The sequence below is a fragment of the Segatella copri genome (genome assembly GCF_949820605.1).
In the GTDB taxonomy this organism is placed as follows: Bacteria; Bacteroidota; Bacteroidia; order Bacteroidales; family Bacteroidaceae; genus Prevotella.
Genome location: NZ_CATKVU010000006.1, coordinates 3,080,001 through 3,195,343, shown reverse-complemented (window position 1 = coordinate 3,195,343; position 115,343 = coordinate 3,080,001). Strand labels below are relative to the sequence as shown.

Genomic DNA, 115,343 nt, shown 5'->3' with positions numbered 1-115,343 from the left:
GAACACGAAATAAAAAGGATGAAAGTTGCAGACAGGTAACTGTTCTATAAAAAGGTAAAACCTGCTTTTAAATCATAAACATAAAGAAAAAACTTTGCAGAACTCACCCTCGGAACAGGCGTAGGATCGGCTATCGTGGTTAACGGACAGCTGATTTATGGTTGTAACGGTTTTGCCGGTGAGTTGGGACACATGTTGGTGAATCTTGACGGAAGACCATGCGGCTGTGGCAGAGAGACTATCGGGTTCATTGCTGCGACAAAATTAGAATTGATTCAACAACAATAAATCAGTTAAATACATTATTTATAGTTAAAAAAATCATTAATACTAACGACTATGCGCGTAATTATTGAAAAAAAATATGATGAGCTGTCACGATGGGCTGCCAATCACGTAGTAGAGACAATCAACAAGTTTGCTCCAACAGCAGAGCGTCCATTCGTACTCGGTTTACCAACCGGTTCATCCCCAATGGGCATGTATGCAGCGCTTATAGAGGCTGTCAAGGAAGGCAAGGTTTCATTCAAGCACGTCATTACTTTCAACATGGATGAATACGTAGGTTTGCCAGAGTCTCATCCAGAGAGCTACCACTCATTCATGGCAAAGAATCTGTTCGATCACATCGATTGCCCTAAGGAGAACATCAATATTCTCAACGGTAATGCAGAAGACCTCGAGGCTGAGTGTGAACGCTATGAGCAGAAGATCAAGGATGCAGGCGGTATCGACCTCTTCATCGGCGGCATTGGTCCTGACGGTCACATCGCCTTCAATGAACCTTACTCTTCCCTCACCTCACGCACCCGTGTGAAGACTCTCACCACCGACACCCGCATCGCCAACTCACGCTTCTTCGGCAACGATCCAGAGGCTGTTCCTGCATTGGCTCTTACCGTAGGTGTAGGCACCGTGATGGATGCAAGAGAGGTGATGATTCTCTGCAATGGTCACAACAAAGCACAGGCTCTCCACGCTGCCATCGAAGGTCCTGTTACACAGGCTTGGACCATCAGCGCACTCCAGCTCCACAAGCACGGCATCATCATCTGTGATGAAATGGCTACAGACGAGTTGAAGGTGGGCACCTACCGCTATTTCAAGGACATCGAGAAGGACAATATCTAACAGACCACTCGACCGAGAAAATTCCAACATCATCAATATATATATTACATTACATAAATATATTACGTTATGAGATTAAATCTTAGTTCACAAATCGTACTCAACAAGGTACCTGTGGAATTCTACAAGCCTAAAACGACCGTGGAATACTCCGAAATCTCCCACATGGAGAAAATTCATACCGATATCTTCGCGTCTGTAAGCGAAGGCTGTAGTCATATTGCTGATTCCATTGAGAAGGGCATTAAGGCTGCCCAGCACGAAGGCAAGTACTACGTGATGGCATTGGGCACAGGCCTCTCTGTCAATCCTGTATATGATGAATTGGTAAGCCGCTACGAGAAGAAGAATCTGAGCTTCCGCAATGTAGTGGTATTCAATGTATACGAGTATTACCCACTCAGCAATGACAGTTCTATCCGCAGCATCAACCAGCTCAAGGAGCATTTTCTCGACCGCGTGGATATTACAGAACAGAATATCTTCACTCTCGATGGCAGCATCGCACAGGAAGCTGTACAGGACACCTGTCGCCTCTATGAGCAGCGCATCAAGACCTTCGGCGGTCTCGACGTAGCTATCCTCGGCATCGGCCGCATGGGTAATATCGCAGCCAACGAACCGGGTTCAAGCATCCAGTCGCTCACCCGTATCATCCTCATCGGCAATATGTCACGCGAGGAGATGGAAAACAGCTTCAAGACCAAGGAGCAGGTTCCTCCATGTTCACTCACGATGGGTGTAGGTACTCTCCTGACAGCCAAGACCATATTCCTCACAGCATGGGGCGACGAAAAGTCTGAGATTATGCAAAAGGTGATAGAGGGCAACATCACAGACACCCTGCCTGCTACTTTCCTGCAGACGCACCCAGACGCACAGGTAGTATTGGATTTGAGCGCAGCTGCACATCTTACCCGCATTGAGCACCCTTGGTTGGTTTCATCATGCGAATGGACAGACAAGTTGGTACGTTCTGCACTGGTATGGCTCTGCCAGAAACTCGGTAAGCCTATCCTGAAGTTGACCAATAAGGATTATAATGAGAACGGACTGAGCGAGCTTCTGGCTCTCTATGGTTCTGCCTATAATGCCAATATCAAGATTTTCAATGATTTGCAGCATACCATTACCGGATGGCCAGGTGGTAAGCCAAATGCCGATGATACCTATCGTCCGGAGCGTGCAACACCATTCCCTAAGAAGGTTATCGTGTTCTCTCCACACCCAGATGATGATGTTATCTCAATGGGAGGAACCATCCGTCGACTGGTACAGCAGAACCACGATGTGCATGTAGCTTACGAAACATCAGGAAACATTGCTGTGGGTGATGAGGAAGTAACAAGATTCATGCACTTTATCAATGGTTTCAACCAGCTTTTTGCAGACTCAAAAGACAGCATCATCTCTAATAAATATAAGGAAATCAAGACCTTCTTTGCCAAGAAGAAGGAGAGTGACTTCGATACAAGAGATATCCTGACCATCAAGGGACTGATTCGCCGTGGTGAGGCTCGTACCGCTTGTACCTATAATGATATTCCGCTTGACCATGTCCACTTCCTCGACCTGCCATTCTATGAGAGCGGCAAGATAGAGAAGTTGCCTATGACCGAGCAGGATGTAGAGATAGTGAGAGCTCTGTTGCAGAAGGTGCAGCCGCATCAGATTTATGTAGCCGGCGACCTTGCTGACCCTCACGGAACCCACAAGAAGTGTACCGATGCCGTTCTGGCAGCTATCGACGAAGAGAAGAAAGCGGGTGCAGAATGGTTGAAGGATTGCCGCATCTGGATGTATCGTGGTGCCTGGGCAGAATGGGAGATTGAGAATATCGAAATGTGTGTTCCATTGAGCCCTGAGGAGTTGCGGGCAAAGCGTAACTCTATCCTCAAGCATCAGTCGCAGATGGAGAGTGCTCCTTTCTTGGGTAATGATGAGCGCCTGTTCTGGCAGAGAGCCGAGGACCGTAACCGTGCTACAGCATCGCTCTACGACCAGTTGGGTCTGGCATGCTATGAGGCCATGGAGGCTTTCGTGGAGTACAAGCCATTGTAAAACCTGTTTTTAAATCATAAATATTCATGAATATGAACAAAAGAAATTTCATGTTTCTTGCCCTATTGGGTTCCATGGTTCTTTATGGTCATGGCGAAGTAAGGGCGCAAGATGCCAGCAGATGGCATAATGTAGATGTCAATCAGCAGAATCGTGCTCCTCGCCGTGCTGCGTTCTTTGCTTTCGAGAATCAGGATAAGGCTCAGGCTTTCGAGAAGAAAAATTCTGCCAACTACCTTTCTATGGAAGGTACTTGGAAATTTAATTTCGTCAAGGACTACAACAAGCGTCCTGCCAATTTCTTCGCTGCCAACTTTGATGATTCTCAATGGAAGGATTTTCCTGTACCTGGCTTGTTTGAACTGAATGGCTATGGCGACGCTACTTATAAGAATATCGGTTATGCCTGGGCTACCCAGTTTGACCCAAATCCTCCTTATATCAGCGAACTCAACAACTATACGGGTTCCTATCGCCGCACCTTTGACCTGCCTAAAGACTGGAAGGGCAAGGATGTATATTTCCATGTAGGTTCTGCTACCAGCAACTTGACTCTCTGGGTGAATGGCAAGTATGTGGGATATAGCGAAGACAGCAAGGTGGCTGCAGAGTTTAATATCTCCAAATATCTGAAACCAGGCAAAAATCTCATTGCCATGCAGGTGATGCGCTGGTGTGATGGTTCTTATTTTGAGGATCAGGACTTCTGGCGTTTTACAGGAATTGCCCGTGAGGTATATCTCTATGCCCGTCCGAAAGTTCATGCAGCCGATATCCGTCTGGATGCAGGTTTGGAAAATCAATACCGGGATGGTGTCCTGAACTATCAGGTAGCCTTGAAGGGTGGTAAGGCTAATGTTACTCTTACATTATGTGATAAGGATGGCAAGAAGATTGCTGAGGCTTCTGGTGTACAGGGTACTATCAAGGTGCCTGCGGTGAAGGCATGGACTGCAGAAACACCTTATTTATATAAGGCATTCATCACTTTGAAAAACAAGCAGGGTGTATCGGAGGTCATTCCTCAAAAGATAGGTTTCCGCAATGTGGAAATCAAGAATGCACAACTCCTGGTCAATGGAAAGCCTCTCCTAATCAAGGGTGCTAACCGTCATGAAATGGATCCTGATGGTGGCTATGTGGTCAGTGTGGAGCGCATGATTCAGGATATTAAGATTATGAAGCAGTTGAATATCAACGCTGTTCGTACCTGTCATTATCCTGATGATCCTCGCTGGTATGACCTCTGTGATGAATATGGAATCTATGTGACTGCCGAGGCAAACCTTGAATCTCATGGTATGGGATATGGTGAGAAATCTCTCGCCAAGTTCCCTGAATACCTCCAGACTCATATCGAGCGTAACGAGGGTAATGTGAAGACTTTCATCAACCATCCTTCCATCATCGTATGGAGTTTGGGTAATGAGGGTGGCTATGGTATCAACTTCGAGAAGGCCTATGACTGGGTGAAAGCCTATGATCAGACTCGTCCTGTGCAGTATGAGCGTGGTGGATATGACAGTAAGACCGATATTCATTGTCCGATGTACATCGACTACGAGGAGAGTGAGAAATATTGCAAGAGTGATGGCGTAAAACCTTATATCCAATGTGAGTATGCTCATGCGATGGGTAACTCAGAGGGCGGTTTCAAGGAGTACTGGGATCTGATTCGCAAATATCCTAAGTATCAGGGTGGATACATCTGGGACTTTGTAGATCAGGGTCTGCGTGACAAGAGTCCGATTACAGGCAAGGAAATCTTTACCTATGGTGGCGACTATGGGCGTTATCCTGCCAGTGACTACAACTTCAATTGCAATGGTATTATTGCTCCAGACCGCCGTTTGAATCCGCATGCCTACGAAATCCAGTATTGGCATCAGAATGTATGGATCAAGGATCTGGATGCTGTGAATGGTGCTTTCAATATCTATAATGAGAATTTCTTCAAGAATATTGACGACCTGCACCTTACTGCAACTATCTATGCCAATGGCGTGAAGTTATCTACTGTTGAGATTCCTGAGACTAAGGGTATTGCTCCTCAGACAACTAAAATGGTGAAGAGTGATGCTTTGAAGTATGCTATTGCTGAAGCAGAGACTGAACACGGTAAGGAGGAGATTACAGTCAATTTTGCCTTTGCCAGCGATGGTACAGAACCATTGGTAGAGAAAGAACAGGTGATAGCCCGCCAGCAGTTTGTCATCAATGAATATCAGTTTGATAAGGTAGATACTCCTATTGCAACGACTTCTACTAAGATTCCTGGTAAGAAAGGGAAACTCCAGAGTACTAGCAATATAGAGGTAGAGGAAACCAATAGCTATGTGAAGGTTTCTGCCAAGAGAATGTCGGTTACTATAGGCAAGAAGACGGGTTTGATAGACTATCTTGACGTGGACGGTGAACCTATCTTGAAATTCCGCGAGAGCATGAAGCCTGAATTCTGGCGTGCTCCTACTGATAATGATTATGGTGCTTCTTTGCAGAAGGAGTTGAAGGTTTGGAAAAATCCTGTAATGAACTTGAAGTCATTCGACAAGAGTGAGATGAAGGATAGTGTTGTTTTGACGGCTACCTTTGAAATGCCTGAGGTGAAGGCTGAGTTGGTACTTCGTTATCGCATCAATGCGGTAGGTGAGGTTTCTGTTACCGAGAAGATGACCACGGATAAAGCGGCTAAGATAGCTGACTTGTTCCGATATGGTATGGTATTGGATTTGCCTGCATCATTCTCTAAGTTGGAGTATTATGGCCGTGGTCCGGGGGAGAATTATATCGACCGTCATTCTTCTACCTTTATTGGCAAATATGAGTCGGATGTAAAGGATGAGTATTATCCTTATATTCGTCCTCAGGAGAGTGGCAACCATACAGATATCCGTTATTTCTCCATCTTCAATCCTGCATCAGGCAAGGGTATTACTTTCGAGGGTTATGCTCCGATGGAGTGCAGTGCCATTCCTTATTCTATTGAGGATTTGGATTCTGGCGATAAAAAGGAGCATGCTTGGGGACAGCATAGCGGTGATTTGGTTGACAAGGGCTTGACACAGGTACATATCCAGCAACGCCAGTACGGTTTAGGTTGCATCGACAGCTGGATGTCTAAGCCTATGGAGAAATACCGCATGCATTATGGCGACCGCGAATTCCGCTTCGTCATCAAGGCAAAGTAGTTTTAACATGAAGAATTCTTTTTTTGTACGTGAATAGGGTTAGATTGTGCGGTGCTTTCCTGCAGATTTGTAGGCGGCACCGCTTTTCTGTTTCTGTGCGTTTTGTACATGCTTATCCTCTATATTTACCCTTCTACTATCTTCCATTCACCAATGGTTCGCTTCTGGCTGTTGTAGTTGATTCCTACTTTTACCATTCGTTTGCCGTCAGCTGAATAAGGAATGAGATAGCCTTTGTCATCAATCTGTTGCAAAGCTTCCTCAGCCGTCTTATCAAACTTCAATTCCATCACATAGATTGTATCCGGCATGTGAAGAACGGCATCTGCTCTGCCTATTGCACTATCCTCCTCCACCAAGATGTAAGCACCCATCAAATTAAAAATGAGATAAAAGACCGTTTGGAAGTCCTTCTCGTTCTTGTTGGCAAGTCGATTGGAGATACTGGCGAGATAAGCCTGCATTTTCTGCAAAGCACCATCCATATTATTGTTATATAGTTGCTCCAAAAAGTCGAAGATGAAACTATTATTGTTCAACGATATTGGAGAGAGATAGTTAGGAGCCAAGGAACGAACCATTCCTACACGCACTTCCTTGTTTGGATAATCCAGCTGATAGCTCTGCAAGATAGGGTTATACTTCTTGATGGTAAGATACCCGCTCTGATAAAGCAATGGTAAAGCAGAAGTCATCTGCTCAGGAGAGACATCGAAATCATCCACCCCTACGGATTTCTGTTCTATATCCATCACCCCCACATGATGTTTGCGTAAAGTGTTGATAATGTATGCAGGAGTACCTGAACTAAACCAATAAGCTGCTATCTCCTTACTTCTCAACGCTTTAACCAGACTAAACGGATTAAACACATCTTCTGATTTTTTACTGAAATGATAACCATCATAATATGAACTCAACTCGGCAACCGTTTCATCAAAAGTTTTTCCCAAAGACTTGGCTAGCAACTCAATATCAGGCTTCATCGCCGTCAGTAGTTCTGTCTTGCTGATACCACAGATAGCAGAATACTGATCGAACATGCTGATATTATCCAAATTATTGATCTCGCTAAAGATACTCAACTGAGAGAACTTGGTGATACCCGTGATAAAGGTAAATTTCAGCCAAGGGTCGAGATATTTCAATGGGCTATAGAACTTCCTCATAACCAAGCGCAATGGCATCAAACTTTCCTTCTCATGCACGACATCCAAGAGAGAAGCATCATATTCGTCTATCAAAACGACCACCTTTTGACCCGTCTGCTTATAGGCACGCTTTACCAAAGACTGCAAACGCTGGCTCGGCTGCACCGCCAATTCGTCACGTCCATAGACCTGCTCGTATTCTGAAAGCATGTAGCCCAGCATCTCTTCTAACCCTTCGGGTGTCTGATTTTTGGCAGTACTCATGTCGAAGTGAAGAACAGGATGCTTCACCCATTCTTTCTCATATTCGCCAAGTGCCAAACCATCAAACAGTTCCTTCCTGCCCTCATAATATGCCTGGAGCGTAGAGACAAAAAGCGACTTACCGAATCGTCTTGGACGACTCAGAAACACATATTTAGAACCATTACGCAAGAAATCGACAATATACCTTGTCTTATCTACGTACACATAATTACCCTCTCGTATATCAGAGAAAGTTTGCATTCCTACTGGGTATTTTCTTATCTCTTCCATAGCCATATTACTTTAGACGGTGCGAAGTTACGAATAAAATATCAGATACGCAAATAAAAAGACAAAAAAAAGAGAGGCGAGCTTCACAGCCAGCCTCTCCCGAGAGATTTATAGAAAATGCCACTCATGGCATTCCTATATCTTGATTAAAAATATTATTAAAATTAATATTCTGGATTCTGCTGAAGAGCCTTGTTGTAATCAATCTCAGACTGTGGGATAGCCATAATGGTACGATAATCATTATACTTTATCTCTTGGTTAGCCTGATTTGTTACACTCTGATGATTACGCCAGTAAGCGAATGTAATCTGGTTCTCGCAGAACATCTCGATTTCATATTCATGAAGAATGTCTGCAAGTGTAACAGAAGCCTTATCTGTATAATCAGCAATACGGTTCTTGTCGATAGCATTGATATACTGAGCAGCTTTTGCACTGGTCTTTGCCAAATCGTATGAACCAGGGTTATCAAGATGCCACTGAGCCTCAGCTGCAATCAGATACATCTCTGAGAGACGGAGCAACTTCGTGTTGTTAACATAGAGATTGCCGTTACGACCCGGATACTTGTTAGGATAGAAACCAGCAGTCTTCTTATAGCTAGCTGCAGACTGATTCTTAACCAAGCCGGCACGAATATCTTTATAATTTACTTGTTTAACCTTACCAGCATCATCTTTCACCGAATCTATCTGAGTTACAAGATACTTATACAGGTAACCCTCCTCGTTGAAAGCATTCTCTGAGTAACCACTAGCATCACAGTAGTAACCTGGAGCATAACGCTGCTGGTTGTATTTTTCTGTCTGCAGGAACTCCAGAATAGTTTCATCTGCCTTCTCCTTTGTCCAAGCCTCTACGTAATTGTCGCGGTTCAACATTTTGTAACCACCTTTACCAATCACTTCCTTAGCATCAGCCAAAGCCTCTGCATACTGACCATTATAGAGGTAAGCACGGGCACGAAGACCAAGAGCAGCATAATAGTTGAAATAACCATTTTCAGGTTTCTTTTTAAACAAAGGAAGCGCATCCGTAAACTGCTTGATAATGAATGTGTATGTAGATGCCAAATCTGTACGAGTACCCTTGTAACCCTTGTCAAATACCTGGTCAGAAAGAACCAGACCGAGTTCGCTTGCAGGATTCTCAACAGTAGTAGGGATGTGGCAGAACATACGAGCCAAGTCGAAGTGCAACATACCTCTCCAAGCTAAAAGCTGTCCTTTATAGTCATTGATTTCGGCAGCATCGCCTTCAACCTTGCCACTTTCAATAGACTTCAATGCACTATTCACATTACCCAAAGCCTGGTAGAATGCGAAATATGCATTATCATTGAATGAACCTTTAGAATTGTACATGTAAAATCTGAGCTCACCCAACTGATTGTTGTCTGCAGTTACCTTGAAATCGTTGCAACGAGTATCTGCGAAGAGAGCGAATTCTGATGCATAAGTCATTCTGCTTTCTGTCAATACATAAGCAATACCATTTACTGCATTACGCAAGTCTGATGTAGTTGTGATAGCTGACTCAGTAGGCAACTCAACAGATGGCTCCTGGTCCAGGAAGTCGCTGCATGATGAGAACATCATGCTAGCGGCAATACCCAATGCTAAATATATCTTTTTCATATCCTTTTTCCTATGAATTAATTAAAAACTAAAGTTGAGACCGAACAAGAACTGTCGTGTTGTAGGAGTATCGGTCTGACGATAACCATTGATATCAACATCTGGATCAATATCCTTAGCTGCGTTGTAAATCAGGAATGGGTTTGTTGCACGGAAATAAACGCGCAAATTGCTGATATACTTCTTGAAGTAAGGCACAGTCCAACCGAATGTGATGTCACGCACACGGATGTTGTCTGTTGAGATAATCTCACGGGTAGAGAACCTATCAGAACGGAATGGGTTACCATAGATAGGACGTGGGAACTCGGTCTGGTCACCTGGCTTCTGCCAGTAGTTGCCAGCCACACGCTTAGATACATTAAATGCACCCACACGATAACCATCACTATAGGTAAGGAAGTAACCTGGATAATCGAACATGTCGGCACCAAACTGATATGAAATCATGAACGAAAGGTCGAAATCCTTATAGCGGAAGGTATTGGTCATACCGCCAACCCAGTCAGGCACACCCTTGCCTACAATGGTGCTACCAGCCTTGTTATACTCGTTGGTTACACCCTTAGACTCATCCTCAGGATCAATCCAGAACTCCATCAAACCGGTCTCAGAGTTTACACCCTTAGCCTTTGGCAAGAAGAATGTATGCATAGACTCGCCCTCACGGAGGATATACATGTTTCCGTCGCCATACTGAACGTCGTTACCATTAGGCAACTTGTTTACCTTGATACTCTGCTTGGTAAGGTTGAAGTCTGTGGTCCAGGTAAAATCCTTTGTGCGGATATTCTGAGAACTGATAGAGAACTCAAGACCCTGATTTTTCAACTCGCCAATATTGTTCCAGTATGAACTGAAACCTGTTACATAAGAAGTTGGTGAAAGGAAGAGAAGATCCTTAGTCAACTTGTTATAGTAATCGAATGTAAGAGTTACTCGGTTGAAGAGTGTCCAATCCAAACCTACGTTAAAGTTGTGAGACTTCTCCCAGCCTAATGAAGGATTAGAGATGTTGCTCCAATAGATACCCGGTTCAGAACCGTAACCGCCGGTTGTTGCGTATGTACCCATATAGCCATAGTAGTCTGTTGGCAAGTTACCATTGGTACCGTAAGAAAGACGGAGTTTCAAATCGCTGAACAGGTTGTTGCCCTCGAGGAACTTCTCGCTGCTGATGCGCCATGCACCTGATACTGAGAAGAAGTCTGCCCAACGGTTGTCTGAAGAAAGACGTGAAGAACCGTCACGACGATAGCTACCAGACAAGTAATACTTGTTGTCGTAGTTATAGTTTACGCTACCCAACCAAGACATCATGGTTGCACACTTGGTGTAGCTGGCATTGCTGTTAGCCTGACCATTAGACAACTCTGGCAACTTATGTGTAGAGTAGTTGTGAGAGCTGGCAGTCAATGCCATCAAGTTACGCTTCTCTGCCTCATAACCTACCATCGCAGTGAGATTATGCTTGTCAAAGCTGCGGGCATAGTTCAAAGTGTTGGATGAAGTCAAAGTCTTGCTGGTGTAGTTCCAACGCTGACCCATACCATTAACCGACTGACCATTACCACTATTAGGAGCCCAGAACTCACGGGTATTATTGGTCATATAGTCGAAACCGAAGATGGAACGCAATGTCAAATCGAATGGCAACTTGAGCTCACCCTCAACATTGGTCAAGCTACGCATCAACTCAGAATCCAAAGTCTCAGCTTGCTCACCGCCCTCCTGACCGAACATCAGGTTAGGATTTGAAACTGCCTTTGAGAAAGAACCTTTTGTATTATATGAACCATCCTCGTTCTTTACAGGAGCGGTAGGGTCCATAGAGAAGAGTACAGACATTGGAGCTGTTGAACCGAAACCCTGTGCCTGGTCACTCTGATCACGGAAACCAGACTGATCAGAGAATGACAGCATCTCCTTGGCAGAAATTTTAAACCAGTCTGTTACTTTGTGATCCAAGTTCAAACGTCCACTATAACGCTGGAAAGAGCTGCCTTTTACGGTACCTTCAACCTTGTTGTAGCCAAAACTGGTGAAGAACTTAGTACGGTCATTACCACCATTGATAGATACCTGATGGTCGGTAGTCAAACCTGTACGATAAACCTCTTTGTACCAATCAGTTGTCTCGTCTGTATTATAGTTGTAGAACCAGCTAGGAATTTCTCCTGCAGCAGCGGCAGCAGCGGCAGTTTCATCCATACCTTCATAATATACGAAGTAACCCTGGAGTGCATCCTTCCAATACTGCTTCATCTCGGCGCTGTTCATGGTTTCCAAAGCACTCTTCTTGGCAATATTGCTCCAACCGATTTGCATATCATAGTTTACGTGAGTCTTACCTTCCTTACCCTTCTTGGTAGTGATGATGATGACACCATTGGCAGCACGTGAACCATAGAGAGAAGATGCGGCAGCATCTTTCAATACGGTCATGCTTTCGATATCATTAGGGTTGATAGAAGAAAGAATAGACTGTGAACGGAGACCGCTGCTCTGCATGTCAGAGTTAGAGACAGGCACACCATCTATTACATACAATGGCTGGGTAGAACCGCTGAGAGAACCGATACCACGGATTAACACCTTCTGGTCAGCACCTGGGTCACCTGTTGAAGCACCAATGTTGACACCAGCCATTTTGCCTTCCAACGACTTGATGAGTGAAGACTTAGCTGCAGACATGTCCTTATCCTTCATTACTGCTGCAGAACCTGTAAAGGAAGCCTTGGTAGTTGTACCATAAGCAACAACTACGACCTCGTCCAGGGTTTTGTTGTCAGAAGTCAAAGCAATCTTCATGTTAGAACTTGCTTTAACAGTTTGTGGATTCATACCTATATAGGTAATCTCCAACTTGGAGCCGGCTGGAACATTCAAACTGAAGTTTCCATCGACATCCGTAACAGTACCCGTATTAGTACCAGCTACTTTGATTGATGCGCCAATAACAGGCTCACCATCCTCTGAAGCTACTACCTTACCGGTAACAGATGTTTGGGCAAAGGCTACTCCACAACTGAGAATTGCCCCCCCCACAAATAAAGCGATTCTTTTAAACATAATCTCTCTCTTTATTAGATAATAATTTATAAATTTATAATAATCGGCTGCAAAATTAGATTATTTTTCGGATATTTGCAAATATTTTGAAAGAAAAATTTAATAACGCACATAAAAAAGTCAGTTTTTAACACTTCTACCTTGTCATATTGCAACAAAAAGGATATTTTTGCTGCAATAAGGCTATAATTTGTAAGAACAGAAATAAGAAGGTTCTTAAGTTATCTATACCGGCATCTGCCGGGTAAGACGTATTGCTTAAATACGTAGAACAAATAGATTAAATTGTCACAGTTCTACGATTCATCGGTTCTAACAATTAGTTCCATTCGGTTGCCGGCAGTTGCCAACAAGGTTGCTGACATATATCAATAACTCTGTTGGCATATGTCAGGAACCTTGTTGACATATGTCAGGAACCTTGTTGACATATGTCAGGAACCTTGTTGGCATATGTCAGGAACCTTGTTGGCATATGTCAGGAACCCTACAAATCTAATTCCGCAGACCAACAGATACGTTATCTATAAGCATAAGATATATCTGTTTCAGACTTATTATCTGCAAAGAATAAATAGAATATCATACTGACTGCAGGGAGCGGAATACTTGACATACCACAAAAAAGAAAACGTTTACGGCACTTTTTAGTTAAAAAATTTGGGTATATTGCACATTTTTCGTAATTTTGCGCACGATTTCAACGACTAGAACAAAACAAAGTGGTTTTACACCTTATTATATATATAGAAAATGATATATGTAGGGGATGTCGTTAGTATAAACAAAAGTATTAAGATAACAATGACTCACAATTTGTTAAAAGGCAAGCGTGGCATCATCTTCGGTGCACTCAATGAGGAATCAATCGCTTGGAAAGTAGCTGTAAAGGCTGCTGAAGAGGGTGCTACTATCGCACTTAGTAATACAGCTATGGCTTTGCGTATGGGTACGCTGGATAAGCTCGCTGAACAGATCAACGCTCCTATCATCGCAGCTGATGCGACTAGCGTAGAAGACTTGGAAAAGGTATTCACAGAGGCTCAGGAGAAACTCGGTGGCAAAATCGACTTCGTGCTCCACTCTGTAGCCATGAGCCCTAACGTTCGCAAGCATCGTACATACGATGACCTCGACTACAACTTCCTGAACAAGACATTGGACATCTCTGCTATCTCTTTCCACAAGATGTTGCAGGTAGCCAAGAAGTTGGATGCTATCAACGAGTGGGGTTCTGTAGTAGCTCTCACATACGTAGCTTCTCAGCGTACATTCTTCGGTTACAACGATATGGCTGATGCCAAGAGCATGCTCGAAAGTATCGCCCGCAGCTTCGGTTACATCTATGGTCGTGAGAAGCACGTGCGCATCAACACCATCTCTCAGAGCCCTACAGCTACAACAGCAGGTAAGGGTATCAAGGATATCGAGAACATGATGGACTTCGCCGACAAGATGTCTCCACTCGGAAACGCCGTAGCTGAGGATTGCGCAAACTACTGCGTGATGATGTTCTCTGACTTCACCCGCAAGGTAACCATGCAGAACCTCTTCCACGATGGTGGTTTCTCATCAATGGGTATGAGCCTCCGTGCCATGAACCAGTATGCTAAGGATATGACTCCTTATGAGGATGAGAAAGGTAATGTTATCTACGGATAATCAGGCAGAAGAGAAAAAATCTCACTAATATACAAACAGGTATGTTCAGTAAAAATCTGAGCATACCTGTTTTTTATTCATATCCACCCTCTATCTTAAACTTGGCAACAAGCGGAAGATGATCGCTGTATCCACCCAAATATCGGGGACCGAGATAGGTGCGGAAAGGTTTCTTTCCGCCATATTTCTCATCATCTTCTAAGAGAAATGGCAAATCTCCTATCTGACAACTCATCTTAAGTCGGGAAAGCGAAGGACTGAAGAGAATCTGGTCAAGACTTCGCCAATCTCCATGCCAGCGATAAGTAGCCTTGGCACCATGAGAGCCTTTGACGCCAACAGATATATTAATAAGGTGATGCTGATAAAGATAACGAAGGGCCGGAGAATCGGAATAATCGTTGAAATCGCCGGCTACGATAATCCTTGCACTATCATTGAGCGCATAGATAGAATCTACGGCAGAAACCAGCTGGCTGGCTACCTGCAGGCGGTAGGGACGCGAAACCTGTTCGCCGCCACGCCGGCTAGGCGCATGCAATACAAAGACATGGAGCGTATCATCATTCATAATCCGCCCCGAAGCATAGAGAATATCTCTCGTAGGGCGAGTATCAGGCAGCGACTTGATGCGGATGGACCGGAACTGTATAAGCGCAAAAGAAGATGGCTGATAAAGCAAAGCCACATCTATGCCTCGTTCATCAGGCGAATCGGTCATCACATAATCATAATTCACACCGCGAAGAGCTGAACGCCGGGTTAAATCAAACAGCACACTATCGTTCTCCACTTCGCAAAGCGCCACAAAATCGGGAACATGCCAGGACTTCTCCGAGGGTCTTGAAGGATTATCTGGGGAGGCGGTACCAACAAGCGACAAATCTTCATAACCCAAAGCTACTATAGTCTTGGAAAGATTTGCCAGCTTGCGCCAATAGCGATAAGGCGTCCACTTGTAACTGCTCTGTGGCAGGAATTCATAGTCATTCTTCAGCGAATCATGCTTCGTATCGAAGAGGTTTTCGCAGTTCAACTCCACAAAAGTGAGGAAACTTGATAAGATGAGAGTGAAAAACATAACATTTTATTTTGTATTGTCAATGATTTGATGTATCTTTGCAGTCGGTTTACAATGGTCCTATAGTTTAACGGATAGAACGGAGGTTTCCTAAACCTTTGATCCGAGTTCGATTCTCGGTGGGACCACGTACTTTCCTTATCATCCCAGAGATGATAAAACAATAAAGGTCGCTCCTGACAATCAGGAAGCGACCTTTATTATTTTTATATTCTTTCCAGTATCTTTCTCTATCCGACATACATCGGACAGAGAAAGAATGAAGAGTTTCTGATTACTTAACTTCTGCAACCTCCTCAGCTGGCCCTTCCTTAATCTTACGACCAAGAACGATGTAAGCCATTGGAGATGCAATGAAGATAGATGACAATGTACCGAATACAACACCCAGGATCATTGCGAATGAAAAGCTGCGAATGCTGTCACCACCGAGGATGAAGATACAGAGCAACACGAGCAATGTAGATGTAGATGTATTGATGGTACGAGCCAATGTCTCATTGATAGATGCATTGAAGAGCTGCTGACGGTCGCCCTTAGGATGCAACTTCAAGTTCTCACGGATACGGTCGAACACAACCACCTTATCGTTGATAGAGTAACCTACCACGGTCAGGATAGCACCGATGAAGGTCTGATCAATCTCCAATGAGAATGGAACGAGACCCCACAGGAGTGAGTAGAAACCGACTACTGTCAAGGCATCGAATGCCAAAGCTACAGTAGAACCTACAGAGAAGGCCACGTTGCGGAAACGTACCAGGATGTAGAGGAAGATAGCAATCAATGCAAAGAGCACACTATAGATAGCACCCATAGTGATATCCTTAGCCACAGAAGGACCTACCTTTGTACTACTGATGATAGAACCACCCTGACGAACATCTGGGTTCTTGAATGCCTCAACACTCTTCTGAGATACCAGGTTGGCCTTCTTCAAGGCATTGTAAAGGATAGTCTCAGCCTCATCGTCAACAGTTGGACTGTTGCTCTCAATCATATAGTTGGTAGATACACGGATGGTCTTGCCATCTGTACCGATAGCGATAGCGCCAGTAGTTGCCTTGGTGCCGTCTGCATTGACGAATGCATCGCCAAGAACAGTACGGATCTGCTCAGGCTCTACAGGATTCTCGAACTGTACCACATAGTTACGACCACCAGTGAAGTCGATACTCTTACTCAAGCCACGAACAAAGAAGCTACCAATGAACACAACTGCAGCAACGATTGCTACGGTGAAGGTAGTCTTGTACATAGACATGATCTTATACTTCTTGCCCTGCATCAGGTTGTGGGAAACTGGAGTATCAAACTTACAGTGCATCCACTTATCGTAGTTCAACTTATAGTCATAAACCAGACGTGTCAGGAACACAGCTGTGAAGAATGATACAACGATACCGATAATCCAGGTAGTAGCGAAACCACGGATAGGACCTGTACCGGTAGTCAACAGGATAACACCTGTAATCAAAGAAGTCAAGTTAGAGTCGAAGATAGCTGAGAAAGCATTACCATAACCGGCAGCTACAGCCTGCTTCATACCCTTGCCAGAGCGGAGCTCCTCCTTGATACGTTCATATATAAGCACGTTGGCATCCACGGCAGTACCCAGAGACAAGACCATACCGGCAAGACCTGGTAACGTCAGAGCCGCCTGGAAGGACGTCAGAATACCCAGCGTGAAGAATACATTGACGAGCAATGCCAGGTTAGCCATCATACCAGGAATGACATTGTACATCATCACCATGTAAACCATCAGGAGTACGAAAGCAACAACGAATGATACAATACCCATCTGGATAGACTGTGCACCGAGTGTAGGACCTACAACCTCCTCCTGAACGATACGAGCAGGAGCTGGCATACGACCAGACTTCAATGTGTTAGCCAAGTCCTTGGTATCCTCGATAGTGAAGTTACCGGAAATCTGAGAGCTACCACCATCAATCTCGCCGTTTACACGAGGAGCAGAGTAAACTACGCCATCCAGAACGATAGCAATAGCCTTACCTACGTTAGCCTTAGTCATCTGAGCCCACTTACGTGCGCCCTCAGTATTCATCTTCATGCTAACAACAGGTGAACCCATCTGGTCGAACTCGTCCTTAGCATCGGTAATTACATCACCCTCCAAAGGAGCACGACCTGTAGTGGTAGTTACCTTCAAGGCGTGAAGCTCGAAGACATTCTTAACCTTCAGGTTATCAGCTGGCTTAGCACTCCAAAGCAGGCGCAAGTCTGATGGCAAAACGCGCTTAGCCACAGCAGAGTAGATAATCTTGTTGATAGCAGCAGTATCGCGAACGCTAGCATAACCAACAGTGCTCAAACCACCACCGAGCTGCAAACGAGCCAACAATGGGTGAGCCTTGATAGCAGCAGCATTCTGAGCATCCTCGCCTACCTTGCTTACAGCATCGTCCTTCTTCTTGATAGAGAACTTAGCCTCAGCCTTCTTAGGCTCAGCCTTAGCAACTTCTTTCTTTGCAACAGTTGTATCAGCAGCAACAGAGTTTTTCTCCTCCTCACCATTATCACCATTTGCGATACGAGTATCAAGCTGCTGGAGATAAGGAGCGATTTCCTCTGAGTTGTATGTCTCCCAGAACTCAAGGTTTGCACTACCCTGGAGCATCTTACGCATACGCTCTGGCTGGCTGATACCAGGCATTTCTACCATGATACGGCCCTGCTGACCTTCCAACTTCTGGATGTTAGGCTGTACAACACCGAACTTATCGATACGGGTGCGGACAACATTGAAAGAGTTGTCAATAGCATCCTGTACAGAAGCGCGGATAGCCTTCTCTACCTCTGCGTCGCTGCTCTGAGGAGAAACCTTGCCCTGCAACTGCTGGGTAGCGAACACTTCTGCGAGTTTATGACCTGGTGCGCTCTTATGATAAGCGTTAATGAAAAGTGACACGAAGTCACCACCGTTAGCTTCTTCCTGAGCTCTAGCTTCCTTCATGGCATTGGTAAAACCTGCGTCGGTCTTATGATCGGCAAGGTTTTCAAGTACATCAGGTACAGAAATCTCAAGAATTACATTCATACCGCCCTTAAGGTCAAGTCCAAGACCAATCTGAGTCTCCAAGCAGTTCTGGTAAGAATAAACACCTAAGTACTTAACAGAATCCTTATAATCCTGCTGAGCAATAGGATCTTTAATCTTTGCAGCCTCGCTGTCATAGTAACGTGTGGCAAACGAGAATGACAAATAGAAGATACTTGCGAGTGTCAGTAAGACGGCTACACAAATTACAATTCCTTTGTTTTGCATTTCTATTTATTGTTATTAATTATTTGTTTCTTTTCAATTGCTTTTAGGGATTCTTTCAAAAACCTCCATAAAGTTGTGCAAAAATAAGCATTTTTTTTCTTATATAAGAATAATTTGCTCTATTTTTGCTTTTTAGGGCGCATTTTTAGCTTACAAATGATAGGATAGTGGTCTGAAACGGCGATTTTATCATCAACTTTACATTCATAAGGCTCCCAATCGTCTGAGCACATGATATTGTCAATGCGAACAAAAAAGCCTCCATGATGATAGCTGATACCCGGTCCGTTACCACTTGCAATGTAGCAATCCGTCAAATCTTTAGCTATCGTACGATGAGCATAAGAGATAGGACCATCATTAAAGTCACCGCACAAAATAATACTATGTTCTTTATGCTGCTGAATGTATTTTGCTACAGCCTCAGCCTCCGGAGCCCGTTTCTTTGTTGCCTCGGCAAGTTTTACAACGAGCAGTTTGGACGTTTCTTCTGCAGTATCAACCTGCAATTTTCCGATAACCAGATTCTTGAACTGGCGTCTGTCCTCTAAACTTAAGCCGGTAGTTTCCAAATGATTATTGATGAGAAGGACCTCTCTATCTTTCACTTTCAGACGATACGCTACACTCATATTTCCTTTCGATTCATAAGGAATTCGCTCTTTTGAAAGAATAGGGTATTTACTGAGCAACATAAGACAATTTCCACCATTTATGTGCATCGTTGTATCCTGAAAAGCATACATAGGCTTGAGCATGCTATCTATCTGTTCAATATTCCGGGAAGTAGGACATGCTTCCTGCAGACAAACAATATCAGCATCCTGCTCCTGCAGATAAGCAATACAGATATTAGTTCCTTCGGCATCCTCTGTCTGTGCACCAAAATTCCAGGTATTATATGATAGAACTTTGATACAAGCTTTTGGAGTTTCGCCAGAAAAGTTGATTGGCATATACTTGCGGACAGGAACAAAACAGATCAAGAAGCCTAAGAATGGAATAATGGCATACTTAGACCGGAAGAGCAACCAGAAAAGCAAAAAGCCTAAGTTAACTATAAGAAAAACCGGGAAAAGTAAGCCAAGATTAGCCAATGCGGCGAACTTTTCTGGCTGAAAGAAGTCAGAAAAGCCCACCAGCAACATGATGATGATAGTTGCCACATTAGCACCAGCTATCATCTTATATGTAAATTCCTTAAATCCTTTAAACATGCTTTTTACTTATTACTCTGATCAAAGAGCATCTGCTTTTCACTAGGAGTCAAGCTATCATAACCGCTCTTTCTTATTTTATCTAAGATTCGATCTATCTCTTCCTGTGACACAACCTTTTCGTTGGTCTTACATTCAGCATCCTGTTCATAAGTCTGATTATAAGATTCATTCTTGGTATAAGTAAAATGCGTTCTACCTGCCCGACGCTTTCCACCGAACATACCTTTCAACTTATCAAAAGCGTCTGAAGAATTTGAATGATAGTAACCGTTATCAATCTGCTTACGCCAATAACGGATCAGGAAGAATCCAAAGACCATACCTCCCAAATGGGCAATATGAGCCACACCGTCATCAGAGAGAGAGAATGTTGAAACCAATTCTATGACAGCATAGCCTATCACGAAGAATTTAGCTTTAATAGGAACTGGCAATGGGAAAATGAAGAGACGCTCGTTTGGATAAATCATACCAAAGGCAAGCAATATGGCATAAATAGCTCCTGAAGCTCCCACGGTAGTCCATAGGTTCAGATATTGCTCCATTGTTATTCTGGCTCCATTAACACTAACATAATCATAAGCTGCCATATCCTTTGCCACATAGGTAATATACTGTGCAGCTTCCTGGAACAAACCTGCTCCCACTCCACACACTATGTAATAAAAAAGGAATTTCTTTGGTCCCCAAACTCTTTCAACCACACAGCCAAACATCCATAGGGCAAACATATTGAAGAGAATATGCTGGAAACCACCATGCATAAACATGTAGGTAACTAACTGATAAATATGGAAATCGGATGCCAGGAAGAAATGAAGCCCAAACAGATCTGTCAGGCCAGAACCACCACCCATACTCTTGTCCATCAGCATGCATGCCAGGAATGCTACTACATTCACTATCAGCAAATTCTTTGTTACAATTGGAATATTGCGCATAACTTTATTTCTCTAAACTGTTTAATAATCTAACTAATATTTGTATTTTGGCGACAAAATTACGAAAAATATCCGTGAAAACACCAAAAAATAGACTTATTACACTTAATTTTCAATAATTTCATCACTTTTCTGCTTTTTTTATTTGAACTTTCACAAGAAAAAGCTATATTTGTAAACGAATTCAACTAAGAAACAACAATATTATTCATTTAATAACGAAAAATTATGAACAAGACAGAATTGATTGACAAGATTGCAGCAGGTGCTGAGATTACAAAGGCACAGGCTAAGGCCGCTCTTGAAGCTACAACAAACGCATTGAAGGAAGCCCTCATTGCAGGTGACAAGATCCAGTTGGTAGGTTTCGGTACATTCAGCATTAACGAGCGTCCTGCTCGTGAGGGTATCAATCCAGCTACTAAGGAGAAGATCCAGATTGCAGCTAAAAAGGTTGCTAAGTTCAAGGCTGGTGCTGAGCTTGCAGATGCAATCAACAAATAATTGTAAAGATTATTTTAATTACAAATATAGGGCAGTCCTTTATGGCTGCCCTATATTTTTTTATTCTATTCAAGTTTATTCAAACTTAAATCTTCATGTTTGATTCTTTATTTTGGCTGCTTTCCGATATATGCCAAGATACCACCATCTACATAGAGAATGTGACCATTCACTGCATTAGAAGCATCTGAAGCCAAGAAAACTGCAGGACCAGCCAACTCTTCTGGTTCCAACCAGCGACCTGCAGGAGTCTTTGCACAAATGAAGCTGTCGAATGGATGACGGCTACCATCAGCCTGACGCTCACGGAGAGGTGCTGTCTGAGGAGTTGCGATGTAACCAGGGCCCAAGCCATTGCACTGGATGTTGTACTCACCATACTCAGAGCAGATGTTACGTGTCAACATCTTCAAGCCACCCTTGGCAGCTGCGTATGCAGAAACAGTCTCACGCCCCAGCTCGCTCATCATAGAGCAGATGTTGATAATCTTACCATGACCCTTCTTGATCATACCAGGGATAACTGCCTTAGATACGATAAAAGGTGCAGTGAGGTCAATGTCAATAACCTGCTTGAAGTCATCTACAGACATCTCAGTCATAGGAATACGCTTGATAATACCTGCGTTGTTTACCAAAATATCAATAACACCAAGTTCCTTCTCAATGTCAGCTACCATGTTTTTCACCTGTTCCTCGTCTGTTACATCACAGATATAACCCTTTGCCTCAATACCCTTTGCTTTGTAATCTGCAAGAGCCTGATCCATGTGGTGCTGGCTGCGGCAATTGAAAGCAATCTTAGCACCAGCTTTGGCATAAGCCTCAGCCATAGCAAACCCGATACCATAAGCGGCACCTGTAACGAGGGCTACTTTACCCTCTAATGAGAATAGTTTATTAAAGTCCATAATTTTATTTTTTATAAATTGTTTGATTTGTTACGAGGGCAAAGATACAAAATAATTTTGAATATCACCCTAAATCAATACGAAAGATGCACCCTTTTTACTTATTTTCTCATTTTATTGACTGCTTTTCATCAAAATTGACCTATCATAGATGCAAAGAGCTTGTTGTATCCGAACTTTATTATAAACAAAATAACCCTTCAAATCCGCAAAGACTTGAAGGGTTATTTATGACCTGTTGTCCCAGGCGGATTCGAACCACCACTGACAGAACCAAAAACTGTAGTGCTACCATTACACCATAGGACAAGCAAATCGAATGCAAAGGTAGTGGATTTTTTCTCCACTACCAAATATTTTCAATACTTTTAACGATTACTTAACGGTAATCAAGAAGTAGTTCTTCTTACCTTTCTGAACCAAAAGATACTTACCGTCAATCAGGTCATCAGCAGTTACAACCTGATCGAAAGCAGCGAGTTTCTCCTTGTTGAGTGAAACGCCACCACCCTTAACGAGCTTGCGCATCTCGCTCTTGCTTGGGAAGATCTGCATACCTTCCTGGTTGAAGAGGTCAACAGCTGTACCACCGAGCAAGTTCTTGTCGAGGTCGTAGTGAGGTACATTGGCAAATACATCGTTCAATGTAGCCTCATCGAGTTGTGCCAAGTTCTCCTTGGTAGCCTTACCGAAAAGGATGTTGCTGGCTGCGATAGCCATATCCAAATCCTCCTGAGAATGAACCATTATGGTAACCTCCTCAGCCAGACGCTTCTGAAGTACACGGCGGCCTGGGTCCTGCTTGTGCTCCTCTACGAGAGCATCGATAGTATCCTTGTCAAGGTCAGTGAAGATCTTGATGTACTTCTCGGCATCATCATCGCTTACGTTCAACCAGAACTGGTAGAAAGCGTAAGGAGTAGTGCGGTTACGGTCCAACCAGATGTTACCGCTCTCTGTCTTACCGAACTTCTTACCGTCTGCCTTGGTAATCAATGGGCAAGTAAGGCAGAAGCACTCTGCATTGTTACCCAATGTACGGTGAATCAGCTCTGTACCGGTAGTCATGTTACCCCACTGGTCGTTACCACCCAACTGGAGGCGCACACCATACTTCTCATACTGATAGAGGAAGTCGTAGCCCTGGAGCAACTGATAGGTGAACTCTGTGAAAGACAAGCCGTCGCGAGCCTCACCGTTCAAGCGCTTCTGCACGCTATCTTTCGCCATCATGTAGTTTACAGTGATATGCTTACCAACCACACGAGCGAAATCAAGGAAGGTGAAGTCCTTCATCCAGTCGTAGTTGTTCACCAACTCCGCCTTGTTAGGCTCATTACCATCGAAGTCGAGGAACTTAGATACCTGCTTCTTGATAGCTTCCTGATTATGATAGAGAGTCTCTGAATCGAGAAGATTGCGCTCCTGGCTCTTGCCAGAAGGGTCGCCAATCATACCCGTGGCACCGCCGACGAGGAGATAAGGCTTATGGCCACAACGCTGCAAGTGACGCAACATCATGATACCACAAAGGTGACCGATGTGCAGAGAGTCTGCAGTAGGGTCAGTTCCGAGATAGGCAGACACCATGTGGGTGTTGAGATATTCCTCAGTACCTGGCATTATCTGCGCCAGCATACCACGCCATTTCAATTCTTCAACAAAATTTTTTGCCATAGAATATGATTTTTTATTATATTATATAATATGTATAAGGGGCCCAACAATACAGTCGGAAACTTACGGTACGGGATCATAACCCGAACCACCCCAAGGATTGCATCTTAAGATGCGCCAAACAGCCAAAGCCAGTCCCTTAAAGGGACCATGCTTCAGGATGGCTTGTCTCGCATACTCTGAGCAAGTGGGCTGAAAGCGACAGGAAGGTGGCGTATAAGGAGTAATACACTTCTGATAAAACAATATCGGCAGTATAAGAATCCATACCAACACCTTTCTCATGCCATGTGCTATCATAAAGAGAATCTTCATCATAAACAGCTCTCTTTCATGCCTGTTTCAGATTGCATCTCCTTGATATTATCAACCAATCTATCCAAAAGTTTAGTCATTTTGGTTGAAACCAGCTTTGAAGGCTGCAATTGTTCTGTTTGCCAAACAAAAGCCACAAGCAATTGTTTTCCAACATAATTCTGCATACAAGTCTCCAGCTCTTGTTTTTGATAACGAAAAGCTTCACGTATCTGTCGCTTTACCCGATTGCGTTTTACTGCGTGCTTAAAATAACGCTTTGATACACTGATAAGGACTTGAACAGAAGGGGCTTGTTCATCTTTCTTGTCAACAAGAAGAAACACCATTCTCATAGGCCATGCCGTCATTGCTTTAGCACCACCTCCAAAGAGCTGTTCTATAAGTGTCAGTTTACATAGATGCTCTTTCTTTCCGAATGTTTTATTTCTGTCTGTTGACATATCTATTCTATTAAATATTTCCTATTTATTATGACGTTTCAGATAATCTGCCAAGGCACCTGTCATAGATGGAAAAGCTTTATTAGGAGCCTCCAGATCGAGGCGTAAGCCCTCGTCTTCAACCGTTTTTGCTGTAGCTGGACCAAAAGCGCCAACAGCGATATTCCCTTGTTCAAAATTAGGGAAATTCTTCTTCAGAGCCTTTACACCTGTTGGGCTAAAGAAAAGCATCATATCATAATCGAAGTTATTGATTTCCTCTTCTGAGAAATCATTGCTTACAGTACGATACATTACACATTCTGTATGATTGAGTTTTTTCTCATCAAGCAAGTTGGCAATATCATTATTATGAACACTGCTTAATGGTACCAGATATTTCTCGGTTTTATGGCGAGCCATCTGTCCCATCAACCCATCAATTTTACCTGTATCACCAAAGAACACCTTACGCTTGCGATACAGAACATACTTTTGGATGTAGAGAGCGATAGTCTCTATCACACAGAAATATTTCATATCTTCAGGAATTGTGATACGCATCTCCTTAGCTAATTTAAAGTAGTTGTCTACTGCATGACGAGATGTAAATACGACAGCAGTATAGTCAAGCAAATTTATTTTCTGCTGACGGAATTCTTTAGAAGAGATCCCCTCTACCTTAAAGAATGGACGGAACACGCATTCTACTCCATATTGAGCCTGGATATCGAAGTAAGGAGACTTCTCACTTGCAGGTTTTGGCTGAGAAACTAAAATTTTCTTTATCATTTTGTCTTAAAAGTTTATTTTCAAATAATGACTGATTAACACGAGTCCACCCCAAAGAGCGAACAAGGGTATCACTTCAAGGGCACAAAAGTACAAAAATATTTGCAGAAACACGCCATTTCTTCTAAAAAAGATAATGTAAGCCTTCAAAAAAGCCAACAATTTAACTAATCCAAGGATAGTCAACGTGTATATCACTGCAATTTGCAATGGGAAATCGAAATACGACAAAAGCATCACCATTGGGAACAAGGCCACTCCTTGACATGATATAAGGAACAAGTATGCCTTGAGCCATTGTACATTTTTTTTCTTTTCAAAGAATACCCAACCAGAAATCACATAGAGGAACGCCTTCAACAAGAAATAGCCCCCCATACAACCAGCATATATACTGATTACCTGATATTGGTCTACGATAAACGTATCGCTGATAGATGCTTTCGAATAAATGAAATACCCGATTGCCAGCAAAAGACAGGTCTGCAACACGAAGAAGAACTGGTATCTTACTTCAGAACTGGTCTCCGTCACTTCTGTTGTACCGATGCGTGGAGTACGGAAGAAGGTTTTTGCCTGGCGTATAACAAAATGCTTAGATTTAGAGAATGCTATACAAGCCAAGAGAAAACAGACCAACAGCAATGAAGTAATAAAGCTATCACCTGCTACCGTATAGGGAACAGGATCACCTGCCACCCCTAAGCGTCCACCCTTTAATTCCGGATGAAACAGAGAATCTTTTGAAAAGAATGACTCACGATAATATTGTGGCAAACTTACATCCCTAAAACTCTTACCTGCCTCATGTCCTGGCAAGTGTAATGTATCCGGCATCTCGCTCCAATGAATCTCACTGGGCTTGATATGTGCCCTAATCATGGAGTCCTGCTGAGCTGGCGTTGCATTCTTAGGCAGCCAGCTCAACACCTTTTTGGGTGTGAGCTGGCTGCTATGTTGCCTGAGCACTTGCTGTTGCGATTCAGCCTCAAGTGCGGCATCTGTCTGTATCGAATCTGCCTGTTGCACCATTCCTTAAAGTCCGAAAACTTTCTTGATTTCGTCTACCTTATCTAATTTTTCCCATGTAAAGAGTTCTACCTTCACTGTTTTAGCCTCATGATATCGGCTGGTGAAGGTTTTCTCTACTATCTCATTCTTACGTCCCATGTGTCCATATGCCGCAGTTTCCTGGAACATTGGCTGGCGCAACTTCAACTGGCGCTCGATTGCTTTAGGACGAAGATCAAACATTTCTGCAATTTTCTTTGCAATCTCGCCGTCAGTCATATTCACATGGCTTCTGCCGTAAGTATTTACATAGATACTAACCGGTTCTGCCACACCGATAGCATAACTTACCTGAACCAACATTTCATCTGCAACGCCGGCAGCAACCATATTCTTTGCAATATAACGGGCAGCATAAGCAGCCGAACGGTCAACCTTACTACTATCCTTTCCAGAGAAGGCACCACCACCATGAGCGCCCTTACCTCCATAAGTATCTACAATGATTTTACGACCGGTAAGACCTGTATCTCCATGAGGACCACCAATCACAAACTTACCTGTAGGGTTTACGAAGTACTTGATGTCATCATTGAAGAGAGCCAACACCTTGTCGCTCAAGTGAGTCTTTACTCTTGGAATCAGGATATTGATTACATCCTCACGAATCTTTGCCAGCATAGCATCATCATCGTCCTCACCATTTGCCTTCTTGATAAAATTATCATGCTGGGTAGAAACTACGATGGTATCGATGCGCTGTGGGATATTATCGTCTGAGTATTCGATAGTTACCTGACTCTTAGAGTCCGGACGGAGATAAGTCATCACCTTGCCCTCCTTGCGGATATCTGCAAGTACACGCATGATGAGCTGAGCCAAGTCGAGTGATACCGGCATATAATTTTCGGTTTCCGTTGTAGCATAACCGAACATCATACCCTGGTCGCCTGCACCCTGATTCTCATCCTCCTCACGACTTACACCGCGGTTAATATCATCGCTCTGCTCATGGATAGCAGTAAGCACACCACAAGAGTCGCCGTCAAACTGATATTCGCTCTTGGTATAACCGATTTTCTTGATAGTCTTGCGGGCAATGGTCTGCAAATCAACATAAACGTTAGAGCGAACCTCACCCATGATTACTACCTGACCAGTAGTACAAAAGGTTTCGATGGCGCAATGAGCGTGGTCATCGTAAGCCAAAAACTGGTCAAGCAATGCATCTGAAATCTGATCAGCCACTTTATCTGGATGTCCTTCAGAAACTGATTCTGATGAAAACAAATATGCCATATTTTCTTACTTTATTTCTATTTAATTATTGATATTCATTATTTTGCGGCTGCAAAGTTACTCATATTTTTTCAGATTTTGTCATATTCCAATATAAAAAACGTCAATTCCTTGTGCTTTATCTGTTATTCGGGCATCTTTTGTCTGTTTTATCAGAATCAAGCACTTGGTTTTCTTCACTATATTTGATATTTCGAGGATGATGTTCCAAGATAGCTCTGCGCAAATCTGAAGTTTCAAGATGAGTATAAATCTCTGTGGTTCCAATATCTTCATGCCCCAGCAAGGCCTGAATTACCCTCAGATCGGCTCCACCTTTCAACAAGGCTGTAGCAAAACTATGGCGTAAAGTATGAGGAGAAATGGTTTTCTTGATTCCTGCATCATAAGCCGCATTTTTTATCATGATAAGTATCATATTGCGTGTGAGATGAGCACCTCTACGATTCAAGAAGACATAGTCTTCCTCACCTGGCTTGATTGTCATCAGATTCCGGTCTATATACCAAAGATTGATTTCTTTCAGAGCCTTACCAGAAATAGGAACGATGCGTTCCTTGTTACCTTTACCTATGACCCTAATAAACTTTTCTTCTTCAAACACATCGCTTTTCTTTAGATTCACAAGTTCCGAAACGCGAAGGCCACAGGAGAACAGGGTCTCTATAATCGCCTTATTACGCTGTCCCTCCCATTTTTCCAAATCGATAGCCGCTTCAAGCATGTCAACCTCTTCTACCGATAAATACTCCGGCAAATGCTTTCCTATTTGGGGAGAAACCAGTAATTCGGTCGGATCGTCTTTTATATAATCATCAAGCACCAGATAACGGTAGAATGAACGGATTCCGCTCAAAATCCGAGCTTGTGAACGAGCAGAAACACCACGATCATGCAAACTTGCAGAAAAATTCTCCAAGTCTTCCAATTTCATTTCCGTCAGCACCAAATTGTTCTTATCAGCATACTCCAAGAGAAAATTCAAGTCATGGTAATAGGCATCCAACGTATTTTTGGAGAAATTACGCCCCAACTTGAGGTATCTCATATAGTTCTTTATAATTTCATTCCTCATTTTTTGTCAGTTTCCTTAATTTATTGTATCTTTGCATCGTCTTTGCATAAGACAGGAGAGTACAAAAGATCTCTGCCGCAAAGATACAAAAAAAATATGGATTACGATTAAAAATCAAGTAAATATGAAGATACAAATTATTAATGGTCCAAACTTGAACCTTCTTGGTGTAAGAGAACCGGGTATTTATGGTAGCAATTCTTTCGAGAGTTATCTGCCTAAGCTGAAAGCGAAATTCCCTGATATTGAGATAGAGTACTTTCAGAGCAACATTGAAGGCGAGTTAATCAACAAGCTGCAGGAAGTAGGTTTTTCCTATGATGGTGTAGTACTCAATGCTGGCGCCTATACTCATACCAGCATCGCCTTGCAGGATTGTATTCGCAGTTTGAAATGCCCTTGCGTTGAAGTACACATCTCTAATGTGCATAAACGTGAAGAGTTCCGCCATCATTCATATATTTCCTGTGCTTGCCTGGGCGTAATCTGCGGTTTCGGTCTGGCTTCTTACGAACTTGCCATTTCAGGAATCTTAGCACAGAAAGAAACAGAAGAGTAAGATTTCCGTTACTCTAAATCCATCAGATTATGACAGAGACTGAACTCATAGACAAATATATCTGCCAGCATATAGAGCCTGAAGGCGATTATCTGTATCGTCTTTACCGCGCCACCAATATACATACTATCCATGGACGTATGGCTAGCGGCCATATTCAGGGCAGACTTCTCAAGATGCTTGTAGAGATGATTCGCCCGAAGAATATTCTGGAAGTAGGCACATTTAGTGGCTATAGTGCTATCTGCCTGGCCCAGGGATTGCAGGAAGGTGGAAAACTCTACACTTTCGAGATCAATGATGAGATGGAAGATTTTACCCGTCCCTGGATAGAAGGTTCGAATGTTGCCGATAAGATTGACTTCCGCATCGGTGATGCCAACATAGAAGCGCCCCAACTAGGCGTAAAATTCGATATGGCTTTTGTTGATGGCGATAAGCGTACCTATATAGATACGTATGAAATGGTTATGAGCATCCTGAACCCTGGAGGCTACATCCTTGCAGACAATACTCTTTGGGATGGTCACGTCATCGATCCTGCCTACGACCGAGACCACCAGACTCAAGGCATTCGGGCTTTCAATGATTTAATAGCAAAAGATCCTAGGGTAGAGGTTGTTATCTTACCACTACGCGATGGTCTTACACTCATCAGGAAAAAATAAAAAATCAATTAGAACAAGAAATGGCATGAATCCCCCATGAAAGATTCATGCCATTTCTTTTAGTATATGCACCCAAGTATAAGAAATTCCTCAGGTTTTAACTCAACAGCCTTTTACTCAGCGCTCTTACAGGATACCATACAGCAAGCCAACCTACAGCAATTACAGTAACGAAAATAATGGCAACATCTGAGTAATGAACACTTACAGGATAAGCATCAACAATAAAGGAGCCTTCAGAATCTCCCAGACGTACAAATCCATATTGCTGCTGCAAAAAGCAGAGGAGCAAGCCCAATCCAATACCGATAACAGCACCTATCACAGCTATCATTCTACCTTCAAAAAGAAATACTCTGGTAATCTGCTTATCGTTAGCTCCAAGATTACGAAGAGTCACTACATCATTTTTCTTATCAATAATAAGCATAGAAAGCGAGCCGATGATATTGAAACATGCAACAACTAAGATAAAGGTCAGGAAGATATAAGCAATCATCTTCTCTATCGACATAATTTTAAAGGTATCTTCCTGTTGTTCAAATCTGTCAAGCACTTTATATTTATTACCAGCTATTTGCTGCATCTCAGCCTTTACTGCATCCAGATTGCTACCCGGTTTCAAGCGTAATTCCAAATCAGAGAGCATACCTTGCTGTCCAAAGAGATTACGGGCAAATGAGATAGAAGTGATGATATAGTTTTTATCATACTTTGCCTGTTTGACGGCAAAAAGTACGCCAGGAGAGTTGAGCGAGTCAACAACAAAGCCATCACCAGGGTTAGTCATATCCAGCTGTCCTTCCTTTTTAGGAGCATAGATTTTCAGGAAACCATCCCATTGTGCTCCTATGCCTAAATTCTGGGCAAGACGGATACCTACAGTTCCATATTCCAAATTGGCAGCATGCAAGGAGAAGGAGCCATCACCATATAAAATATCTGTAATATGAGAAAGTTCTGCAAAATTATCATCTACACCCTTGATTTTCACCATAGCCTGATGATCATTATAGATTGCAAGAGCTTGATCTTCTACGGTTTCTGTTGCAACATCTACCTGCGGCAAAAGACGAATCTTAGTAAGAATAGGATCATCTGCAGGTGCAGTCTTTCCCTCAACAGGCACAACCTTGAGTTGTGGGTCAAAACTCGTAAAGAGTGAAGCTACCAGGTCATGGAAGCCGTTAAAAACACTCAGAACGATGACCAGAGCCATCGTAGCTACCGCCACTCCTATTACAGAAATAGAACTGATGACGTTGATAACGTGCGTACTCTTCTTTGAGAAAAGATACCTGCGAGCTATAAAGAATGGAAAATTCATAATTCTATCTTACCTTATTTATATAACAGTATAGGGAGTCAAGAATTGCCGTCTTAACTCCCTTGTCTTTTTACGTTCTTACTCTTTTACTTTTTCAAGAGTTCATCAATGTGCTCCAAATAATCGAGACTATCATCAAGGAAGAAACGGAGTTCTGGAATAATACGTAACTGGTTTCTCACTTTTTTACCCAAGTCGAAACGGATCGTCTTCTCATTTGCATTGATATTCTTCAAAATCTCCTCTCCTTTTTCAGAAGGGAACACACTCAAGTAAGCAGTACAGATACTGAGATCTGGACTTACTCTAACCTTAGTAACACTTACCATCACACCATGCATCATGCGGGTTTGTGACTGGAAGATAAGACTCAACTCCTTCTGGAGAAGTCTTGATATACGGTTTTGTCTTGTTTCTTGCATAACAATTAACTATAAATAATTAACTATAAACTATTCAAGATCTACATGTGTAACCTCCACCTGTTCATGAAGGAAAATCTGTGCAGATTCCTTGAATTTATCCTCACTCTCTGTTGTGAGATATCGGCAAGAGCCTGTTTTGGTTATCATCTGTTCCATCTGCGGATGGCGGTTCAGATAATCTTTCAGACTGCTTGCTACATATTGTCCTTGCGGAACCACTCTTACACCATCAGGAAGATTCTTCACAATGCTGCTCATAAGAAGCGGATAATGCGTGCAACCCAAAATAATGGTATCAATATCAGCGTCCTTCAGCATCAGCTGGTCGATGCGTTTCTTTACGAAATAATCAGCTCCCGGACTATCTGCTTCATTGGCTTCCACGATGGCAGCCCAAAGCGGACAAGCTACGCCACTCACCTGAATTTCTGGCCAAAGTTTCGAAATTTCCATATTATAACTTTGGCTTTTAATAGTACCTTCTGTAGCCAGAAGTCCCACGTGATTACTCTTGGTAATAGTACCAATTACTTCGGCAGTAGGGCGGATAATACCCAGAACTCTTCTGCTGGGATCCAACTCAGGAATATCGCGCTGCTGCAAAGAACGTAGTGCCTTAGCCGAAGCTGTATTACATCCCAGGATAACGAGATGACACCCCATAGAGAAAAGTTTAAGCACAGCCTGGCGTGTGAACTTATAAACCACCTCAAACGAACGTGAGCCATAAGGAGCACGAGCGTTATCACCCAAGTACATATAATCATACTGAGGCATCATCTGGCGCAACCCATGCAGGATGGTCAGTCCGCCATAACCAGAATCAAAGACACCGATTGGTCCGGGATTAGAAGGCAACATCATTTCAAAGTCTCCTCCAGCAAAGCTGTAATATCCTCCCCCATCTCTTCGTTGAGATAAGGAGCTGCATTATTGTCTGTATTGATGATAAAGGCAAACCCCTTCTGCTTGCCAATCTTTTTAGCTTCCTCGTTTATTTTTGCTTTGAGCGGAGCATAAGCATCATTCTCTGCTTGCTGCAACAGGCGGGTAGCCTCAGCCTTGAAGGCAATATTTTTCTCCATCAATTCACGCAATTCAGCCTGACGTTTCTCCAGAATTGTCTTGGCATAAGTGCGCTGTCCATCAAGAAATTCCTCATACTTAGCATTAAACTCAGTTTCTACACGTTTCGTTTCTGCATCGTATTTATCACGGAGTTCATCCATATTATGCTTGGCTATAGCGTAACCAGGCATAGTATGAAAAACCTTATCAAAACTAAAGTAGCCAAAATGCAAAGGAGCAGATACAGCAATCTGTTGTTGCTGAACCTTTGCTGCAGGCGTTGTATGCTGGGCTGAAACTGTCAAAGAGATGAGAGCAAAAGCCAGAAATAAGAGATTCTTTTTCATGATGAGTGATACCGTTTATGATGAATACCTTATAAATACCTCGTTATTGAAAATGAGAAATAAGGGCAAGCACTTCTGCCTGCCCTCAATCTATATTCTTTTTATTTGCCTTGATTACTTAATCTTAGCCTGTACCTCCTTAGTAACGTCTACTACGTTAGTACCTGTATATACAGCTGCACCATCCTCGAAGATGAAGGTGTAGTTGCCAGCCTTTCCTACAGCCTCGATAGCTGTACGTACCTTTGCTACGATAGGCTGCATGAGTTCGCTGCTCTTCTTCTGCAACTCCTGCTGACCATCCTGGTAAGCCTGCTGAATTTTCTGCTGGAGAGTCTGCAACTCAGTTTCCTTCTGCTGCTTTGCTGTAGCGTTCATTGTGCTGGAACCCTTCTGATACTCGTCAGCCTTACGCTGCAACTCATCCTGCATAGACTTCAAGTCATTCTCTTTCTGCTTCTGGAGAGCTTCCATCTCGCCATTAGCCTTAGCTACATCTGGCAAAGACTGCATAATCTGCTGAGTATTTACTTTACCAAACTTCTGAGCCATCATAGTCATTGGTGCACAGAGCATCAACATTAAAATAAGCTTTTTCATTGTTCTATTCTTTTTAATTATTAATTTCTAAATGAAGTTTTCATGCCGCCATCCATTGGCACATGCACTTACCGGCTGCAAATATACAATTATTATTTGGAATAACCTAATTTTTGGAGCACTTCATTGCTAATATCTATCTTAGGAGAGCCAAAGATGATGCCGCTGTTGCTAGCTCTATCGAGAACAAGCGAATATCCGCGCAGGTCTGAAATCTCTTTTACTGCTGTATAAATCTCTTCCTGAATAGGTCCCATCAATGCCTCACGCATCTTATAGAGGTCGCCTTCTGCACCAAAATATTTTTTCTTCAAATCGCTAGCCTCCTTCTCTTTCTGCATGATGGCATCCTGCTTAGCCTTCTTCTGCTCCTGGGAAAGGAACACTACCTCGTTCTGATAGTTCTTATACATGGTGCTTGCCTCTGTGTTAAGAGCTTCTACCTCTGCCTGCCATTTGCGGCTTACCTGATTCAGCTGCTCGTTGGCACGCTCATAAGCGGGTACATTCTTCAAGATGTACTCCATATCTATCAATGCATATTTCTGTGCATGTGCAGAGATGGCTGCTACAGCCATCATCAGCATCAATACTATTTTCTTCATAAAACCCATTTTTAGAATTCCTGACCTAAGATGAAGTGGAACTGGCTTCCACCCTTCTTATATGAACTACCATTCCATACAGTATCGAAACCGTAAGCCCAGTCAATACCCATCAGACCAACCATAGGCAAGAAGATACGTACACCGACACCGGCACTACGTTTCATGCTGAATGGGTTGAACTTCTTGGTTTCATACCAGGCGTTACCAGCCTCTACGAAGGTCAAACCGTAAATGGTTGTGTTACCTAAGAGGAATGGATAGCGAAGCTCCAATGAGAAGCGGTCGTATGCATAAGCATAGTAACCGGTTGTAGGACTGTAAGATACAGAACCATTCTCATAACCGCGGAGTCCGATTGTTTCCTCACCATAATATGATGAGTATCCACTCATACCGTCACCACCCACATAGTAGGTCTCGAACGGACTCTTCTTATACTTGTTATAAGAACCGAGCAAACCGAGTTCTACACGGGTCATCAATACGAAGCACTTCTGACCCTCTGTGAGTGCAGTATAAGTCTTTGCCTTGAACTTCCACTTATGGTATTCAATCCATCTGTACTTCTCCTGCTGCTCGGCAGAATAGGTTGGCGACTTAGAATCGTTGGCAAGATTCTTGTAGTCCTTGTTGTCGAACGCACTCCATGGTGGAGTAAGGTTGACACTTGCCTCAACCTCAGAACCACGACGTGGGAAGAGTTGGTTATCGGTTGATGTTCGGTTCAATGCGATGGTCAAGTTCAAGTTGTTCGCATTACCGTTGGTCATCAACATATAGCTCCAGTTCTTCATCATGTAGCGCTGGTAAGCCAACTGTACAGACAAGGTGAAGTAATCATCCGGCCAACGGAGGCGCTTACCCCAACCGAGGCTTACACCCACCATCTGGATATACTTGTCTGGATCGTAATAATTCTCGTAGTTGTTATAGTAACTAGAACCATAGCCATATAAGTAACTCTGATAGTTGTACATGGCTGCACTATTGTAATAGTTGCTTGACACGTCGGTACTCTTACTGTAGTATGCACCTACGCTGAACTGGATAGGGCGTTTGCCGCCAAACCAGTTGGTAGAGTAGCTTACGTTATAGCTCTGGTAGTAGGTACCATTGGTCTGTGCACCGATACTCAGCACCTCACCATCACCGATAGGCATGATACCACGATGCTCCTTGTTTTTGTTGAAGAGGTTTGCCATAGAGAAGTTGTTGAGCTTCAAGCCCACACGTCCGATGACACCCGTCTGACCCCAACCGAGCGAGAACTCAATCTGGTCGTTACTCTTCTGCTCCAGGTTCCAGTTTACATCAACCGTACCATCTTCAGGATTAGGCTTTACATCCGGGCTAACCTTCTCAGGATCAAAGTGTCCCATAGAAGCAAGTTCACGAGCCGAACGCATCAGAGCATCCTTAGAGAAAAGGTCGCCTGGCTTGGTACGAAGTTCACGGCGCACTACGTTTTCGTAAAGACGGGTATTACCATTGATACGTACATGGCTCAGATAAGCTTGAGGTCCCTCTGTTACGCGCATCTCCAAATCGATAGAATCGCCATCAATATTGATTTCAGTCGGTTCGATACGAGAGAACACATAACCATTATTATAGTAGAGGTTAGAAACAGCGTCATCATCTTCATTCAGGCGCTTACCCAATATCTTCTGGTTATATACATCGCCCTTCTTCATACCGAGCAATGCTTCGAGATAAGCTGAAGAGTAAACGGTATTACCTGCCCAGGAGATGTTACGGATATAGTATTTCTTACCTTCATCTACCTTGATGTAGATATTAACGTGCTTCTCATCGAAGTTGCTCACGCTATCTTCCAGAATCTGAGCATCACGGAAACCATACTCATTATATTTGTCGATGAGTTTCTGCTTATCTTCCTTCCATCTCTCAGGGGTAAACTTCTTCGACTTGAAGAAAGAGGCGAACTTACCAGCCTCATGCGTCTTGGCAAAAGCACCCTTCGAGAAGAGTCCACCCTTAATCTTGCGGTCAGAAAGCTGTTCGTTTCCATCGATTGTTATCTGATGTACCTTGATTTTTTCTTTCTTGTCAACAACAACATCCAGGATTACCTGTCCCTTGTTGGCGACATCATCGCGCTGGTTAATCTGGATATCAGCATTCTTGAAACCCTTATCATCGAAATACTTCTTGGCGAGAATCTTGGCACGATCGAGCATATTCGGAGTTACCTGCGTGCCCTTTACCATACCCAACTTCTGCTCCATATCTTCACGCTCGCTCTTCTTCAAACCAACATAGTTGATATTAGAGATACGTGGACGAACCGCAAGATAGATATGGAGATAAAGCTTCTCACCTACGATAGAGTCGGCAGCGATAGCCACCTTCGAGAAGAGACCATGTTTCCAGTAGCGCTTTACGGCATTGGTAATCTCGTCGCCAGGCACAGTAATCTCATCGCCCACACTGAGGCCTGAAATACCTGTGAGGACATAGTCTTCGTAGCCCTCAACACCCGAAACATTGATACCACCAATCTTAAGGGTACGAGGTGTACCAGCATACGAGATGTCAGGGTTTACGATTTTATCTTGTGCCTGAATCTGCATGCATGCCATTACGCCGAACAGCAGGATGAAAATCTTTTTAAATCTATTCATTTATACCTTATTATATATAATATGATTTTTCTATGCTTGTATGAGGTTTGCCTATTTCTCCTCCTCTTCCACCTGTGCCTCGGTTTTTCCAAATCGACGTTGGCGGTTCTGATAACTTGCTATTGCCTTGTGCAGATCTTCTTCATTGAAGTCTGGCCAGAAGGTATCACAGAAATACAACTCTGAATAAGCTATCTGCCAAAGAAGATAGTTGCTGATACGGAGTTCACCTCCTGTACGTATCAGAAGTTCAGGATCTGGCATGAAACTGGTCTCCAGATGCTTCTCGAAGTTCTCCTCTGTCAGTTTATCCTCTATCTGCTCATAGGTTGAACCAGACTCCAATGCTTCTTTTACCATTTTCTTTGTAGCATTCAGGATTTCCCAACGTGAAGAATAGCTCAATGCCACTACCATAGTCATCGAATCGTTCTTCGCAGTATGGTCCATGGTCTCCTGAAGCTTGTCCTGCACCTGTTGTGGCAGGCGTTTCAAATCGCCTATCACACGGAAGCGGACATTATTCTTCATGAAGATTTCATCTTCGAGCGAAGTCAGTACCAGTCCCATCAAGGCAGCAACCTCATCGGCCGGACGGTTCCAATTCTCTGTAGAGAAAGTATAGAGGGTGAGATATTTTACCCCCAACCTGGTACACTCCGATGTAATTCGGCGCACGGTATCTACTCCAGCCTGATGGCCGTAGCTACGCTCCTTGCCCCGTTCTGTTGCCCAGCGACCATTGCCATCCATAATGATAGCGATGTGCTCAGGAATCCTGTTCATATCTAAGTTGTCCATCATTCTTCTTTATTACAAGTTCTACATTTTGCACTGAAACTATAGGTCACCGAAACGGCTATGGTAGAATAGCAGTCGGTATTCTTGAAAATGCCACTGCTCTTTACCCAGTAAGGGTCTTTCACACCATCCAGTTCATCGCTGAGCGAGAAATGGAAAGTCCAGGCCAGTCCCAAGTTCAACCTTTCGTTTACTTTATATTTTGCGCCGATGCCTAAAGGCACGTTGGCTGTAAATACATTTTTTTCGTTACCTTTTACATAGGTTGCTCCCAGGCCACCCAGTATATAAGGAACCAGGCGCTGGGCTCCGCGATAGTCTCTGCCTGTTCCGTAGGGCCAGAAGTTGTACTCAAACACCAGATTCATATCCACCAGCGTATGATTAAAGGAATAGGGATTCTCAGCATAATCAGGATAGAAAGTATCCACATTTGCCGAAGAACCTTTTATTTTTCCAAAGCCCACGCTCAGTTTCAAGTCCTTGTAGGGGTCGAAATTGTATCTTCCCACCAGGAAACCGGCAGGTTGCATGTCGCTAAGCACATTTCCGTTAAAGTCGCCTTCATAGGTCATTACCCCCACACCGGCGCCTATCTCCATGCGATATTGCGGATCGTCCTGTGCACGAACCGCCATACAGCCCAGAGTTAAGTAGGCAAGCAGGATGATTAATCTTCCTTGCTCCAGCCATCTATATTGAAACGTCCTCTCCATACGTATCCGTTTCTGATAATCCAATAGTAATGTTGCTTGTCACGGCAGAAAGCGAAACGACCTTCAGTACCTTCAGTAGCAAACTTAGCAGGCAGAACAACCATCTTATCCTGCTTCCAAGTCAATCCGGCATTCTGGCTCTTATACCATTTGCCGTTACTGCCTAAAGCAACGAAGCCTGTATCGGCAGCACAGGTAATTACCTGATCCAGCCAAGGCATCTTTCCACTTTTATTTTTTTCGATTTCCAGATAGTTCCACTGTCCGGCTTCATTTGCATCATAGTCAACCGTGCGCAACCATGTGATGGCAACCGTATCATTCAAAGCCTTGTCGCGAGTACCCAGCAGCATTACGTTCTCTACATCCTTAGCTGAGAGTACGCCAGCCACATTCATTGAGATATTCTGTGTTGGCAAATAGTCTGCATCTTTATCAAGTTTCTCCTGCTCCCAGCTGGCACCCTTATCTTTTGAAACAGAGATACCTGCAGCAGTGTAAGCATAGAGATACTTGCTGCTTGCACCAATGAGCTGCTTGACATCTGCATTTCCAGGAACCAATGTCCATGTTTCAGCATCGGCAGAAGCATAAACTTTGCCGCCATCTGAGATATAGAGTTCGCCATCCAGCGCTACTGCACTCTGGTAAGCGTCACTACTTAAGCTTTCGTTCATCATAATAGGTGACCAGGCGCTGCCATCATTGATGGCTGACTTCAGCACCTTAGTACCCTCGGCAGTCTTGCCGAATACATAGATGTAATCACCACAAGCTACAGCCTTCAGATCAGAGAACGCAGTCAACTGACTGTTGTTCTGAGCCAGCTCATGCCACTTAAACTCATAAGGCAACTCCTTATGTACGTTTACGGTAACCTTATACTGGGCATAGGCAGAGTAGTCGCTGCTGTAAACTCTAATCAAGCGAGGCGTTGAGAAGTTGATGGAATCAGAACTTGAATAGTATGCTGCGACAGAATCAGTCTTGTTGATATCCATCAGGAGAATAGGGCTGTTATTCTTGCTGCTGATAGTAGCCAATATGGCAGTACTCCTCACCCCACAAGGCAAGGAATCTACATTATAAATCGAGCGTTGTGCCTGATCTATGTAAAATTTATAGTCAGAGCCCGTCACATTAGCCTTGAGCAAGGTATCTTTACCTGCCTTCGTTTTGGTATATCTGTCAAGACTACCCAACGAGAAAGCCGTGATGGCTGTATCATGTGTATATTCTACTGTTGTTTCATCGCTGCTCAAGCAAGAAGAGAGCGAGAGCGTAGCTGTAATCAGCGCTATGAAAGCAAAAAACTTCCTTTTCATTCTATCCTATTTTATTTTTAGCTGCAAATTTACTGAGAATTCTTTAAAAACTCGACCTTTTCTCCTTATTATTATGCAAATTATTCATTTTTAGGCGCATTTTTTAAGTTTTTTAGTGATTTCGAGGCGTAAAAACGAAGAAATCCCGCTTCTTTTGCAAGAAACGGGATTTCATATTTAGTATAAATTCGAAGTATCGAATTAGAGCTGTGGACCAGCAGCAACGAGAGCCTTACCAGCCTCGTTTGTCTCATACTTCTTGAAGTTCTTGATGAAGCGAGCAGCCAAATCCTTCGCCTTCTCCTCCCACTGAGAAGCATCAGCGTATGTATCACGAGGATCGAGGATCTTAGGATCTACGCCTTCCAACTGTGTAGGAACTACGAAGTTGAAGAATGGGATAGTCTTTGTAGGAGCTGCGTCGATTGAGTGGTCGAGGATAGCGTCGATGATACCACGTGTGTCGCGGATAGAGATACGCTTGCCTGAACCGTTCCAACCTGTGTTAACCAAGTATGCCTTAGCACCAGACTTCTGCATCTTCTTTACCAACTCCTCAGCGTACTTAGTTGGGTGCAACTCCAAGAATGCCTGACCGAAGCAAGCAGAGAATGTTGGAGTAGGCTCGGTGATACCGCGCTCTGTACCAGCCAACTTAGCTGTGAAACCAGAGAGGAAGTAATACTTAGTCTGCTCAGCGTTCAAGATAGATACTGGTGGCAATACACCGAATGCATCTGCTGAGAGGAAGATAACCTGCTTAGCAGCTGGACCCTGAGAGAATGGACGCTGGATGTTCTTGATGTGGTAGATAGGATAAGATACACGAGTATTCTCGGTAACAGTCTTATCTGCGAAGTCAATCTTACCATCCTTAGCTACAGTTACGTTCTCGAGGAGAGCGTCACGTGTGATAGCACCGTAGATGTCTGGCTCAGACTCCTTGTCGAGGTTGATAACCTTAGCGTAGCAACCACCTTCGAAGTTGAACACACCCTCGTCGTCCCATCCGTGCTCATCGTCACCGATCAACTTACGCTTAGGGTCTGTTGACAATGTAGTCTTACCTGTACCAGAAAGACCGAAGAAGATAGCAGTGTTCTCACCGTTCATATCTGTGTTGGCAGAGCAGTGCATAGAAGCCATACCCTTCAATGGCAAGAAGTAGTTCATCATAGAGAACATACCCTTCTTCATCTCACCGCCATACCATGTGTTGATGATAACCTGCTCCTTAGAAGTTACGTTGAATACAACGGCTGTCTCTGAGTGGAGACCCAACTCCTTCCAGTTCTCAACCTTTGCCTTAGAAGCATTGTAAACGATGAAGTCTGGCTCCTGATCGAACTCAGCCTCGTTCTGAGGACGGATGAACATATTTGTTACGAAGTGTGCCTGCCATGCTACCTCAACGATGAAACGTACCTTCATACGTGTATCCTTGTGTGTACCGCAGAAACCATCTACTACGAACAACTTCTTATTAGAAAGCTCCTTCTTAGCGATCTCCTTAACGGCGTTCCATGCCTCTGGAGTTGCCTTGTGGTTATCGTTGTGATACTCCTCAGAATCCCACCATACAGTGTCGTGAGATGTAGCATCGTCAACGATGAACTTGTCTTTAGGAGAACGACCAGTGTAAATACCAGTCATTACGTTAACTGCACCGAGCTCAGTCTCCTGACCAACCTCAAAACCCTTGAGACCTTCCTTAGTCTCCTCATTGAACAATACCTCATAAGAAGGATTGTAGAGAACCTCAGTTGTACCTGTGATTCCGTACTTTGCTAAAACTGACTTATCAAACTTTGCCATTTTATTTTAAATGTATTTAAGTTGTGAATAATTTCTCTTTACCTTTTTATCTTGGTTGACAGAAGAAATCATCATTCTCCCAAAACCGCCGCAAAGTTACGAAAAATATGTTTTACAGCAAAGATTCTTAGGTATTATTCTTTCTTTTTAAAAGCTTTTTAGGTTAAAGAACTTAAAAAAAGCCGATTCGACCGACATTTGCCACGTTGACTTTGCAAAAAATCTCTGCTTAAAGAAAAACAAGCAGAGATTTACACCTATTTATATATAAGAGGGTATTTGAAGGAAAAATAAGAGTTGCTTTATATCTTTGTAATCACAAAAGGATGTTTAACAGCAGCTCTAGCAGACTTCTGTGCTACAGTACGTTCGGCTTCTGTCATTCCCATAGGCAAATATTTATTTCCCACAACCGACTTTTTAAAAATAGCCTGATACCAAGTGCATGCAGCAGTATATCTACCATAAGTCAAATTGAGGTGATACCCATCTCTATTCATTCTGTCGCCAATATAAGATGTACGCGCATTCTGAATGGCCGTACCAGCAGGAACAAGAATATCAGGATGGCAATCATGAATAACTTTGCGGGTAGCATCTAAGATGCAATTATACATTATCAGTTGATTATTACCATACTTTACAAAGCCATCATGCTTAGAATCATTAGCATACGCCCATGTCTGATGAAACACAATCTTTGTTTTTGGTGAAGTATGCGTCTTGACATAGGCAATCAACTCTTTCAAATATGGCTGATAAGTATCGTAAACACCAGAGAAATGACTAGCTTGCTGTACACTTACATAATCCCATTCCTCATCTGCCAACGCCTTTGACACCTGCTCTTTATCTATTTGCTGCATTTTACCATCTACCCCTATTTTGCGATAGCGATAAGATTTTAAATCCTCATTGACACACTTCATATGATGTTCCAGAGAGCATCCCGGAATATAGAGATTAGCAATAATGGTTTTCACCCCATCAGCATCAGCTAATTCGTGCAAATTCTGCTCAATAGCATCCTCCGAAAAGCTATTTCCGATAGCTAATATTTTAACGACCTTAGCAGCATTTGCCCCCATGAGGACAAATGCCGTAACTATAAACAATAAGAAGATTCTCTTTTTCATAACTAACATTATTTTAATTCAAACTTCAGAGTCTGTACATTTTTACTGTTTGGACCAACCATTACCTCGAATTCTCCAGGTTCATACTTATATTCCAATTCCTGATTATAGAATTTCAAATCATCAGGGGTAAGAGTAAAGGTAACTGTTTTTGTCTCGCCTTTCTTCAAACAGATTCTTTCAAAACCCTTCAATTCCTTCACTGGTCTAGACACACTTCCGACCAAATCGCGGATATAAAGTTGAACTATCTCATCTGCATCATAATTACCAGTATTTGTGACATCTACCGAAATCAGAATCTTACCATTCTCAGAAAGAATTGTACTAGAAAGAGATGGCTTTCCGTAGCGGAATGTGGTATATGAAAGTCCATAACCGAATGGATATAACGGTTCATTATCTATATCCAAATAGTTGCTGCGGAACTTCATAAACCATTTTCCATCCTCAAGCGGTCTACCTGTATTCAAATGATTGTAGAAGAGAGGAATTTGCCCTACACTCTTTGGCATAGTGGCTGTCAGTTTACCACTTGGAACCTTATCACCAAACAAGACATCACAAATAGCATCAGCCGATTCACATCCACCAAACCAGACATTCAAGATAGCAGGGAAGTTCTCCTTTTCCCAAGTCATCACAGTAGTTCTTCCTGAGAAATTAACAAGCACAATAGGCTTGCCCATTTTTTTAAGAGCAGCCAACAAATTCTTCTGAGCATCAGGTATTTCCAAATTAGTTCTACTACTACATTCACCACTCATTTCTGAAGACTCGCCCACAGCAGCAACAATAACATCAGCCTGTTTAGCTACAGCAATAGCCTCCTTCAACATCTCTTCTGCAGATCGCAGATCACGCATTTCTCTTCCAAACATAGTAGCATCAGCCTCTCTCTTTGCATCATACAACAGATTAGAGCCTTTAGCATAAAGTACTTCTGCTTTATTTCCTACAGCCTCCTTAAAAGCCTGAAGCACAGTTTTATTATCATTCAATCGGGCAGCAACGCTCCATGTTCCCGACATATTACTACGAGTATCTGCCAAAGGACCAACCAAAGCAATTTTACCCTTTTTCTGCAAAGGCAAAAGATTACCCTCGTTCTTCAACAGAACAAAGGTTTCTGCAGCAATCTTACGAGCGATAGCCTTGTGCTCTGGTGTAAAGATCTCCTTTTTTGCCCTTTTTTCGCTACAATATCTATAAGGATCATCAAACAGACCTAGCTTATATTTAGCTTCCAATATACGACGACAAGCCGTATTAACCGTCACCTCAGAAACCTTTCCTTCTTTTATTGATTTTTCTATAGTACCAACAAAGCCATCGGAAACCATATCCATATCGGTACCCGCATTCAACGCCATAGCAGAAACCTGCTGCAAATTGCCCATTCCATGTGCAATCATTTCTTCGATAGCCGTATAATCTGTCACAACCATTCCCTTGAATCCCCACATATTTCTGAGCACATCAGTCAAAAGCCATTTGTTACCAGACGCAGGTATACCTTCTACCACATTAAAAGAAGTCATCACACTTAATGCACCTGCATCAACAGCAGCCTTATAAGGAGGCATATAATAGTTAAACATACGCCATCTACTCATGTCTACCGTATTGTAATCTCTTCCAGCCTCAGCCCCACCATAAAGAGCAAAATGCTTAACACAAGCCATGACTGTATTTGGTGCAGACAAATCATTACCTTGGTAACCTTCTACCATAGCCTTGGCTATGCAAGAACCCAAATAAGGGTCTTCTCCATTGCCTTCAGACATTCTCCCCCAACGAGGATCTCTACAAATATCAAGCATAGGGCTGAAAGTCCAGTTAATGCCATCAGCCGAAGCCTCTTGAGCTGCAATTTGAGCAGACAGCTTGATTGCCTCCATATCCCATGAACAAGACAACGAGAAAGGTATCGGGAACACGGTTTCGTAGCCGTGAATTACGTCCATTCCAAAGAGAAGTGGTATTTTCAAGCGACTTTGTTCTACTGCAATTTTTTGAACTTCCTTAATGTTCTTCACACCTTTCAAGTTGAAGAGTCCACCAACTTCTCCTCGTTTGATTTTTCCTGCAACATCACTACTTTTAGTCTGTCCTGTTACTATTTCACCTGTTACGGGAAGATTAAGCTGTCCCAACTTCTCCTGTAATGTCATCTTACTCATCAAATTATCGATGAACTTATTCATTTTTGCATATTCTCCGGTTTGCTGTGCCATAGCCGGACTTACTCCCATGGCAAGCGTTACGAAAGAAAGTATCCAGTTTTTTGCTTTCATAATTTTGTTTTTTATTTATAGGTAAAACCTAGTTTCGTTAATCCTTCTTGTACCTCAGGGCAACTCATGAAGAGTTTCCACAAAAGTCCTGAGCGATAATTTTCTATCATCGGAGCTATCGTCAGTTGATCTATTGCCAAATAACGGGGCACTGTCCATTTTTTTGTTTCAGAGAAGGCATCATAGAATCCATACTTGCCCCAAATCCAAGCCCCCTTGGCATAGAAATATTTAAGGGCATTCATTGACTGTTCTGGTGTATATGGGAAAGAAGATAGAGCCGCTGTTGGCGTTATCACACCTAAATCATTATTTGGTGCATGAGCCGAATAGCCATCAACCGAATAGCTAGCAGTCAAACCCCAGCATTTTTTTCCATAACCTTTATAGCCTTTAGGATTACGAACGCAGTATTCGTAATCGCTCAGAGCATGGTTCTGTACTACATTCCAATAGTTGGCATACTGATCCGACAAATTTCTAGGATCGAGCCCGATATATGAATATTGAGCCCAGAAAAGCGGACCGCCCATTTGTTCTGCTCCATTATGTTTCAACTCCAATGCATAACCAAAAGGCTTAGCTGTACTCTTGATTCCGCCACTACGAGCCCATCCTTTATGATAGCAGTCTGCTGAAATAGAATGAGTAGGTGAAGCCGATCCAAGAATGTAAGTAATCAGACACTCGTTATAGCCCTCCAAAGGAAAGTTCATTTCCCATCCATAGTTAGGCGACCAATGCCAATAAAGTACATCCTGCCCCCCACGACGATACCAGTCGAATTCCATTTCCTTCCATAACTTGTCAATGCTAGCAGCAACTTGCTTCTCTTCGACATTTCCATCTTTGAAATACTGTCGGGCACAGAGCAAACTAGTCATAAGAAACGAACTTTCTACTAAATCTCCACCATCATCTTTTCGACCGAAGGGAACAATTCTGCCTGTCTTACCATTGATCCAATGTGGCCAAACACCATGAAAACGATCAGCATTCTCTAAGAAGTTCACTATCTTCCTAAATCTCTTTACCCCTTCCTGACGGTCAATAAAACCACGATCGATACCAACCAGTAAACCTGCAATTCCAAATCCACTTCCACCGGTTGTAACCACATCTTTATCATTCTGCGGATAAATGCCATCCAGATGAATACGTTCTGGCGCCAGTCCTGAATTACTTTCCGCACCATCCCACATATAATTAAGGTGTACTTTCTGTATATAGTCCAACATTTCATTATCATTAGCAAAGGATGTTGGTCTATCTTGCTTTACTGAAGGCGGAAGTGTTGCTGCTGGAGTATTCTCCCCAGATGCTCCACATGAAGTCCATGACAATGTCAACATGAAGAGCGATATTAGTGTTTTATTGATTTTCATTACCTTATTATATATTATATGTTTTATTATACTTTAATTACTTTGTTACGTAACAAGTACCCAGTTTTCATCGATTGTCCTCAATTTACATCTTGAAGAAAAATAACAATATCAGAAAAGAGTGATTCTTTCATTCTTGTAGATGCTATTATTTATAGTTTAAATCAACCAGTACTGGAAAATGGTCTGAAAGATAGACCTTCTCCGGTTTATCATCTATCACACGATAACGGGTAGCTTTTACGTTCTTATTCACAAACACATGATCAAGCAATGGACATTCACCGACAGGAAGACGACCGAAATCATGCCAAGAATAATTAGGACCATATTTAACAGGCGCTATATCACGAACACTTTTCATGCCATTTTGGCGAAGCACCATGAATGGCGGTTCACCATCTGAGCAATTATAATCAGCTGTGATAATCACAGGCAACCCCTTAGCGCACTCATCTATCTTTTTAAGAATCAACCGAATACCTTCCTTTCTTGCAATCTGCCCATCATTATCAAGGTGAGTATTGAAGAAAGCTATCTTCTTGTGGTTGATTTTATCTTCTAAGATAGCCCAGCTACAAACACGATTATAAGAAGCATCCCAACCTTTTACACCAAACACATCTGGAGTCTCGCTCAAAGAGAAATCACCATGCTTAATAAGTTTAAAACGACTTTTCAGATAAAATAGAGGACTATGCTCACCCTGATGTTTACCATCATCTCGTCCTACGCCAAGTGCTTCGTATTGAGGAAGTTTTGATTTTAAATCATCCATTTGATTAGGGCAAACTTCCTGCATACCCAAAAGATCCGGCTGATAGTAATTGAGCATATCAACAACAGCCCCTTTTCGATTGTTCCAGATATTATCTCCATCTGATGCAGCATCCAATCGGATATTAAAGGTCATCACGCTCACTTTCTGGGCATGAGTAGACAGAATACAAAAGATGCATAATGTCAGAAAAGAGAATATTCTATAGACTTTATTCATAATAAACGCATTGATTGTGAGTATTCATCCTATAGGACCAGCCCCATTACAGAGCCGGTCCATAGATTTATATAAGAGAGATTGATTATTCCCCGATTGGTTCTTTCTTCAAGTCAGGATTATCATTTACGGTCATGAATGGCAACGGATAGTAAGTCTTAGCCTCTGTCCATCCCTTTGGTCCTAGCACGGTCTTAGCCTTGCCTGTACGTACCAAATCGTTATAACGCTCACCCCACTCACAACAGAGTTCCATTCTACGCTCATCAAGAATCTGATCAACCGTTACGTTGGTCAACTCGCCTAGATGTGCTCTAGATCTTACCAGATTGAATGGAGCATCACCATTCTTGTTCAAGCGGACCTTAGCCTCGGCATTCATCAGGAGAACATCAGCATAGCGCAAGATTCGAATGTTATTATTGCTACCATACTTGGTTCTGCCTTCAGTCAACTCGTTGGTTGGAGTATAAGCCTTACCATTCCAACAATCAGTCTGGGTAGGGTTTTTCAATGGGCGGATAACATCACCACTAGGAGTTGTTGTACCAGCCTCCAGGAAAGAAGTAGTATATCTTACTGTTTCACCACGATTCTTAGCCCATGCTCTAAACTCAGGGTAAAGACCAATAAAACCCCAGCCAGAAATATTACCATCATTAGCCGGTCCCTGGAACACAAACCACTGGTCAGCATCGACCATTGTACCAGAACCAACACCGAAGTCTGTACACTGACATTCCATCAAAGACTCATCACAGAGTTTTCCAGGAATTTTGAACAACTCATAAAAGTCATTATACAACTCAAAACCACCATTTGCAATGATATCATCAGTCAATCTTTCAACCTCATCATAGTTACCCATATTGAGGTTGATCTTGGCAGCCAACGCCGCAGCTGTGTAAGCAGTAACAGCACCCTTGTGCTCCATTTGGTTAGGACGCTTACGAGGAGCATTCTCCATTGCATACTTCAAATCCTCCAACATATAGCGATTTACAGAATTTAATGTTGAACGTGTCAAATCCTTCTGTGTATTGCTACGCAAGATAGTTACAGGACCAAAAGCCTGTGTCAGACGATAATAAGCATAAGCACGAAGAATCTTCACCTCACCTTGATAAGCACGATTGGTCTTCTTGTCTGCTTCAGTAGTCAGATTCTCGGCATATCCTTCCAATGATTCGATAGCAGAATTAGCCACCTTAATCATACCATAATACTGATTCCATAATTCCTTTAAGCCCCAGAAGCCATTGTCGTACTTAAAATTGCCGAAGTCTACCAATGGAGCTTGGTCATCAATACGACCTGACCAGACATCGTCATCTCTAACAATAGACAAAGGCCAAATCACCCAGTGCATACCACCTGTTCTCAACTTTGCATACACACCTGATACAGGCTGATACATATCATCGGTCTTTGTAAAATCTACCTTCTCCTCAGGAACTTTGTTCTCTGGGTCAATATCAAGATAGTCACTGCATGAAGTTACACCAACCATCAGTGCTCCAACAGCAAAAGCTGATATATATTTATTGATTCTCATTGTTGTATCTTTTTAATTAGTTAGAACTGAATTTGAACACCAAATGTATAAGTGCTTGTCAATGGATATACCTCTGTATCCCACCCCTGTGCATCGCTCAACTCTGGAGTGAAAGCGTTGGCACTGAAAAGAGTCAATGGGCGGTCGGCTGTTACACTCAAACGGATTGATGGCAAGGTATAGCTACCCATCTTGATATTCTTGAAACTGTAACCGAGAGTTGCATTCTGAATACGGAAGTAGTCTGCGCTCTCTACGAAGAAAGAATTAACTTTTTGGTCTGATACGTTCCATCCTTTTATCAGTGCCTTAGCAGATGGATATGTGTTGGTTGAACCAGGACCGGTCCAACGGTTCTTTACCTGATCCTCATCAAAGTTGAAGTCACTCTGAGCATATCTCAAAGCACGCTTACGGTTGTACATCTGAGCACCAGCCTGTCCGTATGTACTCAACTCGAAGTCGAGATTCTTGTAACTGAAACCCAGATTGATACCGTATGTGAAGTTAGGGATATAAGAACCCAATGTCTGCTTATCTGCTGCATCTATCACACCATCATGGTTTACATCCTCATACTTGAAGTCACCTGGTTCCAAACCGTTTGCTACAGCAATAGGATCATTCTGACACTCCTTTGGAGTCTGATAGATACCAACAACCTTGAAACCATAGAAAGAATTCATCTCCTTGCCAACCATATTGATAGTCTTACCACCGTTGATTATGTTAGCGCCACCCAAGCTCTTTACCTTATTACGAAGGAAAGACATATTTACACCTGCATGATACTTGAAGTCCTTACCTATACGGTCGTTCCATGTCATAGAGAAATCAAGACCTTCATTCAAAATCTTACCATAGTTGCCAGCCAATGACTTATTCTCAAATGAAACCAGCGGAGAAATCACAGCATGCTTGGTCATTCTGTGGAAGTAGTCGGCATCAATATTCAAGCGGCCCTGCAAAGTAGAGAGATTGAAACCTGCGTTGATTTCATCTACAACCTCCCACTGCAACCAGCTGAAATATGTATTATTCTGATAGCCAGGGAAAACAGTATTTCCGAATACACCAGAAGCACTATTACCGGTGGAGATGGATGCGAAGCCATCACTTGCTGCTACGTGGTCGTTACCCAACTTACCCCAGCTGGCACGAACCTTCAGATAGTCGATAATTGACTGGTTCTTCATCCAGGATTCCTCTGAAATTACCCAAGAAGCACCTACTGATGGGAAGTAACCCCACTTGTCCTGATACTTAGAAGAACCATCAGCACGCATCGTGAACATCAAGTAATACTTGCTGTCGAAATCATAGTTCAAACGGGCAAAGTAAGACAAACCTCTAAACTTTGTTCCGTCATCACCCAATGTAATACCTGTTGTGCTACCCTGTCCTAAATACAGATAAGAATCGTTGCCCTCTGGTACATTAGGAGCAGAGCCCCACAAGTTCTTATAAGTTTCCTGACGCATAGATGTACCAAGCATGGCACCGAAATTGTGCTTACCGAAACTATCCTTATAGGTCAAGGTATTATCCCATATATAGTTGTTATACTGGGTATTGGTCTTGGTCAAAGAAGTAGCATTGCTCTGCTGATTGCTTTCTACATAGTAGGTAGGAACAAAAGTTCTGCCATCAATATTCTGATAGTTGTAGTTGATACTTGTCTTGAAAGTCAACTTCTCTGGCACGATATTCAACTGAGCATAAAAATTGGTCATATACTGACGCAAATCATTCTTTGAATCATAGTAGTTGGCTGTAGCTACAGGATTCTTGAAGTTGTCAGACAATCCGATGCTCTTAGGCGAAGCATACTTTTCAGGCTTGGCATTCTCATTGTTATTATCATATACAGGTATCAAACCAGGAGTATTGAATGCTTGCTGCCATGCTGTATTGTTTGGCAAAATCTGGCTTGACTGGCTGAATACTCCATTGAAACCTACCTTCAACCACTTGGTTGCATCGTAATCTATGGCAGCACGGAAGTTAAGACGCTTGTAGTTGTTCTTCACATCCATGATACCATCCTGTGCCAAGTAGCTCATACCCAAAGAGTAAGTTGACTTATCGCTACCGCCACTGATACCAATACTGTGGTTGGTCATTACTGCTGTACGAAGAAGTTCGTCATACCAATCGGTATTTGCACCATAAGTCCACTTATGGAAATCGCTGTCAGCATAGCTACCCCCAAAACGGTCGATAGAATTCTTGATCATTGGGGAGTAAGCATTAAAGTTTGCTTCCATCAACATGGTAGCATACTGGCTAGAGTTCGCCATCTTCAATACATTTGTAGCTTTCTGAATACCTACATATCCATCGTATGTAATCTTGGCACTCTGATTCTTAACACCCTTTTTGGTCGTGATGAGTACAACACCATTGGCAGCTCTTACACCATAGATTGCTGCAGCAGAAGCATCCTTCAGAATTGTCATATCCTGAATATCATCATTGTTGATGAAGTTGATGTCATCATAGAACATACCATCAACAACATAGAGCGGAGAACTGTTTCCGAAAGAACCGACTCCACGGACACGCACTGTAGGACCAGCACCAGGCGTACCACTATTTACGACGTTCACACCTGCAACCTTACCCTGCAAGGCAGACATAGGAGAAGAAGAAGGTGTAGACTTGATATCATCAGCCTTGATAATGGTGATAGGCGAAGTCAAATCCTTGGCCTTAGCAGAACCGTAACCGATGACTACCACATCATTGAGGTTCTGGAAATCATCGTTCAAAACTACTTTCAGGTTATCAGTAACCTTTAAGGTCTGAGGCTGCATACCAATGTAAGATACATTAATAGTAGCCTTAGGGTTAACATCTTGGATCGTAAAGTTACCATCCATATCGGTAACGGTAGCCTGGTTAGAGCCAACAATCTTAATGGTCGCACCTATAATAGGGTAACCAGATGTGTCTAGGACACTACCTTTCACGACCTTATTCTGCGCAAAAGAGAATTGCGCAAAGCAAGAGAGTGTTAGAAGCAATAATAATTTTTTCATAATTAAATCATTTTGTTCGTTACTTTTATTTAAGTTTAAAATTGCGGTGCAAAGTAAACACTTTTTTGTTTCATTAGCAAATTTTGGACTACTCTTTAACTACTCTACACTATTTACCCACTACGCTATTACTACTGCAGAAACAGTTAACTTCTTGTTTTATAGAATGTTAAAGATACGCATATTTTTATCCTTTTTTCTTTGCCCATTCACATATTTTTTGTATTTTTGCATGCGGATTCAATAACAACTAAACTTTGAAATATGTCACGACTAACATTTATCTACATAAATATACTATGTTTTTTATGCTTTGCTGGGCAGAACAGCAAAGCACAAACCTTCATGCCTATCATCACCAATTATAACTCGTTCTCCTATCAATTCGGTATTCAAAATTGGAGTTGTACCCAAGACGATAGAGGCACAATGTATTTCGGCAACAACGATGGCATGCTTATCTATGACGGCTATGAATGGACACATGCTGCTCTTCCCAACAAAGGAATCATCCGCTCTGTTCTTGCTGATGGAGACAGAATCTACGTAGGAACTTATACTGACTTTGGATATTTCACACGCGACAACCGAGGTCGTATGACTTATCACTCTTTGTGGCCATCCCAGTATAAATCGCATAACGATGAGATATGGAATATCATTAAAGTGAAGGATCATATCTATTTCCAGTCTTTCTGTTCTTATTTCGATTACGACGGCAAACAGGTTACGCCTTATTTCAATAATAAGGAATTACCCCTTTGGTTCTACCCTGCCAGAAACAATGTCTATACTCAAATTGTAAACGGCGGAATAAGCTTGGTCAAGAATGGAAAATTTCTGCCAGTTCTCTCTGCCACTAAAGTAAATGGCGACAACATTATGGGCATGTACGCCCTTTCCGGAAACAAGACCTTGCTGATTACGCACAAACAAGGATTCTTTATCATGGAAGGATCAGAGGCGACCCCTGTCCACACCAGTCTTGACGCAGAATTGTCGCGTTCTTTAGTCAACAGAACCGCTCTTCTTAACCCAACCACACTAATCGTAGGAACCATCAAAAATGGTGTTTATGCTATCAATCTCAACAATTTCCAAGTAATATGGCACTACAACAAAGCCAACGGATTGCACAACAATACCGTTCTCAACCTCTATGTAGATAACAGCAAGAATCTCTGGGTAACGCTTGACAATGGCATTTCTCTGATACATACCGGTTTACCATTGTCGGTAATGAATATGGAAGGCTTCGGTATGACGTATGGCATGAGTATCATCAACAACCAGATGTATATTGCAACAAACCAGTCGGTATGGCAATATGATATGGCGAAGCACCAGACCATCAACGTATCAGGATGCGAAGGCCAGAACTGGTACTTGGCGGCGATGAACACCCAAGTGTTTGTTGGCAACAATAATGGTATCAAGAACATTGTTGGGGACAAATCTTTCAATCTAAGCAATACCATCAATGGAAGTACTTGCCTCAAAGAATACCATCTCTTTGGGCAACATGCCTTGATAGAGTCTTCCTACACCATCTTTCATTTCTTTAGAAAAGAAGGTAACAGATGGGTTAACAGACAGGATATCAACGGCTTTAGTGCTCCTATCCGAGAATTCGAAATAGACAATACGGGCGTTCTCTGGGCAGCCCATATGAGTAAAGGTCTGTATCGGCTCACATTGTCAAAAGACCTTTCCCGCTTTACCAAAGTACAATATTATCCTTCGCTCAACAATGGGCCAGAACAGATGTTTCACGTCATGAACATCAATGGAAGAGTAGTCTTCTCTTATAACAACGGGCTATATACTTACGATGATATCCAAAAGGAAATTGTAGCTTACAAGGGATGCGGATGGCTCAGCAATACCGGCATCATCACCTCTTCGTTCATTGACAAGAACCAATATTGGGTGCTTAATAAAGACGGTTTCTGGTTGATCCAATCCAACGAACAAAACGGACACCCAAAGGTATTTATATCGAACACCATCTTTGGAAAAGAAATCAACAACTACGGCCATGCGATGTATACGCAGGGAGCCAATACCTATTTCTTCCTGAACGATGGCATTGGCCGATATAATGGCAAAGACATTCGTTCAAAGAGAAATCTGTATAAGATTTTCATCAAGGAGGTGACTACCAAGGGGAAGAACAACCATCAGGAATACCTGCCGATACATAGCAATAAAGAGGAGGTTGACTCAAGGGGAAATATGTTCTTCAAGCTATCTTATCCTAACTTTGATAACGAGAAACTGGTATTTTGTTATACGCTGGCAAAAAATGGCAAAAAGCTGACAGAGAAAAGTAGTTCACCAACCATCTCTTATAATAACTTAGATTACGGAAACTATACTTTTACTGCAACCGTCAAGAGCCTGAGCGGAAAGGTACTGAGCGATTCTATCGTCTATCAATTCTCATACCCAGCCCCATTTTACCTTTCTATTTGGGCATGGTTTGGATATGCCTTCCTGCTCTATGTCTGCGTATATGGCTATACTCGCTGGCATATAAACAAGATTGTACGCCGCAACCAAAAGGTGGCAGAAGCAAAACTGATGGTACAGAAGATGAAGGTTCTGGAACAGGAACGCATTATTGCCGAACAACAGAAGATTCTTCTAGAAAACGAATTGGAAATAAAAGGCAAAGAAACAGCAAGCATCGCATTCGATATGCTCGCGTTGAAAAACTCTATGGGCGATGTAAAGGAGCAACTCTTAAGCGGAATGCACCGGGGAACCTTAAGCTCACGGGATGTAAACAAGATTCTGATGCAGATGAAGAGTCAGGATACAGATTTATTCTGGAGTACCTTTCAGAACAACTTCGACCTCATCCACAAGCGTTTCTTCAGAAATCTGCACGAGAAATATCCGGAGCTTACCGCCAACGATATGAAGATTTGCGCCCTGCTGCGACTAAATCTTAACACTAAGGATATTGCCAACTTTACACATCTCAGCATACGAGGTGTAGAAAGCGTAAGATACCGTCTGCGCAAAAAATTGGGTATTCCTAGCGAGAAATCGCTAACAGACTTCCTGATAGAATTTGAGTAGGCAATCGCATATTTGGTGCTATTCAAGATAAAAAATACGCAAACATTTTGCTGATTCCATATTTTCTATTATCTTTGCATGAGATTTGCTGCATCTCAGCTATCTGAAAACAAAACGAGAAATATAAAACTACAGCTATATGAAGATAAATAATCTGAGCGAGCACAATTGCATCATCAACCGCTATCTGGCAGAGATGCGTGACTGCGATTATCAAAAGAACCGATTGCTCTTCCGCAACAACATCATGAGAATCGGTGAGTATGAAGCCTTTGAAATATCAAAGACTCTTAATTACGAAAAGACTGAGGTGACTACACCGCTCGGTGTGGCCCAGGTTAATCTTCCTACCGAAAAGATTGTCATCGGTACTATATTCCGTGCCGGACTTCCTTTCCACGAAGGTTTCCTCAATATTTTCGACCACTCTGGCAATGCCTTTGTGAGTGCTTATCGCGAGTATACCAACAAGGAGCATACTGAAGTGGGCGTACATATCGAATACCTCGCTACACCTGATCTTACTGATAAGGTGCTCATCATTGCCGACCCTATGCTTGCCACAGGTATCAGCATGGAGATGGGTATGAAGGCTTTCCTCACCAAGGGCAATCCTAAACATATCCACATTGCCTGTGTTCTCGCTGCACCTGAGGGCATTGAGCACGTCAAGAAGACCTTCCCTGAGGACAAGACTACTATCTGGTGTGCCTCTATTGATGAGGGGTTGAACGAGCATAAGTATATCGTGCCAGGCTTCGGCGACGCCGGCGACTTGTGCTATGGCAGCAAGCTCTAAGTCGCAGGCTTTATAAATTCGTACGCTTTATAAAAAGTATAGCAACTCTACTCTGAAATACTCTTCACTCTTCACCTTTCGGGCCGAAACCCCTGTGTTTATCGGCATTCCGAGGGGTGAAGAGTTATTTGTATCTCTTCACCCACTCTTCACCACTCTTCACCGACAGACATTAAAAAAACTGAACTTTCGCATGCGGTTCAAGTACGGGCTGAAGGCCCAAAAGCTCCTAGCCCAGGGCGTGTGGGGCAAAACTTACGAAAGTTCAATTAAAAAGAGGTACAAGACCGCTGCAACAGAAGGTGAAGAGTGGGTGAAGAGTGCCCGAACACTCTTCACCCCTCGGAATGCCGATAAACACAGGGGTTTCGGAGCATTTGGTGAAGAGTGAAGAGTTTTTCGTCTATCGCATAAAAAAGAAAATCAGACGCCTAAAAGAAAATCAGATAAACCCATTTCCGAGGGCTGTAAAAGACAAACAGCCGACTAGCGGATAAGGCGCTAGTCGGCTGTCCGGCTTCTGCCAGTTGGCTGTCCTACTCAAACAGCCAACTTATCTCCGAAAGATAAAACCTTTAATAATGGAACGAGCTGCCCCCCAGGAACTCTCGCAGAAGCGAAGTAGGCGGCAGATTATTATAAGGTATACCCTTGAAGTATTTCAGGAATTTAAGCAACCGGTAAGCCTCAGCATATTCCTCGCAATTCTCCGGAACCTGCTGCAGCAGCGGCTCTGCCTGCATCTTGATTACAGCCAGTTCATAAAGCATCGCCGTATTGAGCATCGCATCGGCATTCTCCTGGAACGGGAATATCCACTTGTTCTCACCTGCCCTTACCGAAGGCCAGCGATGAATGGTTTCCTGGGCAGAGACACCTCGATACTTGTAATCGCGGATGATACGGCGAAGCAAACGGTTGTCTGTTGTCGGGATATAATTGTGATTGTCCAGAAGAATCGTGGTCAGCGCCGAAGCATATACTCTGAATATCTGCTCCTGCGGGATGTGAGCCGTCAGCTCTGGGTTCAATGCATGAATGCCCTCTACCACCAGCACATTGTTATCGTTCATCTTCAGCTTGTTGCCGCTCTTTTTACTCTTTCCGCTCTGGAAATCATACTTCGGCAATTCTACCTCCTCACCACGGAAGAGGGCATTAAACTGCTCGTTGATCAAATCGAGATCCAGAGCATAGATGCTCTCATAATCATATTCGCCTGAAGCATCCTTCGGCGTTTTCTCCCTATCTACGAAATAATCATCGAGCGAAATCTGGAGCGGTTTCAATCCGTTTACGGCAAGCTGTATGCTCAGGCGCTTGCACGAAGTGGTCTTGCCCGAAGAAGAAGGACCTGCCAGCAGCACCAGTTTCACGCCCTTGCGGTTGGCTATCTCCTCAGCAATCTTGGCAATCTTCTTCTCCTGCAGCGCCTCGCTGATATTGATGATGTCGGTAGAATGATTGGAATCTATCGCCTGGTTAAAATCGCCTACAGTCCTGATGCCCAGGATACTCTGCCAGCGATGATGCTCCTTGAATATCTCAAACATCTTGTCCTGTCGGGTCATTTCGCCCAGCACATCCGGGTTCTTGAGCGAAGGAATGCGCAGGAGCATTCCATCATAATATTTCTCCAGCCCGAAGAGATAGAGCTGCGAGGTATTGGTGAGCAGCGTGCCGTAGTAATAATCTACATAATCACCTATTTTATAATAGGTAGTATAGATAGAGCCCGATGTCTTGAGCAGCTTCACCTTTTCCACATCCCCTTTCTCCTGGAACAGCGCAACTGCCTCTTCGGTAGGCACGGTGAACCGGCGTATCGGCATCCTGGCATCGATAATCTCCTGCATGCGACGGCGGATGATGTTCACATCTTCATCAACAACAGGTCTGCCCAGACGGATATCTACGTAGAAACCATTCGATACGGGGATATCAATCACCACATCTGTAGCAGGATAAATGTCCTGTACCGCCTTGCAGAGAACAAAGAAGAGGGTACGGGTATATGCACGCGAACCGGATGAAGAAGTCATATCAAGGAATTCTACATCTTTAGAATTATAAACACGATAATGCATGCCTTCAACCTTGTTATTTACCCTTGCAGACACCGGTCCGTGGGTCATTTTGAGGTCAAATGCTGAAAAAATATCAAAAAGTGTGCTTCCGATTTCTACTTTCTGAGATTTTTTATTATTTTTGCAACGGATTTGAATTGCTTGTTTCATTTGTATTAAAACTATGTTACAAAATTAAACTAATCTACCAGCTCTCGAAGCCCCCGAAGGTGCTTTTTGAGCATCGGCTTACTCTTTATTAGAAGAGAGACGCCTACAGAGTGTAAAGTTACGAAGAAATTCGGAAACTTGATGTATTTGACAACATTAATTAAGTTATTATATGTCGATTTGGATATTTTTTAAGCTTATTGGAGCACTCGCCCTACTGATGTTCGGTATGAAGTCCATGAGCGACAGTTTGCAGAAGATGGCAGGACCACAGCTCCGCCATGTGTTAGGAACGATGACCACCAACCGTTTGACGGGCATCCTCACGGGTACGCTCATCACCGCAGCGGTGCAGTCTTCTACAGCCACAACGGTGATGACCGTATCATTCGTTAATGCCGGTCTCCTTACCCTAGCCCAGGCTATCTCCGTTATCATGGGCGCCAACATCGGAACCACACTCACCGCATGGATCATGAGTGCCGGTTTCTCGTTTAACATCACAGATTTTGTATGGCCGGCGTTCTTCATCGCCATCATCCTGATTTACAGCAAGAAGCGCAAGATTATCGGCGACTTCATCTTCGGTATATCCTTTATGTTTCTCGGTTTGGGAACTTTACGCCAAACCGGTATCGACATGGATCTGGCTCATAATCAGCCGGTTCTAGAATTCTTTGCAAGTTTCGATCCTCACAGTTTCCAGACTACCATCACCTTTCTGATTATCGGTAGTATACTCACTATGTGCGTGCAGAGTTCGGCAGCCGTCATGGCGATTACGATGATACTCTGTTCTACCGGCGTATTGCCTATCTATCAGGGTATTGCGCTTGTGATGGGTGAGAATATCGGAACAACCGTAACCTCCAATGTGGCAGCGCTCACCGCCAATACCCAGGCCCGGAGAGCGGCGATGGCGCACATGGTGTTCAACATCTTCGGTGTGCTTTGGATACTCTGCGTGTTCCGCCCGTTCATCCATCTGGTTTGCGGCTGGGTAGGTTATGACGACATGATGGAGAAGACCGATCCTCATTTCGTAGCCAATGCCGCCAAGCTATCCTTTGTGCTTGCCGCCTTCCATACCACCTTTAACCTATCCAACACCTTTATCCTGGTTTGGTTCATTCCACAGATAGAGAAGCTGGTATGCAAGATTATCCGTCCTAAGAAGAATGCCGATGAAGACGATTTCCGCCTGCGCTTTATCCAGAGCGGTATCATGAAGACACCGGAAATCTCTGTCTTGGAGGCACAGAAAGAGATTCATTGCTTTGCCGAGCGCATCCAACGCATGTTCGGCATGGTGAAGACGCTTCTTGGCGAAACCAATGAAGATAAGTTTGTAAAACTCTATAGCCGCATCGAGAAATACGAAGGCATCTCTGACAACATGGAGATAGAGATTGCCAAGTATCTCGACCAGGTGAGCGATTCTCATCTTTCTGACGAGACCAAGGCAAAAATTCGTGCCATGCTCCGTGAGATTTCTGAAATCGAGAGTATCGGTGACAGCTGCTTCAACATCGCCCGCACGCTGAACCGCCGTTTCAAGGGCAAGGAAGACTTCATCACTTCACAGTATGAGCACATGCATCAGATGATGGAACTTACCGACAATGCTCTTACCCAGATGAACATCACCCTCGTAGGTCATAAGGGAGACAACGATGCCAACCTCTCTTTCAACATCGAGAACGAAATCAACAACTATCGCAATCAGTTGAAGAGCCAGAACATCAACGATGTAAACAACCATCTCTATACCTACGCCATCGGTACCATGTATATGGATATCATCCAGGAATGCGAGAAACTCGGCGACTACGTGGTGAACGTAGTGGAGGCTCGAATGGGTGTAAGACAGCATGAGGCATAGGGAATTTACGATGAATGAATAATGAAAAACATTTCAGTAATTTTGTCCTCGGTGAGCATAGCGAATCTTGTTGTTTTCTTTGTTATTATTTGCACTATAAAGTTACAACAATTTTCGCTAACCACCAATTTTACAGACAATTATAATTCATCGAACTCACGTTATTAAAAGGTAATGCAAACCGAGTGGAAAATAAAATGAAAGGGCGGAAAAGTTGGTTTGGCAAAAGGTGAAAAGAGTGAAAAGATAAATATGACCGATAAGACCTATTTGTCTTATAGATCCTATCGGTCCTATAAAACCTTCAAACCAGTTGACCTTAAATAAAAGAAACTCACCTTTCAATCAACCGGGTGACGCGGCCCAATGTGAGCATTTCCCATAGTGAGGCCACGGTCCAGCCCGGTGCAAAGATGTCATTGTAAAATCCTTTACCGTTACGGCCATAATCCCAGTGGGTATGTTGAACCACCTCGGGGTAATAACCGACCTTGGCCACACCACAAAGGTTGCCCTCACAGGGCAGGAGCTGCCTCATGGAGGTGCTGATTACATTTGAAAAAGCCATGAATCGCGGCTCTTTGAACTCATGCGAGAGCCATTTCAGCACGTCAACAAAGTCGAAAACAAACACGTCTATATGGTTGTTCTCAACCGAAACATTACCCCACCCGCGGGTCTTCAGACCGATGTCACCCAACATCTGTCCTTGGGCAAAGGGCACATCCCATGTGTAATACCACGAGAGTGCGAAATAAGCAGCCTGACGGCACAGCTCCGCATAATGACGGCGTTGTGAGCCATGACTGGAAAGAGCCATGCAGTAAGCGGCCGTGGCAGAGTAAAGCGAAGCCTCTTTGTCCTCACAATCAGCATCAAGAGTAGATGAAAAATAGTCAGACGGGGTTATTATTTTCTTCTCAATGTAGTCCATTGTGCGGCGTGCCGCCATGAGCCAGCGGTGATTACCGAAATAACGGCTGCCCATAACCAGCGGCAGAGTGGCCGAGGGAGTGCTTCCTCCGCCAGCATCAACCACACGGCCGTCATCATTAAACTTACGCGGGAAACTGCCGTCAGCCTTCTGACGACGCACAATCAGGTCGAGAATGTTCTTCATGCGCTGTTCCCACTCAGGGTGGCGGCGTCCGTTACGCCGTTCATAGTCAAGATAATAAAGCACCGCACACACGCCTTCTGACTGACGGCGGATGCTGTGCCAGGTCTGGGCCTTGCCCTTTTTGCAGTCAATAACCTCATTGAAGTAACCGGCAGACGAAAAGCCGTAACGCAGATAAGAGTCGAAAACGGCGCGTGCATCCTTTACCAGGTCGGTACGGTTGTGGCTTTCACCGTACTCAAGGGCATTGAAAGCGTTGAGCAGAGTGCGGCCGACGAAACCCACCTCGGCCAGTTCTGGACTGGCACAGTCGTCAACCCACATTCCGGCACTGGCGTAGTAGCATGGCTGTGCCTTGACAAAACTCTCCTTGAAGTAGTTGCTCATAACCTCTTTCATACGTTCGTCAGAGTAAGCAACCTGCACTGGCTGCGGACTGTAAGTGTCGTAAGAGTACGTCCAGAGTCCGCTCACGCAGTCGGCAAAGCTGTCGGCAGCAAGTCCGTTCACCTCCCATTGCAGTGTCGTGGTCTCACCGCGGTCAAGCATGGCGAAGGCTTCAACGGGTGGAGCAAGCGTGAGTTTGCGTATGTAAGAGTAAGGTTTCTCGCTGTAAGGATAGCCGAAACTGAGCGTAGCGGTTCCTCCTACGTTCTCAAACCCGGTGTAGCCTATGTCGGTGGGGCCTGCCAGAATAACCTCGCCTTCCTCACGGGTTGTTGGAGCTTCATGTTTGAAACTGTCAATTCTTACAACTGACACGGCGCGGTGCGCCTTCTGGCTGAACGCGGCCACGAGCGGAGTGCTCAGACGGTCCTCACGCACGGTCCAACTGTCAGAGGTGTGGAACGAGGGGGTCTGCTTAGGCGAGCGCAGATTGCGCCTGTACCAGAATCCCGGCATGTAGAACAGGCAGTCGTCATGGCTGAAACCCGTTGAGAGCCGCTCTTTAAAGTTGAAGTAAACCCTGCTGTGTGCCGTCAGACTGACGGTTATGCGCCGCCGTGAACCGTCGGTGCTGACCGTCTGAACAATGTCAAGCGGCAGCTCTCCGTCAGGGGCCTGAAGTGTGTAAGCGTCTGTTTCACCCTCCTGTCGGATGAAATTCAGAGTGTGGCTCACGGCCTTGTTGCCGGGCTTCTTTATTGCGATTGAGGCCGAAAGTCCCTCCACGGCATCGGCGGCATTGGCCGTAAGCGTGCCGCAGAGTGTGGCTGTGATGCAGAAAAGCAATGTTTTTATTTTCATTGTATCAGTCTATTTATTGACAACTTTCAGGGCTTCGGCGGGCAGGTCGGTTGTGAGGAAGTCGGCACGTCCGTCAAACTCCCTCATAACGTCAGTGCTCCTCACTGTCCAAACGTTGACTTTCATACCCAGCCGGTGGCACTCGTCAATCCACTCGGGGTGCTTGCGCAGCACGTCATAGTGATAGTCAAGTCCGGCGCAGCCCAGTTCTTTAAGCTGTGAGGGTGTCATTTCACCGTTCAGATAATAGACGGGAGTGCCCTTGGGTGCAATTTTCAGCAGCGTGCGCAGTGCATTTGCCGAGAAAGTTATGTACTCCACACGGTTCTGCAGCTTCATCCGTTCCACCAGTTTCACAATTTTTTCGGCTGCAAGGTCCTCGCGTTCAGGTGTTGAATGGTGTTTCAGCTCGAGTATCAGTTTCAGCGTTGTGTGCTTTTTGGCAGCCTTCAAAAATGCCTCAAGAGTAGGAACATGCTCTCCGTTCTTAAGTTTCTGCGCCGTGAGGGTCTTTGCATCGGTCTGCTCAATCATGTAAGGACCAATCTTAGGGTCGTGGTTTACAATCAGGTGATTGTCCTTCGTAATCCACACGTCAAACTCCGAGCCGTAACAGCCGATGGAGTCAGCCTTCAGCAGAGCCGTTATGCTGTTTTGGGCAGAGCCTTCCGTCTTCCAGTAACCACGGTGTGCAATGACCCGTGTCTGTGCCTGTGCGCCGCAAAACACCATGAGCGCCACGGCAAGAATCATTAATCTGTTTTTCATTTTTATAAAGTTGTTTTTTTAAGTTTTACTCCTTTTACAGATGCCAAATATACTTCTATTTTGCAAAACCCATTGTTTTGGCCTGCAAAACTTATTGTTTTGGCGTGCAAAAGTGGCAGTTTCAGAATGCAAAACAGACAGTATTGCAACACGTTGAATATCAGACGGTTGCACAAGGGCTGTTATTGGGTCCCGAAAACGCCGTATTTTTTACGACCAAAACCTCAGCCGCTGGTCCTTTATAAAGGAACAAGCGGCAAAGGTTCTAAATGCTAATTGCTAATTGTCAAATACTAATTAAACAGTGTGTCAGCAATTTAGTACCCCGGATTCTGCACGAGGTTGGGGTCAATCTGTATCTGATCGAGAGGAATTGCAAGCCAGTAGTTGCGCGGAGCCTTGAACTGTGAGCGGTCAATCTCACTTCCGTCCTCCATGTCCGTTACCTTGTAGAAGGTTTCGGCTGTCTTTCCTGACAGCGTCCACGACTTCTCCTTGGGGTTGATTTCCTTCTCGGCAATCTTCCAGCGGCGAATGTCGTGGAAGCGGCGGCCCTCCATTGCAAGCTCGTTTGAGCGTTCATCGTGAATCACGCTGCGCAGTTTCGCCTCGTCGGCCGGTATTCCGCCGGCATAGCTCCATGACTTCTCAAAGGTCGGAAGTCCGCAGCGCGCACGTATTTTGTCGAGGTACGCCAGACTCTTTGCGCTGAGTTTCTTATTGTATTCAAAGTCGGCCTCAACGTAGTCGAGGTAAAGTTCTGCCATGCGCAGGTAAGGGAAGACCCATTTGTTGTAGGTTATCTTGTCGCTGGTCACGTCATACGAATCGTATTTTGATACCCATTTCTGACAGTAGTAACCGTTGTTTGACTGATATTCGTTCTTAACTATGCCGTCATCCTGCTGGGGTTCACCGCGCCGACATTTCAGCATCATGATTCCGTTCTGCACCTCGTAGGGGCCACGGTCGTAACCCACAGATGCGTAGAAGCGCGGTTCGCGGTTCACATGTATGATTGATGTCTTCTCACCGGGGAACCACGGTGCGTCAACAATCGTCTCCGGGTTCAGGTTCTTGGTGTCGGGGTCATCGGCCAGGGGCAGTCCCTTCGCGGTGAAATAACGCTGCACACAGCTCCAGGTGGGCACCATGTAACCACGGAAGCCCTTTGAACTGTATTTTTTAAAGCCGACACGCGGTGCGATATTCTTGATGCAATAGGTGATTGTGCCCTGGTCGGCAAGACCGAACAAAATCTCGTCCCAGTTGTTAAAGCCTCCGGCATTGTCACCTACAAAGGCCGAGTGGTAGTTGCGGGCACCCTGCACGGGGTCGGTTGTGGTACCGCCGTACAGTTTATAGCCGTTGGCCTCGCAGTAGGTTATGGCTGCCTCGGCGGCATCCATGGCCTTTTTCCACTTCTCGCGGTCATAAGTGAGATTCATCAGCGGCGTTCCGTCAGGGTTCTTGAAGTCAGAATAAAAATCCGTGTCGCCATTAACAAGTGGCGAGGCGGCGTAAAGCAATAGTCGTGCCTTGTACCCTAGAGCGGTTGCGGCAGTTGCGCGGTCGCGGTTTCCGCTGCTCTGTTGTGCCGGCAACAGCTTTGCGGCCTCGTCATACTTTTCGGCAATGAAGTCCACACACTCATCGTAAGGACTGCGCATGAGTTCGGTTGACATCGAAGGGCTTTCCTCCGACTTGATGAGGAATATCGGACCGTAGTACTCAAGCATTATCTGGTGATAATAAGCAATGAGAAACAGCGCCTCACCCTTCCAATGATTCTTGTTTTCCTCGGTTATTCCCGGCACGCGGTCAAGATTGTTCAGTACGTTGTAACAGTTGCGAATGGCACCCCAGATGTCCTTCTTAACTGCGCCGGTCGGATAATTTGTGGCGTTGTTGCTCCAAAGTCCGTAGTACGTACTGCTGGGCGACTCCTGCCCGTTCATAAGACTTTTATAGTGAAACCAGCGGGTTGTACCCCTGTAACCCACAATGAACTCATCGGCTCCGGTGGCATCCGGGAACTGTTGGGGATGAAAATAATTAGGTATTTCCTTGTAGCAGCCAATCACCATCTTCTCGGCTTGCGTTTGCGTTTTGTAAACATCGTTTATCGTGGGAGTGCCTTCGGGCACCACGTCAAGATAGTCGCACGAGGAAAAAGCTACCGCGGCAACCGTCAGAACGAAGTATTTTATGTTGTTAAGTATCATTTCTTAAATGTTTAAAATTGCTTAATAATTGAACTGAACTCCAATTTTCACTGTGCGCTGGATAGGATATTTCAGTCCGTTTCCGCTTCCCATTTCAGGGTCCCAGGTGCTGAATGGCGAAATGGTCAGCAGGTTTGTGCCCGCTACGTATGCCCGTAGCCACGGCGTGAAGGTGTAACCCAGCTCGGCATTCTTCAGTCTGAGGTAGCTGGCGTTACGCAAATAGAACGTGCTGGGCACCACGTTGTTCTGCACATACGTGGTTGACAGGCGCGGATAAGCGGCATTTGCCACATTGTTTTCCTCCGACCAGTGGTTGTCAACAATGTATTTTGCAATGTTCATACCATCGCCTGACTTGTCGACAAAAGGCTGTATGTTGCTCATAAGCAGACTTACGTTGCCCGAACCTTGGAAGAACAATGACAAATCCCACTTCTTGTACTTCACGGTTCCGCCTAATCCGTAGATTATTTCGGGTATTTCGGGGTGGCCGATTGTAGTGTAATCGCTGGCATCAACAGTTCTGTCACCGTTCAGGTCCTTGTATTTTATGTCACCAACAACAGGAGTAGAGCCCAGGTTTTGCACCGGAGCATTGTCTATTTCCTCCTGCGAAGTGAAGATACCCTCGGCAATAAGACCACGGATACTGTTTATAGGATGACCTACGCGGGAGTAGTAAGAATCGATGTTTGCAGGCTCATCAACATTCGTAATCTCATTGTGGGCATAAGTAAAACTGCCGTTCAGCCGCACTGTAAAGTCTTTATTAAACGCTTTCTGATAACTTGCACTAACGTCAACGCCATGGTTCTTAACCGCTCCGATATTGGCGTAAGGCAGTGCGGAGCCATAACCTGCGGCAGAAAGAAGTGCTTGACGCTGCATGAAAATGCCTGTTCGCTTCTCGCTGAACACATCTACAGTAAGGTCAAGACCACCGAACAATGTCATGTCAACACCGAAGTTGAACTTCTTTGACTTTTCCCATGTGGCGAAAGAATTACCATACTTTGTCACAACCGGCACCGCGTTGTTCACGTAACCGTCACCAATCCACCATCCACCTTTTCCGCTCATGTCAACAGTGGTTACGTATGGGAATCTCTCAGAGAGTGCATCATTGCCTACAAGACCGTAAGAGCCGCGCAACTTTAAGTTGTTAACCACCTCTTTGAGTGGTTTAAAGAAGGTCTCGTTTGATATTGTCCAGCCTAAAGCCACTGCGGGGAAGAAGCCGAAACGCTGCCCGCTGATGAAGTTCTCGGAGCCGTTGTAACCAAAAGTGGCCTCAAGCAGGTAACGGTGGTCGTAGTTATAGGTAAGACGGCCTGCCAGTCCTTGCTCACGGTAAGGCAGAAGGTCATACTCGGTTCCGCCGTTTGCCACCTTCTTGGTTTCCTTCATGTGGTACACAAAAGTGGCTCCGATGTCGTGTTTACCAAAGGTACGGGCGTAGTCAAGAGTACCCTGAAGCGACCATACGCTCTCCGTCGGGTCGCGTCCTGAGTTTGATTGCAGGTAGGGCTGCCCCGGTGTACCTATCGACTCGGTGGTGTAGTTGAATGAACCGTCGGGATTCTGCGTGTAGCCATCGCCCACTTTGTAGTAGAAAGGCACAATCCAGTGGTCAAGCCAGTTGAAGCTGTAATTGTAGAAAGATGCCAAAGCACTGGCTTTAAGTCCAGGAGTAATGAACTTCAAGTCTTGATCCACGCTGAAAGCGGTGGTTGAATAAACGTAGTTGCGCTCAGTGTAGCCGCTGCTAAGCTCGGCATACGGATTGTTGAAAAGTCCGCCTACACCCTGCCGTGTGCCATTTCCGTAACGCACAAATGTGTCTCCCTCCTCGGCGGGAAGCGTAGCCGGGAAGGCTACAGGATTAACCGTCATTGAATAATTGAACAGGTTTGACGTTGAAGCCTTTGGTCCGTGATAGAAAAAAAGCTGCGTATTCATGTTCAGAGACACCTTAGTTGTTGGTGTGAGACGGGCCGAAACGTTGCTCTGGAACAAGTATTTCTTGCTGCGCATACCCACGTCGAGCGCCTGCGCCTCTTTGGGTTGGCGCATTATTCCGTTCTCATAGAAAATGCCTGCGTTTAGGAAATAGTCAATGAAACGGGTTCCGCCCTTCATGTTTATGTTGAGATTCTGGTTCGAGGCAAAGTCTTTGAAGAGCATGTCGTACCAGTTCACGTCAGGAAAGAGGTAAGGATTGGCGTGGTTTATCGTGTTCTGAATGCGCTCGTCAGAGTACGGCTGCTCATAAGTAGAGCCTGCCACGCGGGCATCATTCTTGCTTGCTTCGTTGAACATCCGCATGTATGTGGGTCCGTCGGCCATGTCCTGAACGGCCGTAGGCATTGAGAAGGTGTTGTCAAAGCGTATGTTCAGCTTCATCTTCTCTGATGCCTGACCCGCACGGGTGTTTACGATGATCACGCCGTTTGCACCGCGCGAGCCGTAAAGAGAGGTTGCCGTGGCGTCTTTCAGCACCGAGAACGACTCTATAGACTCAGGCGGAATGTTGTTGAGCATGGTGCTGTTAATCTCCACTCCGTCAAGGATTATGAGCGGCTGAGTGTTGGAACCGAAGGTAGAAATGCCACGAATATAGAACTCGGCATTGTCGTAACCGGGCTCGCCGGTGGTCTGACGTGCGATTATTCCCGGAACATTGCCCGCAAAAGAAGTTGTCAGTGAGCTTGAAGTCATCTTCAAATCTTCTGGCTTAACGGCCTGCACGGCACCCACGAGCGACTCTTTCTTCTGCTTGCCGAAGCCAACTACAACCACCTCATCAAGCGATTTTTCCTCGGGAATAAGGCCTGTGGTTATGAAAACGCGGTTGTTCACGCGCACCTCCTTGGTCTTGTAACCCACATAAGAGACTACAAGCGTGGCGTTCGGCTGTACGTTCAGCGTAAAGGTTCCGTCAACATCGGTGGCGGTTCCGTTGGTTTTGCCCTTTTCGAGCACTGTTGCACCGATTATGGGGTCGCCATTTTCATCGCCGATAAAGCCTCTAATCTGCTTCACCGCAGGCTGTACGGCCTGTTGTACGCCCTGTGTTCCGCCAGTCTCGGGGCCGTTTTCGGCAGACGAGTGCAGCGGCACCGCTGCCGCTCCGATAAAGAATAGCATGGTGTGAATGTAATTTTTAAACATTGTGAATGTAATTTTTAAACATGTTAAAACAAAGAATTATGATTATATCCTTAATTCCGCAACACTATTATAACAGAATCGGGATTCGGAATAAGGCTCAGGAATAAGGCTCAGAAACATAAAATCAAAATCTAGAATATCGGCTGGCCTACACAACCATTAGGCGCCTGAACATGAAGCAGGGCGGCGATGGTTGGAACAATATCGGTCATGAAAGTCTGCTTGGTGGTTGCACCGTGCTGGATTCCCCAACCCATGAAAATCAAAGGAATGTGGGTGTCGTATGGATTCCACTCACCATGATCGGTTCCCTTCATGCCGTGGGCATAGTAGTTCGGCTTCAATACGATGGCCACATCACCGCTACGCTCACGGTTGTAACCATTTACTATACGCGTCTTCACATCCTCAGGAATACTCTCGGTCATCGTCTTCTCCATATCGCAGGCATACTGCACGCAGCTGTCTTCCTTCAAAACATCCACCACGCTCTGCTTGATTTTGACGAAGTCTAACTTGTTTTCCTGTATGATGTTTCGATTGAAAAACACCTGATAGTTCATCACGGTCTTCACCAGATCACCCACGTTAGGATACTCCTTAGCCAGAGTCTGGTTCAGTTTCTTAGCCACAGCATCACCATTCCAGCTGCCCGCAGGAATGCGGCGGTCTTGCAGGAAACGGGCGTTGTTCATCGCTCCATGATCGGCACTCAGGAAAACCAGATAATTCCCCTTGCCCACCTTCTCATCAAGATAAGAAAGGAAATCGGCTATCGCCTTGTCAAGTCGCAGATACGTATCCTCGATTTCTACCGCATGCGTTCCCACCTGATGACCGATATAATCCGCGCTGGAACAGCTTACTGCCAGCAAGTCGGTTTCATCATCAGCCCCCAACTGCTCTCCATCTATCGCAGCCTTCGCCAAATCTATCGTCAGCGAATTACCGAAAGGAGTCTTTCTGATGATTTCATAACCGTATTTCTTATAAAGGGCAGGGAGATTGAGCGGCAACGTAGCTTTCACGTCCTTGCAGATTCCATCCTCGTACTCGTTCTCATCTTCTGTACTCTCGATGTAGGTATTCTCAGGATAGAGAGTGCTCCATTTTTCCGAAAGATAACGCTCAGGCAGATGCTGGTTGTTGAAAGCATCCACCCACTTTGGCAACTGGTTCATATAGTAAGAACTGGTGATGAACTTACCGCTCTCATCATCAAACCAGTAGGCGCCGTTGGGATTATGACCTGCAGGAAGGATGGAAGCACGGTCTTTCAAGGCCACTCCCACCACCTTGGCTCTACCATTGGATGCAATCTTCATCTCGTCGCCAAGGGTAGTAACCCAGAGATTTCGTGGCGACATCAAGCCCGCCTTACTGTTGGCACCCACAGTTTTCACGGTTTCATCATCCGTACAGTACACCTTCTTACCATTCTTTACGAAGTTATTTCCGGCGATTCCGTGGATGGAAGGCACACTACCGGTATAGAGACAAGTATGACCGATGGCTGTAACCGATGGAACATACGGAATACGGGTATTCTCGCAAGAAAAACCCTCGTTGAGCAATCGCTTGAATCCTCCTTCTCCATAGCGCTTCTGATAGCGATAGAGATAATCCCATCGCATCTGGTCAACCACAATGCCCACTACCAGTTTGGGGCGCTGGACGTTAGAAGCATTTACCTGCTGGGCAGAAACCATTCCGCATCCCAGGAATGCCATCGCAATAACACTTAATACCGTATTCATTTCTTTCCTATAAAAAATCACCGTTATACTTTTTCCGCTGCAAAGGTATTCAAAGTATATTACCATCATGTTACAAATGGATGAAAGAAGAGTTAAAGCATTCTTATTGCTCTCAAGTAATTCTTAGTCACTAAATTTTCGCATTTGGGGAAGTTAAGTGAAGTTAGAGGGAAGTGAAGGGACAAATGTCCTACGTTTTACGAAAGAAGACTATTGTCTCTTAACTTCTCGAACGACCGTAGGGAGTGATAACTTCTTTAACTTCAATCAATTCCCTCACTTGCGAAACTTGAGTTCCTATGAGTCCACTTTAAAAAGGGACTCACGAGTATCGCTCTGCACTTGTCGTCGCTCTATGAGGATATTATCTTATAAATATTGTTGCACAATATTTGCTAGTTCATCAGCATAAGAAGATGTATCTGATACATATTCCTTATTTACAAGAATATAAAGTGATAAATCATTTCTTCTAAAATGCTCGAACTTGTCATCAGAAACCGTTGAAAGCACGAAACGACGGGATACCATTCCATTCTGATCTTTTTCGTCTTCTGCTCCAATAAAAAAGAAAGAAGCTTTTTCGTCTCGCTTCAATACATCTAACATGATATGAAACATTGTATAGAGTATCGTTCTAACCTCGAAAGTATTGGAACGAAGACTAAACTTATTTTTACTGTTGATGTTTGCCTTATCGAAGAACTTCACACAATAAGCGTGTTTCTTATAACATTCAACTCTTACGATATAGGTATGATGGGATTTATCTGACTTAAACCTATATTACAAGGTCTGAATCAGATACTCATCACTCTCACTTTTATCTATCATTTGAAAGATAAAAGGATAACCATCAGACATCAACCGTTCCATTAGATTAACTTTTTGTAAACAGGTATTGCAACCTTATCCATTTCTTCTTTCGAAACCTTAACAACTCCAGGAGTTGCATCAAAATAATCTACAGGATAACGATACTTGCCATTTGGCATCAAAACCTTAGTTACACGGCGAAAGAGAGAGATACCCTCTTCTGTAACTATCTTTGTTATCGTCTTATCTATGATTTTTCCCATAATTTTTTATTTTTTATTTCAATATCGCCTGCAAATATAAGGTTTTTATATGAAAAAAACAAATTTTTAAAGGAGTTTTTGCTTCAAGTCCAAATCCGACACAGATTTCCAAAGGTATGTGATGGAAGCATTCCTTAACAGTAAGCGGTCACTTTAGGTACGTTAAGCCATAAAATGAATGCTCTTTTATAATCTTTTAAGAAAAAACATGTATGGTTCCCTTTATAAATTATTAACGAGTCATGTTGACTATGTATAGGGCATGAAGTTCATTAGTGGGCTTCATGCCCTATCTATATTTTATACCTATATTAATTTCTACCTATATTAAATAGGACAAACAGATATGTTTTTAAGCGGCAAGATACTTGATTCATAACAGCAAAGTTGGCATAAAGAAGTGATTTCACAAAGAAAAAGAAAGAATTTTGGCACAACATAGAGGATAACTCGATTTTTTGTTGTAATTTTGCAGCCGAAATTGCAATTTTATAAATAATTAATGAAGATTCTAGTAACGGGTGCGTCGGGCTTTATCGGCAGCTACATCGTGGAAGAGGCCTTAAGACAGGGCATGGAAACCTGGGCGGCAGTACGCCCTACCAGTTCCAGAAAGTATCTGCAAGACGAGCGCATCCATTTTATCAATCTCAATCTTTCTTCAGAGGAAGAGTTGGAGAAAGAACTCGCCCCGCACGAGTTCGACTATATAGTGCATGCAGCCGGCGCAACGAAGTGCCTGCATGCAGAGGACTTTTATAAGGTAAACACAGAGGGAACCAAGCATCTGGTGAACGTCCTTCTGCGCCTCCAGATGCCTATCAGGCGATTTGTCTTTGTCAGTTCGCTCAGCATTTTTGGAGCCATCCGCGAAGAGCAGCCTTATCAGGAAATCTCAGAACATGATACTCCTAAGCCAAATACTGCATACGGAAAGAGTAAGTTGGAGGCAGAACGCTATCTGGACAGCATCGGCAACAACTTTCCTTATATCATCCTCCGCCCTACAGGAGTTTACGGTCCTAGAGAAAAAGATTATTTCCTCATGGCGCAGAGCATCAAGCAGCATGTTGACTTTGCTGTAGGATTCAAGCGCCAGGACATCACCTTTGTATATGTACAGGACGTGGTACAGGCTGTATTCCTGGCTCTGGATCATGGAATGAACGGTAGGAAATACTTCCTCAGCGATGGAGAAGTATATCAGTCAGCTGCCTTCAGCGACCTGATAAAAAAGGAGTTAGGCAATCCTTGGATGCTACGCATCAAGGCGCCTGTCTGGGTGTTGCGCATCGTAACCTTCTTCGGAGAGTATCTCGGAAGGATGACGGGCAAGATGTCGGCTCTGAACAATGATAAGTATAACATTCTGAAACAGCGCAACTGGCGATGTGATATTGAGCCAGCCATGGATGAACTGGGCTATCATCCTCATTATCCACTGGAAAGAGGTGTGAAGCTCGCCATCAAGTGGTACAAGGATAACGGATGGCTGTAAATTATAAACTAATAAGAAGCGTGATAAAAGATTATTTCAAGATAGACAAGAACCCGAAGAAGGGACTGATGACACTGGAATGGGTCATGCTGGGATATATGGCAATCACCATTATCACCATGCTCTTTACCTATACCAAACTCGTAAACCCGGAAGCTATGCTCTGGGGACGACTGAGAGTGCTCGTCATGACCATCGCTCTTTGGGCTGTATACCGCATGATACCTTGCCGCATCACCAAGATGGTGCGCATCATTGCCCAGATGGCTTTGCTTGCCTGGTGGTATCCCGACACCTACGAAATCAACCGCATGTTCCCCAACCTCGACCATATCTTTGCAGGTTGGGAGCAGGATCTTTTCGGATGTCAGCCCGCCCTGCTCTTTGCCAAAACCATGCCTTGGGCTGCAGTAAGCGAACTGATGTCGATGGGCTACTTTATGTATTATCCGATGATTGCATTGGTTACATTCTATTATTTCTTCTGCAGATATTATGAGGCTGAAAGAGCTGCATTTGTCATGCTCGCCAGTTTCTTTATCTACTATCTCTTCTACATCTATGTACCGGTAGTGGGCCCGACCTTCTACTTTGATGCAGTAGGAATATCAGAAATAACCAAAGGCATCTTCCCGGCTTTGGGCGATTACTTCAACACCCATACTAACTGCCTGCCGACACCGGGTTACACCGATGGAATCTTCTACCAGCTTGTAGAAGACGCCAAGAACGCCGGCGAGCGTCCTACAGCCGCTTTCCCAAGTTCGCATGTGGGCGTGAGCACCATCGGCATGCTCCTGGTCTGGCATACCGGCAACAGAAAAATGCTATACGTGATGCTGCCATTCTACATCTTCCTGTGTTTGGCTACCGTATATATTCAGGCGCATTATCTCATAGATGCCATCGCCGGTTTCATCTCTGCCGTCGTCATCTATTTTGCATTGATGGCAGTATCGAAGGGAATGATAGAGCACTATACTCCTTCTTCGCGACTGAGATTCAGATAGTTACATATTTTAATTACAATAACATTATAAACGAATAGAATTCATCTAGAACAATGAAGAAACTATTTATTGAGACTTATGGCTGCCAGATGAACGTGGCAGACAGTGAAGTAGTTGCCTCTGTGATGCAGATGGCTGGCTACGAAATTTGTGAGAAAGAAGAAGAGGCTGATGCCATCTTCATGAACACCTGCAGTATCCGCGAGAATGCTGAGAACAAGATTTATCATCGCCTCGACACCCTGCATGCAGAGCAGAAAAAGGGAAGAAAGGTGATTCTCGGCGTTTTGGGCTGTATGGCAGAGCGCGTGAAGGATGATCTCATCCAGAACCACTATGCCAACCTGGTTTGCGGACCAGACAGCTATCTCAACCTGCCGGATATGATTGCGCAGTGCGAGATGGGTACCAATGCCATCAACATCGAACTCTCTAAGACCGAGACTTACCATGACATCGTACCTCAGCGCATCGGTGGCAACAGAGTGAGCGGTTTCGTAAGCATCATGCGCGGTTGCAACAACTTCTGCCACTACTGCATCGTGCCTTATACCCGTGGACGTGAGCGCAGCCGCGATGCCGAGAGCATCCTGCGTGAGGTTCGCGATTTGCAGCAGCGTGGTTTCAAGGAGGTTACCCTGCTGGGACAGAATGTAAACAGTTATGGTCTCTCGCCATCGGGCAAGCGCGAGGAAGGCAGTCTTTCCTTCGCCGAGCTCCTCCACATGGTAGCCAAGGCTGTACCGGATATGCGAGTACGCTTCACCACCTCTAACCCAGAGGATATGACCGAGGACATTCTCCACGCCATTGCCGAAGAACCAAACCTCTGCAAGCACATCCACTTCCCTGCACAGAGCGGAAGCAACAAGATTCTGAAGCTGATGAACCGCAAATACACCCGTGAGGAGTATCTGCAGCGCATCGCCGACATCAAGCGTATCATTCCAGGCTGCGGCATCACCACCGACATCTTCGTGGGTTATCACGACGAGACCGAGGAAGACCATCAGGAAACCCTCTCGCTGGTGAAGGAAGTAGGATTCGACAGCGCCTTCATGTTCAAGTATTCAGAGCGCCCGGGCACCTATGCCGCCAAGCATCTGCCAGACAACGTTTCTGAGGAAACCAAGATAGCCCGCCTCAACGAACTTATCAAGTTGCAGACCGAGGTGAGTGCCGAGCAGAACAAGAAGGATGAGGGCAAGGTATTCACCATCCTCATCGAGAACTTCAGCAAGCGTAGCCGCGAGCAGATGATGGGCCGAACAGAACAGAACAAGGCGGTTGTCATTGATAAGGGTAACCACCATATCGGAGAGTTCGTGAAGGTTCGCATCACCGGTTCTACCTCTGCTACTCTCTTCGGAGAAGAAGTAAAGGAGTAACCCCAAACTCTTCAGAACAGCTTTTTCTGAATAAAAAGACTCTTCTGAAAGAAAAAACAGAATATAAACAAGAAAAACCGCCAAAAGTTTGGCGGTTTTCTTAAAAAGCACTATATTTGCACCTATGAAGGAATTCTTGCAAATTTTACGCCGATTCGTCCCTCCATACAAGAAGTATCTGGGACTGTCAATCCTGTTCAATATCCTGTCTGCGGTATTGAACATCTTTTCGTTTGCAGCCTTGATACCAATCCTGCAAATCCTGTTCAAAGTAGATGGTGGTATCCGTGTCAACGAGTATATGCACTGGAATGGAGATTGGGGTAGCATCAAGGAGGTTGCAACCAATAACCTGTATTATTATATTCAGGAGTTTATTGTTGTCCATAGTGCATCAACAGCCCTTTTGGTCATCGGCATATTCCTAGCCTTCATGACATTCCTCAAGACGGGAACCTATTTTCTCTCGTCAGCCACCATCATACCTATCCGTACAGGTATCGTAAGAGACATCCGCAACCAGATTTACCAGAAGATAAACAGTCTCTCGCTCGGTTTCTTCAGCGAGGAGCGCAAGGGAGATATCATTGCCCGCATGAGCGGTGATGTGCAGGAAGTGGAGAACAGCATCATGTCGTCGCTCGATATGCTCTTCAAGAACCCTATCCTGATTCTCTTCTATTTCGTTACGCTGATCTGCATCAGTTGGCAGCTCACCCTCTTCACCATCCTCTTTGTACCACCTTTCGGCTGGTTCATGGGAGTAGTGGGCAAGAAACTGAAGGCACACAGTATCGAGGCACAGGCACTTTGGAGCGACACGATGAGTATGGTAGAAGAAACCCTAGGCGGCTTGCGCATCATCAAGGCGTTCTGTGCAGAAGAAAAGATGAACAAGCGTTTCAATCAGGTTAACAGCAGCTACCGCGACAACATCATGCGTGTAAATATCCGCCAGCAGATGGCTCACCCGATGAGTGAGTTTCTGGGAACTATCCTCATCGTAGTGGTATTGTGGTTTGGCGGTATCCTGGTTCTGGATTACGGCAGAATCGACGGTCCTACCATCATCTTCTATCTCGTGATGCTCTATAGCATCATCAACCCGCTGAAGGAATTCTCCAAGGCGAGTTACAATATCCCAAAGGGATTGGCAAGTATGGAGCGTATCGACAAGATTCTGCAGGCTGAGGTGGAAATCAAGGACAAGGAGAACCCTAAACATATCAGCAGCTTCGAACATCAGATAGAGTTCCGCCACGTTTCCTTCGCCTATACCGACCGAAAGAGCGCAGAACTGGTATATGTATTAAAGGATATCAATCTCGTGATACCAAAAGGCAAGACTGTTGCACTTGTTGGTCAGAGCGGTAGCGGTAAGAGTACGATGGTAGATTTGATTCCTCGTTACTATGATGTACAGGAAGGCGAGGTGCTGATTGATGGCATTAATGTGAAAGACCTTGCCGTACATGACCTTCGCATGCTGATAGGAAATGTAAACCAGGAGGCTATCCTCTTCAATGCAAGTTTCAAGGACAACATCCGATTCGGCAAGACCGATGCTACGGATGAGGAAATAGCCAATGCAGCTAAGATAGCCAATGCTTACGAGTTCATAACCAAGTCGGAGCATGGTTTCGATACAAATATTGGAGACCGAGGCGGCAGACTCTCTGGCGGCCAGCGCCAGCGTGTCAGCATCGCCCGTGCCATCCTCAAGAATCCTCCTATCCTCATCCTCGATGAGGCAACATCAGCCCTCGATACCGAGAGCGAGCGCCTGGTTCAGGATGCCTTGGAGAGATTGATGAAGACCCGTACCACCGTAGCTGTGGCCCACCGACTGAGTACCATCAAACATGCAGACGAAATCTGCGTATTGCATGAGGGAAGGATTGTGGAGCGCGGTACTCATGAGGAGCTGATAAAAAAAGAAGGATATTACAAGAAGTTGCATGATATGCAGCAGGTGTAATATACTGTTAAGTGTTGAATATTAAATGTTAAGTAGCATTCTTGCTTATATATAATAAGGTGTAAATCATAGGACTTATGACAAAGATTGTTTATGCGCTGTTTTATGCAATATCGCTGCTGCCTTTCAGGCTGCTCTATTGCATCGCCGACTTCGAGTACTTCATGATGTATTACGTCATCAAGTACCGCAGAGGCATTGTGCGTAAGAATCTCACCACCTCCTTCTCTGAGAAATCAGAAGAAGAGATTATTGACATCGAGAAGAAATTCTACCGCTGGTTCAGCGATTACTTCTTCGAGGCAGTTAAACTTCTGAGCATCAGCGATAAGGAACTTCGCCGCCGATTCAAGGTATATAACAGCGAAGAAGTGGAACAATGTTTCCAGGAAGGTCAGGATGTGGCAGCCATCCTCGGTCATTACTGCAACTGGGAGTGGCTCTCATGTGTAGGCATCGAACTGCCCAAAAGCCGCATCATGGGCCTCATCTATCATCCACTGTACAATAAAGCTTTTGATGAACTCTTCAAGCGCATCCGCTCTCACGAAGAAAACGGAGTGCCTGTCCCAAAGAAGGACATCCTCCGATATCTCGTAGACTACAAACGCAAGAATATCCGCAGCATCTTCGGCTACATCAGCGACCAGGGCCCCAAGTGGGAAAACATCCACCTGTGGCTTCCTTTCCTCAACCATCCCGAAACCCCAGTGTTTACTGGCGGCGAGAGAATTATGAGGAAGATGAACGATGCCGTGTTCTATGTAGAGATGTCTCGCCCTAAGCGAGGCTACTATACAGCAACCTACAAACTCATCACCCGCAATCCGAACTCCCTGCCGGAGCACGAGATTACCCGTCGCTTCTTCCAGATGCTGGAAGAAACCATCCGCAAGAATCCACCTTATTATTTATGGACACATAACAGGTGGAAGCGAACCAAGGAGGAGTTTGACAAGCGATATGAAGTGGTAAAGGGGAAAGTAATTCCTATAGAATCATGAGAATGCGAAAAGGCATGATTATTATCTGATATAGATATTATCCTTTTGGCACCTCAATATAAGCCGACAAAAAAAATGCAGCGCACTGCAATTCTCACGAATTGTCGAAAGAAAAATGCAATGCGTTTCGTTTTTCTCGCAAATATTTCATATCTTTGCAGCGTAATTCATTTTTTCTACTTATGATAGAACGTACAGAGTATATGTCTCTTCTGGAAAGATGGAGAGACAAGAGAATAATAAAAGTGGTGACTGGTATCCGTCGTTGCGGCAAGTCATCTCTCTTGAGGATGTTTCGTGAGAAGCTTCTTGTTGAAGGCGTGTCTGATAATCAGGTGCAAGAGCTCAACTTTGAAGACTTAGACAATGAGCCATTCCTCAACTATAAGGCTTTGTATTCTCACGTCAAGAAGAATCTCTGTTCAGGAAAGATGAACTATCTCTTTTTGGATGAGATTCAGATGGTAGATGGATTCCAAAAGGCGATAGACAGTTTATTCTTATTAGATAATGTAGACATCTATGTGACTGGCTCCAACGCCTATCTCTTGTCAGGAGAAATTGCAACCTTGCTTACAGGCAGATATGTAGAAATCAAGTTATTCCCATTCTCTTTCAATGAATATCTCCAATCGATGCCCTCTGACACGAACCTTGAGGCGGCTTACCGTGAATATATCGAGAAGAGTTCATTCCCTTATGTCTTGCAAATCAAAAACGACCGCGAGATGGTACGTGAATACCTTAGGGGGTTGTACAATACGATAGTACTGAAAGACGTGGTGAGTCGCAAGAAGATAACGGACGTCATGATGTTAGAGAGCATTGTTCGGTTTCTTGCCGATAATATTGGCAACATTTCCGTCATCAAGCGTATCAGCGACACGATGAATTCTTTGGGAAGAAAAATCACTTCGCATACTGTTGAAAACTATATCTCTGCCTTAACGAACAGTTATATCTTCTATTCTGTTCCGAGATATGATGCCAAGGGAAAGCAACTGTTGAAGACAGGACAAAAGTACTATCTTGCGGATGTTGGTTTACGCAATGTCATCAATGGTACCAAGGGAGGCGACTTGGGGCATGTATTGGAGAATGTCGTCTATCTGGAATTGGCGCGCCAAGGCGGAGAAATCTATGTTGGCAAGGTAGGTGATGCGGAAATTGATTTCGTTGTTATTCAAGGTGTACGGAAATCTTATTACCAGGTTTCACTTAGCGTAAGGAATGAGGATACGATGAAACGAGAATTGGCTCCCCTGCAATCTATACCAGATAATTATCCCAAATATCTGTTGACGCTTGACAATGATCCACAGATATTCCATGACGGCATCAAGCAGCAATATGTATTAGACTGGTTGAGACAGAAAGAATAAAAGACAAGATGGATACGAGTAATGCAAATGGAGGAAATTGAAACATTCATTTTAAATGATCAGAATAAGAATGAGAAAGATTAAGATAAATCCTAAATACGAATATCTGAAAGACTTCCTAGAGAGCATCCCTGATGTTTTCGAGAAGGAAGGACGTGTGATTTATACGGGGCGCAACCTCATCAAGGTACTTACTGCACCAGATGGAACACAGGTTAACGTAAAGCGCTTTCATGAACCACATGGACAAAACAAACTCATTTATTCCTGGAATATCAGGAAGCCAAAAGGTCAACGGGCATTCGAATATCCTATGATTCTGAAAAGAAAAGGTATCAATACTCCTGAACCTTTAGCTCTCATTGAAGAGCGTAACTTTCTGAATATCTTAGGATATAGCTATCTTATCACAATCCAGTGTGACTACGGTCATACACTCTATGAGGTGGCAGACGCTAAACCGGAAGAATATAAATATCTGGCAAAAGCCTTAGCCCATTTCGCTGCAGACATTCATCTGCATGAAATCCTCCATAAGGACTTTACACCAGGCAATATTCTCTGGAAACAAGATGAAGAAGGCTTCCATTTCATGCTGGTAGATATCAACAGAATGAATTTCGGACCAGTAAGCGAGAAGAAAGGACTTTATAATCTCAGAAGATTCTGGGGGCCAAAAGAATTCACCCGTATCTTAGTAAGCGAATATGCCTTGCTGCGCAACATAGATACCGACAAGGCTGTAGCCTATGTGATGAAAGAACGGGCTAGGTTCTGGACCAAATATGGAAAGAAGCACGAAATTCCATTCCAGCTAGAATTATAGTTCAAATACATCTCACTTCAAAACTATTGAATATGGAACAAAAAAGACTCTGTTATATTAGCCGCAACTATTATAATCTGACAAGCGCCGGCAATAAAGCAAAAACAGACAACGAGGATACGCTTGCAGAAATGGGAGCCATCAATCTTGGCTTACCACGCACAATCAGGAATAGCAAGATATTGGCTTTCTTCCTAGACTTAATAGGCGTCATCCGTGCCTGTATCTTACTCCAGAAAGACGATGTGCTGTTCTTGCAATATCCTGTCAAGAAGTATTTTTCGTTTCTCTGCCATGTAGCTCATCTGAAAGGAGCCAAAACGGTTTCCCTGATTCACGACCTCGGTTCTTTCCGCAGAAAGAAGCTTACCATCCAGAAAGAGATAAACCGTCTTTCGAATAGTGACTACATCATTGCATCAAACGAGAAGATGAAAGGATGGCTCAAAGAGCATGGGTTACAGAAGCCAGTTGGTGCCCTGGGCTTATTCGACTATCGTTCTGAATCAAAATGCTCGGAAGAAGTAACAGAAAGAGAACAGGTAAAGGTTGTCTATGCCGGAGCCTTGAGTATGAAGAAGAATTCATTTCTGATAGAACTTTCCAAGACATTGAGCCATTGGCAATTACTGGTTTGTGGAAACAAAGAAGGTCTACAAGGCTTGCAAAACAATCCTCTGATTACCTATCAGGGCTTTGTACCATCAGAGGAGTTTATCAAGCATATAGATGCCGACTTCGGACTGGTATGGGACGGCGATTCTCTTGACGGATGCTCGGGAGAATACGGGCAATACCTGAAATGGAATTCTCCTCATAAGGTATCCTTCTACCTCCGTGCCGGTTTGCCGCTCATCATCTGGAAAGAAGCTGCCGTAGCTCCTATCATCGAAGAAGCTGGAGCAGGTATAACCATCCGTTCGCTGGAAGAGCTGGATGACAAACTTGCCAATCTTACCCCGGAACAGAAAAAGGAGATGAAAAAGCAAGCGGTAAATTTGGCTCAGAAGCTGAACAAAGGTGGGTTCCTGACAAGAACATTGAAAGAAATCAAATTTTAATAAGAATAAAGCTAAAGAAGGAAGTAATAATAAAAGTGTATGGATAAGATTTTTACGATAATCATACCTACTTATAACATGAGTGAGTATCTTGATACTTGTCTAAAATCATTGATTATCGAAAGCAATCTATTAGAGGTTCTTATTATCAATGATGGAAGCAAGGACAATTCTTTGGATATAGCTAAAAAGTATGAGAAAAAATATCCACATATATTTAGAACTATAGATAAGCCAAATGGCAATTATGGTTCTTGCATCAATCGTGGACTAAAAGAAGCGACAGGAAAATATGTTAAAGTGCTAGATGCTGACGACAAATTCAATACTGAGTCTTTAATGAACTTGGTAGATATTGCCTCAAAGACAGATGTTGATGCATTTATAACAGACTTTTCCAAGTCTCATGTAAATGGCAAAGAAGATTATGTGACTTTTAACTTGCCAGGCAACCAAACATTGCAATTTACAGACTATTGCTGTCATAAAGACATCATCAATCTTTGGATGCACGCCATTACATACAAACGCGAGAATCTGTTAGCTATCAATTATAAGCAAACTGAAGGTATTTCGTATACTGACCAAGAATGGATTTTTATGCCATTAACTACAATCAGAACGTTTAAGTATGTACCGGGAGTTCTCTACATATACACATTAGGTCGTGAAGGGCAGACCATGTCTAACACATTCTCGGCAAAGCATTTCAAGGATAATATCATATGTACGAGCCACATCTTAGACAGTTATGCAACACTCACCAATGTGAACTCTGCAATAAAAGATATGCTGGTCGAGAAATTGTTTAAAAGAATAAGATACATATATAAATTCTATTTATTGAAGTGTCAACAGCCAGATTACACGATACTAACAGAATTAGATAAAAAACTAGAGATTACATGTCCAGAAGTATATGAACGTTCTAATCATATTATCATGAGTAGCCCACTCTTGTTATACAAATATATCAAGCATTGGCGCTCCAATCCAAACAGTAAGTTATTACAGTTTATGATAAAAATATACAAAGGCAAAAAATCTCTCAAATAATAAAACAATGAAGATTTCACTAATCATATCCACGTATAATCGCCCCGAGGCTTTACGTTTGAGCCTTATGAGCGCAAAAGTTCAGACACGTATACCTGACGAAGTAATAATCGCAGACGATGGTTCTAAAGAAAATACAAGAGAACTTATAAAAAACTTCGCCAAAGATTTCCCATGTCCAATTCTCCATGCATGGCAAGAAGATAAAGGCTTTCGCCTGGCAGAGTCTAGAAACAATGCTCTTCGCATGGCCCATGGAGACTATATTGTGTTTATTGACGGAGATATCATTATGGAGCGCCATTTTATCGCAGATCATGAGCGCTTAGCTGAAAAAGGATATTTTGTTATAGGAAGTAGAGCTTCTTTAAAAAATAAGCTCACCCTTAAGCTTATCAAAGAAAAGAAGATAAATATCTCGTTTTATACTAAAGGCGTAAGACGGAAAGAAAATGCCCTATGGCTACCTTTTCTCACATTTTGGACAAAAAACCTTTACCACAAGCGTCGCTTCTATGGCAGAGGAGCTAATATGGCTATGTGGTTTGAAGATTTGCGTAAAGTAAATGGCTTCGACCAGGAGTTAATAGGCTATGGGTATGAAGATTTCGATCTTTTCAACCGTCTTTTCAATATTGGTCTAAAGCGAAAGTATGCAAAGTTCCAAGCTATAGAGTATCATCTCTTCCATGAAAGAGATAGCATTTGCAGCGAAAATGAACGCTACTTTCTTAAGGATATGAAAAGAACAAGATGCAAGAAAGGATTAAAAGAAATAGAATAACGATTTAAAATAGAAAGAAATGATTAATACGCCTTCATTTTTGTTATCAATTATAATTCCATCCTATAACATGGAGGAATATATTGGAAACAATTTAAAAAGACTTGTTGCCACACAGCACTTAGATAAAATAGAAATTATTGTTGTCAATGACGGCAGCAAAGACAACACATCTGCTATTGCACACGAATACCAACAGCAATTTCCACAGAACATTATTGTTGTTGATAAAGAGAATGCACATTATGGTTCATGCATAAACAAGGGATTAGCACTTGCTCGCGGAAAATATTTCCGGATTCTCGATGCTGATGATTTTTTTGAACCTGATGCATTAGACGCATTTGTTGAAAAACTGGAAACTTGTGATGCTGATCTTGTTGTTACACTCAGAACAGAAATAACAATAGACAAAAACGGAAAGGAAAAAATTAAAAAGTTCCCTATTGCCAATATTGAATACGGAAAGGTTTATGAGGCCTCAAGTTTTGTAATCACAGATTATTCTAAAAAAGTAGAATTCAACATGCATAGCATGACTTACAAGAGTAGTATTTTGCATAAAGTAGGTTTAGTACTTCCTACAGGAATCTGCTATACGGACCTGCTATATTGCCTTATACCTTTAAGTTCGATCAAAGACCTTATTGTATATGATATATATCTATATAACTATCTTGTAGGAAGAGAAGGAAATAGTACTAACGCTATAGCCTTAAAGAAGAACTTTTCTCATATTACAAAGGTACTTACATTGATGTTTGAATATCTCGATGCGCAAAAACAAGAATGTCTGACTCCAGCTATCAGACTCAATCAACTTAGATATATTGACGAAGCCGCAATTCTTTTTATGCAAAGCTTAAGATTCAATAAGCATATCAAAAAGGAAGATTATTCTAACATCACCGTAGTAATGAATTATTGCAGAAAATATGAAATAATAAATAAGTATATGAAGAAATATTATTTCCGTATATGGCAATTATTTAATACACGATTCTCGTTAAATTGCATGTTAGGCTGGTATGCCTTTACGCACCCATTTAGAAAAATATAACTTAGTCTGCACTAGTATGAAGAAATATGATTATCTTATAGTTGGCTCCGGTCTCTTCGGAGCCACATTCGCCCACCTGGCTCATAAACAGGGAAAAACTTGTCTGGTGATAGATAAGCGACCACATCTCGGTGGCAATATCTATTGCGAAAACATAGAGGGCATCAACATACATAAGTATGGTGCCCACATCTTCCATACATCCAACAAAGAGGTGTGGAACTTCGTTAACTCTATCGTTGAGTTCAACCGCTACACCAACTCGCCTGTGGCAAACTACAAAGGCAAACTCTATAATCTGCCTTTCAATATGAATACCTTCTATCAGATGTGGGACGTAACCACACCAGCAGAAGCACAGGCTAAAATTGATGAGCAGAAGGCAGAAGCCGTGGCTAAGATGAAGGCAGATGGCGTAAGCGAGCCTCGCAATCTGGAGGAACAGGCTCAGGTGCTCATCGGTAAAGATATCTATGAGCGTCTCATCAAGGGATATACCGAGAAGCAATGGGGACGAAAGTGTACAGACCTGCCAGCCTTCATCATCAAGCGACTGCCGGTACGCCTCATCTTCGACAATAATTACTTCAACGACAAGTATCAGGGAATCCCTATCGGTGGATATAACAAACTCATCGATGGTTTACTTGAGGGGGCAGATACAAAGGTATCAGTTGACTTCTTTAAAGACGAGATAGAACTCCCAAACGGCAACAAGGAATTGCTGAAAGATCATTGGAAAGAACTTGCCTCTAAGCTGGTTTTCACTGGCAAGATAGACGAGTTCTACAACTATCAGTTTGGTAAGCTCAACTATCGCACCGTCCGTTTTGAGCTGGAAACCATCGACTGCCCTAACTATCAAGGTAATGCCGTGGTAAACTATACTGAGCGCGAAGTACCATATACCCGAGTGATTGAGCACAAGCATTTCGAAATGTTCGGAGCAGAAGTCTATGAGACCCCGAAGACGGTTATCTCCAAGGAATATTCCACCGAATGGAAAGATGGCATGGAGCCATACTATCCGGTAAACGACAAGGAGAATTCTGAACTGTATACCCAATATAAGAACCTGGCAGACCAGGAAGAAGATGTTATCTTTGGCGGCCGCCTTGCCGAATACAAGTATTATGACATGGCACCAATCATAGAGAAAGCATTGGCTATGTTCAAATAAAGCTATTCTGTAAAGCCCCTTCTACATTCGGAATATATTGGCTCAGGAGAGGTTGCCCGTAGATGGATAACCTCTCCAGAGCTACTTTAGTATTATAGAGAAAACCATATTGACTACAACGCCCAAAGAAACGAAAAGATTTTTCTCTTATTTTTCTTCTGATACATTTTGAGGAGTTGAATAATCCTTTGTCATCATCTCGTAAACGAGCTTAAACCATATCAGCACGCAAGGCAATGCCTTCAAGGCGTAAGGCTGCACGTAGTTCTTGCGAATGAAAGCAGGGAAAAGATCGGATGGCGACATGCTCGTCAGGATGAAGGCAAACACCATCAGCGCAACGTCCCAGCGGCTGCGCTTCCAAGGAGCCGTGACATACCAAAGTGCCACGCCCAAGAGGGCGATAATGTAGGTACTCGACTCGCTGCCCGTGCTGAACAGAACCACAAACATCAATACCGATGCCAGGAAGGCATAGCGGAAAGCGAGATTGCCATACTGCCTGATGCGAAGATACGGATAACAGAACAGCAATACACCTGGCACTATCAACCAAAGATCAGAATAGGTAGATACATGAGATATCTTACGTACTAAACCCAGCAGCGATTGATTCTGCATATTGGAAAACATATTCTCCATGTTCTTGCCCGCAAGGCTGACGTGCCACTCCTTATACTGGTCGATGATATACTCAGGACTGGTTATCGCCATAGGCAAGACAAAGAACAGGACAGCCCATCCTATCAATGCTGCCACAAACTTAACCTTGTGCTTGGAGAAGAAGAAGAACGCCAAACCCACGATACCATAAAGCTTCACAAAGGTTCCTATCATGATAAAGCAGGCTGCCGTAATATCTTTCTCTTTCTCTATGCAATAGAACGATGCGATGATGATGGCGGCAATGATGATGTTAAACTGACTCATAAACAATGCCGTGAGCAGCTCATGGGCACAGAACCAATAGCAGAATATCTGCTTGCCCTGACGCAACGGCAGCTTGCGTATGGCAACAAACAGAGCCAGCACCATCAACACTTGCCAGAAAAATAATCCCAGCGGATGGGGCAACACGGCAAAAGGTGCGATGATGATGCTGAAGAACGGACCATAGTGGTTCGAATCGAAAAACTCCGAAGGATACTGGGCATACAATGAAGTCTGATTCCAAGCATGCCAGAAAACATACTTGAATATCAAGAAGTTATTGCACTTGTGAATCTTGATCAATGCAGACACCACACCTAGAATCAACCAGAGCCCCAGCAAGGTGCGAGGGTCGCTGAAGAAAGGGCGACCGAAAAAGTGCCTGATACCTGCTAGCCACTGGCTATTCTCCATTTTTGTACTATCCATTCTATCTGTCTTGTTATGAATTACTTTATTTAGGGGGCAAAATTACGCAAATTCCACGTAATTAGCAAATAAATCCATATTTATTTTGAGAAATCAGTTTTTTAATATACCTTTGTCCCAATAATTAAAGAAAAAACAAAATGATGAACATAGGATTCGATGCAAAGAGAGCGGCGCAAAACCGCACAGGACTGGGCAACTACAGCCGATTCGTGATTAGAATACTGTCGGAGCAATTCGCCAGCAATTCTTACCATCTGTATACCCCTAAGCCTCATCGCATGCCCTATCTCGGAGAGATACCCACGCTGAAGAAGCTCTCCCTGCATTTTCCACCCAAAGGCATCTGGAGCAAGATGCGGTCCATCTGGCGTGTATGGGGAATGACCCACGACATCCAGCAGGATGGCATCAACATCTTCCATGGCCTCAGCAACGAACTGCCGCTCAACATCGGCACACCCCAACAACGTGAGACAAAGCTGGGAGAAGACAGATGCAAATACCTAGTTACTATCCACGACCTCATCTTTATCCACACCCCACAGTATTATCACTGGATAGACCGAAAGATATACAACTATAAGTTTCGACGTGCCTGCCAGTGCGCCGACCGCGTGATAGCCGTAAGCGAATATACCAAGCAGGAAATCATGCACTACTATCACACCCCAGAGGAAAAGATAGACGTGGTGTACCAAGGCTGCGACCCTGTCTTTGCCCAAGACATTGAGTCCAGCAAACAGGAAGAGGTAAAGCAAAAATACCAACTGCCCGACCAATATGTGCTCTACGTAGGAAGCATCGAGGAGCGCAAGAACCTGATGCTGGTGGCAAAGGCTATGGCAGAAATCAACCAAATGGCAAAAGCCAATGAGGAAAAGTGCAATATAGCCAAAATCCATGTGGTGGCTGTAGGCAGAAAAACCCCTTATGTAGACGAGATACAAGCCTACCTCAAGGAGCAAAGCATTGAGCATCTTTTCCACTTCCATCATCAGGTACCTTACGAAGACCTGCCATCCTTCTATAAGCTGGCACGCAGTTTTACCTATCCTTCTCGCATCGAAGGTTTCGGCATCCCCTTGCTCGAAGCCATCACAAGTGGCATACCTACCATCGGATGCACAGGGTCTTGCCTGGAAGAGGCAGGAGGACCTGGCGGAATCTATGTGAATCCCGATGATGCCCAAAGTATGGCAGAAGCCATCGTGCGCACTTGTACCGATGAGCAACTGCGCCAAGACATGATAAAAGCCGGCAAGACTTATGCCCTCAACTTTACAGACGAGAAACTAGCCTGCGACTTAATGAACACATACGAAAAGTTATAAGGGGTCACCTGCAAAAGCGTGTGGATGCAGGTGATCCCAATTATGTTTAGTACCTTTATCCCTCATACACAATAATACATTAACATTTATTATTCATCTTTCATGCAAGATTATATTAACAAGAATGTTATAACATATAAAAAGAAAATAAATATCATTTATACAAGATAAAACAGTTATGAATACAAAACAATTGAAAATTGTAACAGGAATAGCTATTATGGTTCTAATCGCATCTATCATTCCCATATTATGGATTAGCCAATACTTACATCCCTTTGGTGATGATTATGTATTTGGTGCAGAAGTCTATAAAATCTGGAAAGAAACCCACTCTTTCCCTGCCTGCATCCAAGCTGCTTGGAATGTAGCTATGACCATGTATCATACATGGCAAGGCACCTATTCAGCCTGCTTCCTTATGGCACTACAGCCTGGTGTATTCGGACAATATTGGCTTGGTCCAATCATCTTACTATTCAGTTTGGCGGGGTCAACCTATACATTATTATATATGGTGATGAGGAAGTTACTCCATTCTTCCAAATTGGAGTATCTGTTCGTTTCAACCCTCTTCGTACTGATGACAATCCAGTTTACATGGTCATACTACGATGCATTCTTTTGGTACAATGGAGCAATGTACTACACCTTGTTCTATAGTTTATCACTTACTCTTGCATCCTTACTCATTTGTTATCAGCAGGTTGATTCAAAATCCAAGAAAGCAATTATTGGGGGGGCATCCATTATTCTGTCTATCATCATTGCTGGCGGAAACTTTGTTTCCGGACTTGGTATGGGAGCAATTCTATTTGTAGCCATCATCATCATGAAGCTGGAACAAAAAAAATGGCCAAACTTTTATATGACCATTCTCGCTATCTATGGCATCGCCTTCCTCTTCAGCGTACTGGCACCAGGCAACGCTTTCCGACAAGTAACAATAGAGAGTAAACCAAATATCATCACTGCATTTTTCATGGCAATAGGAAAGAGCTTTGAGTTCTTATCAGACACACTCAGTATTACTCAGTTTTTGATGATAGCACTTCTTGCACCCACAATTGCAAAGATGGCAAGCAACTCACGATTCAAGTTCTCGCATCCATGGCTATGTATTATAATTACAGTTACTCTCTATAGTTCTTTCTTCTTTGCCCATTGCTATGCTATGGGGACAAGAGGACCTGGAAGAGTGCAGAACATCTATTCATATATTCACTTATGGCTTATATGCATCAACCTCTACTACCTTTCTGGAGCTATCCTAAGAAAGACAGAAGCAAAGGCTCCCTTGAGTTCTGCCATTGTCAACGTTGTAAGGACATCACAAAAGAAATACGCCAAATCCTTGCGTTATATGCCATACTGTGCTACAGTTATCTTGATCTTATCTGTAAGTATCAAACCAAGAACGACCAATAGAATTGTCTCTCTTATGTTAAAAGGAACTGCGATGAAATTTGATAAGGAAATGAATAAACGCGAACTGGCACTCAAAACAAATACACAAACAATCCTGACATTGAAGCCTCTCACGGTAAAAATGCCTTCGGATGCGTTTAACGACATAACGATTTATCCAGGATATTGGATTAACCAGGGAATGGCTCGTTACTATGGTAAAGAAAAGATAGTTGCCTCGTCTGCCATAAATATGCAGGAATCGCCAACAATGCTTCTTAGACGTTGCAAAAGGGACGTAGGCCCTGGTAACTTGAAATTTGTATATTTCAAATAAAGTCATCCAATTATACATGATATACAATAACGGCAAAAGCCTTATCTTCATCTCTTGAAAGAGAAGAAAATAAGGCTTTTGCCGTTATTGTCTTTTCCTTATAATTCCAGTTTAAACTTAATAGGATGCTTCTTGCCATAACGAGTCCAGAACTTGGCGTATTCCGAAACCAGGATTCGGAATTACTGACTTATGGACTTATGAAACACCCTCTTGAATAATTATACCCTTTCTTCGATAAAGTATCGAGGACGGCGCTTTACCTCGGTATAAATCTTGCCGATATAGACACCTGTGATGCCTACACCCATGGTGATGATGCCATCGATACTGAAACTCAGCATCTTGGTAAACGGATACTTGCTCTCACCTGCCTCGCGTGCCTTGCGGTCGTAATAGACGAATCCCTCCCGGAACCCCAACTGGCGGACGATGGCCCTAAGGAAGAGATTGCGCTCGGAGTACTGCATCAGCGCCTTCAGGGTGCGGTTGGTCATCATGCGGAAGTCGGCATGATTATACACCGTATCCTTATCCACGCTCTGCATCAGCTTATAGAAAGCCTGGGCGGTGAATCGCTTGAAGAAGGTATCGGTCTTACGCTCCTTGCGCACACCATAGATGATATCCTTGCCTTTCTGCACCTGCTGAACCATATTGATGATGACATTCTCATCATCCTGCAGGTCGGCATCGATACTTACCATCGCATCGCAATGATCCACAGCCGCCTCCATTCCTGCCCAGAGCGCATTCTGATGTCCCCGGTTATGAGATAACTTGATGCCGTGTACATACCTGTGCTCCTTGGCAGCATCGGAAATCATCTGCCAGGTACGGTCACGACTACCATCGTCAACAAGGAGCAACTCCGTGTCGGCGTCTGTTTTTACCTTGATGGTCTTGATCAGATTGCCAAGCACCTCCAGGGCATAGCGGATGCCCTCGCCAAAGTAACTGCCAAAACTCATCTGATAGAGCAAGCCCGGCTCATAGGCATAGATGCGACTGGCGAAAGTAGATATGAAAGCGACCCATATTACCTGCCAGCCTCAACCAATGCCAGCCCAAGTGCTGGCATCTAATCTTTGATAAAGTTTCATAAATAAATGCCACTAACATATCGACTTTCAAGAATATTTCGTAACTTTGTACTCAGTCATTGCAAAAAGTAAAGAACTATGGTAAGAGAAAGAAAAAAGCGAATCTATCGCAAGCGAATACCTTATGGTATGCAGAATTTTGAGGATATGATTGAAAGGGATTGCTACTATGTAGACAAGACCCCATTCATCGAAGAAATAGAAGACTCTAATATGTACTTCTTCTTTATAAGGCCTCGCCGCTTCGGCAAGAGCCTTACCATCTCCATGCTTGAAAATTACTATGACATCAACAAGAAAGACAAGTTTGATGAAATTTTTGGCAAGCTCTATATTGGTGAGAATCCAACTCCCGAACATAATAGTTATCTCATCATCCATCTCAACTTTGCCATTATTGTAGGCGACCTAAACGACTACAAGCATGGCATGGACAATTATTGCAGGACGCAGTTTAATTACTTCGTGGATGTATATTCGCATCTCTTACCAGAAGGTACCAAAGAAGGCCTCAACCAACAGGAAGATGCCGTCAACCAATTAAACTATCTTTGCACCCAAAGCAAAAAATCTGGCCAGAAGATTTATCTCTTCATTGACGAGTACGACCACTTCACCAACCAGATTCTCGCACACAAGGAGCATGAGCAGAGATACCGCACACAGACCCATGGCGAAGGATATCTCAGAAAATTCTTTGATACCATCAAAGGAGCAGCAGGCGATACCTTGGCACGTGTCTTCGTAACAGGCGTTAGCCCTGTAACGATGGATGACCTGACAAGCGGATTCAATATCGGCACCAATTACTCCCTGGCTCCGGAATTCAATGAGATGACTGGATTCACAGAGGATGAAGTAAGAGATATGCTGGGCTACTATTCCAGTGTGTTGCCATTCAACCACAGCGTGGATGAACTCATCAAGGTGATGAAGCCGTGGTATGACAACTATTGCTTTGCCGAAGAGGAGTACGGAAAAACTACGATGTACAATTCTGTGATGGTACTTAACTTCTTAGACAAGTACATCCGCAACAACTACGACATTCCTAAGAATATGGTAGAGAGCAATGTACGCATCGACTATGACAAGGTGCGTATGCTTATCCGCCATGACAAGGAGTTTGCTCATGATGCCAGCATCATCCAGCAGTTGGTAACCCAAGGATTCGTCACAGGTAAGCTTGTGGAGAATTTCCCTGCCGAACGCATCAATGACCCAGACAACTTCCTGAGTCTACTCTTCTATTTCGGCATGGTAACGATAGATGGCACATACGATGGTAGCACCAAGTTCATTATCCCTAATGAGGTGGTGCGCGACCAGATGTATACCTATCTCTTGGATACCTACAAGGAGAATGATTTGACCTATGATAGTTACAACAAGGGAAAGCTAGAGGCTCAACTAGCATATCATGGCAACTACAAGGCATACTTTGAGTTCATCGCCGACAGTCTGAAGCGTTACTCTTCTCAGCGTGACAAGCAGAAGGGAGAAGCATTCGTGCATGGTTTCACCTTGGCGATGACCAGCCAGAACCAGTTCTATCGCCCTATCTCAGAGCTAGACAACGATGGTGGCTATGCCGACATCTTCCTTTCTCCGCTCTGCGACATCTACAAGGACATGGTGGACAGTTACATCATCGAACTGAAATACTGCAAGACCAATACCGCCGATGAGCAGCTGCAAGTTCTCTTCAAGGAAGCCTCTGCCCAAATCTGCCGCTATGCCAATAGCGACATCGTCAAGGAGTCGGTCAAGACCACTAAGCTCCACAAACTCGCAGTTATCTACCGAGGAGCAGAAATGGTAATGTGCGAGGAAATAACGGAAGAATAATACTGCAATATCTTACCTCAATAAAACAAGAAAAACTATATAAACAGTTAATCCCCCATCACGCAGCCAAAGCGTAGTGGGGGATTACTGTTTCTGATGGAGATAAAAACATAAAGTTTCCTAAATTATACCCTAGGGTATAATACCTTTTGGTATAATTTCGTAACTTTGCAGAGAATCAAGACTTTAAGTATATGAACAAGATACCATTCGAATATGGTTCTATCGCTGAAAATGAATATTTCATTGATAGAATTGAAGATAGAAGAGACCTCAAGACTTTTCTTGGAGGAGGCATCAACGTGATGCTGATTTCTCCAAGAAGATGGGGCAAGTCTTCCCTTGTCAAAGCCGCAATGGAAGAGCTGAAGCAAGAGCAGAAGGATGTGAGAGTATGCTATCTGGATGCCTTCAAGATTTTCTCTGAGGAAGAGTTCTACAACAAATTTGCAAGTGCAATTCTCCAGGGCGTTTCTTCCACGATGGAAAAGAGATGGGCTGACATCGTAAAGTTCATCCAATCCATATCTCCAAGCCTTACCATCAACAGCGATCCCGTGAATGCCGTAGAAGTAAATCTTAACTTCAAGCCCCTGAAGGAAAGTGCCGAGGAAATTCTCAATCTTCCAGAAAAGATTGCCAAGGCAAAAGGCATCCATGTCATCGTGTGCATTGATGAGTTCCAACAATTGGCAAACCTGCCCGACTGGAAGCGCCTGGAAGGAACCATGCGTTCGGTGTGGCAGGGACAGCACAATACGACCTACTGTCTCTATGGCAGTAAACGCCACATGATGATGGATATATTCGGCAACTCGAAGAATCCGTTCTACCGTTTTGGACAGATGATGACCTTGAAAAAGATTGCCAAGGAATACTGGAAGCCTTTCATCCACGACAGTTTCTACAATCACGGCAAGTCTATCAGCGATGATATGATAGAGCGAATCTGCAATACCATGCAATGCCATTCCTGGTATATGCAGCAATTCTGCTTTCTCATCTGGACTCGTACAGCAACAGAAGTAACAGAGGAAATCTATCAGTCACAGCTCACCAAGCTTCTGGATACCAATGCCGATATGTTCATTACCGATATTGATGGCATGCCTGCCTCTCAAATAGCATTCCTGCGTGCCGTCTGCATGGGAGAGACTCATTTCAATGCCCAACAGGTTGTAGCAGAATATGGACTCGGTGCTCCACGCACCATCACCAAGAACAAAAAGACTCTTGTAGAAAGAGACTTCATTGAGAAATCGGGCGATGGCTTCAAGATGGTTGACCCTGTTTTCGAACTATGGTTCAAACGGGAATACTGCAACATTTTGCCTCAATAAGATATAGGAGAAACAATGTAAACCGATTAATTCCCCATCACGCAGCCAAAGCGTGATGGGGGATTTCTATTTTTTAGCAAAGATTAATAAGCAAATTAGCCAGTATCTCACAAAATATCAATACCTTTGTACCCATGAAACAGATTATGAAGAAATTATTTCCACATACTTTGTGGAACAGAGATACAACTTCTCTGTTGGGATGTGCAGCCAGTAAATTTATCGTATTCGATATCATCTGGTGCTTGCAGACTACTTTCACCTCTTTTTCCCTGCCAGAGGTGTATGTCAATTCCCTATTGGCAGCTCTGCTGTTCATCCTCCCATTTATGCTTACCGGTAAGAAATGGCAAGAATATCTCGTGCTCTTTATTCTAGACGGACTGCTCATCAGCAACCTGATGTATTGCCGTACCTACAACTCGATGATACCTCTGGAAAGTTATCTGCTGGCTAGCAATCTGAGCGATTTTACGGCGAGTGTGATTGACTCGATGAGATGGATAGATGCCCTACTCCCGCTATCTACACTTATCTGCATCTATTCTCTCCATAAGAGAAAGAACCGAGGAGCAGAAGCGTTTGGAAGAGAGCGAGGAGCTTACGCCCTGCGAATCAAGCAATATGCCTTAACCACACTTGCAGCATTCCTGCTTTCTGTTATTTTAATCTTTACTAAAGGAGGAACAGAAAAGGCATTCAATAACTTGGATAATGCCAACATGTACACCTGCAAAGTGCCAATGTACACCATCTTTGGCAATTTGATACACGAAGCGAACCAACAAAAAACGATATTTACCCCTAAGATAAAAGCAGAAATTGATAACTGGATGAAACATCAACCAGCCTATCAGCCACTCGCTGACAGTATCGCCAGAAAGAAAACCCTAGTAGTCATCTTCTGCGAATCGCTAGAAAGTTGGGTAATCAACCGTAAGGTAGAAGGTAAGGAAATCACTCCAAACCTGAACCGTTACATCGCCGACAGTCATACTCTCTATGCTCCACACGTTCTCACTCAGGTGAAAGGCGGACGCAGCATAGACGGACAGCTTCTGGTAAGCACAGGTCTGTTGCCGCTGATGAGCGGATGCTACGCCATGCAATTTCCTTTTACCCACTATCCTTCATTGGTTAAGGCGATGAAGGAAGAGCATCCCGACCTGAGTTCTTATCTGATGACGGTGGACAAGCCTATCACCTGGAACCAGTCTGTGGTGGCAGAAAACTTCGGCATCAGCCAGATGTTCTTCAACGACCAGTGGGTGAACGATGAGAAAGTGGGCAGCCGCAAGAAACTGGGCGATGTATCCTTCATGAAGCAGATTGTGGCAAAGCTCAAGAAAGGCGGAATCATGAAGAAGGGAAAAAGTAATTATTTGCAGATTGTAACTTACTCCGGTCACAACCCATTCATCCTGCCCGACAACCTGAAGCGCATTCATTTTAAAGGTGATTATCCGGAAAAGATGCGCGACTTCATGATCATGGCCAACTATACCGACCACGGTTTGGGCATCCTCCTCGACTATCTGAAGAGTCGCCCGGACTACAAGGATATGATGATTGTGATAATTGGCGACCACGAAGGTCTTGCTGCCGACCGCAAACCTATCTGCGAATCGCCAGCCGCCAAAGGCATCGTAAGCGACAAGCAGTTTACTCCTTTCATAGTTGTAAACGCTCCTGTAGGTGGAATATATAATAAGGTGATGGGACAGGTTGACCAATATCCTACCATCCTCAACCTGATGCATCTGGATCACTACAAATGGAAAGGTATGGGACAGAGCATCTTTGATCCTCGCAAATATCCTGCTGCTGTAGGTTCAGATAATATGAACGTAGAAACGACAGGTAATGTACCGGAAAAGGAAATCAAGCGACTCACCCAAGCCCATCGCATCTCGGATTTTCTGATTCGCTACGACAAAATTACAAAATAAGACTTCGACAAGACATGAACATCAAGTACAACAAAGCCCTATGGCTCATCATCATCCTGGCTATCGTGATGATGATTCCTTTTCTCGGACTCACAGATTTCAATACCAAGGGAGAGCCGCGCGAAGCGGTGGTTGCCTACACCATGCTGGAACATGGCAACTGGATTCTGCCTATCAACAACGGAGGTGATATCCCTTACAAACCGCCATTCTTCCACTGGTGCATCGCCTTCTTCAGCCTCTTCATCGGCCATGTGAATGAGTACACCTCACGCCTGCCATCTGCCGTATCGCTGGTATTGATGACCATCGGCGGTTTCGTGTTCTATGCCAAGCGCAAGAATGCCCAGACCAGCCTCATCGCAGCCATCCTTACGCTTACCGCCTTCGAGGTACACCGTGCGGGTATGAACTGCCGTGTAGATATGGTGAACACCGCCTTCATGGTGGGAGCCATGTATCTGCTCTACCGCTGGTGGGAGAAAGGAAAGCACCAGTTGCCTTGGCTCGCTATCCTCTGCATGAGTGGCGCTACGCTTACCAAAGGTCCTGTGGGCATCATCCTGCCTTGCTTTGTGATGGGCGTATTCATGCTTACCCAACGTGAGAACTTCTGGGGCATCGTATGGCGCATGGCTCTAACCGCCCTGCTCTCGCTCGTTATTCCTTTCTGCTGGTATTATGCAGCCTATCTGCAAGGCGGCGACGAGTTTCTGCGCCTGGTGAAGGAAGAGAACATCGACCGATTCATGGGCAAGATGGCATACGAATCGCACGAGAACCCAGCGTGGTACAACCTTCTCACGCTCATCACGGGCTGGTTGCCTTACACCTTATTATTATTGTTCTCGCTCTTCATTCTGCCATGGAAGAAGTTCTCGAAGACCCGTTTCCTTGAGAATGCGAAGAAGGCTACTCCGCTGCAGGTGTTCACCTGGCTCGCTTTCCTCCTGGTACTCTTCTTCTACTGCATCCCAAAGAGCAAGCGCAGCGTTTATCTGCTGCCATGCTATCCGTTCATGGCCTATCTCATCGCCGAATACATCGTTTGGATGATGAAGGAGAAGATGGGAGCCTTGAAGGTTTATGCCGGAGTGATTGCTTCGATAACCCTGATTCTCAATATCGCCCTGCTGGTGGTAAAAAAAGGATGGGTGCCAGAAAGCATCTTCCACGGCAAGCATGCCATAGACAACATCGCCATGCTTCATGCGCTCGAAAACAACGATTTGCTCATCCCATGCAGCATCTTTATGGTTATCACTTTGGGGGGAGTTTACCTCATCTTCAGAGCACTCAAGAAGAAGAATTCAGGCAATATTGTTTCATATACTCTTGCCACCATCGTGGGGCTCTTCCTGATGCTCGACTCCAGTCTGCAGCCACCTGTGCTCAACACGAAGGCAGACAAGCATCTGGCGCCGGTTATCGAAAAGAAGTTTGATACCAGCAAGCTCTACTCTTATATGTCGGTAGATATGCTGCATTTCTTCAGCCTCAACTTCTACCTGGGCGATAAGATCCAGCAGTTTGACAAGGTATTGCCACAGGATGGCGTGCTGATGATTCCGGAAGAAGACATGCCTGATTTCCTTGAGAAATTCGGCAAGGACTACACCTTCCAGAAAGTTTGGGAAGTAAGAAAAACGGTAGAATGGCACAACAAGGTAGGTTTCTACCGATTCGTGAAGACTAGTGCCAATATTGCACTCAACAAATGATTAGTGATTAATGATTAGATACAAAAATAGCATCGGGATTATAAGTACCGATGCTATTTTTGTATCTAATCATTATACTCTTTCTTCGATGAAGTATCGAGGGCGGCGCTTCACCTCGGTATAAATCTTGCCGATATAAACACCCGTGATGCCTACGCCCGTGGTGATGATGCCTCCGATAAACCACATGGAAACAAGCATGGAGGTCCAGCCCTGGATGGTCTTGCCCTGGAAATATTCTACCAAGGCAAAGATAATCATGATGATTGCGACTAAAGTCATCGCCAGACCCAGGAAGGTGATAAACCTAAGAGGGGCTACGGAGAATGAAGTGATGCCATCTATACTGAAACTCAGCATCTTGGTAAACGGATACTTACTCTCACCCGCCTCACGAGCCTTGCGGTCGTAATAGACGAATCCCTCTCGGAAGCCCAACTGGCGTACGATGGCTCTAAGGAAGAGATTGCGCTCTGAATACTGCATCAGCGCCTTTAGGGTGCGGTTGGTCATCATGCGGAAATCGGCATGATTGTAAACCGTCTCCTTATCCACACTCTGCATCAGTTTATAGAAAGCCTGGGCGGTAAAGCGCTTGAAGAAGGTATCGGTTTTGCGCTCCTTGCGTACACCATAGATGATATCCTTGCCTTCCTGCACCTGGCGCACCATATCCACGATAACATTCTCATCGTCCTGCAGGTCGGCATCGATACTTACCATCGCATCACAATGGTCTACCGCAGCTTCCATACCTGCCCAGAGCGCATTCTGATGGCCCCGGTTATGCGACAGTTTGATGCCATGCACATATCCATGTTCCTTGGCAGCATCCAAAATCATCTGCCAAGTATGGTCACGACTGCCATCGTCGACAAGCAGCAGTTCTGTGTCGGCATCAGTCTCTTTCTTAATCTTTCTGATCAATGCCCCCAGCACATCTAAGGTCTTAGGCAGCACTTCTTCCTCGTTATAACAAGGGATAACTATCAATATCTTCATTTATACGCCAGTATTTATTCAGATGCAAAAGTAACTCATTTTTTCTATTTAAACAAGAAAAACGGTTAATATTTTTTATTCTTGATATATTTTTCCCGTTTTTCTCCATTCTTTCTTACCATTTCCACTTTACCTGTATCTCCAGATCGGATTGCGAAGAGCGGGGGATTTCCTGCAAACCCGAAGAGATGTGAGAACGGTCGAAATAATCGGTTGTACCCAATTTGGCGATAAGCAGCAGATGGGAACCTATCTCTGAACGTGCCACCAAGGTGTAACGGATGCCCTCGCCGTAGTAGCTGCCGAAACTCATCTGATAGAGCAGACCAGGTTCATAAGCGTAGATACGGGAGGCAAAATCGGAAGTATGGAAATAGCCCAGGCAGCCTCTCAACGTTCCTTTCAACTGCTTCTTCCATTTCCATTCCCATCCTATATGCTCGCTCACCATATAGCCTTTACTTAGCTCATCGCCCTCATTCTTCATCGTACTTTCTGCCTGGCTCATCGTATAGTCTAAACTGGTTTTGGCGCTCCATCGTTTTTGGGATATTGTGGCATAGAGACGCAGACGGCCGGTCGTGGTTCCCGCCTTATCCTTATAACGGAACCTTCCTCCTACCGTCAGCACTCTTGAGGGCTGGAAGAGAATATTCACCAGATTATCCCAACTCTGTGTACTCTCCCTGGTCTGATACTTAGGCCAGGCAAAATAGGCGAAATCGCTGTAGGCTGTGATGCTCCAATGATGGGCAGGAATCCAGGTAAAGCCCAGATATACGCCGTTTTCATCCTGCACATCGCTCCCCTCGGAAAAACTGTTGCTGAAGAGAGAATAATATCGGGCAGAATAGAACCTGTGAAGAGCCATGAGCGTGAAATGGTCGGAACAGAGATAGGAGGCTGCATTGAGCGTGGCTATGGAACCGCAATCTCCAGTAGCCGTTTCGCCGGAGAGGGTGAGGCGATGGGAGATGTATCCATAGCTGATACTGGCATTCCAGAAGGCATTCCCCTCTGGAGCAAAACGCTTGTAAAGCTGGCTTTTATTGGGCGTGAGCGGCAGGGAGAAAGAGGTATAAAAGGCTGTACCTCCGATGTGCCAGCCCTGATGCCGGTAACTGATGTTGCCTCCCACAAGTGTATTGGATGCGACCTTCTGTTTAGCAATCTCATTCACCGTACGATGCAAACCGGTCTGCAGGATGGTCTTGATGCCCCCGCCGCCAGCAGAAAGCGTAGCATCTATCTGGCGATAAGAAAGAAAGCCGGTCAGTTCCAGTCCCTTTAATAAGGTATAAGTGGCTGCTGCGCCTTGCAGATAATTGGCTGAAGAACGGGAAGAATGACCGCGGATGATGCAGGAAGATGATCTGCCCAAGGAGGTTAAGGCTGAGAGTTTGCCGAAGCCGAAATCATTATTGAGTATCAGTCCCAATCCTACGTTCAATCTGTATCTGCCCAGGGTGATATTCTTCCATCTGCCCAGGTTCTTTACCTGAAGATAGAAGGAATAGAAGTCGTAACCCATCGTGTTCCTGCCTCCGAAGAATGGTTCGCCGGCATCCTGAGAAGCTACGAATCCCAGTTTGACGGAATTGCCGTAGCGAAACAGATAGCGCAGTCCGTGCTTATAAGGATAACCCAGATAGCCGTCGGTTCCGCTCGCATCGCCCTTGCGCTCATAAAAAGGAACCTTCAGCATGCCCATCACTTCGTGCTTGCCATACTGGGCGATGTTTTTAAGACTGGGGAAAGCCGGCTTGCTCCCGTCATCGGCCACATAGAAGAAACAACTCATCAGCTGGCGCTGGTACCAGCCGATGCTGCTTATCAGGGTAAGCTCGCTCATACTCTTCAGCTGGCCATAGCGGTAAATATAGAACAGGATGTCTTCTACCTGCGATGCAGTAAGAAACGGCATGCGCTCCAGTTCTTCTCTCGTTGCCGTATTCAGATTGACGGGATGCTGCGCCATCTCCTCCAAATCTTCTTCATAGTCCTGCCAGGCTACATGCTCGAAATCTTCGGATGAAGAAAGGTCGGACAACAGTTGCTGCCAAGGGGGCGAAGCGGAAAGAGAATCTTCAGGCGCGGCGCCCTGTTCTGAAAGAGAGAAAGATTGGGCTTGAGCCCATGAGGCACAGAAGATTTGGGAGCTGCCTACGAGAAACAGTTTCAACAAGAGGGATGTTATGGAATGAGCATGCTTCATCTGCAGTAGGCACTTCATTTATTAAATTAAGACAAAGTTACTGCTAAAATCTGAAAAAGAGAAAGAAAAAGCCAAGAATCTTTCTCAAATTGAGAAATAATCTGTAATTTTGCGGCGTAATTAGTAACACAAAGGGGCTTACACCTCTTTATATATAGAAGAAGCTCCACGAAGAAAAGGAGCTGGACAAAGAACTTTGAGGAGATTTACATGAAACAGAAAATATGCTTTTTACTGGCGATGCTCTTCTGCATCACCCTGCAAACCATGGCGCAGACCGATGGCGACAACCCTGAAGACAGGGAGGTGGACATGGATGCCCCTACCTTTGAACCGATGGTGAAGGTAGGAAAAGTGCTCCTGGATCATGACAGCGTGCAATATGTTCAGGTGAACAACGTGTACGTTTATCCGCAGCCAGTATTCAAGAACGCCAAGGAACGAATGGCTTACAACCGTTTGGTATACAACATCAAGAAGGTGCTGCCGATAGCCAAAGAGGTAAGAAGGATTATCATCGAAACGGGTGATTATCTGGAAACGCTGCCTAATAAGAAGGCAAGAGATGCACACATGAAACTGGTGGAGAAAGGTATCAAACAGGAATATACCCCGAGAATGAAGAAACTCACCTATGCACAGGGTAAACTCTGCATCAAACTGGTGTATCGCGAATGCAATTCCTCATCCTATCACCTGATTCAAGCCTTTCTGGGTCCTATCCGTGCCGGATTCTATCAGGCATTTGCAAGCCTCTTCGGTGCCAGCCTCAACAAGAAGTACGACCCGAACGGCGTTGACAGATTAACAGAAAGAGTGGTAAGACAGGTAGAATCGGGGCAGATTTAACCAGCTCATCTTATTCAGAAAGCCCATACACTTAGGTATAAAAGCATTTCCAGTCAATAGGAATTGCTTTTATACCTAAGTTTTTTTGTTGATACAAGCAGAAGAAATCTCCGTTCATCGACGTTGAATGTCCGTTCAGCGTCGATGAACGAAGATTTAAACAGACAGAAAAAAGAAATGTTCCTAAGAAAAGCAACAACTTTTCCTAGGAACATTTCCTTTTATATTCGAATGGGATGCCCACCTATTCCTCAGTATAAAGCACCTGAATCATAGTCTGGCCAACCGCCTTAAGCACATTCTTATCCAGATGAGCCATATCATCGCTCACAGTGTGCCAGGTAGGACCGAAACTGCTCTGCTGGCAGTCTGGATAATAAGCAATCACATCTACAGTAGGAATCTTAGCCTTCTCGTTAACCGGAATATGATCATCAGTAATCATTCCGCCATCGCTCTTAGGGAAGTAAGAGCCAAAACCAGCCTGACGGGCTGCAGCCCAAACCTTCTTCACGATGCCACCGGCATACTGCATAGACATACCTTCACGATAGAACTTGGCTCCCTGTCCGCCCACCATATCGAGGAGGATTCCGAAACGTGGATTATATCCCTCAGGCTTGTTCTCGCTCCAGTACTGGGCACCCAATGCCCAAGTATCGCCATCGTCCTGAACATCAGCCCACTGAGGTGTTCCCCAGTCTTCGGTATCGAAACATACGAAATCTACGCCGATGTTGGGATTCAGCTTCTTGTCAGCCTGCAGCTGGCGGGCTATCTCCAACATGACGGCTACTCCGCTGGCTCCATCGTTGGCTGCCATTACAGGCTTGCGCCAGTTGGTGCTGTCGGGGTCGTTGTCGGCCCAAGGACGGCTGTCCCAATGAGCACAGAGCAAGATGCGGGTTTCAGCCTTCGGGTTGTAATGGGCGATGATATTGGTATTCTTCAGGATGGTACCATCATAGCCCTTGAGGTCAGCCTTCTGGGTTTCTACCTCACAACCAAACTGCTTGAACTTGCTCACAATCCATTCGCCACACTTGTCGTGCGCCTCGCTGTTCATGACGCGAGGACCGAAATCGCATTGTGCGGCACAATAAGCCAACGCCGAATCGGCATTAAAGGCAGGACCTACAGGATTCAGCTTCTCTGCTTCCTCTACCTCCTGAACCTCAGGCGAACTCGAACTGTTCGCATTCTTATAGCTAATAGCTCCAGCTACCACTCCGGCAGCAACTACCAAGCCTAAAATTATCTTCATTTTCTTCGTCATCGTATTTACTTTGAACTTTCAGATTTGAACTTTGAACTTTATGATTACTTAATAACTATCGAATTGGCTTTCCCTTTGGCCGCCGAACGTTGTTTCTTCGTTCTTCACTCTTCATTCTTCACTTTCCAAAGTTCTGTACCTGCGTCATCACTCTGAGCCAGTTGCCTCCCCAAATCTTGACAATATCCTGCTCGCTATATTTGCGGCGCAACAGCTGGAGGGTGAAATTGATGAGTTCAGAAGAGTCGGCGAGCCCCCGGATGCCGCCGTCTCCATCAAAGTCGGTACCCAGACCTACGTGGTCGATACCCATCACATCGATGGCATGCTCAAGATGGGCGATAGCGTCCATGATGTCGGCTTCACCCTCTTTACGCAGGAATCCGTGATAGAGCGTGGTATGAGCCACACCACCCTTTGCTGCGAGGGCACGCATCTGGTCATCGGTCAGATTGCGAGGCACATCGCAGAGCGCACGGCTGCTGCTATGGCTGCAGACAATAGGCGTCTGGCTGATATCAAGTGCATCGTAGAAACTCTTCTCGCCACCATGACTCAAATCTACCATGATGCCCAGACGGTTCATCTCATGAATCACCTTCTCGCCAAAACTGCTCACACCATTATGGGTATTGCAGCCGCGGGCACTATCGCAGATATCATTATCACCATTATGGCAGAGCGTGATATAAACGATGCCGCGCTGGGCGAAATGCTTCACGTTACTGATATCGTGCTCCAGGGCGAGACCGTTCTCGATGCCGAGCATGATGCTCTTTCTGCCCTTCCGCTTATCGCTATAAAGATCGGTAGGAGTGCGGGCTATGCTGAGATACTGGCTGTTCTTGCTCACAATCTCTTCTATCTTGTCGAAGATGAGGTCGGCATACTGCGCAGGTCCCTTTACATCGAAAGCCACCTTGCTGCTGAAGCTCTCGCCTATCTGAGGCTGTGGCAGGTAAGCTACCATCGTGGTAGCATCCTGATGACCATCGGTCATCTTATGGAGATCAACCAGGATGCGGGAATCGCGGTGATCAAACTTGATGCCCTGAGGGAAGAACATCGGAGTATCACAATGGGTATCGAGCGTAAGGATGCGCTTATGCAACTGCTTGGCTGCATAAAAGTTGTTAGCCTGATTAACCAGCCATTGGAAAATCTTCAATCCTTCTTCTTCCAGCCATTCCGGATGCCATTGCACACCGAGAATCTGCTTATATTCGCTACTCTCTACTGCCTCTATAATATGGTCGGAAGATTTGGCGATGGTGCGCAGATGCTTGCCTGGCTCGCTTACCGCCTGATGGTGGAACGAGTTGACAAAGATCTTCTCCTTATTATATATATTATATAAGGTGGAATCTTTCTTGACTTCTACGATGTGGGTAGGTTCGGTACGGTCGGCATCTTGGCTGTGCTTTACCAGCTGCTTGATATCCTGGCACACCTTTCCACCCAGCGCAATAGCGAGGGTCTGGATGCCCCGACAGATGCCAAGCATCGGAATCTGGCGGTTGAAAGCCAATCGGGTAATCATCAGTTCGGCAGCATCACGTTCCTGATTGATGTTGTGAAGACGGGGAGAAGGCTCTTCGCCCATCCACAGCGGATTATGGTCGCCGCCACCCGTCAGAATCAATCCATCAAGATGCTCCAAGGTATTGACGATGACCTGAGCATCGGCAACAGGAGGAATAATGACCGGCGTACCGCCAGCCGCTATTACCTGCTTATAATAACGGTCGCGAAGCGTAGCATCGATACCTTCATAATTGGCAGTAAGGCCAATTACAGGCTGATGCTTCGCTTCGGGAAATCTAGAGTATGCATCCTGGAGATGCGACTCTAAGTCAAATGTTTCCATTTGTTTATCTTTCAAAAAATAATGATTCAAGATCTTCTAAAAATCGTACTCAAGTATGGAGACTCTTATATTAATCTTCATCGAGAAGTACAGGAATCTCACGCTTGATGCTCTGCTCAAGAGAGATAAGCGTTTCGGTAGAAACCACACCAGGGATAGCCTGAAGCTTATTGTTGAGCAGATCCATGAGCTGCTCGTTGTCGCGGGCATAAAGCTTAATCAGCATGGTGTATGAACCGGTTGTAAAGTGGCACTCTACGATTTCAGGAATGTTCTGCAAGCGCTCTACCACCTTTTTATACATATTACCGCGCTCCAAGTTCAAACCTACATAAGTGCAGGTAGAATAACCCAGGCTTTTAGGGTTTACATCAAAACCGCTACCGGTGATGAAACCATCCTCCATCAAGTGCTGAACACGCTGATGGATGGCAGCACGAGACACGCCACATTCTGCGGCTACGTCTTTAAAAGGAATACGGGCATTCTTGGAAAGGATGCCGAGAATCTTTCTGTCTAGATTGTCTATTTTCTCCATTTCGTTTTGCTTTATATTATTCTATTTATAAGGTACTTTTCTATACCAGATAGCAAAATTAATAAAATCTATTGAAACAGCAAACAAAATGCACGAATATTTTGCAATATCCGTGCATTTTGTTGTTTTTTATACTGTTTTTAACCAAAAACCTTGGCATTTTGCTACTTTTAGTAGAAAAATCATACGCTTATCTGATAACCTCGGAGAAGTAATGATCACGCAAAGGTTTCACCACTTTATCACCCGTCAAAACTATCTGCTGCTTAAGACGGATGTCTTGAGAAGAGGCTCCAATCTTCAGTTCATACGTTCCTGGAGCTATGTTCCATTGACGATTGCCTCGATGAGAATAATAACCAAACTGATCAGTATAGAACCTGATGCATACTCTCTTGGTTTCGCCAGGATTGAGAGAGATACGGGCAAAGCCCTGCAACTGGATAGGATGAATCTGCTGGTTGCTCTGAGTTGGCGACAGATATACCTGCGCTATCTCATCGGCACGAACGTTACCCGTATTAGTAACCTCAAAGTAGATATTGCTCGACTCTGAAGCAGTAGAGAGTTCCTTAACTGCCTGCAAGTTCTTATAGGCAAAGGTAGTATAGCTCAATCCATAACCGAAAGGCCACTCTACACGGGCATCCTGCCGGGTGGAATAATTATAGCAGATAGGCTCATAAACCTCAGTATTAGGATAGCTGACACTCAGCTTGGCAGATGGTGAAATCTTGCCATAAAGAATGTCAGCCACAGCTGTACCACCCTCTTCACCAGGATACCAGGCCTGGATGACTGCTGCACAACGCTTGGCTATCTTGGAGATAACCTGCGCACGACCGCCGAAGACTACCAGGACTACAGGTTTGCCCGTAGCCAAGAGTTCCTCAACATATTCCTCTTGCTTACCAGGAAGCTTGAGACCATCTCGCTCACGGTTCTCACCACAGAGCATCACATTCTCGCCTACAGCAGCAACGATAACATCGCTTTCCTTTGCCATCGCCAAAGCTTCTGCCTTGTCTGCCTTCTCGCCTGAATCAACCTTGCGATGCAGGAGCTGATATTCCCAAGCACGCTTATCGCCAGACTCTTCAAACTTGGTCTCTATCTCCTCTGTCCAGTCACAACCACGAGAATACTTAATATTAATACCCTCAGGTTTACTTGCCTGCATTGCCTCTAGCAATTTAACGATATGTGGCAAGTGGCTATCATCCCACTTTTTCTTCCAACTCTGCCAGAAATAGAACATAGAAGGGAAAGAGTAGTCGCCACACATCGCCCAAATGGAATTGGCATTAGGACCCGTGAGCAAGATATTCTTAATCTGCTTGGTGCTGTTAACATCAGCCTCCTTCACAAGAGGCAAAACACCTTTATTCTCTAACAAGACGATAGACTGGCTAGCTATATCGTAAGCCGTCTGCCGTTCTTCCTTAGTATCAAGCTTTACATCCTCCGTACTATACAGATATGGATTTTTATCCATCAGTCCTGCACGAATTTTATAACGCAGAACATCCTTTACAGCACGCTCAAAGACTTCTTTCTTAACAAGTCCCTTATCCAAGGCTTCCTGTAAATACTGATAGTTTTCGCCTCTAGGGAAATCAACATCATTGCCACCATTGATAGCAGCCACAGCTTTCTGAAGAGGAGTATCTAGTCCCGGCAACTGGTCAATGGCAGTATAATCGCTCACCACCATTCCATCGAATCCGAGATAATCTCGCAAAATATCGTTGAGAATCTCACTATTTGCCACGCACTTGGTACCATGAACAGCATGATAACCCGGCATCAAAGCCTTGCTACCTGCCAGACGAATCATCGTCTCATGAGGCAAAAGGATATCTTCCATCATCTCCTTCTCATCAGCATCCCCGCCACCACCATATCCCAGATAGTGTTTAGAGCAAGCTCCCACTCCCTTCTTGAGGTTGCCCTGCTGAAGACCCTTGACAAAAGCAGTACCCATAACGGCAGAAAGATAGCCATCCTCACCATATGATTCTTCCAGACGATTAAAACTTGGAGTACGGCAAACGTCTACCATAGGGGAAAGCGACAATACGCCACCCATCTTGCGAAGAGCAGTACCTGTCTGCAAAGTCTTGAGCTCTGCCAACTCTGGATTGAACGAACAAGCCTGCCCTATCTGCTGTGGATAGACTGTTGCATCTTGCGTATTGATACCCGAAAGAACTTCCTCGTGAAAAAGAGCCGGGATTCCGTTAGGGGTATGATGCATCAACCAATCTTGTACAACAGCCACACGCTTTCGCAAGAAATTGGCATCAACCAATTCCTGACTGGCGTACTGGGAAAAATGTCCAATACCATAAGGAATGAGCTGCTTGCATTTGACGGTATCCAAATTGCCTTCCGCATCAAAAAGCTCATCCATATAACCACTTCTCAACTGAGCGATACGCTCTGGCTGTGACATTCTGCTGTAGAGTTCATCTACCTGTTGGTTCACTTGCTGCTCCCTATTGTTTATGTTACAGCAACTAGCCATCAGCACAGTTGCACATACGGTTGTTGTAATTTGTTTCATCATTATCTTTTAGATTAAAAATATAATTATTGAAGTTGTTTATTTTCATGTGCAAAGATAATGCAAACGAGCGCAGAATATCAAGCTTGCTTGAATATTTTGCCGAGTGCAGCTTATCTTCTGCAAAGATAATGCAAACGAGCGCAGAATATCAAGCTTACTTGAATATTTTGCCGAGTGCAGTTTATCTTTTGCAAAGATAATGCAAATAAGAGAACTAACAGATTCGCTTTCCCGTTTTTTATGCAAAAGCAACAAACACAAACGTAAAAGAAACAAAAGAGCCAAAGATAACACTCTATCCTTGGCTCTTACCTTATTATATTTTAGTAGTAATTACTTGTTGAAATGAATTCAGTAATTACTTTCTCTTCTTTGAATGCGCAGCTTTCTTGGCTGCAGGTTTAACAACCTTCTTGTCGGCACTCTTTACTGCAGCTGCATCATCTTTCTGTTCGTCTGCTGGCTCTGGCTTAACCTCAGGCTTAACTATGCTAACCAGCTCAAGATCGAACACCAAAGTAGAGTATGGAGGAATCTGACCAGCCTGACGCTCGCCGTAAGCCAACTCGTAAGGAATGTAAACCTGCCACTTACTGCCCACAGGCATCAGAGTAAGCGCCTCGGTCCAACCCTTGATCAATCCGTTGGCACGGAACTTATCTGTCTTGCTGCCACCATGCTTGGATGTAGCATCAAAAACGGTACCATCAATCAGACGACCCTCGTAGATAACCTCTACCTCATCGCTTGCCTTAGGCACTTCGCCATGACCTTCGGTAATCACCTTATACTGCAAACCGCTAGGCAACACCTTTACACCAGGTTTCTTGGCATTAGCAGCAAGGAACTTCTCGCCGGCACCAGCCAAAGCTTCCTTCTGGAAATCGGCAGCAGCCTTAGAGGTAAAGAATGTAGTATCATTAGCCAAAGCTGCGATAAAACCATTCTGGAACATAGCATGGCTGATAGAATCGCCTGTGCTCTTCAACTCTTCCTTTGTGCCAGGATATACACGTTTCTCTACCAGTTTGGCAACCTCCATACCTGCAGAATAAGCTACGGTCTTAGGATTGATACCCATGGCAAGCGCATCCTTGTAACCACGAAGGAAATTCTCCATATAGGCAGTATCTACCTGAAAACTCTGCTGGATATAAGGAATCAGACCACGAGTGGCATTCATACCAGCTACATAACTCAAAGAATCGGCTGATGATTTCAACTCAACAAGAGTAGCCGCCTTCTTAACCTTCTTCTTGCTTGCAGCACTAGCTGTAAACAAAGAAGCACCCGCCACGAGGACGAGTGCTGTCATTAATATTTTCTTCATTTATAAGTCCTCTATAAAAATGAGTTCCCACAAAAATTACTTGCCACCTACTGAAATCAACTCAATCTTGAAGATCAATACAGAGAATGGCTTGATCTGACCCTGCTCGCGCTCACCATAAGCCAACTGCTGAGGAATGTAAACCTCCCAAACAGAACCTGCTGGCATGTGAACCAAAGCATCAGTCCAACCCTTGATAACCTGGTTAGCACGGAGATCTACGGCCTGACCACGCTTGAAAGAAGAATCGAATACCTTGCCGTCGATTGTCTTACCCTCGTAGTTAACCTTAACCATAGAGGTATCCTTTGGCATAGGGCCGTTACCCTCCTTGATTACCTTGTACTGAACACCTGAAGGCAGAGTAACAACTCCTGGCTTCTTCTTGTTGGCAGCGAGGAACTTCTCACCAGCAACCTTGTTAGGACCATATTCCTTCTCCATGTTCTTAGCCTTGATAGCCATCATCTTAGCCTGAGCAATCTGAGCAGCCTGCTCAACTGTCATCAAGCCCTTCTTGCCTGTAGTACCTGTGATGAAACCAGCCATGAAGTTCTTCAGAGAGATAGACTTTGTAGAATCCTCACCGAATACCTCGTGGTTGATGCCCTTAACCATCTGGTTAGAGATCTGCTGACCAATCTGGATACCTGCGTAGTAAGCAGCCTTCTTCTTGTCGTCACCAGCGTTGGCACCATCGTTAAGACCCTTGATGAAATCATCCATGTAAGCAGTATCAACGCCCATGCGCTCTACCATAAACTCCTTCAGACCCTGAGTCTGAGACATACCCATAGCATAGCTCATAGTATCTACATCAGTCTTGAGATCTGCCTTAGGAGTAGAATTGCCACAACCTACGAATGTAGCAGCAGCACAAGCCACGAGGGCTCCGAAAAATAACTTTTTCATTTCCTTATTTATATTTTAAATCTTTATTTTTATCTATTATATTCCAGGATTGCCTTTACTTCATTTAAATATATCTACTAACAGATTACTTAACGGCAACGAGCTCAACATCGAAAATCAAGGCTGAGAATGGAGGAATAGATGCACCAGCACCACGCTCGCCATAACCCAACTGATAAGGGATGAAGAAACGGAACTTGGCACCCTCGGTCATGAGCTGAAGACCCTCTGTCCAACCAGCGATAACCTGGTTCAATGGGAAGGTAGCAGTCTGACCACGGTCGTAAGAACTGTCAAACTTAGTACCGTCGATAAGCGTTCCCTCATAGTGGCACTCTACCTGATCGGTAGCCTTAGGAGCCTTGCCATTACCTTCACGCAAAACCTGATACTGCAAACCGCTCTTAGTAGTGATGATACCATCCTTCTTGCCGTTCTCGGCGAGGAACTTCTCACCAGCTGCCTTAGCAACCTTGCCCTTCTCGGCAGCAGCAGCCTGAGCCTTAGCCTCCTGCTCTGCAAAGAAGTTCTGTACCAACTCCTGAGCTTCCTGCTCGCCGAGCTGAAGCTTACCGGCGATGGCATCCTTTACAGCCTGTGCAAAATCATCAATATTCAAACTCTCTGCACCCATAGAAGCCAACTGGCGACCGATGCCGATGCCCAAAGCATAACTTACTTTATCCATAAAATTTATTTATAATAATGTATTAATAATCTTAAAATGTACTTTTTGTCCTTAAAACGAGTGCAAAGATAACATTTTTCTCGCTTAAAACGATGTTATTTGCAGAAAAATTGCTAAATTTGTGCATTCTTAATAAAAAGATTAAGAAAATATGAATAATTAAAACGTGATAAGATGAAGAAACTCGTATTTTTAACCGGTGCAGGCATGTCTGTGGAGAGTGGTTTCAAAACTTTCCGTGGCAATGATGGATTATGGGAAAACTATCCTGTAGAACAGATAGCTACCCATGAGGGATGGGAAGCTGACCCTACCCTAGTAACAAACTTCTATAATATGTTGCGCCATAAACTCTATGCTGCGCAACCTAACGAGGGGCATAAACTTATCAAGGAGCTGGAAAAAGACTTCGATGTGACGGTAATCACCCAGAATGTAGATAATCTGCATGAAAAGGCAGGTTCCAAAAATGTAATCCATCTGCATGGCGAACTGTCAAAGGTTTGCTCTTCACGCGACCCTTACGACTATCGCTACATCAAGGAATTACCTGAGGATGACTGCGAGGTAAAGCCGGGAACCGAAGCTGGAGACGGAAGCCTGTTGCGCCCATTTATCGTTTTCTTCGGCGAAAGCGTTCCTATGATTGAGCCGGCAGCCGAAGCTGTACAGCAAGCCGATATCTTCGTCATTATCGGAACCTCACTCAACGTTTATCCTGCTGCAGGTCTGATTTCATATACCAAGCCTCACATTCCTATCTATCTGATAGACCCGGGTGCCGTAAACACCAATGGATATTACAAGATAGAGCACATCATGAAAGGGGCTTCAGATGGTATGAAGGAACTGAAGGAAATATTGGAAAAATAAAAACATTCAGAATACCTAAACAATAAAATCAAACGGGGAAGCATCCATTGATACTTCCCCGTTTGCTTTTATTACTTTTATTTTCTTTCTATCAATAACATTCTGCATTACACAGCCTCAGATGTTCTGACTCCCATGCGAGCCTCGGCGACATTAACCACATAATCACCCAGTTTTTCGCATTCCTGAATGATATCCATATACAATGTACCTACACCATAGGTATAAAGATGGTTATCCACATCATCCAGGTTCTGGTTTCTCAACTGAGTACGATAATTATTAATCTCAGTCTCGATATTGTACGTATGGTTGAGATTGATAGAATGGCGTTCATGAGCAAACATATAGTTCATCTGAGTCAGCGCCTCATCTACCAACTTAAACATCTGATGAATGTTTTCACTCTGCTTGGCAGTAAACTCCTCCTTGTTTTCACCCTTACGCTTAATGGTGCGGGCAAGATTAAAGCAACTGTCACCAATACTCTCGATTTCAGAAATCTCACGCAACATCGCACGGATCTTCGCCTTGGTATCATCACTCAGATGAGCATCGCTCACCTGATCAAGATACTTGGCAATCTCTATCTCCATATTATCAGAAATACCTTCATACTTCTCAATACGCTCATAGAGTTTGTCGAAAGTCTTGGAATCCTGAGTTTCCAGCAACTCTCTCACCATACCAAACATACGATGGATGCGCTCGCCGAAACTGCCGATTTCCTGCTGTGCCTCGAAGACAGAAAGTTCTGGGGTCTTCATGATGCCAGCCTGGATAAAGCGCAAACGGAAATCTTCATCCTCCTTATCTGCCTTAGGCTTGATAAGTTTGCAGACAACTTTTTCCAACTGTGGGATAAACCAAATCAGAATGCCTGTGTTACAAACATTGAAACAGGTATGGAACATCGCCAGGACAATTGGCAACAACTTTGCCTTCTGTGCCGCAGACATACCACCATCAGGATCATACCCCACGATAGAGCAAACGAAATCTACAAATGGATAGAACAGGCAGAGAACCCAGATTACACCAAAGACATTGAATACCAGATGGGCCAAGGCTGCACGACGAGCCTGGGCATTGGCACCCAAAGCGGCAAGATTGGCTGTAGCGGTAGTTCCGATATTCTCACCCATCACCAAGGCAATACCCAGATAAATAGGGAGTACGCCTGTAGAACAGAGTAAGATGGTGATGGCCATCACAGCTGCCGAACTCTGTACGATACAGGTTATAAGTGTACCGATCAGGAGGAAGACTACAATCGTAAAATGACTCTTTGTATCAAAAGAACCAAAGAAATCGATAACCGCCGGATTATGTTCCAGATCAAGAGCCTTACCCGCACTACTCAACAGAACGAGCGAGAAGAAGAGGAAGGCGATACCAAAAAGGAAATCTCCGAAATAACGGCGCTTCTTACTATAAATCAGCATAATGCCGAGGAAGAACGCAGGGAATACGACAATCGTTAAATCTACATTATAACCCAGCGACATAATCCATGCCGTAAACGTAGTACCAATGTTGGCACCCATAATAACGGAAATTGCTTGGGCTAAGGTCAGCAAACCTGCATTTACAAAAGAAACCGTCATAACGGTAGTTGCAGAGGAACTCTGAACGGCACAGGTAATAAAGGTACCTGTAAGCATTCCCGTAAATCGGTTGGTTGTCATAGCGCCCAAAATGTGGCGCAACTGAGATCCTGCCATCTTCTGCAAGGCCTCACTCATCACCTTCATACCATAAATGAGCAAAGCTAAAGAACCGAGAATCTGAAAAAAAATCACAAGATATTGACTTGTATCCATATTCATTTGTATTTGTGGAAATGTTTGTTACGTTTCGATTGCAAATATAATAAGAAATTCCGTTATTACGAAATATTTGTTACCGATATTTCAAGTTGTAACAGTATTGTAACATCCAAGACCCCCTAAACACAATTTTGGAAAAACTACATTTACGAACAGACAAACTGAATTAATAAGCTATATTCTGCTCTGAAATACGAAAAATGAAGAAATATTATGGTCAGTTTTGCCTCATATTTAATAAAAAACGAAAAAAGATGCCAAGAAACTTTGTTTTCTCCTTTTTTTTTTGTTTCTTTGCCTTATAAAACTAATAATAGTCATAATTTATGGGAAAAGGTAAAAAAGGTGGCAAAAGAATGAACAAAGCGCAGCTCACTGAGATGCTGCAGGAATTCTTTGCCGAAAGACCGGGCGAAACGCTCAGCTTTAAAGAGATATTCCGTTCCCTCCATCTTACGACGCATCCGCTCAAGATGCTGGCGATTGACATTATGGAGGAAATGGCATGGGATGACTACCTGGCTAAGGTAAGTGATAATTCTTATCGCCTGAATCAAAGCATACAGGTGATGGAAGGTAAATTCGTTAGAAAGGCAAATGGCAAAAACTCTGTTATCCCTGATGATAGCGAGAAGCCTATTTTCGTTTCTGAACGTAATTCGATGGGAGCACTTAATGGCGACAGGGTGGAATTCACCTTCCTGGCTCGTCGTAAGAATCACATCAAGGAGGCACAGGTCAACAAAATCCTTGAACGCGCTAAAGATACCTTCGTAGGACGTCTGAAAGTAGATAAGGATCTGGCTTACCTCGTGACACCTGGCGATGTCTTTGCTCACAACATCATCATTCCTAGAAGAAAGGTGAAGGGAGGAAAGACCGATGACAAGGCAGTAGTCCGGATTATCGAGTGGCCGGATGGAGAAAACAAGAGTCCTATTGGCGAGGTTGTTGACATTCTTGGCCAGATGGGTGATAATGATGTTGAGATGAATTCTATTCTTGCTCAATATGGATTACCTTATAAATATCCAAAGAATGTAGAAGATGCAGCCAACAAGATAAGCGGCGAAATCACAGAACAGGATTACAAAGAA

The 115,343-nt window shown here is 44.1% G+C and carries 84 protein-coding genes, 2 tRNA genes and 1 pseudogene (2 of these 87 cut by a window edge); 34 read left to right on the top strand and 53 right to left on the bottom strand.

Going from position 1 to position 115,343, the window contains the following annotated elements:
- The 5 genes and pseudogenes from RCO84_RS14290 to RCO84_RS14270 all read left to right on the top strand — a co-directional run.
- On the top strand, positions 1-13 hold the end of the coding sequence (locus tag RCO84_RS14290) for a cyclically-permuted mutarotase family protein (protein ID WP_317576043.1). Its footprint begins 1,067 nt before the window's first position; 13 of the gene's 1,080 nt are visible here — the last part of the coding sequence; its start codon lies off the left edge, out of view; the stop codon is at positions 11-13.
- A gap of 74 nt (positions 14-87) precedes the next feature.
- Positions 88-237: pseudogene (locus RCO84_RS14285) on the top strand (ROK family protein); the annotation flags it as partial.
- Between the two features lie 102 nt (positions 238-339).
- Positions 340-1,131 (top strand): glucosamine-6-phosphate deaminase, encoded by a 792-nt coding sequence (nagB, locus tag RCO84_RS14280; protein ID WP_144155680.1) that lies wholly within the window; start codon positions 340-342, stop codon positions 1,129-1,131.
- 69 nt (positions 1,132-1,200) lie between these two features.
- Positions 1,201-3,192, top strand: a complete 1,992-nt coding sequence (locus RCO84_RS14275; RefSeq protein ID WP_317585443.1) for a glucosamine-6-phosphate deaminase — start codon at positions 1,201-1,203, stop codon at positions 3,190-3,192.
- A 50-nt stretch (positions 3,193-3,242) separates the two neighbouring features.
- Positions 3,243-6,380, top strand: coding sequence for a glycoside hydrolase family 2 TIM barrel-domain containing protein (locus RCO84_RS14270; protein WP_317585521.1), 3,138 nt, complete (start codon positions 3,243-3,245; stop codon positions 6,378-6,380).
- Positions 6,381-6,505: 125 nt separating this feature from the next.
- On the opposite strand, the gene RCO84_RS14265 is transcribed toward RCO84_RS14270, so the two are convergent.
- The 3 genes from RCO84_RS14265 to RCO84_RS14255 form a co-directional block, all read right to left on the bottom strand.
- Positions 6,506-8,068: an ATP-binding protein gene (locus RCO84_RS14265; RefSeq protein ID WP_317585442.1), complete on the bottom strand. Its 1,563-nt coding sequence runs from the start codon at positions 8,066-8,068 to the stop codon at positions 6,506-6,508.
- A 164-nt stretch (positions 8,069-8,232) separates the two neighbouring features.
- Entirely contained in the window at positions 8,233-9,708 is a 1,476-nt protein-coding gene (locus RCO84_RS14260; RefSeq protein WP_287861242.1) for a RagB/SusD family nutrient uptake outer membrane protein, read from the bottom strand.
- Positions 9,709-9,729: 21 nt separating this feature from the next.
- Entirely contained in the window at positions 9,730-12,780 is a 3,051-nt protein-coding gene (locus tag RCO84_RS14255) for a SusC/RagA family TonB-linked outer membrane protein (RefSeq protein WP_317585441.1), read from the bottom strand.
- Between the two features lie 804 nt (positions 12,781-13,584).
- Here RCO84_RS14255 and RCO84_RS14250 point away from each other — a divergent pair.
- Complete coding sequence (locus tag RCO84_RS14250; RefSeq protein ID WP_144155663.1) at positions 13,585-14,442, top strand: enoyl-ACP reductase FabI; 858 nt, start codon at positions 13,585-13,587, stop codon at positions 14,440-14,442.
- Positions 14,443-14,515: 73 nt separating this feature from the next.
- Here the strand turns inward: RCO84_RS14250 and RCO84_RS14245 are convergent, their stop codons facing one another.
- On the bottom strand, positions 14,516-15,523 hold the full coding sequence (locus RCO84_RS14245) for an endonuclease/exonuclease/phosphatase family protein (RefSeq protein WP_317573010.1): 1,008 nt from the start codon (positions 15,521-15,523) through the stop codon (positions 14,516-14,518).
- A 56-nt stretch (positions 15,524-15,579) separates the two neighbouring features.
- On the opposite strand from RCO84_RS14245, the gene RCO84_RS14240 reads away from it, so the two are divergent.
- Positions 15,580-15,651: transfer RNA gene (locus RCO84_RS14240), tRNA-Arg, on the top strand.
- A 146-nt stretch (positions 15,652-15,797) separates the two neighbouring features.
- Here RCO84_RS14240 and secDF read toward each other — a convergent pair.
- The 3 genes from secDF to RCO84_RS14225 all read right to left on the bottom strand — a co-directional run bounded on the left by secDF (position 15,798) and on the right by RCO84_RS14225 (position 20,976).
- Positions 15,798-18,815 carry a protein translocase subunit SecDF gene (gene secDF / locus RCO84_RS14235; RefSeq protein WP_317585440.1) on the bottom strand — a complete coding sequence of 1,006 codons (3,018 nt, stop codon included), beginning with the start codon at positions 18,813-18,815 and terminating at the stop codon, positions 15,798-15,800.
- 119 nt (positions 18,816-18,934) lie between these two features.
- Positions 18,935-20,032, bottom strand: coding sequence for an endonuclease/exonuclease/phosphatase family protein (locus tag RCO84_RS14230; RefSeq protein WP_317585439.1), 1,098 nt, complete (start codon positions 20,030-20,032; stop codon positions 18,935-18,937).
- Between the two features lie 5 nt (positions 20,033-20,037).
- Positions 20,038-20,976 carry a rhomboid family intramembrane serine protease gene (locus tag RCO84_RS14225; RefSeq protein ID WP_287867403.1) on the bottom strand — a complete coding sequence of 313 codons (939 nt, stop codon included), beginning with the start codon at positions 20,974-20,976 and terminating at the stop codon, positions 20,038-20,040.
- Positions 20,977-21,204: 228 nt separating this feature from the next.
- Between RCO84_RS14225 and RCO84_RS14220 the strand changes: the two genes are divergently transcribed.
- Complete coding sequence (locus RCO84_RS14220; RefSeq protein WP_006848085.1) at positions 21,205-21,480, top strand: HU family DNA-binding protein; 276 nt, start codon at positions 21,205-21,207, stop codon at positions 21,478-21,480.
- A gap of 107 nt (positions 21,481-21,587) precedes the next feature.
- Here RCO84_RS14220 and RCO84_RS14215 read toward each other — a convergent pair whose 3' ends face one another.
- The 9 genes from RCO84_RS14215 to xerA form a co-directional block, all read right to left on the bottom strand.
- The gene (locus tag RCO84_RS14215; protein ID WP_117587230.1) at positions 21,588-22,391 is read right to left on the bottom strand and encodes a gluconate 5-dehydrogenase; all 804 of its coding nucleotides are present in this window, start codon (positions 22,389-22,391) and stop codon (positions 21,588-21,590) included.
- 238 nt (positions 22,392-22,629) lie between these two features.
- Positions 22,630-22,700 (bottom strand) — tRNA-Gln (locus RCO84_RS14210).
- A gap of 66 nt (positions 22,701-22,766) precedes the next feature.
- Positions 22,767-24,068, bottom strand: a complete 1,302-nt coding sequence (gene tyrS / locus RCO84_RS14205; RefSeq protein WP_317585438.1) for a tyrosine--tRNA ligase — start codon at positions 24,066-24,068, stop codon at positions 22,767-22,769.
- A gap of 63 nt (positions 24,069-24,131) precedes the next feature.
- Entirely contained in the window at positions 24,132-24,383 is a 252-nt protein-coding gene (gene yidD / locus RCO84_RS14200; RefSeq protein WP_040553354.1) for a membrane protein insertion efficiency factor YidD, read from the bottom strand.
- Positions 24,383-24,826, bottom strand: coding sequence for a ribonuclease P protein component (rnpA, locus tag RCO84_RS14195; RefSeq protein ID WP_317585437.1), 444 nt, complete (start codon positions 24,824-24,826; stop codon positions 24,383-24,385). Before rnpA ends, yidD begins: the two co-directional genes overlap by 1 nt.
- Positions 24,827-24,847: 21 nt before the next feature.
- Positions 24,848-25,597 (bottom strand): uroporphyrinogen-III synthase, encoded by a 750-nt coding sequence (locus tag RCO84_RS14190; RefSeq protein WP_317585436.1) that lies wholly within the window; start codon positions 25,595-25,597, stop codon positions 24,848-24,850.
- Positions 25,598-25,603: 6 nt separating this feature from the next.
- On the bottom strand, positions 25,604-26,629 hold the full coding sequence (locus tag RCO84_RS14185) for a DUF4271 domain-containing protein (RefSeq protein ID WP_118191863.1): 1,026 nt from the start codon (positions 26,627-26,629) through the stop codon (positions 25,604-25,606).
- 3 nt (positions 26,630-26,632) lie between these two features.
- Positions 26,633-27,907: a methionine adenosyltransferase gene (gene metK / locus RCO84_RS14180; protein WP_144155640.1), complete on the bottom strand. Its 1,275-nt coding sequence runs from the start codon at positions 27,905-27,907 to the stop codon at positions 26,633-26,635.
- 118 nt (positions 27,908-28,025) lie between these two features.
- Positions 28,026-28,982, bottom strand: a complete 957-nt coding sequence (gene xerA, locus RCO84_RS14175) for a site-specific tyrosine recombinase/integron integrase (RefSeq protein WP_022121521.1) — start codon at positions 28,980-28,982, stop codon at positions 28,026-28,028.
- Between the two features lie 124 nt (positions 28,983-29,106).
- Here xerA and aroQ point away from each other — a divergent pair, with 124 nt between their 5' ends.
- Both aroQ and RCO84_RS14165 read left to right on the top strand, forming a co-directional pair.
- Positions 29,107-29,541, top strand: coding sequence for a type II 3-dehydroquinate dehydratase (aroQ, locus tag RCO84_RS14170; RefSeq protein ID WP_006848094.1), 435 nt, complete (start codon positions 29,107-29,109; stop codon positions 29,539-29,541).
- A gap of 29 nt (positions 29,542-29,570) precedes the next feature.
- Complete coding sequence (locus tag RCO84_RS14165; protein WP_288575119.1) at positions 29,571-30,209, top strand: O-methyltransferase; 639 nt, start codon at positions 29,571-29,573, stop codon at positions 30,207-30,209.
- 97 nt (positions 30,210-30,306) lie between these two features.
- Here RCO84_RS14165 and RCO84_RS14160 read toward each other — a convergent pair whose 3' ends face one another.
- From RCO84_RS14160 to RCO84_RS14080, 17 genes are all read right to left on the bottom strand, one after another.
- Positions 30,307-31,536, bottom strand: a complete 1,230-nt coding sequence (locus tag RCO84_RS14160; RefSeq protein WP_006848096.1) for an FtsX-like permease family protein — start codon at positions 31,534-31,536, stop codon at positions 30,307-30,309.
- An 86-nt stretch (positions 31,537-31,622) separates the two neighbouring features.
- Entirely contained in the window at positions 31,623-31,958 is a 336-nt protein-coding gene (gene rbfA, locus RCO84_RS14155) for a 30S ribosome-binding factor RbfA (protein ID WP_006848097.1), read from the bottom strand.
- A 30-nt stretch (positions 31,959-31,988) separates the two neighbouring features.
- Positions 31,989-32,825, bottom strand: coding sequence for a glutamate racemase (gene murI, locus RCO84_RS14150; RefSeq protein WP_287796716.1), 837 nt, complete (start codon positions 32,823-32,825; stop codon positions 31,989-31,991).
- Complete coding sequence (locus RCO84_RS14145) at positions 32,822-33,376, bottom strand: OmpH family outer membrane protein (RefSeq protein ID WP_287588169.1); 555 nt, start codon at positions 33,374-33,376, stop codon at positions 32,822-32,824. The genes murI and RCO84_RS14145 overlap by 4 nt, the downstream gene beginning before the upstream one ends.
- 114 nt (positions 33,377-33,490) lie before the next feature.
- Positions 33,491-33,976, bottom strand: a complete 486-nt coding sequence (locus tag RCO84_RS14140) for an OmpH family outer membrane protein (RefSeq protein WP_144155631.1) — start codon at positions 33,974-33,976, stop codon at positions 33,491-33,493.
- Between the two features lie 92 nt (positions 33,977-34,068).
- Positions 34,069-34,581 (bottom strand): OmpH family outer membrane protein, encoded by a 513-nt coding sequence (locus RCO84_RS14135; RefSeq protein WP_022121518.1) that lies wholly within the window; start codon positions 34,579-34,581, stop codon positions 34,069-34,071.
- An 11-nt stretch (positions 34,582-34,592) separates the two neighbouring features.
- Positions 34,593-37,229, bottom strand: coding sequence for a BamA/OMP85 family outer membrane protein (locus RCO84_RS14130; RefSeq protein ID WP_117693270.1), 2,637 nt, complete (start codon positions 37,227-37,229; stop codon positions 34,593-34,595).
- 51 nt (positions 37,230-37,280) lie between these two features.
- Entirely contained in the window at positions 37,281-38,033 is a 753-nt protein-coding gene (locus tag RCO84_RS14125; RefSeq protein WP_181975351.1) for an isoprenyl transferase, read from the bottom strand.
- Complete coding sequence (porG, locus tag RCO84_RS14120) at positions 38,030-38,746, bottom strand: type IX secretion system protein PorG (protein ID WP_317585435.1); 717 nt, start codon at positions 38,744-38,746, stop codon at positions 38,030-38,032. The genes RCO84_RS14125 and porG overlap by 4 nt, the downstream gene beginning before the upstream one ends.
- On the bottom strand, positions 38,701-40,071 hold the full coding sequence (locus tag RCO84_RS14115) for a DUF6242 domain-containing protein (protein ID WP_317585434.1): 1,371 nt from the start codon (positions 40,069-40,071) through the stop codon (positions 38,701-38,703). The genes porG and RCO84_RS14115 overlap by 46 nt, the downstream gene beginning before the upstream one ends.
- Positions 40,072-40,272: 201 nt before the next feature.
- Positions 40,273-41,886, bottom strand: a complete 1,614-nt coding sequence (gene pckA / locus RCO84_RS14110) for a phosphoenolpyruvate carboxykinase (ATP) (RefSeq protein WP_144155621.1) — start codon at positions 41,884-41,886, stop codon at positions 40,273-40,275.
- A gap of 302 nt (positions 41,887-42,188) precedes the next feature.
- A complete protein-coding gene (locus RCO84_RS14105; RefSeq protein WP_287859483.1) occupies positions 42,189-43,022 on the bottom strand; it encodes a DUF4886 domain-containing protein in 834 nt (277 codons plus the stop codon).
- A gap of 8 nt (positions 43,023-43,030) precedes the next feature.
- Entirely contained in the window at positions 43,031-45,334 is a 2,304-nt protein-coding gene (bglX, locus tag RCO84_RS14100) for a beta-glucosidase BglX (protein WP_373690156.1), read from the bottom strand.
- Positions 45,331-46,704 (bottom strand): glucoamylase family protein, encoded by a 1,374-nt coding sequence (locus tag RCO84_RS14095; protein WP_317585433.1) that lies wholly within the window; start codon positions 46,702-46,704, stop codon positions 45,331-45,333. The genes bglX and RCO84_RS14095 overlap by 4 nt, the downstream gene beginning before the upstream one ends.
- A gap of 148 nt (positions 46,705-46,852) precedes the next feature.
- Complete coding sequence (locus RCO84_RS14090; protein ID WP_260849797.1) at positions 46,853-47,617, bottom strand: endonuclease/exonuclease/phosphatase family protein; 765 nt, start codon at positions 47,615-47,617, stop codon at positions 46,853-46,855.
- A gap of 169 nt (positions 47,618-47,786) precedes the next feature.
- Positions 47,787-49,256 carry a RagB/SusD family nutrient uptake outer membrane protein gene (locus RCO84_RS14085; RefSeq protein WP_233400042.1) on the bottom strand — a complete coding sequence of 490 codons (1,470 nt, stop codon included), beginning with the start codon at positions 49,254-49,256 and terminating at the stop codon, positions 47,787-47,789.
- 20 nt (positions 49,257-49,276) lie between these two features.
- A complete protein-coding gene (locus RCO84_RS14080) occupies positions 49,277-52,297 on the bottom strand; it encodes a SusC/RagA family TonB-linked outer membrane protein (protein WP_317585432.1) in 3,021 nt (1,006 codons plus the stop codon).
- Positions 52,298-52,726: 429 nt separating this feature from the next.
- On the opposite strand from RCO84_RS14080, the gene RCO84_RS14075 reads away from it, so the two are divergent.
- Both RCO84_RS14075 and upp read left to right on the top strand, forming a co-directional pair.
- Positions 52,727-55,384, top strand: coding sequence for a hypothetical protein (locus RCO84_RS14075; protein ID WP_317573002.1), 2,658 nt, complete (start codon positions 52,727-52,729; stop codon positions 55,382-55,384).
- Positions 55,385-55,523: 139 nt separating this feature from the next.
- Positions 55,524-56,183 carry a uracil phosphoribosyltransferase gene (gene upp, locus RCO84_RS14070; RefSeq protein ID WP_006848107.1) on the top strand — a complete coding sequence of 220 codons (660 nt, stop codon included), beginning with the start codon at positions 55,524-55,526 and terminating at the stop codon, positions 56,181-56,183.
- Between the two features lie 575 nt (positions 56,184-56,758).
- On the opposite strand, the gene RCO84_RS14065 is transcribed toward upp, so the two are convergent.
- Positions 56,759-58,420 (bottom strand): nucleoside kinase, encoded by a 1,662-nt coding sequence (locus RCO84_RS14065; protein WP_317585431.1) that lies wholly within the window; start codon positions 58,418-58,420, stop codon positions 56,759-56,761.
- Between the two features lie 172 nt (positions 58,421-58,592).
- Here RCO84_RS14065 and RCO84_RS14060 point away from each other — a divergent pair, with 172 nt between their 5' ends.
- Positions 58,593-60,302, top strand: coding sequence for a Na/Pi cotransporter family protein (locus tag RCO84_RS14060; RefSeq protein WP_144153559.1), 1,710 nt, complete (start codon positions 58,593-58,595; stop codon positions 60,300-60,302).
- 334 nt (positions 60,303-60,636) lie between these two features.
- Here the strand turns inward: RCO84_RS14060 and RCO84_RS14055 are convergent, their stop codons facing one another.
- From RCO84_RS14055 to RCO84_RS14025, 7 genes are all read right to left on the bottom strand, one after another.
- Positions 60,637-62,670: a hypothetical protein gene (locus tag RCO84_RS14055; protein ID WP_317585430.1), complete on the bottom strand. Its 2,034-nt coding sequence runs from the start codon at positions 62,668-62,670 to the stop codon at positions 60,637-60,639.
- Positions 62,671-62,679: 9 nt separating this feature from the next.
- Positions 62,680-63,438: a glycerophosphodiester phosphodiesterase family protein gene (locus tag RCO84_RS14050; RefSeq protein ID WP_317585429.1), complete on the bottom strand. Its 759-nt coding sequence runs from the start codon at positions 63,436-63,438 to the stop codon at positions 62,680-62,682.
- A 317-nt stretch (positions 63,439-63,755) separates the two neighbouring features.
- A complete protein-coding gene (locus tag RCO84_RS14045; protein ID WP_317585428.1) occupies positions 63,756-65,663 on the bottom strand; it encodes a RagB/SusD family nutrient uptake outer membrane protein in 1,908 nt (635 codons plus the stop codon).
- 21 nt (positions 65,664-65,684) lie between these two features.
- The gene (locus RCO84_RS14040; protein WP_317585427.1) at positions 65,685-68,837 is read right to left on the bottom strand and encodes a SusC/RagA family TonB-linked outer membrane protein; all 3,153 of its coding nucleotides are present in this window, start codon (positions 68,835-68,837) and stop codon (positions 65,685-65,687) included.
- Positions 68,838-68,968: 131 nt separating this feature from the next.
- Positions 68,969-70,594: an alkaline phosphatase PafA gene (gene pafA, locus RCO84_RS14035; RefSeq protein ID WP_373690135.1), complete on the bottom strand. Its 1,626-nt coding sequence runs from the start codon at positions 70,592-70,594 to the stop codon at positions 68,969-68,971.
- Positions 70,595-70,963: 369 nt separating this feature from the next.
- Complete coding sequence (locus RCO84_RS14030) at positions 70,964-71,203, bottom strand: hypothetical protein (RefSeq protein WP_317585426.1); 240 nt, start codon at positions 71,201-71,203, stop codon at positions 70,964-70,966.
- A gap of 266 nt (positions 71,204-71,469) precedes the next feature.
- Complete coding sequence (locus RCO84_RS14025; RefSeq protein ID WP_134844391.1) at positions 71,470-71,673, bottom strand: hypothetical protein; 204 nt, start codon at positions 71,671-71,673, stop codon at positions 71,470-71,472.
- A gap of 502 nt (positions 71,674-72,175) precedes the next feature.
- Here RCO84_RS14025 and RCO84_RS14020 point away from each other — a divergent pair.
- From RCO84_RS14020 to glf, 12 genes are all read left to right on the top strand, one after another.
- Entirely contained in the window at positions 72,176-73,171 is a 996-nt protein-coding gene (locus tag RCO84_RS14020; RefSeq protein ID WP_117693260.1) for an NAD-dependent epimerase/dehydratase family protein, read from the top strand.
- Positions 73,162-74,181: a phosphatase PAP2 family protein gene (locus RCO84_RS14015; protein ID WP_317585425.1), complete on the top strand. Its 1,020-nt coding sequence runs from the start codon at positions 73,162-73,164 to the stop codon at positions 74,179-74,181. Before RCO84_RS14020 ends, RCO84_RS14015 begins: the two co-directional genes overlap by 10 nt.
- A 53-nt stretch (positions 74,182-74,234) precedes the next feature.
- Positions 74,235-75,569 carry a tRNA (N6-isopentenyl adenosine(37)-C2)-methylthiotransferase MiaB gene (gene miaB, locus RCO84_RS14010; protein WP_317585424.1) on the top strand — a complete coding sequence of 445 codons (1,335 nt, stop codon included), beginning with the start codon at positions 74,235-74,237 and terminating at the stop codon, positions 75,567-75,569.
- Between the two features lie 124 nt (positions 75,570-75,693).
- Positions 75,694-77,547 carry an ABC transporter ATP-binding protein gene (locus RCO84_RS14005; RefSeq protein WP_317585423.1) on the top strand — a complete coding sequence of 618 codons (1,854 nt, stop codon included), beginning with the start codon at positions 75,694-75,696 and terminating at the stop codon, positions 77,545-77,547.
- Positions 77,548-77,624: 77 nt separating this feature from the next.
- Complete coding sequence (locus RCO84_RS14000; RefSeq protein WP_317585422.1) at positions 77,625-78,551, top strand: lysophospholipid acyltransferase family protein; 927 nt, start codon at positions 77,625-77,627, stop codon at positions 78,549-78,551.
- 182 nt (positions 78,552-78,733) lie between these two features.
- Positions 78,734-79,933, top strand: coding sequence for an ATP-binding protein (locus tag RCO84_RS13995; protein ID WP_317585421.1), 1,200 nt, complete (start codon positions 78,734-78,736; stop codon positions 79,931-79,933).
- Positions 79,934-80,003: 70 nt separating this feature from the next.
- Positions 80,004-80,759, top strand: coding sequence for a lipopolysaccharide kinase InaA family protein (locus tag RCO84_RS13990; RefSeq protein ID WP_144153545.1), 756 nt, complete (start codon positions 80,004-80,006; stop codon positions 80,757-80,759).
- Between the two features lie 32 nt (positions 80,760-80,791).
- Entirely contained in the window at positions 80,792-81,820 is a 1,029-nt protein-coding gene (locus RCO84_RS13985) for a galactofuranosyltransferase (protein WP_317585420.1), read from the top strand.
- A 39-nt stretch (positions 81,821-81,859) separates the two neighbouring features.
- On the top strand, positions 81,860-82,876 hold the full coding sequence (locus RCO84_RS13980; RefSeq protein ID WP_144153541.1) for a glycosyltransferase family 2 protein: 1,017 nt from the start codon (positions 81,860-81,862) through the stop codon (positions 82,874-82,876).
- 7 nt (positions 82,877-82,883) lie between these two features.
- The gene (locus RCO84_RS13975) at positions 82,884-83,660 is read left to right on the top strand and encodes a glycosyltransferase family 2 protein (protein ID WP_144153539.1); all 777 of its coding nucleotides are present in this window, start codon (positions 82,884-82,886) and stop codon (positions 83,658-83,660) included.
- Positions 83,661-83,679: 19 nt separating this feature from the next.
- Positions 83,680-84,720, top strand: a complete 1,041-nt coding sequence (locus RCO84_RS13970) for a glycosyltransferase family 2 protein (RefSeq protein ID WP_317585419.1) — start codon at positions 83,680-83,682, stop codon at positions 84,718-84,720.
- A 16-nt stretch (positions 84,721-84,736) separates the two neighbouring features.
- Positions 84,737-85,900, top strand: coding sequence for a UDP-galactopyranose mutase (gene glf / locus RCO84_RS13965; protein ID WP_144153535.1), 1,164 nt, complete (start codon positions 84,737-84,739; stop codon positions 85,898-85,900).
- A gap of 147 nt (positions 85,901-86,047) precedes the next feature.
- On the opposite strand, the gene RCO84_RS13960 is transcribed toward glf, so the two are convergent.
- Positions 86,048-87,259: a glycosyltransferase family 87 protein gene (locus RCO84_RS13960; RefSeq protein ID WP_260849670.1), complete on the bottom strand. Its 1,212-nt coding sequence runs from the start codon at positions 87,257-87,259 to the stop codon at positions 86,048-86,050.
- Positions 87,260-87,402: 143 nt separating this feature from the next.
- Between RCO84_RS13960 and RCO84_RS13955 the strand changes: the two genes are divergently transcribed.
- Together RCO84_RS13955 and RCO84_RS13950 are read left to right on the top strand one after the other, a co-directional pair.
- A complete protein-coding gene (locus tag RCO84_RS13955) occupies positions 87,403-88,593 on the top strand; it encodes a glycosyltransferase family 4 protein (RefSeq protein ID WP_144153570.1) in 1,191 nt (396 codons plus the stop codon).
- Positions 88,594-88,771: 178 nt separating this feature from the next.
- Positions 88,772-90,337, top strand: a complete 1,566-nt coding sequence (locus RCO84_RS13950; RefSeq protein WP_144153533.1) for a DUF6056 family protein — start codon at positions 88,772-88,774, stop codon at positions 90,335-90,337.
- 221 nt (positions 90,338-90,558) lie between these two features.
- On the opposite strand, the gene RCO84_RS13945 is transcribed toward RCO84_RS13950, so the two are convergent.
- Positions 90,559-91,308 (bottom strand): glycosyltransferase family 2 protein, encoded by a 750-nt coding sequence (locus RCO84_RS13945; RefSeq protein ID WP_144153531.1) that lies wholly within the window; start codon positions 91,306-91,308, stop codon positions 90,559-90,561.
- 210 nt (positions 91,309-91,518) lie between these two features.
- On the opposite strand from RCO84_RS13945, the gene RCO84_RS13940 reads away from it, so the two are divergent.
- The 4 genes from RCO84_RS13940 to RCO84_RS13925 all read left to right on the top strand — a co-directional run bounded on the left by RCO84_RS13940 (position 91,519) and on the right by RCO84_RS13925 (position 98,298).
- Positions 91,519-93,288: an ATP-binding protein gene (locus tag RCO84_RS13940; RefSeq protein WP_144153529.1), complete on the top strand. Its 1,770-nt coding sequence runs from the start codon at positions 91,519-91,521 to the stop codon at positions 93,286-93,288.
- 194 nt (positions 93,289-93,482) lie between these two features.
- Complete coding sequence (locus RCO84_RS13935) at positions 93,483-94,628, top strand: AAA family ATPase (RefSeq protein ID WP_144153527.1); 1,146 nt, start codon at positions 93,483-93,485, stop codon at positions 94,626-94,628.
- A gap of 146 nt (positions 94,629-94,774) precedes the next feature.
- Entirely contained in the window at positions 94,775-96,577 is a 1,803-nt protein-coding gene (locus RCO84_RS13930) for an LTA synthase family protein (protein WP_260849669.1), read from the top strand.
- Positions 96,578-96,591: 14 nt separating this feature from the next.
- Complete coding sequence (locus RCO84_RS13925; protein ID WP_144153525.1) at positions 96,592-98,298, top strand: ArnT family glycosyltransferase; 1,707 nt, start codon at positions 96,592-96,594, stop codon at positions 98,296-98,298.
- Between the two features lie 72 nt (positions 98,299-98,370).
- On the opposite strand, the gene RCO84_RS13920 is transcribed toward RCO84_RS13925, so the two are convergent.
- Both RCO84_RS13920 and RCO84_RS13915 read right to left on the bottom strand, forming a co-directional pair.
- Positions 98,371-99,300 carry a glycosyltransferase family 2 protein gene (locus RCO84_RS13920; RefSeq protein WP_317585418.1) on the bottom strand — a complete coding sequence of 310 codons (930 nt, stop codon included), beginning with the start codon at positions 99,298-99,300 and terminating at the stop codon, positions 98,371-98,373.
- A gap of 115 nt (positions 99,301-99,415) precedes the next feature.
- Positions 99,416-101,533, bottom strand: a complete 2,118-nt coding sequence (locus RCO84_RS13915) for a helix-hairpin-helix domain-containing protein (RefSeq protein WP_317585417.1) — start codon at positions 101,531-101,533, stop codon at positions 99,416-99,418.
- Positions 101,534-101,725: 192 nt separating this feature from the next.
- Between RCO84_RS13915 and RCO84_RS13910 the strand changes: the two genes are divergently transcribed.
- Positions 101,726-102,364, top strand: coding sequence for a DUF4294 domain-containing protein (locus tag RCO84_RS13910; RefSeq protein WP_264956861.1), 639 nt, complete (start codon positions 101,726-101,728; stop codon positions 102,362-102,364).
- 244 nt (positions 102,365-102,608) lie between these two features.
- Here the strand turns inward: RCO84_RS13910 and RCO84_RS13905 are convergent, their stop codons facing one another.
- The 7 genes from RCO84_RS13905 to RCO84_RS13875 form a co-directional block, all read right to left on the bottom strand.
- On the bottom strand, positions 102,609-103,640 hold the full coding sequence (locus RCO84_RS13905; RefSeq protein WP_022120172.1) for a M28 family peptidase: 1,032 nt from the start codon (positions 103,638-103,640) through the stop codon (positions 102,609-102,611).
- Positions 103,641-103,758: 118 nt separating this feature from the next.
- Positions 103,759-105,507: a membrane dipeptidase gene (locus RCO84_RS13900; protein ID WP_317585416.1), complete on the bottom strand. Its 1,749-nt coding sequence runs from the start codon at positions 105,505-105,507 to the stop codon at positions 103,759-103,761.
- 70 nt (positions 105,508-105,577) lie between these two features.
- Complete coding sequence (locus RCO84_RS13895) at positions 105,578-106,045, bottom strand: Lrp/AsnC family transcriptional regulator (protein ID WP_006848151.1); 468 nt, start codon at positions 106,043-106,045, stop codon at positions 105,578-105,580.
- A 190-nt stretch (positions 106,046-106,235) separates the two neighbouring features.
- The gene (locus RCO84_RS13890) at positions 106,236-108,614 is read right to left on the bottom strand and encodes a glycoside hydrolase family 3 C-terminal domain-containing protein (RefSeq protein WP_317585415.1); all 2,379 of its coding nucleotides are present in this window, start codon (positions 108,612-108,614) and stop codon (positions 106,236-106,238) included.
- A gap of 358 nt (positions 108,615-108,972) precedes the next feature.
- Positions 108,973-109,944 (bottom strand): FKBP-type peptidyl-prolyl cis-trans isomerase, encoded by a 972-nt coding sequence (locus RCO84_RS13885; protein WP_317585414.1) that lies wholly within the window; start codon positions 109,942-109,944, stop codon positions 108,973-108,975.
- Positions 109,945-109,980: 36 nt separating this feature from the next.
- Complete coding sequence (locus tag RCO84_RS13880) at positions 109,981-110,856, bottom strand: FKBP-type peptidyl-prolyl cis-trans isomerase (protein ID WP_117587468.1); 876 nt, start codon at positions 110,854-110,856, stop codon at positions 109,981-109,983.
- Positions 110,857-110,941: 85 nt separating this feature from the next.
- Positions 110,942-111,544: an FKBP-type peptidyl-prolyl cis-trans isomerase gene (locus RCO84_RS13875; protein WP_317585413.1), complete on the bottom strand. Its 603-nt coding sequence runs from the start codon at positions 111,542-111,544 to the stop codon at positions 110,942-110,944.
- A 174-nt stretch (positions 111,545-111,718) separates the two neighbouring features.
- On the opposite strand from RCO84_RS13875, the gene RCO84_RS13870 reads away from it, so the two are divergent.
- The gene (locus RCO84_RS13870; protein ID WP_006848157.1) at positions 111,719-112,417 is read left to right on the top strand and encodes an SIR2 family NAD-dependent protein deacylase; all 699 of its coding nucleotides are present in this window, start codon (positions 111,719-111,721) and stop codon (positions 112,415-112,417) included.
- A 107-nt stretch (positions 112,418-112,524) separates the two neighbouring features.
- Here the strand turns inward: RCO84_RS13870 and RCO84_RS13865 are convergent, their stop codons facing one another.
- A complete protein-coding gene (locus RCO84_RS13865) occupies positions 112,525-114,240 on the bottom strand; it encodes a Na/Pi cotransporter family protein (RefSeq protein ID WP_287798031.1) in 1,716 nt (571 codons plus the stop codon).
- Between the two features lie 332 nt (positions 114,241-114,572).
- On the opposite strand from RCO84_RS13865, the gene rnr reads away from it, so the two are divergent.
- On the top strand, positions 114,573-115,343 hold the 5' end (the start) of the coding sequence (gene rnr / locus RCO84_RS13860) for a ribonuclease R (protein ID WP_144154364.1). Its footprint extends 1,527 nt past the window's final position; 771 of the gene's 2,298 nt are visible here — the first part of the coding sequence; the start codon lies at positions 114,573-114,575; its stop codon lies off the right edge, out of view.

What these genes read in the sequence shown, in the direction of transcription:
- nagB (WP_144155680.1), top strand. Translation starts at nt 340, where the DNA reads ATGCGCGTAATTATTGAAAAAAAATATGATGAGCTGTCACGATGGGCT.
- RCO84_RS14275 (WP_317585443.1), top strand. Translation starts at nt 1,201, where the DNA reads ATGAGATTAAATCTTAGTTCACAAATCGTACTCAACAAGGTACCTGTG.
- RCO84_RS14270 (WP_317585521.1), top strand. Translation starts at nt 3,243, where the DNA reads ATGTTTCTTGCCCTATTGGGTTCCATGGTTCTTTATGGTCATGGCGAA.
- RCO84_RS14265 (WP_317585442.1), bottom strand. Translation starts at nt 8,068, where the DNA reads ATGGAAGAGATAAGAAAATACCCAGTAGGAATGCAAACTTTCTCTGAT.
- RCO84_RS14260 (WP_287861242.1), bottom strand. Translation starts at nt 9,708, where the DNA reads ATGAAAAAGATATATTTAGCATTGGGTATTGCCGCTAGCATGATGTTC.
- RCO84_RS14255 (WP_317585441.1), bottom strand. Translation starts at nt 12,780, where the DNA reads ATGTTTAAAAGAATCGCTTTATTTGTGGGGGGGGCAATTCTCAGTTGT.
- RCO84_RS14250 (WP_144155663.1), top strand. Translation starts at nt 13,585, where the DNA reads ATGACTCACAATTTGTTAAAAGGCAAGCGTGGCATCATCTTCGGTGCA.
- RCO84_RS14245 (WP_317573010.1), bottom strand. Translation starts at nt 15,523, where the DNA reads ATGTTTTTCACTCTCATCTTATCAAGTTTCCTCACTTTTGTGGAGTTG.
- secDF (WP_317585440.1), bottom strand. Translation starts at nt 18,815, where the DNA reads ATGCAAAACAAAGGAATTGTAATTTGTGTAGCCGTCTTACTGACACTC.
- RCO84_RS14230 (WP_317585439.1), bottom strand. Translation starts at nt 20,032, where the DNA reads ATGTTTAAAGGATTTAAGGAATTTACATATAAGATGATAGCTGGTGCT.
- RCO84_RS14225 (WP_287867403.1), bottom strand. Translation starts at nt 20,976, where the DNA reads ATGCGCAATATTCCAATTGTAACAAAGAATTTGCTGATAGTGAATGTA.
- RCO84_RS14220 (WP_006848085.1), top strand. Translation starts at nt 21,205, where the DNA reads ATGAACAAGACAGAATTGATTGACAAGATTGCAGCAGGTGCTGAGATT.
- RCO84_RS14215 (WP_117587230.1), bottom strand. Translation starts at nt 22,391, where the DNA reads ATGGACTTTAATAAACTATTCTCATTAGAGGGTAAAGTAGCCCTCGTT.
- tyrS (WP_317585438.1), bottom strand. Translation starts at nt 24,068, where the DNA reads ATGGCAAAAAATTTTGTTGAAGAATTGAAATGGCGTGGTATGCTGGCG.
- yidD (WP_040553354.1), bottom strand. Translation starts at nt 24,383, where the DNA reads ATGAAGATTCTCTTTATGATAGCACATGGCATGAGAAAGGTGTTGGTA.
- rnpA (WP_317585437.1), bottom strand. Translation starts at nt 24,826, where the DNA reads ATGTCAACAGACAGAAATAAAACATTCGGAAAGAAAGAGCATCTATGT.
- RCO84_RS14190 (WP_317585436.1), bottom strand. Translation starts at nt 25,597, where the DNA reads ATGATAAAGAAAATTTTAGTTTCTCAGCCAAAACCTGCAAGTGAGAAG.
- RCO84_RS14185 (WP_118191863.1), bottom strand. Translation starts at nt 26,629, where the DNA reads ATGGTGCAACAGGCAGATTCGATACAGACAGATGCCGCACTTGAGGCT.
- metK (WP_144155640.1), bottom strand. Translation starts at nt 27,907, where the DNA reads ATGGCATATTTGTTTTCATCAGAATCAGTTTCTGAAGGACATCCAGAT.
- xerA (WP_022121521.1), bottom strand. Translation starts at nt 28,982, where the DNA reads ATGAGGAATGAAATTATAAAGAACTATATGAGATACCTCAAGTTGGGG.
- aroQ (WP_006848094.1), top strand. Translation starts at nt 29,107, where the DNA reads ATGAAGATACAAATTATTAATGGTCCAAACTTGAACCTTCTTGGTGTA.
- RCO84_RS14165 (WP_288575119.1), top strand. Translation starts at nt 29,571, where the DNA reads ATGACAGAGACTGAACTCATAGACAAATATATCTGCCAGCATATAGAG.
- RCO84_RS14160 (WP_006848096.1), bottom strand. Translation starts at nt 31,536, where the DNA reads ATGAATTTTCCATTCTTTATAGCTCGCAGGTATCTTTTCTCAAAGAAG.
- rbfA (WP_006848097.1), bottom strand. Translation starts at nt 31,958, where the DNA reads ATGCAAGAAACAAGACAAAACCGTATATCAAGACTTCTCCAGAAGGAG.
- murI (WP_287796716.1), bottom strand. Translation starts at nt 32,825, where the DNA reads ATGATGTTGCCTTCTAATCCCGGACCAATCGGTGTCTTTGATTCTGGT.
- RCO84_RS14145 (WP_287588169.1), bottom strand. Translation starts at nt 33,376, where the DNA reads ATGAAAAAGAATCTCTTATTTCTGGCTTTTGCTCTCATCTCTTTGACA.
- RCO84_RS14140 (WP_144155631.1), bottom strand. Translation starts at nt 33,976, where the DNA reads ATGAAAAAGCTTATTTTAATGTTGATGCTCTGTGCACCAATGACTATG.
- RCO84_RS14135 (WP_022121518.1), bottom strand. Translation starts at nt 34,581, where the DNA reads ATGAAGAAAATAGTATTGATGCTGATGATGGCTGTAGCAGCCATCTCT.
- RCO84_RS14130 (WP_117693270.1), bottom strand. Translation starts at nt 37,229, where the DNA reads ATGAATAGATTTAAAAAGATTTTCATCCTGCTGTTCGGCGTAATGGCA.
- RCO84_RS14125 (WP_181975351.1), bottom strand. Translation starts at nt 38,033, where the DNA reads ATGATGGACAACTTAGATATGAACAGGATTCCTGAGCACATCGCTATC.
- porG (WP_317585435.1), bottom strand. Translation starts at nt 38,746, where the DNA reads ATGGAGAGGACGTTTCAATATAGATGGCTGGAGCAAGGAAGATTAATC.
- RCO84_RS14115 (WP_317585434.1), bottom strand. Translation starts at nt 40,071, where the DNA reads ATGAAAAGGAAGTTTTTTGCTTTCATAGCGCTGATTACAGCTACGCTC.
- pckA (WP_144155621.1), bottom strand. Translation starts at nt 41,886, where the DNA reads ATGGCAAAGTTTGATAAGTCAGTTTTAGCAAAGTACGGAATCACAGGT.
- RCO84_RS14105 (WP_287859483.1), bottom strand. Translation starts at nt 43,022, where the DNA reads ATGAAAAAGAGAATCTTCTTATTGTTTATAGTTACGGCATTTGTCCTC.
- RCO84_RS14095 (WP_317585433.1), bottom strand. Translation starts at nt 46,704, where the DNA reads ATGAAAATCAATAAAACACTAATATCGCTCTTCATGTTGACATTGTCA.
- RCO84_RS14090 (WP_260849797.1), bottom strand. Translation starts at nt 47,617, where the DNA reads ATGACCTTTAATATCCGATTGGATGCTGCATCAGATGGAGATAATATC.
- RCO84_RS14085 (WP_233400042.1), bottom strand. Translation starts at nt 49,256, where the DNA reads ATGAGAATCAATAAATATATATCAGCTTTTGCTGTTGGAGCACTGATG.
- RCO84_RS14080 (WP_317585432.1), bottom strand. Translation starts at nt 52,297, where the DNA reads ATGAAAAAATTATTATTGCTTCTAACACTCTCTTGCTTTGCGCAATTC.
- RCO84_RS14075 (WP_317573002.1), top strand. Translation starts at nt 52,727, where the DNA reads ATGTATTTCGGCAACAACGATGGCATGCTTATCTATGACGGCTATGAA.
- upp (WP_006848107.1), top strand. Translation starts at nt 55,524, where the DNA reads ATGAAGATAAATAATCTGAGCGAGCACAATTGCATCATCAACCGCTAT.
- RCO84_RS14065 (WP_317585431.1), bottom strand. Translation starts at nt 58,420, where the DNA reads ATGAAACAAGCAATTCAAATCCGTTGCAAAAATAATAAAAAATCTCAG.
- RCO84_RS14060 (WP_144153559.1), top strand. Translation starts at nt 58,593, where the DNA reads ATGTCGATTTGGATATTTTTTAAGCTTATTGGAGCACTCGCCCTACTG.
- RCO84_RS14055 (WP_317585430.1), bottom strand. Translation starts at nt 62,670, where the DNA reads ATGAAAATAAAAACATTGCTTTTCTGCATCACAGCCACACTCTGCGGC.
- RCO84_RS14050 (WP_317585429.1), bottom strand. Translation starts at nt 63,438, where the DNA reads ATGAAAAACAGATTAATGATTCTTGCCGTGGCGCTCATGGTGTTTTGC.
- RCO84_RS14045 (WP_317585428.1), bottom strand. Translation starts at nt 65,663, where the DNA reads ATGATACTTAACAACATAAAATACTTCGTTCTGACGGTTGCCGCGGTA.
- RCO84_RS14040 (WP_317585427.1), bottom strand. Translation starts at nt 68,837, where the DNA reads ATGTTTAAAAATTACATTCACACCATGCTATTCTTTATCGGAGCGGCA.
- pafA (WP_373690135.1), bottom strand. Translation starts at nt 70,594, where the DNA reads ATGAATACGGTATTAAGTGTTATTGCGATGGCATTCCTGGGATGCGGA.
- RCO84_RS14030 (WP_317585426.1), bottom strand. Translation starts at nt 71,203, where the DNA reads ATGTTAGATGTATTGAAGCGAGACGAAAAAGCTTCTTTCTTTTTTATT.
- RCO84_RS14025 (WP_134844391.1), bottom strand. Translation starts at nt 71,673, where the DNA reads ATGGGAAAAATCATAGATAAGACGATAACAAAGATAGTTACAGAAGAG.
- RCO84_RS14020 (WP_117693260.1), top strand. Translation starts at nt 72,176, where the DNA reads ATGAAGATTCTAGTAACGGGTGCGTCGGGCTTTATCGGCAGCTACATC.
- RCO84_RS14015 (WP_317585425.1), top strand. Translation starts at nt 73,162, where the DNA reads ATGGCTGTAAATTATAAACTAATAAGAAGCGTGATAAAAGATTATTTC.
- miaB (WP_317585424.1), top strand. Translation starts at nt 74,235, where the DNA reads ATGAAGAAACTATTTATTGAGACTTATGGCTGCCAGATGAACGTGGCA.
- RCO84_RS14005 (WP_317585423.1), top strand. Translation starts at nt 75,694, where the DNA reads ATGAAGGAATTCTTGCAAATTTTACGCCGATTCGTCCCTCCATACAAG.
- RCO84_RS14000 (WP_317585422.1), top strand. Translation starts at nt 77,625, where the DNA reads ATGACAAAGATTGTTTATGCGCTGTTTTATGCAATATCGCTGCTGCCT.
- RCO84_RS13995 (WP_317585421.1), top strand. Translation starts at nt 78,734, where the DNA reads ATGATAGAACGTACAGAGTATATGTCTCTTCTGGAAAGATGGAGAGAC.
- RCO84_RS13990 (WP_144153545.1), top strand. Translation starts at nt 80,004, where the DNA reads ATGAGAAAGATTAAGATAAATCCTAAATACGAATATCTGAAAGACTTC.
- RCO84_RS13985 (WP_317585420.1), top strand. Translation starts at nt 80,792, where the DNA reads ATGGAACAAAAAAGACTCTGTTATATTAGCCGCAACTATTATAATCTG.
- RCO84_RS13980 (WP_144153541.1), top strand. Translation starts at nt 81,860, where the DNA reads ATGGATAAGATTTTTACGATAATCATACCTACTTATAACATGAGTGAG.
- RCO84_RS13975 (WP_144153539.1), top strand. Translation starts at nt 82,884, where the DNA reads ATGAAGATTTCACTAATCATATCCACGTATAATCGCCCCGAGGCTTTA.
- RCO84_RS13970 (WP_317585419.1), top strand. Translation starts at nt 83,680, where the DNA reads ATGATTAATACGCCTTCATTTTTGTTATCAATTATAATTCCATCCTAT.
- glf (WP_144153535.1), top strand. Translation starts at nt 84,737, where the DNA reads ATGAAGAAATATGATTATCTTATAGTTGGCTCCGGTCTCTTCGGAGCC.
- RCO84_RS13960 (WP_260849670.1), bottom strand. Translation starts at nt 87,259, where the DNA reads ATGGATAGTACAAAAATGGAGAATAGCCAGTGGCTAGCAGGTATCAGG.
- RCO84_RS13955 (WP_144153570.1), top strand. Translation starts at nt 87,403, where the DNA reads ATGAACATAGGATTCGATGCAAAGAGAGCGGCGCAAAACCGCACAGGA.
- RCO84_RS13950 (WP_144153533.1), top strand. Translation starts at nt 88,772, where the DNA reads ATGAATACAAAACAATTGAAAATTGTAACAGGAATAGCTATTATGGTT.
- RCO84_RS13945 (WP_144153531.1), bottom strand. Translation starts at nt 91,308, where the DNA reads ATGAGTTTTGGCAGTTACTTTGGCGAGGGCATCCGCTATGCCCTGGAG.
- RCO84_RS13940 (WP_144153529.1), top strand. Translation starts at nt 91,519, where the DNA reads ATGGTAAGAGAAAGAAAAAAGCGAATCTATCGCAAGCGAATACCTTAT.
- RCO84_RS13935 (WP_144153527.1), top strand. Translation starts at nt 93,483, where the DNA reads ATGAACAAGATACCATTCGAATATGGTTCTATCGCTGAAAATGAATAT.
- RCO84_RS13930 (WP_260849669.1), top strand. Translation starts at nt 94,775, where the DNA reads ATGAAGAAATTATTTCCACATACTTTGTGGAACAGAGATACAACTTCT.
- RCO84_RS13925 (WP_144153525.1), top strand. Translation starts at nt 96,592, where the DNA reads ATGAACATCAAGTACAACAAAGCCCTATGGCTCATCATCATCCTGGCT.
- RCO84_RS13920 (WP_317585418.1), bottom strand. Translation starts at nt 99,300, where the DNA reads ATGAAGATATTGATAGTTATCCCTTGTTATAACGAGGAAGAAGTGCTG.
- RCO84_RS13915 (WP_317585417.1), bottom strand. Translation starts at nt 101,533, where the DNA reads ATGAAGTGCCTACTGCAGATGAAGCATGCTCATTCCATAACATCCCTC.
- RCO84_RS13910 (WP_264956861.1), top strand. Translation starts at nt 101,726, where the DNA reads ATGAAACAGAAAATATGCTTTTTACTGGCGATGCTCTTCTGCATCACC.
- RCO84_RS13905 (WP_022120172.1), bottom strand. Translation starts at nt 103,640, where the DNA reads ATGACGAAGAAAATGAAGATAATTTTAGGCTTGGTAGTTGCTGCCGGA.
- RCO84_RS13900 (WP_317585416.1), bottom strand. Translation starts at nt 105,507, where the DNA reads ATGGAAACATTTGACTTAGAGTCGCATCTCCAGGATGCATACTCTAGA.
- RCO84_RS13895 (WP_006848151.1), bottom strand. Translation starts at nt 106,045, where the DNA reads ATGGAGAAAATAGACAATCTAGACAGAAAGATTCTCGGCATCCTTTCC.
- RCO84_RS13890 (WP_317585415.1), bottom strand. Translation starts at nt 108,614, where the DNA reads ATGATGAAACAAATTACAACAACCGTATGTGCAACTGTGCTGATGGCT.
- RCO84_RS13885 (WP_317585414.1), bottom strand. Translation starts at nt 109,944, where the DNA reads ATGAAGAAAATATTAATGACAGCACTCGTCCTCGTGGCGGGTGCTTCT.
- RCO84_RS13880 (WP_117587468.1), bottom strand. Translation starts at nt 110,856, where the DNA reads ATGAAAAAGTTATTTTTCGGAGCCCTCGTGGCTTGTGCTGCTGCTACA.
- RCO84_RS13875 (WP_317585413.1), bottom strand. Translation starts at nt 111,544, where the DNA reads ATGGATAAAGTAAGTTATGCTTTGGGCATCGGCATCGGTCGCCAGTTG.
- RCO84_RS13870 (WP_006848157.1), top strand. Translation starts at nt 111,719, where the DNA reads ATGAAGAAACTCGTATTTTTAACCGGTGCAGGCATGTCTGTGGAGAGT.
- RCO84_RS13865 (WP_287798031.1), bottom strand. Translation starts at nt 114,240, where the DNA reads ATGGATACAAGTCAATATCTTGTGATTTTTTTTCAGATTCTCGGTTCT.